This window comes from Bradyrhizobium sp. 155 (assembly GCF_023101105.1).
Lineage (GTDB): Bacteria > Pseudomonadota > Alphaproteobacteria > Rhizobiales > Xanthobacteraceae > Bradyrhizobium > Bradyrhizobium canariense_D.
Map to the genome: position 1 here is coordinate 450,034 of NZ_CP064704.1, position 111,280 is coordinate 561,313.

Sequence of the window (111,280 nt, forward strand, 5' to 3'; positions counted from 1 at the left end):
CAAAGCTCAACCTCGAGCGGGTAGACCCATTGGCCGGAGATCTTGATGAGATCGTCGGCGCGGCCGCGGAAGAAGTGAAAGCCATCGCCATCGCGGACGAAGCGGTCGCCGGTGTAGATCCAGCCGCCTTCGCGGATGGTCTCGGCGGATTTGTCCGGCCGGTTCCAGTACAGCGGCGTGTTGGAATCGCCGCGCACCCACAAGATGCCTTCCTCGTCGTCGGCGACATCGCGGCCGTCCTTGTCGCGCAGCGCGACCTCGTAGCCGGGCACGCGCAGGCCGGCGGCGCCGAGCTTCTTCCGCTCGGGGCGGTTGGAGAGATAGATGTGCAGCACCTCGGTCGAGCCGAGGCCTTCCACGATCTCGAGACCGGTGAGCGTCTTCCAGCCGTTGAAGACGTCGGCCGAGAGCACCTCGGCGGCCGAGAGCGCCATGCGCAGTGAGGAGAAGTCGGTCTTGTTCGCACCCTCGGCCTTGGTCAGCGATGTATAAAGCGTCGGCAGGCCGAAGAAGACCGTCGGCCTGTACTGCTCGATCGCCGAAAAGATTGCCACGGGCTTCGGCTGGCCGGGCAACAGCAGTGTCGTCGCGCCCGCCGAGAACGGGAAGGTGATCGCGTTGCCGAAGCCATAGGCGAAGAAGATTTTTGGCACCGAGAAGCAGATGTCATCCGGCGTCAGCTTCAAGACGTTCTGCGCAAAGGCGACTTCGCTATAGGCCATGTCGTGCTGGAGATGCACGATGCCCTTGGGGCGGCCGGTCGATCCGGACGAATACATCCAGAACGCCATCTCGTTGCGATGCGTGTCGGCTTCCGCGAGCTCAGTCGGAAACTGGGGGAGCCAGCCGGCGGCGGAAACGGCGTTCGGCGCGGCGTGATCGCTCGCCGGGCCATTGACGACGACCAGGGTATGCAGGGCCGTGTCCTTGCAGGCCTCGGCGTTGAAACGTGCACAGAACTCGGCGTCCGCCACCGCAACAGTCGCGCCGGAATCGGCGAGATAGAATTGCAGCAGATCCGGCGGTGTCAGCGTGTTGATCAGCAATGGCACGAAGCCGGCGCGCACCGCGCCGAAGAACGCGGCCGGGTAGGCCGGAGTGTCATCGAGGAACAACAGCACGCGATCGCCGCGCTTGAGGCCAAGCGAGGCAAAGCCGTTGCCCCAGCGCCCGGCTTCCGCGCAGAGCTCCGCGTAGGTGCGCGTGCTCGCGGGGCCGATGAGCGCGAGCTTGTCACCGTGGCCTTTGCCGACATTGTCGAACAGCACGCGGCTGGCATTGTAGACCTGCGGAACGGAAAAGCCGATCTCGCGCGCGCCCGCGCAGTCGGCGGGCACCTGGTCGTGAATCTGCCGGCTCATGCCTCGTCCCCACCGTTCTTGGCGGCTTCGTAGCGCGCCATGAAGCCCGGCGACATCGCGCGCAGGCGGGAGTCGTCGATGCGGCCGGAGCGGGTGATGTAGCTATAGGCAAAGTCCATCAGGCCCTGCTGCATGTGCTGAGCAAAGTGCTCGTACCAGAAAGCGCTGGTCCGCGCGGCATTGACGAGCTTCTGCACCACCGGCTTTCGCGCGGCCTGGTAGCGATGCAGGGCGGTCGAGAGATGGGCGTCCGATTCCAGCGCCTTGACCAGTGCAATGGCGTCCTCGATCGCGAGCCGCGTGCCGGAGCCGATCGAAAAATGCGCCGAGTGCAGGGCGTCACCGAGCAGCACCATGTTCTTGAACGACCAGTGCTCGTTCCAGACCCAGGGGAAGTTGCGCCAGACCGATTTGTTGGAAACCAGCGAGCGGCCGCCGAGCGTGTCGGCGAACACCTCCTCGCAGACACCTTTGGACTGCTCCACGTCCTTGTAGGCGAAACCGTAGGCCTGCCACGTCGCATGGTCGCATTCGACCAGGAAGGTGCTCATGGTCGGCGAGTAGCGGTAGTGATGGGCGTTGAAGGCACCGCGGTCGGTCTTGACGAAGGTCTGCGACAGCGTCTCGAAGCGCTTCGAGGTGCCGTACCAGACGAACTTGTTCGAGGAGTAGGACAGCGAGGTGCCGAAATCGCCCTCGAAGGCGCGGCGTACCAGCGAGTTCAGCCCGTCGGCAGCGACGATCAGATCGTGCCCGTTGAGCTGATCGATCGCATGAATCGGCGTGTCGAAGCGCGGGGTGACGCCGGCATTGATCGCGCGCTGCTGCAGGAATCGCAAGAGCTCGAGCCGGCCGATCGAGGAGAAGCCGACGCCGTCGATGGCCACGCTGTCGCCGCTCAGGTTCAGCGTGATGTTCTCCCAGCTCTCCATGTGCGGCGAGATCGCGTCGACCGTCTCGGGGTCGTCGGCGCGCAGGAATTCCAGGGCCTGATCAGAAAACACCACGCCAAAGCCCCAGGTCGCGTCGGCCGGGTTCTGTTCGAACAGGTCGACTTGATCCTCGGGGTGACGCTTCTTCCAGAGATAGGCGAAGTAGAGCCCACCGGGCCCCCCGCCAATCACGGCGATCCGCAACGTCTGCCTCCCTAATTGACAGTATACTTACTATCTAGGGGTAGACTAATGTGCTCCGGCCACCCGCGCCAGCGGAATTATCGGCAAGCCGCGCGGCACACCACAGCTCACGTCCGGACGCGCGTTTGGCGCGTGTCCGAAGCAGTGACCTTGCGAAGCATAGCCAAACCGTGGCGGCTTGGCCATCCGCCCCGTCAGACGCAGCGCTTCACCCGTACGCCGCCCACGAGCACGGTGGTGCAGCGGACCGCCGGATGGCACGCTTCTCTAGCGTGCCGCGAACGGCGCCAGCACGTCCTTGCAGGCAGGTGACAGCGACGCGGCGTTGCTGGCGATGCACTGCACGATGCGGCCGCCGCCAGGCGCTACGCCGGCGCACAGCGTGCGGATGTCGGCACCGCAGGCGGAGCGGACGATGAACAGCTCTTCGCGCGGCCGCAGCGGGCGCAACGCGATCACGGCGGGCGCGGCTGCCGGTGCTGCCGCCGCCGCGGGAGCCGCGCCCGGAGGTGCCGCCGTTGCTGCCGTGCCACCGCCGCCGGCCGCGGCGCTCACGGCCTTCTCGCAGGCCGGCGAAACCTTTGCCTTGTTCTTCTCGAGGCATTCGAGCGCAGGCGCGCCGCCTGGCGGCACGCTGGCGCACACCTTGGGATAATCGGCGCGGCACGCGCTCTTGACGGCAGCGACCTGCGCGCTGCTCGGCTGTTTGGCTGCCGCGTCCTTCGGCGCTGCTCCAGATGCCGGCTTTGCGGCGGGGGCGGTTTCAGCCTTCGGCGCGGCAGGCGCGGCCTCCGCCTTGGGTGGAGCCTCTTTGGGTGCAGCCTCGGTCTTCGGCGCCGCAGCAGGCTCGACGGCGCGGACCGCGGTTTGGCATCCCGAGGACAGGCTGGACATGTTCTTCTGCAGGCATTGATAGGCTTCCACGCCGCCGGGCGTGACGCTCGCGCAGTGCGCCATGAAATCCGAGCGGCATGCGGAGCGGATCGCGCTCTTTTGCGCCTCGGTCGGCGCTTGTGCGAATGCGCCTGCTGCAGTTGCGAAGAGAGCCGCCGCCAGCAACGCCCCGCGTGCCGACGCATGTTTCAACGTGTTGAACATCCGAGTATTCCTGCCCTGTCGGCAACGCCGACAATTTTTTCAAATGTGATGCAAACAATCGTCGCGGGTGATGCCGCGCGCGACATCATTGGCCGCCGCGACCTCTACCGCAAGTAGATATTGGCTTTGCAATTGCGACGTAACTACGTCGTCAGAGCTTGATCATCCGCTTGCCGCGGTTCTCGCCCGCCAGCAATCCGACCAGCGCCTTCGGCGTGTTCTCGAGGCCGTCGATGATGTCCTCCTGCACCTTCAGCTTGCCGGATGTGACCCAGGCCTGGAGGTCGGCGAGCGCTCGCTGACTCTCTTTCATGTAGTCCATCACGATGAAGCCTTGCATGACGAGCCGCTTCACCACGATCAGGCCGGGCACGCCGCGCGGGCCGTGTGCCGAGGGCGCGCCGTCATATTGCGAGATCGCACCGCAGCAGGCGATGCGGCCGTAATTGTTCATCTGCGGCAGGCAGGCTTCGAGAATGTCGCCGCCGACATTGTCGAAATAGACATCGATGCCCTTCGGAGCCGCCGCGCGCAACGCCTTGAACACCGCGCCGTCCTTGTAGTCGACGGCGGCATCGAAGCCGAGTTCGGAGGTCAGCCAGCTGCACTTGTCGGCGCCGCCGGCGATGCCGATGACCCGGCATCCCTTGATCTTCGCGATTTGCCCGACGATCGAGCCGACCGAGCCCGCGGCCGCGGAGACCACGACCGTCTCGCCCTCTCTGGGCTTGCCGATCTCCAGCAGGCCGAAATAGGCGGTGAGGCCGGCAATGCCGAACACGCTGAGCAGATGCGTCATCGGCTCGAGCTTCGGCATCTTGATGAGATGCTTGGCGGGCACTGTCGCCAACTCCTGCCAGCCGGTGTCGCCGAACACGATGTCGCCCGGCGCAAGCTCCGGCGCCTTCGAGCTGATGACCTCGGCGATGGCGCCGCCGGCCATCACGCTGTTGGCCTCCACCGCTGAACGATAGGTCGCGCCGTGCATCCAGGCGCGGTTGGCGGCGTCGAGCGAGATGTAACGCACGCGCAGCAAGGCCTCGCCGTCCTTCGGCTCGGGCACCGCACCTTCGACCAGCTTGAAGTGCTCGGGACCGAGCTTGCCGCTGGGCTTTTCCACCAAAAGAATCTGACGATTGATGCTGCCGCTCATGATGTTTCCCCTCGGTCGTTTGACGATTATTGATGCAGCGGCCGCAAGAAAAACGTGCAAGCCGCTTTCGTTGTGCGCTGCATGAAGGCTAGATCGCGGGCGCCAGTTTCGCAACGGGAACATCCGCCCGACGATCGCACGCCAAGCGTGTTGCGCAGTCGTCATATCTGCGACATCATGAAGCGGTCGGTGTAGCGGGGGTGTTCAATGTCGAACAGGTTTACGCAATTCATTCTGGTGGCGATGGTGCTCGGCATCATCATGGGCGCGGCGATCTACAATTTCCTGCCCGACACGCGGGGCGACTGGGCCTCGTCCATCAACCTGATCGCCGTGATTTTCCTGCGCCTGATCAAGATGATCATCGCGCCGCTGGTATTTGCGACCCTGGTCGGCGGCATTGCTCATATGGGCTCGGGCTCCAAGCTCGGCCGCATCTTCGCCAAGACCATGGGCTGGTTCGTCAGCGCCTCTTTCGTCTCGCTGATGCTCGGCCTCGTGATGGTCAATCTGCTCCAGCCCGGCGCGAATTTCCCGGGTACGCTGCCTGACAAGGCGCAGTCGACCGGCCTGCCGGTTTCCGCCTTCTCGATCGAAAAATTCCTGACCCATCTGATCCCGACCTCGATCGCGGATGCGATGGCGCAGAACGAGATCCTGCAGATCGTGATCTTCGCCGTGTTCTTCTCGGTGGCGATGGGCTCGATGCCCGAGCGCTCCAAGCCGATCCTGGCGCTGATCGACGACATCGGCCACATCATGCTCAAGGTGACGGGCTATGTGATGCTGTTCGCGCCGTTCGCGGTCTGGGCCGCCATCACCGCGACGGTTGCCAAGAACGGCCTGCTAGTGCTCTGGAAGCTCATCGTCTTCATGGGTGGCTTCTATCTCTCGCTCGCGCTCCTGTGGGGCATCCTGGTGGTCGTGGGCTTCATCGTGATCGGGCCGCGCTACGCCCATCTGCTGAAGCTGATCCGCGAACCGCTGATGATCGCGTTCTCCACCGCGAGCTCGGAAGCGGCGTATCCGAAAACTCTGGAGGGGTTGAACAAGTTCGGCGCCTCGTCGCGGATATCGAGCTTCGTGCTGCCGCTCGGCTATTCCTTCAATCTCGACGGCACGATGATGTACTGCACCTTCGCGAGCGTCTTCATCGCGCAGAGCTATCACATCGACATGCCGCTCGGCACCCAGCTCGCGATGCTGGCAACGCTGATGATCACCTCGAAGGGCGTGGCCGGCGTGCCGCGCGCCTCCCTCGTGGTGATCGCCTCGACGCTCTCGCAGTTCGGCATCCCCGAGGCGGGGCTGTTGATGATCATGGGCATCGACACCTTCCTCGACATGGGCCGCAGCGCCACCAACGTGATCGGCAACACGCTCGCGACCTCGGTCGTGGCCAAGTGGGAAGGCGAGCTCGGGCCCGAGCACGAGCTTGAACCTGGCGATGCCGTGCCGGGGGACATGATCCCCGGCGAAGTGCCTGCGATGGCCGGCCATTGATCGGAGTGCATCATGCGCCTTTCAATGGCGATATCGGGCGGCCTGTTGCTGGCAGCGTGCCTGCTGGCCACGGGTGCCTCCGCCCAGACCGGTGGCAGCGAAGGGCTTAGCCCGACGCTGTCGGCGATCAAGACCGCGCACACCGTGCGCCTCGGCTATCGCGAGAGCTCGCCGCCGTTCTCCTTCCTCGACCAGGCCAACCGGCCGATCGGCTACAGCCTCGAGCTTTGCGAGGCTATTGTCGAGGAGATCGGCGTCGAGGTCGACGATCCCAATCTGAAGATCGCCTACGTCAAGGTCACCTCCGATGACCGCATCGACGCCGTGCTCCAGAACAAGATCGACCTGGAATGCGGCTCGACCACGGCCAATGCCGAGCGCGGCAAGCGCGTCGCCTTCTCGCCGCTGATGTTCGTCGCCGGCACCAAGCTGATGGTGCCGAAGGCGTCCAGCGTCCAGTCACTGACTGATCTGAAGGGCAAGACCGTCGTGGTGACGAAGGGCACCACCAACGAGCAGGCGATCCAGGCGGCCGACAAGAAGTCATCGTTGGGACTGACCATCGTTGTCGGTGCCGATCACGAACAGTCATACCAGATGCTCGTCGACGGCAAGGCCGATGCGTTCGCGACCGACGACATCCTGCTGTCCAGCCTGATCGTGCGTCACAAGGCACAGGACAAGTTCCGCGTCACCGGCGATTACCTGTCCTACGACCCCTACGGCATCATGTTCCGCAAGGGCGAACCGCAACTGGCGGCGGTGGTCGATCGCACTTTCCGCAAGCTCGGCTCCAACCACGACCTCGTTCCGCTCTACAACAAATGGTTCACCGCACGGCTTCCGACCGGCGAACGGCTGAACGTGCCGATCTCGCTGCAGCTGGAGGAAGCCTTCAAGGCGATGGACGATTCCGCGAGCGCGAATAACTAGCGCCTGTGCGACGAACGAAAGTGTGCCCTCTCCCTTACCGGGGGAGAGGGCGCAGCAACGAGCAGCGCGCGCTCACGTGCCGGCGGGCACCTGGTCCAGAAATCCCGTGATGCTCCTGATACGGCCGTCCTTCAGCACGGCGAAATCCGTACCCTTGATCGGGCTGTCGATGCCGTCAGGACCAAGGCCCCAACTGAAGCGGACATGGTCGCCGTAGCCGTTGGGCTCGCCGATCAGCTTGAATTTGAAATCGGGGAAGCGCTGCTGCACGCCTGCGATCAGCGCATCGACGCCGTCATGGCCGTCGCCCTTCATCAGGGGATCGACATAGCTCGCATCCGCCGTCCAGTTCTGGCTCAGCAGTTCGCGCCGGCGGTCAGCTGCACGTTCGTTCCAGAGATCGATGTAGCGGCGAGCGATGGTGATGGGATCGGTCATTGTCGTCTCCTTCGATGGCGCCGTGTCGTTCGGCTGACATGATTATCGAAGGTTTGCGCGCGCTGATCGATTACCTCGGAGGTCATGCGCATGATGCGGGAAAGTGTGAAGCGGTTTCCCGATCGGATCATGCGCCGACAAGCGCGCGCAAATGTTTGTCGCGAACTTACTTGGCCGCCGTGACCATGATTTCGACGGTGTATTGTGCCGCCGCGAGCTTGGCTTCGACGGTGGCGCGTGCCGGCGTGTTGCCGGGCGAGACCCAGGCGTCCCACACCGCGTTCATCTCGCCAAACGTCTTCATGTCGGTGATGTAGATCGTGGCCGAAAGAAGTTTGGACTTGTCGGTGCCGGCCTTGGCGAGATGGCTGTCGATAGTCGCCAGAATGTCCTGGGTCTGCTTCGTCACGCTTTCGCCGGCGGCGTTGTTGGCGACGACACCGGCGAGATAGACTGTGTTACCGTGCACGACGACCTGGCTCATGCGCGGGCCGGTTTCAAGACGCTGAATGCTCATTGGGGGTCTCCTTTGAATGGCGGCCCTGTCTAGCGCAGCGGCTTGCCCTGTGCCACCCCAGGCACGCATGCGTTGCCGGGCACGCATGCGTTGCCAGGCACGCATGCGTCATCGGCGATGCCTGAGTTGCACTTCAGGGAAACTGGCCGAAGAACGTCCAGATCGTTTCGGCTGCGTCGATGTCGCCGTTCTGCGACCCGAGCAAGCTGGCGGCGACCTTCGGGAAGCGGGCATCCGGAGAAAATCCGGGCATGCGATGACCGCCTTGATTGATGCGATAAAGCACGACGTCGTGCCCTTCAGGACAGCGCGAGGAGATCCGCGTCACCGTGGACTGGTCTGCTGGCGCCCTGTCGGGCAAATCGGTCATGTCGGCATTATCGGTCTCGCAGCCGTTGAGCTTGCGCCAGAACGCAAGCGTCTCGTCGGTGGACCAAAAACTGTCTGCGGCATAATAGCTCGATCCGCGGCCGCCTTCGTAGGGGACCAGCGGATCGGCCGTGCCGTTCATCAGCAGCATCGGCAACGGCCGCGACGGATGGCACGTGACAGCGGTCTCATCAGTGAGGTTCATGCTCACGCTCGCGCCGGCAGCAAACAGATCGGCTCGGGCGCAGACCAGCGTCATTGCCATGGCGCCGCCATTGGAGATGCCGGTGACATAGACGCGGCGAGGATCGGCGGTGCCGTTCGCCACCAGCTTCTCGACGAGCTTTGCGATGAAGGCGACGTCGTCGGTACCCGCGGGCGGGCCACGGAGCGCCGGTCCCGCCTTGGTCCTCGCATCGGCCCATGCGTGGTTGAGGCCATCAGGAAAGACCACCGCAAACCCTTCGCGCTTTGCGACCTGCGGCCACGCTGTCCGCGTCATCATGTCGGCTCCGCGCTGCGTCTTGCCGTGCAGCACGACGACGAGCGGCACGAGCCGCTTCGACGGCAGTTGCACAGTGTAGGACCGCTTCACACCGTCAATATCGATCGTATCCGCGGACGCAGCCGAGGCAGCGGCTAATGCCGCAACAAACGCCCCGATGCGCAGCCGCGGCCGCATCATCTAGCCCACGGCCTTCGCCGCGGCCCGGCCCGCATTGCGGCCCGAGAACAGGCAGCCGCCGAGGAACGTGCCTTCCAGCGAACGATAGCCGTGCACGCCGCCGCCGCCGAAGCCGGCGGCTTCGCCGGCTGCATAGAGGCCGGGGATGACGCTGCCCTCCTCGCCGAACACGCGCGAAGAGAGGTCGGTCTCGAAACCGCCGAGCGTCTTGCGGGTGAGGATGTTGAGCTTGACCGCGATCAGCGGCCCTTGCGCGGGATCGAGGATGCGGTGAGGGGAGGCGGTGCGGATCAGTCTGTCGCCGATATAGCGCCGCGCATTGTGAATGTTCATCACCTGCGCATCCTTGACGTAAGGGTTGGCGATCTCTCGGTCGCGCGCCTCGATCTGCATCCTGATGTGCTCGAGCTTGAGGAGGTCGCTGCCGGCCAGCTTGTTCATGGCCGCAACGAGATCCTCGATCTTGTCGCGCACGATGAAGTCGACACCATGGCTTTTGAACGCTTCCACCGGCGCCGGCGCGCCCTTGTTGGTGGCGCGCTTGATGGTCATACGCCAGCTCTTGCCGGTGAGGTCGGGATTCTGCTCCGAGCCCGACAGCGCAAACTCCTTCTTGATGATGCTCTGGGTCAGGATGAACCAGGAATAATCGTAGCCGGTGGACATGATGTATTGGAGCTGGCCGAGCGTGTCGGAGCCGGGAAACAACGGCGCCGGCAGGCGCGTGCCGGTGGCGTCGAACCACATCGAGGAGGGGCCGGGCAGGATGCGGATGCCGTGGCGCGGCCAGATCGGTGACCAGTTCTGGATGCCTTCGACATAATGCCACATGCGGTCGCGGTTGATCAGCCGCGCGCCTGCTTTCTCGGTGATGCCGATCATGCGGCCGTCGACATGCTCGGGCACGCCGGAGATCATGAATTTCGGCGGCGCGCCGAGTCGCTTCGGCCAGTTCTGCCGCACCAGCTCGTGATTGCCGCCGATGCCGCCGGACGCCACGATCACGGCTTGGGCCTTCAACGCAAACTCGCCGACAACATTGCGCGACGAACTCTTGCCGCGCTCGACATTGTCGGGGGCGAGAATGGCGCCGCCGACGCCATCCACCGTACCGTTGGTGATCGAGAGCGCATCGACGCGATGGCGGAACCGAAAGCTCAGCCGGCCGCTTCTGACCGCCTCGCGCGCCCGGCGCTCGAACGGCTCGACGATGCCGGGCCCGGTGCCCCAGGTGACATGAAAGCGCGGCACCGAATTGCCGTGGCCCATCGCGTCATAACCACCGCGCTCGGCCCATCCGACCACGGGGAAAATGCGATGGCCCATCGCTCGCAGCCATGCACGCTTCTCGCCGGCCGCGAACGCCACATAGGCGTCGGCCCATTGCCGCGGCCAGAAATCCTCGTCGCGGTCGAAGCCGGCGGTGCCGAGCCAGTCCTGCATCGCGAGGTCGAAGGAGTCCTTGATGCCGAGCCGGCGCTGCTCCGGCGAATCGACCAGGAATAATCCGCCGAACGACCAGAACGCCTGGCCGCCGAGCGACTGCTCGCCCTCCTGGTCGACCACGATTACGCGCTTGCCGGCGTCCGCGATCTCGGTTGCGGCCACCAGGCCCGACAGTCCTGCGCCGACAACGATGACGTCAGTCTCTTCAGCCATCTGTTCGGCCATATGTTTCCCCCTCCATGTGTTTCGCCCTCCACAGGTTCCTCCCTGTAGTTGCCCGGATTGAAGCCGGCGGTTGCAACTGAGATCAAGAGGACGGCGCGTAAGACATCGTTAACTTGTTCCACTTCGGGAAAAAGACCGGCTGAGTGCAGCGCCGGCGCAACACTGGATTTGAATTTGTTTTGAGCGAGCCGGCATGCCTAGACAAAACCGCGGTTACGACGGACCCTAGCAGGGCATCACCACCTGACACACAGATTCGAATTCGACTGGGGCGGGGGCCAATGAAGTTTCTGACGGGGTTGCTTGCGGCGGTTCTCCTGATCGCGAGCATGGGCGCTTCTCACGCGGTGGTTCGGATCGCGGATGACCGCGGCGGCCGGATCGGAACCTACGTCGACAAATACCAGGACCTGCGACAGTCGGGCGATACCGTCATCATCGACGGTCTCTGCGCCTCTGCCTGCACCATCGTCCTCGGCGCCATCCCGCCTGACCGCATCTGCGTGACGTCGCACGCCACACTGGGCTTCCACGCCGCGTGGGATTTCGGCAGCAACGGCCGCGCCGTCACCAATACCGAAGCGACCCAGATGCTCTATGCGATGTATCCCTCGCAGGTGAAGCGCTGGATCAATCAGCGCGGCGGCCTCACCCCGCATATGCTCTTCCTGAAGGGCCGGCAGCTCCAGGCTATGTACAAGCCTTGCTACCTCGACGCGCAGGCCTCGGCCAACAAGCCATCGTCGCGGTAGGCCGCGGCAGTCATTCGCCTTTCACTAATCTGTCGTCATGGCCGGGCTTGTCCCGGCCATCCACGTTCTTGGGCCCGGCTGGAAAGTCCGTGGATGCCCGGGCCTTCGCCTCGCGGAAGCGGCTTCGGCCGCGCAAGCCCGGCATGACGGAGAACCTCCGTATCACAAGTTCTCCAGCCCGCCCGCCGCGCTTGCCCGGCCCGGTCCCAGCGCCTATTTGAAAGGCAGGGAACCCTTCACCCCGATCGTTGTCATGGCTCAACCACTGCACCCTACCCATCCTGTATCGGACAATTCGCCCACTGCCGGCCGGACGCCGGTCGTGCTGCTGTTGGCAGGTGCTGGCGTCGGCGGCCTGGTCGTGCTCGGCGCGCTCGCGCTCTGGTTCCACTACGGCAGCCAGGTGTTCTTCGAAATGATCAGGACCGGTCTTGCCGCCTGCTTCTGACACGCGACAGGAAGTTTTCCGCTCATGAGCCCTACCGCCCGTCCGCTGGTGATCGCGACCGCCTTCGCCGCAAGCCTCGTCCTCGGGCTGCTGATCGTATTCTGGGCCATGGGCGGGGTCGGCAAGGTGGCGCAGCCGGCCGCGATCGGCGGCCCGTTCCAGCTCACCGACCAGAACGGCAAGACCGTCACCGACAAGAACCTCAAGGGCAAGCCGACCCTGATCTTCTTCGGCTACACCCATTGTCCCGACGTCTGCCCAACCTCGCTGTTCGAGATCTCGGAAGTGCTGCGCGCGATGGGCAAGGACGCCGACAAGGTCAATGCCGTCTTCATCTCGGTCGATCCCGAGCGCGATACGCCGGCCGCGATGAAGGATTATCTGTCGAGCTTCGACCCGCACCTCGAAGGGCTGAGCGGCGATCCTGCCGAGACCGCCAAGGTGATCACCTCCTACCGGGTCTATGCCAAGAAGGTCCCGACCAAGGACGGCGACTACACCATGGACCACACGGCGCTGATCTATCTGATGGATCGCGACGGCCGCTTCGTCTCGCCGTTCAACCTGAAGCGCACGCCGGAAGAAGCCGCAGGGGAGTTGAAGCGGTATCTGTAGGCTTCCCTATTGACCGCAATCCGCGCTCGCGTTCCCGGCCGGATGGGCTATAAGGCCCTCCGATCCCAACGAAAATCGTTCATTTCAGCCGATGGCTCCATCGCAACAGGCGAAATCGTCCAAATCCGCCCGTGGCTTGCTGACCGGGCTGATCGTCGGCGTCTGCGCGCTCGCTGCTGCGCCGTCCGCGCAGGCGCAGGCCCCGGCCAAGCAGCCCCCAACGGCGCCGCAAGCCTCACCTCAGGTCGCGCCGCAAGCCGCCCCGCAGGCGGTGCCGGGTTTCTGGGACCCGCGGCGGCGGCCGGAGCGGCCGGACCTGTCGCGCCTGACCGTGATCCGTTTCCTGACCGAGACCGACTATCCGCCGTTCAACTACACCGGCGCCGACGGTAATCCGGCCGGCTTCAACGTCGACTTCGCGCGCGCGCTGTGCGAGGAGATCAAGGTCACTTGCACGGTGCAGATGCGGCGCTTCGAGACGCTGGTCGATGCGCTCGCCTCCAACCGGGGCGATGCCATCATCGCCTCGATGGCGGTGAGTCCGCAGCTCCGCGCCCGGGTCGACTTCACCGATCCCTATTACCGCGTGCCTGCGCGCTTTGCTTCGCGCAAGGACGCGGTGATGCCGGAGATCCGGCCCGAATATCTCGAAGGCAAGAAGGTCGGCGTCATCGCCGGCTCCGCGCATGAGGCCTATCTCAAGGCCCTGTTCACCGACGCCGAGCTGCACCCTTATCCCAACGACGACGCTATGCGCGGCGCCTTGCGCAAGGGCGAGGTCGATTTCATCTTCGGCGACGCCATCGCGCTCGCGTTCTGGATCAACGGCACGGATTCCGGCGATTGCTGCGCCTTCTCCGGCGGCCCCTTCGTCGAGAGCCGTTTCTTCGGCGAGGGCATTGGCATCGCCGTACGCAAGGGCAACGACGTGCTGCGCCAGGCCCTGAACTGGGCGATGTTCCGCGTCTGGGAGAAGGGCCGCTACACCGATCTGTGGCTGCGGTATTTCTCGGTGAGCCCGTTCTAGTCCCAGGCGCCGTTGCCAATTCCTCATCCTGACGAGCTTGCGTAGCAAGCGTCTCGAAGGATGACGGCCCCGCTGGTGGCCGGGCCCTTCGAGACCCGCGCTTCGCGGGCACCTCAGGATGAGGATATGTCGTATCCGCGACACCGGCGCATTAACCGTCCGCTCATCCTTTTCGTCAAAATAGCACCGCTCTGGCCGCAGCGTCGCTCGCGGAGCGGCCTTCCGCGTGGTGAAATCGAGCTTCGGCTTCGAGTGGTGTGATGCGTAACATAATGATCTTCGCGGCGATCATGATCGGCCTCGGCACCTTCATGGCGCAGATGGCGGACAGGATGAGCTCCGCCTCGGCGACGTCGGTGCCGCGTACGGTCGCAGTCGCGTCCACCGCGGCGGCCGGCGGCCGCAGCCTCAACATCCCCCGCGACGGCCGCGGCCACTTCCAAACCGAGGGCCGGATCGAAGGCCAGCGCATCGGCTTCATGGTCGACACCGGCGCCTCCGTGGTCGCGCTGAACGAGACCTCGGCCGCCCGCTTCGGCCTGCGTCCCTCGCGCAGCGATTACAACGCCACCGTCTCCACCGCCAACGGCACCATCAAGGCCGCGCGCACTCGCATCGCCATGCTCGATGTCGGCGGCCTAATCGTGCGCGACGTCGATGCCATGGTGCTGCCCGACGAAGCACTGTCCGAGAACCTGCTCGGTCTCTCCTTCCTCTCCCGCCTCAGGCGCTTCGAATACGCCAACGGTCAGATGGTGCTGGAGCAGTAAAGGTCCTCCCAAAGGCGACGGCGACACATATTTCAAGAAAATCTCTATTTCGATCGCTCTCGCGGACAGATTTCCCGTTACCAAACTGCCGCAATTATCATCCATAAGCTGCCATTCCCGCCTTCCGCTGCAGCCCGGCATTCGCTAAGGCTGCATCAAATCCTGGCTCTTTTTTCACGAGACCGTCTCAATGTTCCCCAAGCCGAAATCCGTGTTGCTGCCCAACACCTATGCCTTCGAATCCGAGCCGATGGTGAAGGCCACGGGCTTTCGCGAATACGACGCGCGCTGGCTGTTCCAGAAGGAAATCAACCTGATGGGAATCCAGGCGCTCGGCATGGGGCTGGGCGCGCTGATCGCAGAACTCGGCGTCAGCCAGGAGATCGTCACCGGTCATGATTTCCGCGGCTATTCGGCCTCGATCAAATATGCGCTGATCTCCGGCCTGATGGCAGCAGGCTGCAAGGTGCACGACATCGGGCTCGCGGTGACGCCGATGGCCTATTTCGCGCAGTTCGACCTCGACGTGCCCTGCTGCGCCATGGTCACGGCCTCGCACAACGACAATGGCTGGACCGGCGTGAAGATGGGCGCCAACCGCCCGCTGACCTTCGGTCCCGACGAGATGACGCGGCTGAAGGAGATCGTGCTGGGCGCCGAGTTCAAGAACAAGGCCGGCGGCTCCTATCAATTCCACGAGAATTATCCGGCGCGCTACATCGCCGATCTCACCAGCCGCCCGAAGCTCAAGCGCAAGCTCAAGGTTGTCGCGGCCTGCGGCAACGGTACCGCCGGCGCATTCGCGCCGCAGGTGCTGGAGGCGATCGGCTGCGAGGTGATCCCGCTCGACACCGAGCTCGACCACACCTTCCCGAAATACAATCCGAACCCCGAAGACATGGAGATGCTGCACGCGATCCGCGACGCGGTGCTGCAGCACAAGGCCGATGTGGGTCTCGGCTTCGACGGCGACGGCGATCGCTGCGGCGTCGTCGACAACACCGGCGAGGAGATCTTTGCCGACAAGGTCGGCGTGATGCTGGCGCGCGACATGTCCGCGATCCACAAGGACGCGCAGTTCATCGTCGACGTGAAGTCGACCGGCCTGTTCATCACCGATCCGGTGCTGCAGAAGCAGGGTGCAAAAACCACCTACTGGAAGACCGGCCATTCCTACATGAAGCGCCGCACCCATGAGACGGGTGCGCTCGCCGGCTTCGAGAAGTCCGGCCACTTCTTCTTCAACAAGCCGTATGGACGCGGCTATGACGACGGTCTCGTCTCGGCGCTGGCGATCTGCGATATGCTTGACCGCGCCCCCGGCAAGTCGATGGCCGATCTCAAGAACGCGCTGCCGAAGACCTGGTCGTCGCCGACGATGTCGCCGCATTGCGCCGACGAGACCAAATACGGCGTCATCGACAAGGTGGTGAAGCACTTCGAGGCCTTGCAGGCCAAGGGCGCCAAGATCGGCGGCCAGTCGATCCGCGATCTCGTCACCGTCAACGGCGTCCGCGTCACGGTCGAGGACGGCAGCTGGGGCCTGGTGCGTGCCTCCTCCAACAAGCCCGAGCTCGTTGTCGTGGTCGAGAGCCCGGTCTCCGAGCAGCGCATGCACGACATGTTCGAGATGGTGAACAGCGTGCTGCGCACCCATCCCGAAGTCGGCGAGTACAATCAGAAGATTTGAGGCGCGAGGCTAGTCTCACCTGCTGTCATGCCCCGGCTTGACCGGGGCATCCAGTACGCGGCTTATCCGAACCCCATCATCGTCTCTGGAATACTGGATCGCCCGGTCAAGCCGGGCGATGACAGTTTGCGTGTGGTGAGCCTTAAGCCGCAACCACAGCCGGGATCGGCAGCGCGGTGACCGACTTGATCTTCTCCATCGCGAAGCGCGAGGTGACGTTCTTCAGCGGCACGGCGCTGATCAGTTTCTTGTAGAACACGTCATAGGCCTGCATGTCCGCGACGACGACGCGCAGCATGTAATCGACGTCGCCGGCCATGCGATAGAACTCCATCACCTCAGGCATGGCGCTGACGGCGTCGGCGAACCTCTTGAGCCAGGCGTCGGAATGGTCGGAGCTCTCGACCGACACGAACACGGAGATGCCGAGCCCGATCTTGTTCTGGTCGACCAGCGCCACCCGCTTGGTAATCACGCCGTCGGCCTCCAAGCGCTGGATGCGCTTCCAGCAGGGGGTCGAGGACAGGCCGACGCGGTCGCCAATCTCGGCGACGGAGAGGGAGGCATCGTCCTGCAGCACCATCAGAATCTTGCGGTCGATGGCGTCGAGGCGGCGGCTGGTCTCGGGGAGTGGGACGGCGAGATCGGTCATTTGAAGAACTTTGTTCCATTTCAAGGGACGTTTTCCCTGATATAGAGAAAATCTTTCTATAGCAAGTCTATAATCTTGGCGCCCGCTCCAACGTCGCCGCCGGCGACGTGCTCAAAAGCTCTTCAACTTCAACGCGTTGCGGGGCGGCCAGGCCGCCACCAGGACGGGTGCATTTCAGCGCCGCGGCGGCCGCGGCGAATCGCAGCGCCTGCCGCACGCCGCCACCTTCGGCGAAGCGAAGCGTGAAGGCGCCATGGAAGACGTCGCCGGCGCCGAGCGTATCGACGGCCTGAACCGGGAAGGCCGGCGTCTGCTCCAATGCGCCGGTCTCGTTCAGCCAGATCGTGCCATACGGACCGCGGGTGGCGGCGAGGAAGGCGGGCGTGAGCGCGGCCAGGCGCTTCAATGCCGCGCCGTCATCGGGGATGCCGGCTGTCTCCTGCAACTGGTCACTGGCGAACAGCAGATGTGAGGCGGCCGTGAGCAGGCTGTCCTGCAACGACATCGCGCGGTCGACGCCGACGATGACGGCAATGCCGCGCCGGCGTGCCTCGGTGCAGAGCGAAGTTGCGAACGCGGCGCAGCGGCTTTCGACGAGAACCGCCCGGCAATCGGCGAGCAGCTTGTCGGCGTCGGGCAGCTCGACTGTCCACAGGGCCGGATCGCGATAGATCGTGAGCGTTCGCTCGCCCGTCGCGTCAATGATGATGGCAGAGACGGGCGTGCTCGCATCAGGTATGCGCACGATATGGCTTGTGTCGATATTTTCGGATGTCATGCGGTCGAGAATGAAGCCGCTCGACGTCTCCTGCGCATCGCCCATCGGACCTGCGAACGCGACGCGGCCACCAAGCCGAGCGATAGCGATCGCGGCATTGAGTGCGTTGCCGCCGCAAATCTCCGCGAGATGCCTGGCATTCGCCTTGCTGCCGCGCGCGGGCACGGTTTCGACACGAAAGGTCAGGTCGCGCACGGGAATGCCGATGCAGAGGATGCGCGGCGCGATCCCTGGTGCAGCCATCTCCGTCTCAGCTCTTGTCGTGCACCCAGCGGCCGAGCAGGTGATGCGCAATCGCAAACGGATGCGGGCCGGCGAGCCCGTCAGGATGCGTCCGCGTCAGCATCAAGGCCGCCTCCTCGCGCGTGAACCAGCGCGCATCCTCCAACTCGGAGTGATCGACGACGATGTCCTCGCTCACCGCCCGCGCGCTGCACCCGATCATCAGCGACGACGGATAGGGCCAGGGCTGGGTCATGTAATATTGCACCTCGGTGCAGCGAATGCCGGATTCTTCGAAAATCTCGCGGCGCACCGCGTCCTCGATGGTTTCGGCGGCCTCGACGAAGCCGGCGAGGCAGGAATACATGCCCGGCGGAAACTGCTTCTGGCGGCCGAGCAGGCATTTGTCGCCGGCGGCGACGTGCATGATCACGACAGGGTCGGTGCGCGGGAAATGCTCGGCCTTGCAACTCGGGCACTCCCGCTTCCAGCCGCCTTCCTTCATCGCGGTACGCGTGCCGCAATTGGCGCAATAGCCGTGGCGCTGATGCCAGCTCACCATCGACTTCGCCATCGCGATCGCCGACAGCTCCTGCGGCGGCACCGCGCCCTGCATCGCCATGCCGCGCAGCTCGCTGAGGGCGTAGTCCTCGCGCCCGATCAGCTTCTCGGACGCGGCCTGCGACAGGCCCATCCCGAACATCGCGGCGCCGCCGCGCAAGCCTAAGAAGATCGTGCCGGGATTGGCGCCGCATTTCAACGCCTCGTCGATTCCGAGCAGCGCGCGCACTTTGTCGCCCTCGCGCTTCACCAGCAGTGAGTCGCGATAGACCACATAGGCGCGCGACGACGGCTTCTGCTCCATCGCGAACAGCTTTTCGTCGTCGCGGCGCAGATGCGCGGCGCGGTCGAGAATGTTGGTGACGAAGGCGGGTTGTCCCAGTGGAAACGAGTCGAATGCTGACATTTCTTGTTCTTTCAACCCAACCAGATCTTGCGGCGAAGCGCGCTGATGAAACTCTGCACCTCGGTGGCGTCGTGCGCCAAGGGCTGCATCACGCCCCAGACCGGCCGCGGCCAGGCGGCGTCACTGGTGCGGCGCGCGATGATGTGGACGTGAAGCTGCGGCACGAGGTTACCGAGTGCCGCGATGTTGAGCTTGTCGCATTGGGTGATCTCCTTCAGCGCGCGCGAGACGCGGGAGATCTCCGTCATCAATTGCGCCTGCTGCACCTCGTCGAGGTCGATGATCTCCACCGCGTCGGCGCGTCGCGGCACCAGCAGCAGCCAGGGATAATGCGCGTCCTTGATGACCAAGACCTTGCACAGCGGCAAATCGCCGATGTCGATAGTGTCCTCTTTCAGGCGGGAGTGCAGCGACCAGGCGGGTTCGGACATAAAGGTTTCCGGATGGCCCGATGGGATCGGGCATGGCGGGGCGGAACCCCTGAATATTTGCTGCGACCATACGATACGGAATCTGATTGGGGAAGGATGGCGCTCCGCAGAGGCGGCATACGCGATCGTCGTCCTGGACAAGCGCAGCGCCGATCCAGGACCCATTACCATCGGATTGGGTTTGGCGAAGATTCGGGGTTACCGACCTCGTGCCGCAACTTCTCTTTGGGGCAATGGGTCCTGGCTTTCGCCAGGACGACGGTGGGGGCGTGCCTTTACCCCTCCGCCAACACCCGCGCATTGGCGCGGACCGAGGCTTCGCTGACGCGGATGCCGAGGCCGGCACCGTCCGGCACCACGACGTGGCCGCCGCGATTGGCGACGCGCTCTTCCAGCACGTCCTCGGTCAGCACATGATGCGGCATGTAGAATTCGCAGCCGAGCGAGATGCCCGGCGTCGCGGCGATCAGCTGCGTGCCGGCGGCAAGCCCGATGCCGCCCTCCCACAGCGTGCCGCCATAGCCGGGCAGGCCCGCGATGTCAGCGATCGCCATGATCGCCTGCGCCTCGAACAGGCCGCCGGCCTTCATCAGCTTGATCGAGACGGCATCTGCCGCCTCGCGGCGCACCACCTCCATCATGTCGCGGCGGTCGAAACAGCTTTCGTCGGCGAGCACCGGCGTTTCCAGCGCCGCGGTGAGCTGCGCCATCACGTCGAGAAATTTGCGCGGCACCGGCTGCTCGATGAAGGTCGGCGCAAACTGCTCGATATCGCGCAGGATTTTGATGGCGCCGAACGGCGCCAGCGCCTGGTTGTAATCGACGCGTAGATCGACCTTGTCGCCGAATTCTTTCCGGATCGCCGCGAGATGATCGAGATCCTCGCGATGCGGCTTCACGCCGGTCTTGACCTTGTAGATCAAATTGCCGTCCGGAACCATCTTCCGCATGCGTTCGAGATCGGCGGCGAAATCCGGATCGGCGATCGAGAACGACAGCGGGATCGTGTCGCGTACGCGCCCGCCGAGCAGGTCGGCGACCGAAAGTCCCGACGACTTGCCGACGATGTCGAGCAGCGCCATCTCGATCGCGACCTTGGCTTCGGCATGTCCGACCAGCGCACGATCGAGCTCGGCCATCAGCGCGCGGATGCGGCGCACCGACTTGCCGAGCACGATTGGCCGCAAATAGATGTCGAGCGCGGCGAACGCCGCTTCCGGCGTTCCCGTGAACACTTCCCATGGTGCCGCCTCGCCCCAGCCGATCACGCCGTCGCTCGACGTGAGCTCCAGCAGCACGCGCTTCACCGTACCCTTGACGTTGCCGACGCCCTGGAGGCGCGCCATCTTGATCGGGCTCTCGATCAGGAACAGCCTGAGACGTTCGATGGTGGCTTCGGTCATGTCAGGCCTCCATTGACGTGCCAGACCTGGCCGGTGACGTAGGATGCTTTTGGGGATGCCAGGAAGGCGATGATCTCGGCGACTTCCTCCGGTCGCCCGCGGCGGCCCATCGGGATCAGCGTCTCGGTCGCGGCGATCTGCTCGGGTGTAAGCCGGCTTTCGCTGGGCTTGTCCTTGACGATCAGGCCCGGCGCGACGGCGTTGACGGTGATGCCCTCCCTGGCGAGCTCGACTGCGGTGAGCCGCACCAGCGCTTCGAGCGCGGAGCGGCTCGCGGCCGTCGCTGCAAAGGGCGCGAACTCCGGCCGGATCGCGTGAGCGACGAACGACGACACCGCCACGATCCGCGAATCTCGCCCTGCACGCAGCAGCGGCAGCGCGGCGTCCACCAACCGTGTGAACGCCAGCGCCGACTCGTCCATTGCCTTGCGGAACTGATCCGCCGGCGTACCGATGGCGCTGCCGCGCCGGGCATGGCCGCCGATCAGGATCAATCCGTCGAGCCGGCCGAGGGCACGTTGCGTAGCGGCGACGGTGTCGGTGGCCGCGGTCTCCTCGGCGAGATCGCCGAGGCATTTTGCGACGATCGCGCCTTGCGCTTCGGCTTCCGCCGCCGTGGCGTCGAGGCCGGCTGCGTTGGAGCGCGTGTGCAGCAGCAGCGCAGTGCCGGGCCCCGCGAGCAGTTTTGCGGTGGCGCGGCCGATGCCGCTGGCGGCGCCGGTGACAAGATAGACGCGATCGATTTCGGACATCACGATGCCGTTGTAACCGGCGGCAGCGCGCCGGTGCGGTGGAAATGGCTGAGGAACGCGCGCGTCGCTCCTTCCTGCGGATTGTCGATCACCTGTCGCGCCGGGCCTTCCTCGACCACGACGCCGTCGCGCATGAAGATCAGACGGTCGGCGACTTCGCGGGCAAAGGCGATCTCGTGGGTGACGATCACCATGGTCATGCCCTCCGACGCCAGCTGCTGCATGACGTTCAAGACCTCGCCGACAAGCTCGGGATCGAGCGCGGAGGTGACCTCGTCGAACAGCATCACGTCCGGCTCCATGGCGAGCGCCCGCGCAATCGCGACGCGCTGCTTCTGTCCGCCGGAGAGCGTTGCCGGATATTGGTCGGCCTTCTCTGCAAGGCCCACCTTCGTGAGTTGGGCCCGCGCCAGCTTCTCGGCGTCCGCCTTGGCCATGCGCCGCACCGTGACCGGTCCCTCCATCACGTTCTGCAGCGTCGTCATGTGCGGGAACAGATTGAAATGCTGGAACACCATGCCGGTGGTGGTACGGAATTTGGCCAGCGTCTTCACATCGGGGAGCTTCGTACCCTCGCCGAACGAAAAGCGGGTGTCGCCGACGCGAACGCTGCCGCCGTCGGGCGTCACCAGGAGGTTGATGCAGCGGAGCAGCGTCGACTTGCCGGAGCCGGACGGGCCGATCAGCGCCACGACGCCGCCCTTCGCGACATCCAGGCTGATGCTCTTCAAAACCTCGTTGCTGCCAAAGCTTTTGCGCAGCGCCCGGATCTCGATCTTGGAAGAGGTGTCGCTCATTCGCCGACCGCCAGTCGCTTCTCGCCGCGCCGGACCATGATGGTCAGGGGGATCAGGATCGCCGCATAGGCGACCGCGACGGCGGTGTAGGTTTCCAGCGGACGGTAGCTGTCATGGGCGGCGACTTGGCTCTGATAGACCAGATCAGGCACCGCCAGCACCGAGACCAGCGAGGTGTTCTTGAACTGGATGATCGACTGGTTCATCAGCGCCGGGATCATGCGCTTGATCGCCTGCGGCAGCACGATGCGCCGCATGCTCTGTCCCGGGGTCATACCGAGCGCGGCACCGGCTTCGGACTGGCCGCGGTCGATCGAGATGATGCCGCCGCGGATGATCTCCGAATAGAACGAGCCGCCATAGAGCGACAGCGCCAGCGCCGACGCCGTGATTGGGGTCATCTCGACACCCGCCAGGATCGGCAGCGCGTAATAGAACCAGATCAGCTGCACCAGGATCGGCGTGCAGCGGAACGCCTCGATGAAGGTGAGCGCGAGCAGGCGCACCGCGCGAAAGCGCGACAGGGTGCCGAACGCGCCGAACAGGCCGAAGACGAGGCCAAGCACGACGATGACCACGGTGAAGCCTACGGTGACGCCGAGCCCGTTGAGAAAGAGCCAGCGATAGCTCCAGAGGATGCCGAAGTCCCACTGATACATGCGTGTGTTACTCGTCGAACGCCTTGACCGCCGGCATTGTCGTCCGGGGCGATGCGAAGCATCGAGCCCGGAATCTCGAGATTCCGGGTTCGCCCTTTGGGCGCCCCGGAATGACAGTGGAAGACTACAGCGAAACGCCCGGCGGAATGTCCGCCTCGGTCACGCCCACCAGCTCCATGTTGGTGATGATGGCGTTGCGAATGAAGCCGAGGCCTTTGTTGAAGTCGATCCAGGTGTTGACGTAGTCGCGCCAGGTCTTGTCGGTCTCGCGGCGGAAGCCGGCGTTCGACGTGGTAGCAAAGATCGGCGTCGGCAGCACGAACTGGCCCAGCGAGGGATTTTTCTTCAGCACCGTGAGCGACAGCATGGTGATCAGGCACTGCGCGTCGACGCGGCCGGTCTGGAGCGCGGCGGTGGCGTCGTCGGCGGTCTTCAGCCGCGAGATCTGCGCCTTCGGCGTCAGGCGGCTCACGACTTGGTCGTGCGAGGAGCCCTGGTCGACCGCGATCTTGATGTCGGGCGAGTTCAGCTCGGCCCAGCTCTTCGGCTTGAAGTCCTTCTTGCAGAGGATGCCGAAGGCGTTGTTGAAGACCGGCACCGAGAAGTCGACCACCAGCGCGCGCTTCGGGGTCGGGTTGAGGCCGAAGAAGATGTCGATCTTGTTGGACTGCAGGTCGAGCACCGAATTGCCCCAGGTGGTCTCGGTGATCTCGAGCTCGGCCTCCATGTCCTCGGCGAGCGCCTTGGCGATGTCGACGTAAAAGCCTTTCCACTGGCCGGTCGAAAGATCCTTCATGTAATAGGGCGCGCCGCCGCCGACCGCGCCGATCCGCATCTTCTTGGTGCGGCGGATGCGGGCGAAGGTCGATTCGTTGGTATCGGCGGTCTGCGCCACGGCAGGGGAGGCCAGCGTCGCCGCGCCGATCGCGCCAAGTCCGACAATCGATGCAACATCACGACGTGTAACCATTGGGATCAATCGCTTTTCTGTTGGAAGAAGTTCCGGCAGCGTTCTTACCAAGGCGCCTCCGGCAGTGAAAGCACAGCCTATCGGCTGGGCAGACCAGGAATTGCCCGGATGCTGGGCAAGCCACCATGAAGCCGCGCCTGTTCAAGCCGATACCCGCTTGCTTTCCGGTCCTTTTGGCCCCAAATAGGGGCCGGGAGATTGGCGGTGGACGAGCCACTCGCCAACCGGGTCAGGTCCGGAAGGAAGCAGCCCTAACGAGGTCCGGATCGGGTCGCTCGTCAGTCTCCTACCTGTTTTTCCGAGCGAATTGCGCCGGCGGCTCGGGCCGCCAGCGCGCTCCTTTCCGCAAAGCCGGCCGAAAGACACTTCATTGCGGATCGACCGATGACCGACGCTGGCGCCCCTCCCAACCCTGACAGCGCCGGCCGGGCCAGCACGCCCTACCGGGTGCTGGCGCGGAAATACCGTCCTTCCTCGTTCGACGATCTGATCGGCCAGGAAGCCGTGGTCCGCACCGTCTCAAATGCGTTCGAGACCGGTCGCATTCCGCAGGCCTGGATTCTCACCGGCGTCCGCGGGGTCGGCAAGACCACCACTGCGCGCATCCTTGCCCGCGCGCTCAACTACGAGATGCCGGATGGCTCGGTGAAGGGCCCGACGGTCCAGATGCCGACGCTCGGCGTGCATTGCCAGGCCATCATGGAAAGCCGGCACATGGACGTGCTGGAGATGGACGCGGCCTCGCACACCGGCGTGGACGACGTCCGTCAGATCAATGACAGCGTCCGCTACGCGCCGGCCAGCGCCCGCTACAAGGTCTACATCATCGACGAAGTCCACATGCTGTCGACGGCGGCGTTCAACGCCTTCCTGAAGACGCTGGAGGAACCGCCGGAGCACGCCAAGTTCGTGTTCGCAACGACCGAGATCCGCAAGGTTCCGGTCACGGTGCTGTCGCGCTGCCAGCGTTTTGACCTGCGCCGCGTCGAGGCCGACGTGCTGATGAAGCATCTGGCCAACATCGCGGCCAAGGAAAACGTCGAGATCGAGCCCGAAGCACTAGGTATCATCGCACGCGCCGCGGAAGGCTCGGTGCGCGATTCGCTCTCGCTGCTCGATCAGGCGATCGCGCATGCGGCAGGCACCGTGAAGGCCGATGCCGTCAGGCAGATGCTGGGGCTCGCCGACCGCACCCGTGTCATCGATCTTTTCGATTCTCTGGCGCGTGGCGACATCGCGTCCGCGTTTAGGGAGTTCCGCGACCAGTACGACGTCGGCGCCGATCCGATCGTCGTGCTCTCGGATCTCGCCGAATTCGTCAATTTCGTCACCCGCGTGAAGATCGTGCCGGCGACCGCCGACAACGTCGCCTATGGCGAGACCGAGCGCGTGCGCGCGCGGGATTTCGCCTCGAAGATCTCGATGCGCGTGCTGTCGCGGATGTGGCAGATGCTGCTCAAGGGCATCACCGAGGTGCAGGCCGCGACGCGGCCCGCCGCAGCCGCCGAGATGGTGCTGGTGCGCATCGCCTATGTCGCCGACCTGCCGACGCCTGACGAAGCGATCAAGATGCTGGAGCAGAACGGCGGTGGTTCGCCGGTCGTGAGCGGCGGCAGTGCCGCGCGCAACGCGCCGGCCGGGCCGGTGGCGTCCGCGGCTCCCGTTCGCATGCCGAATTCGTCACCGTCCTCGTTCGGCGGCGGTGGTGCTCGTCCGCAGATGGCAACACCCGCGCCGGATCCGCAAGCTGCCACGCCCGTGTTGCGCGTCACGAGCTTCACCCAGCTCGTTGCCCTGGCCGGGCAGAAGCGCGACCTCCTGACCAAGGGCGCGCTCGAAGGCGACATGCGCCTCGTTCGTTTCGAGGAGGGCCGGCTGGAAGTCGCGCTCGAGCCGAACGCCTCCAAGACCATGATTTCCGATCTCGCGCGAAAATTCGAGCTCTGGACCGGGCGCCGCTGGACCGTGATCGTCTCCAACGAGCCGGGCCAGCCGACGCTGCGCTCGGTAAGCCAGGCGGCCAAGCAGGAACATGCGCGCACCGCCGAGGCCGATCCGCGCGTGCGCGAGGTGCTGTCGCGGTTTCCGGGTGCGAAGGTCGTCGAGGTCCGCAGGCTTGCCCCCGAGGCGCCGGAATCCGATATTAACGCCGACTATGGCAGTGACGATCCGCCCGACGGTTCCGACGGCGACGATCTCTAGAGCATGATCCGGAAAAAGCGTGCAGCGCTTTTCCGACTGGATCACGCTCAAAACAATCAGCGAAGGCGCGACGATGAGTCATCGCGCCAACCAAGGACAGCACCGATGGTCGATATTTTCGGCATGATGAAGCAGGCGCAGCAGCTGCAATCCAAGATGCAGGAGATGCAGGACCAGCTCGCCAACGTCGAGGTCGAGGGCATCTCCGGCGGCGGTCTCGTCGCCGTGCGCATGACCGCGAAGATGGACGTCAAGGGCGTCAAGATCGAACCTTCGCTGATGAAGGCGGAAGAGCGCGAGGTGCTCGAGGATCTGCTCGTCACCGCCTTCGGCGAGGCCCGCCGCAAGGCGGAAGCCGCCATGCAGGAGAAGATGCAGTCGCTCACCGGCGGGCTCGGTCTGCCGCCGGGGCTGTCGGGGCTGTTCGGCCAGTAGGATGGGCGCTGTTGCGGGTCCTGAAATCGAGCGGCTGGTCCAGCTTCTCGCGCGGCTGCCGGGCCTCGGTCCGCGCTCGGCGCGGCGCGCCGCGTTGCATCTGATCAAGAAGCGCGAAGCGCTGATGATACCGCTGTCCTCGGCCATGCAGGTCGCGCTCGAGAAGGTCCAGGTCTGCAAGACCTGCGGCAACATCGACACGCAAAGTCCCTGCACGGTCTGCACCGATCCGAGGCGCGACCCCTCGATCATCGTCGTCGTCGCCGACGTTGCCGATCTCTGGGCGCTGGAACGGGCCAATGCCACTCAAGGGCGCTATCACGTGCTGGGTGCGACATTGTCGCCGCTCGACGGCGTCGGCCCGCAGGACCTCACCATCGAGGCGCTGGTCGCGCGCGCGCATGAGGCACAGGTGCATGAGGTCATCCTGGCGCTGAATGCCACCGTCGACGGCCAGACCACGGCACATTACATCACCGACCTGCTTCAGGACGCCAACGTAAAAGTAACCCGGCTCGCCCATGGTGTGCCGGTCGGCGGCGAGCTTGATTATCTCGATGAAGGTACGCTATCGGCCGCGATGCGGCAGCGCACCCTGTTCTAGCCATCCAGACTTACGGAACGGACGACATGACGAAACTTTTCGCCACACGATGGGCTTTGGTCGCGACGCTGACGATGCTGGCGACGCCGGCCATCTCCGCGCAACAGGACGACGGGGCTCCGCCGCCGTCGAAGCCCGGCAAGCCGATCAATGCCGGGGAGGTGCTGTCGGGCGAGCTGAACACGATGAAAGTGCGCGACGTCGAGAACGTCGGCAAGCGGGTTGCGACCTACCAGATCACCTCCGAGCCGCGCCGACTGCCGCCGCCGAGCGGGCTGTGCAATCTCGAGACCGGACCCGAAACCTTCCAGCTCGTTCCCAGCGGCGACGCGCAGGCAGCGCAGCTGAAGACGTTTGCCGGCAAGGAGATCTCGGTCAAGGTCGACGAAGTCGCCTGCGCCAGCGATCCCGGCCAGATGAGCGAGGCCGTGATCACGAAATGGAGCCTGATCAAGAAGCAGTAGGGGGCGCCCCGTTTGCTCGCCACACATATAAGCGCATCTGTTTTTCGTCATGCCCGGGCTCGTCCCGGGCATCCACGTTTTTGGCGCCGCGTAGCAAGGCGTGGATGGCCGGGACAAGCCCGGCCATGACGGCGTTGCGCTAAACCCGCACCGGCCCCAGCGCATCAAAATGCCCGCGCTTCTGCAACCAGGCCAGCAGCACCAGGCTCGGGATCGCCACCAGCATGCAGATCACGAAGAACAGCGGCCAGCCGGTGGTATCAGCCACGAAGCCGGCGCCTGACGAGAGATAGGTCCGCCCCACCGCGGCAAGCGCGGTGAGCAGCGCATATTGCGTCGCCGTGTGCAGCGGGTTCTGGCAGAGCGCCGAAAGATAGGCGACGAAGATCACCGTGCCGATGGCGCTGGTGAAGTTCTCACAGGTGATGGCGAAGGCGAGCGCCCATTGGCTGGTGCCGACGAAGGCCAGCCAGGAGAAGGAGAGGTTCGCGAGCGCCTGCACCACGCCGCCGATCCAGAGGCTGGTCGCAAGCGAATAGCGCCGCGCGACGAAGCCGCCGGCAAAGCCGCCGATCAGAGTCGCAGCAAGGCCCACGCCCTTCACGATCGCCGCATAGTCGTTGCGGGAGAAGCCGAGGTCGATCACGAACGGCGCGGTCATCGTGCCGGAAAAGGCATCGGTGAACTTGAACAGCACGACGAAGGCGAGTGCCGCAAGCGCGTCCTTGCGCGTCAGGAATTCCGAGAAGGCGCCGATTGCCGCGTGCAGCACGCGCGCGAGCGCGGTCTGCGTCTGCGTCGCGGCTTCCGCCCGCAATGACTGCTCGGGCTCGGTCGCGACCAGCGCCGTGATCGTCCCGATCAGGACCATCGCCGCCATCACCACATAGCCCCACATCCAGGCGGACGTGCGGGTGATGCCGGTGCTCTCGAAGCCGGAGACGATGAACAGCGCGCCGGCGGTCGAGACCAGCATGCCGATGCGATAGGCCGCGACATAGGACGCCATGCCGGCGGCCTGCTCGCTCTCCGGCAGGCTCTCGACGCGGAAGGCGTCGACCACGATGTCCTGCGTCGACGAGGCCGTCGCCACCAGCAATGCGCCGAGCGCGACGTAGAACGGCGAGCGCGCGGGATCGGTCAGCGCCAGCAGCAGGATCGCTGCGATCAGCAGCAATTGCGAGAACAGCAGCCAGCCGCGGCGCCGCCCGAAGGCGCGCGTGAACAGCGGCACATGCATCGCATCGACCAGCGGCGCCCAAAGGAATTTCAGCGTGTAGGGCGTGCCGACCAGCGCAAACAGCCCGATGGTCTTGAGATCGACGCCGGATTCCCGCATCCACACCAGCAGCGTCGAGCCCGACAGCGCCAGCGGCAGCCCGGACGAGAAACCGAGGAACAGCACGATCAGCACCCGCGGCTGCAGGTAAACGGCAAGGCTGTCACGCCAGGAGGTGGGGGCCGTGCCGGGGCCGGCAGGGGAGGTCGCGTCGGGTGCGGTCATGGGGTGGTGTTAGCAGATTCTGAGAGCCACAAGTGAGGTGTCGTCGCCCGGCTTGACCGGGCGACCCAGTATTCCAGAGGCCGGAGTTATGGAGGGCCCGCGATCTCCGCATAGAGATCGTTCCAATCGGGATTATCCTTCTCGATCAGCGCAATCTTCCAGGCGCGCGTCCATTTTTTCAGGCGCTTCTCGCGTTTTATCGCATTCTCGGGATCATCGAATTGCTCGAAATAGACTAGCTTCACAACGCCCTATTCCTTCGTGAAGCTCTCGACTAACTGCAATTTGTGTTCGGCCACACGGCGGATGAGATCGTTCGTTACGCCAATGTAGAGCGTGTCGCCCATCTTGCTGGCGAGAATGTACACGTAGTAGCAGCGCCCGCCCATCTGCCGTCTCTGGGATACTGGGTCGCCCGGTCAAGCCGGGCGACGACAGTGTGTTCTATATTCTACTCCCCCGCCTGGAGCTTCCTCGGGAACAACTCGGCAGCGCCGGTCGCCACGAGATGCGGGGCTTCGGGGGCATCGCTCTTGCTGAAATCGAGCTCTTCGATGCGCCCCGCGCGCTTCTCGATCTTGTCGGCGGAGATCAGGATCTGGCGGACGTCCTCGTTCGCGTCGGCAAAGTGCTTCTGCAATTTCAGCACGCGATCGCGCAGGCGGCCGAGGTCGTCGCCGAGCTTGATCACTTCGGTCTGGATCTGGTCGGCGGCATCGCGCATGCGCGCGTCCTTCATGATCTGCTGCATCACCTGGATTGCGAGCATCAAAAGCGACGGCGACACCAGCACGACGCGGGCGCGATACGCCTTCTGGATCACGTCGTCGAAACCGTCGTGGATCTCGGCGTAGACCGATTCCGACGGCACGAACATCAACGCCATTTCCTGGGTCTCGCCGGCGACGAGATATTTTTCGGCGATGTCGCTGACATGCTTCATCACGTCACCGCGCAGCCGCTGCGTGGCGATGCGCTTTTCCTCGTCGGTGCGCGCATCATGCAGCGCGGTCATCGCCTCCAGCGGAAATTTCGCGTCGATGCAGAGCGGACGCTGGTCGGGCAGGAACACGACGCAGTCCGGACGCTTGCCGGTCGAGAGCGTGAACTGGAACTCGTAGGCGCCCTTCGGCAGACCGTCCTGGACGATCGCTTCCATCCGCGCCTGACCGAAGGCGCCGCGCGACTGCTTGTTGGCGAGCACGTCGCGCAGGGTCGTCACCTGCGTGGTGAGGTCGGTGAGGTTCTTGTGCGCGCTGTCGATGATGCCGAGCCGCTCGTGCAGCGCGTGCAGGCTCTCCATGGTGTTGCGGGTCGAGTGCTCCATGGACTGGCCGACGCGGTGGGTCACCGAATCCAGCCGCTCGTTGACCGCGCGCGCCATGTCGGCCTGGCGGCCGGCCAGCGTCTGGGTCATGGCGTCGACTCGCCCCGAAGCCTCGCTCTGGGCGTGCAGCATCTGGCTGATGCGCTCCTCGAGCTCGTCGGCGCGGATGGCGTTGGCCATCGCGAGTTCCGCGCCGCGCCGCCCTGACCGCGCGATCACGACGGCAATCACGAGCAGCAGGATAAGGACCAGGGCGCCGAAGCCGATCAGCGCGTCCACGGTGCGCACCGGCCAGTCGCCAAGCATGAAAATGATCTCGTTCATGCCCCTGCTTCTAGCCGATTCGCTTCGAGACACGAACGAATAGCGAACATTTATGGTAAATGCTCTGTTAATTTTTATGGTTAACGAAACCTGAAGTTTTATGGTTAGCGGAGGGTTAACGGGGTTCCCGGCCGCATTGACCGCATCGAACGCGCGGCTTAAATCGCGGCCATGGCCCTCAGAGAAATCATCATCCTGCCCGACAAGCAGCTGCGTCTGGTCTCCAAGCCGATCGAGAAGGTCACGCCGGAGATCCGCAAGCTTGCCGACGACATGTTCGAGACCATGTACGACGCGCCCGGCATCGGGCTCGCGGCGATCCAGATCGCGCAGCCGTTGCGGCTGATCACCATGGACCTCGCCAAGCCCGACCAGGACGGCGAGACCAAGCCCGAGCCGCGCGTCTTCATCAATCCGGAAATCATCGCCTCTTCGGAGGACCTGTCGGTCTACGAGGAAGGCTGCCTGTCGATCCCCGAATATTACGAGGAGGTCGAGCGCCCTGCGAAGGTGCGGGTGCGCTACACCGATCTCGACGGCAAGGTGCACGAGGAGGACGCCGAAGGCCTCTACGCCACCTGCATCCAGCACGAGATCGACCATCTCAACGGCGTGCTGTTCGTCGACTATCTGTCAAAGCTCAAGCGCGACCGCGTGCTGAAGAAGTTCGAGAAAGCCGCCAAGCGCGCGGAGTGAGGTTCTCTGTCGATGCCCCTCCGCCTGATCTTCATGGGCACGCCCGATTTCTCCGTGCCGACGCTGCTCGAGCTCGTCGCGCATGGCCACGAGATCGCGGCCGTGTACACGCGCGCGCCGAAGCCCGGCGGACGGCGCGGGCTGCAATTGCAGCCGACCCCGGTGGAAGAGGCCGCGCGAAAGCTCGGTGTGCCCGTGCTGACGCCGAAGACTTTGAAAACGCCGGAGGCGCTGGAAGAGTTTCGCGCCTTTGACGCCGATGCGGCCGTCGTCGTCGCCTATGGCATGATCCTGCCGCAGGCGATCCTCGATGCGCCAAAGCTCGGCTGCTACAACCTGCACGCCTCGCTGCTGCCACGCTGGCGCGGTGCCGCTCCCATCAACCGCGCGATCATGGCCGGCGATGCCGAGAGCGGCGTGATGGTGATGAAGATGGATGTTGGCCTCGACACCGGCGACGTCGCTATGGCGGAACGGCTCGCGATCACGGACAACATGACCGCGCTCGATCTGCACGATCGTCTGTCGCGGCTCGGTGCCGATCTGATGGTGCGCGCCATGGCCGCGCTGGCGCGCGGCGGGCTTCAGCTGAAGCAGCAGAGCGAGGACGGCGTCACCTATGCCGCCAAGATCGACAAGGCCGAGGCGCGGATCGACTGGACCAGGCCCGCGCGCGAGGTGCTGCGCCATATCCACGGCCTGTCGCCGTTTCCCGGCGCCTGGGCCGAACTTGAGAATGCGCGGGTCAAGATCCTGCGCTGCGAGCTGGCGAAAGGCACGGGCGCACCCGGCGAGGTGCTCGACGATCACCTCACCATCGCCTGCGGCGAGGGTGCAATCCGTCTGATCGAGCTCCAGCGCGAAGGCAAGGCACGCATGCAGGCCGCGGACTTCCTGCGCGGCGTGCCGTTGAAGACCGGCGCCAAATTCACCTGACGCTGTCATACCCTGCGAAGGCGGGGTATCCAGTACGCCGAGGCTTCTCGGTCGAACGGATAGGCTGCGGAGTACTGGATTGCCCGGTCGAGCCGGGCGATGACAGCGAAACTGGACAAGATGCCCCGCTACAAGCTCACCATCGAATATGACGGCGCGCCGTTCTTCGGCTGGCAGGTGCAGGAGACGCTGCCCTCGGTGCAGGGCGCGTTGGAGGCCGCTGTGAAGGCGATGACCGGCGCGGATGCGCGCGTCCATGGTGCCGGCCGCACCGATGCCGGCGTGCATGCGCGCGGCCAGGTCGCGCATGTCGATGTCGGCAAGCAGTTTCCGCCGGGCCGTTTTCGCGACGGCTTGAATGCGCATCTGCGCCCGCATCCTGTCGCGGTGCTCGAAGCGGATATCGTGCCTGATAGTTTCGAGGCGCGCTTTTCAGCCATCAAGCGCCACTACCGCTACCGTATCGTCAACACTCGCGCCAATCTCGCACTCGATGCCGGCCACGCCTGGCGCGTGCCGCGCCGGCTCGACGCCGATGCGATGCATGCGGCGGCACAACGCCTGCTCGGCAAGCACGATTTCACCACCTTCCGCGACACCGAGTGCCAGGCCAGGTCGCCGGAGAAGACGCTCGATCAGCTCGACGTGCTGCGCGACGGGCGCGAGATCACCATAGTCACCTCGGCGCGCTCATTCCTGCACAGCCAGGTGCGTTCGATGGTGGGGTCGCTGATGTGGGTCGGCGAAGGCCGCTGGACCGCCGATGATCTCTCCGCAGCGCTCGCCGCACGCAACCGCGCCGCCTGCGGCATCGTCGCCCCGCCGGACGGGCTGTATCTGATGCAGGTGGATTACTGATGGGATGAGGGCGCGTACTCTCGCTACATCCCCCCACTGTCATGCCCCGGCTTGACCGGGGCATCCAGTAGCCGTGGCCTCTCGGCTCAGTCACTGTCGTCTCTGGAATACTGGATCGCCCGATCAAGTCGGGCGATGACAGCGGAGTGGGCAGGCGGAAGAGCCTACCCAAAATACCTCGCCAAAATCCCGCGATACACCTTGGTCAACCGCTCCAGGTCCCTGACCGGCACGCGTTCGTCGATTTGGTGCATGGTCTGGCCGACCAGGCCGAATTCGATCACCGGGCAATAGCTTGAGATGAAGCGCGCGTCCGAGGTGCCGCCTGAGGTCGACAGCTCCGGCTTGCGGCCCGTCACTTCTTCGATCGCGGACACCGCGAGATCGGTGAACGGGCCGGGCTTGGTCACGAACACGTTCGAGTTCGAGGGCTCCCAGACGATGCGGGCGCGAATGCGGTTGCCGCAGGCTTTTGTCAGCCGCATCTCGACCAGCTCGCGCAGGCTCGCCTGAGTGTGGTTGTCGTTGTAGCGGATGTTGAATTTTGCGCGCGCTTGTCCCGGGATGACGTTGTTGGCGGTGTTGCCGACGTCGACCGAGGTGAATTCGAGGTTGGAGGCCTGGAACTGCGCGCTACCATGGTCGAGCGGCTCGTCCGAGATGGCCACGATCAGCCGCGCGATATCAGGCACCGGATTGGCGGCGCGGTGCGGATAGGCGACATGGCCCTGCACGCCGTCGACATACAGCGTGCCGGATTGCGAGCCGCGGCGGCCGACCTTGATGGTGTCGCCGAGGGTCTCGACATTGGAGGGCTCGCCGAGCACGCAATGGTCGAATTTTTCGCCGCGCTCGGCCGCCCACTGCAGCAGCTTGATGGTGCCATTGATGGAGACGTCTTCCTCGTCGCCGGTGATCAGGAAGGAGATCGAACCTTTGCCGTCGCTGCGCGGCTTGCCGTCGTTCGCGGCCAGATGCTCCAGCACCGCGGCGACCGAACAGGCGATGCCGCCTTTCATGTCGACCGCGCCGCGGCCGTGCAGAAAGCCGTCCTTCACCTCGCCCGAGAACGCGCCGACGCTCCAGGCGCTCTCGTCGCCCGGCGGTACCACGTCGGTGTGGCCGGCAAAGGTGATGTGCGGCCCGTCAGTGCCGATCCGCGCAAAGAGATTGTCGACGTCGGCGGTGCCGGGCTCGCTGAAAGTCACGCGGTGGCATGTGAAGCCTGCCGCATTGAGGGCTTTTTCGAGCACGCCCAGTGCACCGGCATCGGCGGGGGTTACCGAGGGGCAGCGGATGAGATCGCGGGCAATCGAGAGAGCATCGGTCATGCGCCCCGCTTAACATGCATGCCGCCGGGTGGGCTAGCACTGGGCGGGACAAATTCGATCTCGCTCTGCTGGTCCCAGCTTTTCGTCGAAGGTGCGGGCGCGGAGCCATCTTCAAGGACGGCCAGTGGATCGGGGCCGAACCGGTTGTCGCCCGAGGTGCCGGGCACAATGAACATTTCCACGAGGCCCCAAAACCACGGAATGTGCACGGCCCAGGCGACGGCAAGAACCCAGTTTGAATTGGTGGGCAGCAGGTCCGAGAACTGGTCGAACAACGCAGGCACGACGAAGAACGGAACCAGCCACCAGCCGCTCCGGTCGCGATCGTGCAGCCGCTTGGTCGCGGTTGCGAGATAGATCCACAGGAATAGCAAAGTGCCGAACACTTTGAGGATGAGGGTCGCGCGATCGGCCGTAGCCAGCTGACGATAGGCCCTGGGATCGACCACGTTGAAGATGTCGTCGACACCGAAATCGAAGTCGACCTTGAAGTTGAAGGCGAAAGTTGCCGCCCCGTTCAGCACCTTGATGGCCTGGTCGATCATCCCGAGCATGCAGGCCAGCATCATGACGAGCAGCAGCGCCTGCCACAGCAGCGCGCGGTTGATGCGGCCGTCGAAGCGGAAGAGATACCAGATCCAGTCCATTCCAAAGGCTCCGGGCGGGAAAGGTCGCCCGGATGTTGGTCGCGATGGGGGGAGGGCGGGTTCGATGGACCCTCGGTGTCGTACGGCAGCTGGTGCCGCGAATCAATCCCGCAGCAGCTCGTTGATGCTGGTTTTGGAGCGCGTGCGCTCGTCGACGCGCTTGACGATGACGGCGCAGGCGGTGCTCGGGCCGATCTGGCCGTTCTTCATGGGCTTGCCGGGCAGCGCGCCGGGAACGACGACCGAATATTCCGGCACCTCGCCGATGAAGATCTCGCCGGTCTCGCGATCGACGATCTTGGTCGACGCCCCCAGGAACACGCCCATCGACAGCACCGCGCCCTTGCGCACGATCACGCCCTCGGCGACCTCGGAGCGCGCGCCGATAAAGCAATCGTCCTCGATGATCACGGGCTCGGCCTGCAGCGGCTCGAGCACGCCGCCGATGCCGACGCCGCCGGAGATGTGCACGCGCTTGCCGATCTGCGCGCAGGAGCCGACGGTCGACCAGGTGTCGATCATGGTGGATTCATCGACGTAGGCGCCGAGATTGACGAAGGACGGCATCAGCACGACGTTGCGGGCGATGAAGGCGGAGCGGCGCACGATGGAGCCGGGGACGGCACGGAAACCGGCATCCCGAAAGCGGTTCTCGCCCCAGCCGTCGAACTTCGAGGGCACCTTGTCCCACCAGGCCGCCTTGCCGGGGCCGCCGGAAATGGCGCCCATGTCGTTGAGGCGGAACGAGAGCAGCACCGCCTTCTTCAGCCATTGATTGACCTTCCACTTGCCGTCGGCCCCGCGCTCGGCAACGCGGGCCTCACCCTTGTCCAGAATCTCCAGCGCGTGATCCACGGCCTCGCGGACCTCGCCCCTGGTCGAGGTCGAGACGCCGTCGCGCGCCTCGAAGGCGCCGTTGATGGTGGATTCGAGGACGGACAGGGACATTTGGCGATCCTTGAGCAGCATTTGCGGGGAATTTGGATCGCTTTTTCGGGACTTGGAGCGAGAGAGTCAAGAACGCAGTCGGCCATGTCCCGGCGCGTTCGGACGCGCCCGGGACATGGCCGGCGGCTATTTTGATGTGCCCGCGAGATCGATGCCGTTCACGATACCCTCGCAGAGGCCGGCGAGCTCATTTCCGAGTTCGGTCAATGCCGGTGAACGGTAGCGCGCGAAGGCCATAGCCGGATCAAGCCATCGCAGTTCGGCTTGACCGTCTGGAAAGCCGATCACGGCGAACTTCAGGGGGGCCTCGAGCAGCGCCGCGCTATCGGCGGTCAGCAGCCGCGACATCAGGCGTGGGTGGAAAAACAGGACCTGACGCGCGGGGCCGATGGCGAAGCCGCCACGACTGAGCAGCATTTGCGGGTCGATCTCGTGCAGGATCCAGAGGTCTGCCGCAATGATTCCCTGCTTCAAGCGGGTGACCACCTCTTCGACGGTCAACGAAGAGGTGACCGACCGTTGAAACGAGCTTGCGGCCGAACCGCATCCGGAGAAGGCCACAGGTTGCGGTGTTTGCGTCATCGGATCAGCCTTCGCCCGGCTTCGGTGCCCGGCTCGCATCGAACGCTTCGAGCGTCCGTGCCGAGTAGACCAACGACGCCCCCGCACCGATCGCAATCGCCACGCCGAGGGCCTCGGCGAGCTCCTCACGGCTCGCGCCGAAACGTGCGGCGGCGGCGGCGTGAACCGCAATACACCCGTCGCAGCGGGCGGTCACGGCCGCCGCCAGCGCGATCAACTCGCGCGTCTTTCCGTCCAGCTTTCCTGTCTGGGGGCCAGCCGCGCCAAGTTCGCGATAGCCCTTCAGCGTCGCCGGGCTTAGGGCACCAATGTCGCCGATCCGCGCCAGCAAGTCGCTCCGATAGGCGCTCCAATCCATCATCATTGTCTCTCTCCTCGAACGGCGGGTTGTTGCCGAGCTCGAGAGATAGACGTGCGGTCTCGCGGGAGCCATCAGCTATGGGCGTATGGCCGCTATACAGCTTGCCGAAGCGTCAGGCGAATTGACGGAATTCTCCCGCGATGAAGTCCACCACGGCGCGAACCCGCCGGACCTTGCCGGTGTCGCGATGAAATCCCAGCCACAGCTCGCGGCTCGGGACGGGCGCCGGCGTCTTGATCGAACGAAGCGTGGGATAGGCCGAGGCCAGCCGAGTCGGCAAGCAAACCAGCCCCGCGCCGGCGGCGGCCGCAGCGGCCTGACCATCGCGGCTATTGCTGCAGAATCCAACATGTGCCTGCGGCAAATAGCGACGCAGCCACTTCGTCTCCGCAACGCTTTCGGCGAGCGCCGCGTTCATTGTAATGAGCGCAGCGTCGGCGCCACCGTCCGAAAAATCGGGCGGTCCCTTTGCCTTGAGATAGGCAGCAGCAGCATAAAGCTGGAACGGAATGCTGCCGATCTTCCGCTGCATCAGTCCGTCCTGCTGGAAGCGCCCGAAGCGTAGGGCGACATCTATCTCCCGCCACGTGAGGCTCAGGGCCTCGGCGTCAGTAACCAGCTCGACGGTGACGGTCGGATGCGCCGCGCAGAACTTCGCCAGCAAAGGCGAGAGGATCCGTGCCCCGAGCCATTCGGGCGAGGTCACGCGCACCGTTCCGGTCAGTCCAGCGCTGCTGCCGACTGCGATCCGCTGCGCCGCCAGTGCTGCGTCCTCCATCCTCTCGGCATAATCGAGAATCTGCCGTCCGGTGTCGGAGAGCCGAAGGCCGGACGGAAGGCGGTCGAACAGGATCGCACCGAGCTTGCTTTCGAACAGTTCGAGGCGCCGGCTCATTGTCGGTTGCGTGGTGCCCAGCTTTCGTGCGGCACCCGAGAGGCTTTTTTCGCGAGCCAGGTGCAGGAAGTAGCGCAGGTCTTCCCATTCGATCGCAGCCAAGTCTGTCGGCTTCTGAGGCACGGTCGCTCCTGCGTTGCTGCGGGGGTCAGCCGATCGCGAGCGACTGCAGAAACCCAGTCAGATCGTCGGTGACGTGGTCGACATGGGCCGCATCACGGCCCGCCAGTTCCCAATCTTCACGCACCACTTGCTTGGTGCCGTCCGACACCACGAGTATCGTGGTCATGCCGAGCTCGTGCGGAACGGTGAGGTTGCGGGCGAGGTCCTCGAACATCGCTGCGCGGGTCGGATCGACCGAATGGTCGGCGAGAAACTTCCGGTAGGTCTGTGGCGCCGGCTTCGGCTCGAATTCGGCGGCGATGATGTCGAACACGCCGTCGAAATGCGTGGCAAAGCCGAGTCGCGCCAGCACCGCATCGACATGATCGACCGAGCCGTTGGTCAGGATCAGCTTTCGTCCCGGCAGTTTTGCAATGGCCTCGCCCAGGGCCGGGTTCGGCTCCAGCGGGGAATGGTCGATCTTGTGGACATAGGCGAGATAGTCGTCGGCGCGTACACCATGCAGGGTCATCATGCCACGCATGGTGGTGCCGAAGCGCTGGTAATAATCCTTCTGGATCTTGCGCGCTTCCACCGGTGTCAGATTGAGCCAGTTGCAAACGAACTCGGTGATCCGCGCATCGACCTGCTGCCACAGATTGACGTGGTGCGGATAGAGCGTGTTGTCGAGGTCGAACACCCAGGTGTCGATATGGGCAAAGGCGCGGGAGGAGGTCATTTTCACTCTCTATCCGTTGACCGCGGCGGCGCCCCACCCTCAATCGTCGTCCTGGCGAAAGCCAGGACCCATACGCCGTGACCGATCATTGGGACACTGCGGTCGTCGTTCTTCGCCAAATCCAATCCTGGGGTAATGGGTCCTGGCTTTCGCCAGGACGACAGCGGCGTGCGTGGCACCGGTACCATCACAACAGCACCCGTCACGGCATTGCAAACCGCAGCGTCTTGCCGCCGCTCGACATGTCCACCGCGCTAAAGCCCGTGGCCGCGAAACCGCGCGCGCCGCAGTCGGTCTGCTCGTTGCTCTCGAACTTGGTCTCGCGCGTGCAAAGCTGCTTGTCGCCGCCCCAGTTCAGCGGCTTGTCCTTCAGCTTGACGATTCGGTTATCGGCGTCGATGGCTTCCGCGAAGCTGAATATCTGCTTCGGCTGGCCGCTCACATCAGGGTGCAGGCAGGTCTTGGGGTCGATGCGATACCAGCCACGGCTCGTCACCGATTTGCCGTCGTCGGTGGCGACCGCCGCCATCACCTTGTGCGCGGTGTCGTTGCACCAGGTGAGGCCTGTCGCAGACGGCGTCTGCACGGCATCGACCATGGTCTTGAAGAAGTTCGGCGACGACAGGATGTCGGACGACAATCCGCGGCTCTTCAGGAAAGCGGCCAGCGCGCCTTGCGTCTTCGGCCCGTCGACGCCGTCGATCGGCGCGGCGTCGTAACCTGCGATCACCAAAAGCCGCTGGATGCCGGCGAGGCGGGCCTGCTCGTCGTCATACTCGGAGTCCTCGGCGAGATAGGCGACGAAATTGCCGTCCGCGCCTTGGGTCGGGGTGATCTGGGTGAAGGCGGCTTGGGTCTGGCCGCTGCGGCACTGCCGCGCTGCCGCGATGACGAAATTGTCCTGCGCGACGCACAGCGTGTCGCTGCCGTTCTGCGGGATCGGGGATGCGCCGTAGACGCCGAGCGCGCGGGCGTTGAGCAGGATGCGGTCGGCGGAGAGCGTGCCCTGCACCACCACGCGGCAGGTGGCGGGGTCGATCCTGAACCAGCCGCGCGTCGCGGTCGCCGCCTTGTCGTCGATGCCGATCGCGGCCTCGACGACATAGGACATGCGGTTGCAGATTTTCAGGTCGGCGAAGGCCGGTGCGGAGGAGAACACGAACGAGATGGCTGCGGCAGGGAGCGTCATCAGGAAGCGCGTCAGGACGGAGCGGCGAGGCCGCCGCTCTCCCAGCACTGTTCCTGTCCGCTCTTCTCTCACTTGTGGATCAGCGTGCCCGTGCCGGTATTGGTGAAGAGCTCGAGCAGCACCGCGTGCTGCATCTTGCCGTCGATGATGACGACGCCCTCCACGCCCTGTTCGAGCGCGTAGATGCAGGTCTCGACCTTCGGGATCATGCCGCCCGATATGGTGCCGTCCGCGATCAGCTTTCGCGCGTCCTTGACCGAGAGCTGCGGGATCAGCTTCTTGGACTTGTCGAGCACGCCCGGCACGTCGGTGAGCAGCAGCAGCCGCTTTGCCTTCAGCGCGCCGGCCACGGCACCTGCGAAAGTGTCGGCGTTGACGTTCAGCGTCTGCCCCTCTTTCGAGGTCGCGAGCGGCGCGAGCACGGGGATCAGCTCGTAGCCGATCAGCTGGTTGAGCAGCGTGAGATCGACTTTCTCGGGATCGCCGACGAAGCCGAGATCGACCGCCTTCTCGATGTGCGAGTCCGGATCCATGATGGTGCGCGTCGTCTTGGACGCCTTCACCATATTGGCGTCCTTGCCAGAGAGCCCCACGGCCTTGCCGCCGGCCTCGTTGATGTAGCCGACGATCTGCTTGTTGACGGAGCCGGCGAGCACCATCTCGACGATCTCGATGGTGGCGGCATCGGTGATGCGCAGGCCGGCTGCGAATTCCGAGACGATGCCGAGGCGCTTGAGCATGGTCGCGATCTGCGGGCCGCCGCCATGCACCACCACCGGATTGATCGCGGTCTGCTCGAGCAGCACGATGTCGCGGGCAAAATTCTTCGCGGTCTCCTCGTCCCCCATGGCATGGCCGCCATACTTGATGACGATGGTTTCCTCGTCATACTGCTGCATGTGCGGCAGCGCTTCGGACAGGATGCGGGCCTGGTCGAGCGGGGAGATTTCGGTCATGAGGCGGATCTCGCTGGCGGGATACTCGGGCCGCGTTCTATCCGATTGGCGGGCGGGGCGCAAAGTGATGTTCTTCCCCTCTCCCCTTGCGGGAGAGGGTGGATCGCCGCGATAGCGGCGAGACGGGTGAGGGGTTCTCTCCGCGCGCGCAATAGTGAGTTCGTGGAGAGAACCCCTCATCCGGCGCTTCGCGCCATCTTCTCCCGCAAGGGGAGAAGGAACAAAGAGCCACTATTTCTTTCCCACCACCGCCGCGAGCGTCACTGCCAGCCAGCTCAAGATCATCACCGATCCACCCGTCGGCGCCGCATATGGAAACAGCGAATGGCCGGCATATTGCCGCAAGGTGAGGTCGCCCGCGAACAGCGCGGCGCCGGCTGCGAAGCCGGACGCGGCGATGATGCCAATTCCGCCGTGCAGAAGGCCGCGCCCGAGCAGGGCGACGGTCGCGAGTATGGCGGTTGCATGAAACAGCAGCATGGCGCTTGCGGCGGCGAGCCGGCTCGCATCGCCGCCATGCGCGGAAGCGGCGGCCAGCGCGACGCCGGCGGCGCCCATCATACCGGCAAGCCCGATCAACAGGCGGAACGCCGCCATTACGAGGTGCGCTCTTCCAGCAGCTTGGCGATCGCGGCGCGCAGCTCGGCCATGCCGGTTGCGCTCCGCGACGAGGTCGCGAGCACGTTCGGGAACGCGGCCGGACGCTTGGCGAGCGCGGCCTCGGTCTCGACGATGCGCGATTGAAGCTCGGCGGCCTTGATCTGGTCGGCCTTGGTCAGAACCAGCTGGTAGCTGACCGCGGAGCGATCGAGTGTCTTCAGGACTTCGAGATCGACGTCCTTGAGGCCGTGCCGCGCGTCGACCAGCACGTAGACGCGCGCGAGGCTCGCGCGTCCGAGCAGGAATTTGTGGATCAGCTCGGTCCAGGACGCGACCTGGCTCTTCGGTGCCTTGGCATAGCCATAGCCGGGCATGTCGACCAGGCGCAGGTCACTTTTCCCGGGGACCTCGAAGAAGATCAGCTCCTGGGTGCGGCCCGGCGTATGCGAGGTGCGCGCGAGCGCGTTGCGGCCGGTCAGCGCGTTGATCAGGCTGGACTTGCCGACATTGGAGCGGCCGGCAAAAGCGATCTCCAGCCCCGCCATCGGCGGCAGCGTTTCAGTCGAGGGCGAGGCCCAGATGAACTGCCAGTCGCGCGTGAACAGCTTTCGCCCGACCTCGATCAGCTTCGCATCTTTGTCGTCGGTCATGCGAAGGCTTTCTGTTTGTCCGCGTCATTGCGAGCGAAGCGAAGTAATCCAAAAATGCATCCGCGAAGGGACTCTGGATTGCTTCGTCGCTTTGCCTCGCAATGACGACCGCTACGTCGCCTTCTTCGCGAACGTCGCCTTGAGATTGTCGAACAGCTCCACCTTCACGCCGTTGCGGCGCATGATGAAGCTCTGCTGAAGCACCGAGAGCGTGTTGTTCCAGGCCCAGTAGATCACGAGGCCCGCCGGGAAGCCCGCCAGCATGAAGGTGAAGATCAGCGGCATCCAGTTGAAGATCATCTGCTGCGTCGGATCCGGCGGCGTCGGATTCAGCTTCATCTGGAACCACATCGTGATGCCCATGATGATCGGCCAGATGCCGAGCGCGAGGTAGTGGCCGAACACGGGAATGGTGGTCGGATCGAACGGGATCAGCCCGAACAGAGTGAACAGGTTGGTCGGGTCCGGCGCGGAAAGATCCTTGATCCAGCCGAAGAACGGCGCGTGCCGCATCTCGATGGTGACGAACAGCACCTTGTACAGCGAGAAGAACACCGGGATCTGGATCACCACGGGAAGACAGCCGGCGACCGGATTGATCTTCTCCTTGCGGTAGATCTCCATCATCTCCTGCTGCTGCTTCACCTTGTCGTCAGGGTAGCGCTCCTTCAGCGCCTGAAGCTGCGGTTGGACCGACTTCATCTTCGCCATCGAGGCGTAGGACTTGTTCGCCAGCGGGAAGAACAGGAGCTTCACGATCACGGTCACGAGCAGGATCGAGATGCCGAAATTGCCGAAGAAGCGGTAGAAGAAGTCGAGGCCGAGGAACATCGGCTTGGTGATGAAGTAGAACCAGCCCCAGTCGATCAACAGATCGAAATGGTTGAGGCCGAGTTCCTTGTTGTAGCCGCCATGGCCGGCGAGCGGGAAGTTGATGCCGACAACGCTGGCTTCCTTGGCGCCGGCGAACAGCCGCGCGTTCGCGGTCGCGGAGCCGCCGATCGCGACGGTGACCGGATCGAGCAGATAATCGGTCTGGTAGGTGTGGACGTTGCCACTCGGATTCGACGAGAAGCGCGCCTGAATCTGCGCACTGGTGTCCGGCAGCAGCGCCGAGGCCCAGTATTTGTCGGTCATGCCGAGCCAGCCATTGGTGGCCTTGAAGTTCACCGTCCTGGCTTCGTCGATTTTCTTGTAGGCGTATTCCTGCAAGCCATCGAGATAGCCGATCAGGCCTTCATGCAGGATGTAGTAGCCGGAGACCTGCGGCGTGCCGTGGCGCGAGATCAGTGCGAACGGATAGAGCGTGACCGGCGCGTTGCCGACATTGCTCACCTCGTCCTTGACGGTAAAGAGGTAGTGGTCGTCGACCGAGATGGTGCGACGGAAGTTGAGGCCCTCGCCATTGTCCCATTTCAGCAGCACCGGGGTCGTCGGCGTCAGGCTGCCGCTGCCGTCCTGCTGCCAGACGGTCTGCGCGTCCGGCAGTTTCGCCGTCACGCCCGTCGCCGGTACCCAGCCGAACTCGGCGTAATACGGCTCCGCGGTCCCCGAGGGCGAATACAGAATAATCGGCGGTGACTTCGGATCGACCGTTTCGCGGAATTGCACCAGCGCGACATCGTCGATGCGTCCGCCCTTCAGCGAGATGCTGCCGGCGATCCGCGGCGTCTCGATCTTCACGCGCGGGCTGGCAGCAATGGCGGTGTCACGGCTTTGAACCGGCTGGGCTTGCTGGTTCGCGCTCGGCGTCGACGGCTGGGCCGTGCTGCCGGCCTGCGGCGTGGCGCCCGGCGTAGCGGAAGCCGTCGGCTGCGGCGTGGTCTTCTGCAGCTCGGCCTGCGCCTGTTGCTGGGCGCGCTGCTTCTCCATCGCCGGCATGTTGTAGAAATATTGCCAGGCGATCAGCACGAAGCCCGACAGAATGACGGCGAGGATGGTATTGCGGTTGTCGGTCATCATTCTCTCGTCATCAATCCGGTTTGCGGCTGGTCGCAGGAGCGGGGCCGGGCTTTAAGCCGTCGGTTGTTGGGCTGCTTTTTGAGCCGCGTCCCTTGTGCGTATGCCGCGCGGGCTTCGCGAACGCTATGCGCAGATCGTCGAGCATGGTGGCGAAGCCGCGCGAGAGCGCGTCCCTTCGGCCGACCAGCACATAATCATGATGGGGCTGCATCGACACCGGATCGAGCCGCTTCACCAGTTCGCGAAGCCGGCGCCGGATGCGATTGCGCTCGGGGGCGTTGCCGTTCTTTTTGGTGACGGTGAAGCCGATCCGGATTGGGCCGCTATCGTCGCGACCGCGGCTTTGCAGGACGAACGCGGGGCTATTCACCCGCGCGCCATTGGCAACGGCGAGGAAATCCGCTCGCTGCCTCAGCCGATCCATGATGAAATCCCAAAAAGGGGGTCCGGCTCAGGCGCTCAGACGCTTGCGGCCGCGAGCGCGGCGGGCGGCGAGCACCTTTCGGCCGCCGGCCGTGGCGAGACGGGCACGGAAGCCGTGACGGCGCTTGCGCACCAGTTTGCTGGGTTGATAAGTCCGCTTCACGGGTTTTTCTCCGCTGACCGGGCAATTTGCCTGTAGAATTGATGATAAAGTCCGGAAGATGCTGCCCAAAACGGGCCTTTTTCGGCCCCAAGAGAGCCGCTCCCGGCGGTCACACCGGGTCATCGCGGACAATTGCGCGGCTTATAAGCGAGCGCCTTCTTTTCGTCAACGCCGCACAAGAGCTCAATTCCGGCGAATATCGCTGTTTGTGCGGGGTTTTTAACCCTTGAGGTAGCGACTCGCCAAATCTGCGCTTACATCCGACCTTGGCAGATTGACGATCTGTAATTTGACCGCGCTGGGGGCGGGCCGCATCTTCGTACGCGCCAAACCCTTCACCAGCCAAATCTTCAACCCGGTAAAGGCAGCGAGGGCGAATTTCGTGGCAGCGACAGACCTCCAGCCGATCCAGGATGGGGATCAGCGGGACCCGCCGGCGGCGCTGCCGCGTGGGACGCGCGGACTTGGGCTGTCCGGCAAGCTGCTGCTGCTCACCGTCCCCCTGGTGATGATCGCGGCCATCCTGCTCTACGTGCCGGCCATCGCCAACTTCTGGGTCAACCGGCTCAACGACCGCGTCGCCGCGGCCAACACGGCGGCGCTGGTGCTCGATGCGGCGCCGCTCGGCATGGTCCCCGATTCGCTCTCGCGCGAGATCCTGAAAAGCATCAATGCGCGCGCCGTCGCCATCAAGATGGGCCAGCAGCGCCGTCTGCTCGCCAGCGACAATCTGCCCGCCGCGATCGAGCACGACATCGACCTGCGCGACATGACGGCGTGGGAGGCGATCACCGGCTCGTTCCGGATGATGCTGGAGACCGGCAACCAGGCCATCCGGATCGTCGGGCCCGGCGTCGGCAACGCCCAGTTCATGGAGATCGTCACCGACGAGCTGCCGCTGCGGCAGTCGATGTACCGCTTCTCCCGCAACGTCGTGGTGGTCGCGCTGATCATCGCTGTGTTGACCGCGGGCCTCGTCTATCTCGCCATGCATTATCTCTTCGTGCGCCCGATGCGGCGGCTGACCGCGAGCCTGGTCGGCTTCCACGAAAATCCCGAGAGTTCGGCGGGGATCATCGTGCCGAGCCAGCGCAGCGACGAGATCGGCGTTGCCGAGCGTGAATTGTCGGACATGCAGCGCGACCTGATGTCGATGCTGCATCAGAAGAGCCGGCTCGCCGCCCTCGGCCTCGCCGTCTCCAAGATCAATCACGACCTGCGCAATCTGCTGGCCTCGGCACAACTCCTGTCGGACCAGCTCGCCAGCGTGCCGGATCCGCGGGTGCAGCGCTTTGCGCCAAAACTCGTCCGCTCGCTCGAGCGCGCCATCGCCTTCTGTCAGTCGACCTTGTCTTACGGCCGCGCCCAGGAAGCCGCGCCCGACCGGCGCATGATCATGATCGAGCCGGTGGTGCTTGAGGTGCGCGAGACCGCTGGCCTTGCCTCCGACGCCTCGATCTCCTGGGTCGCCGCAATCGAGCGCGGGCTCGCGGTCGATGCCGATCCCGACCAGCTCTTCCGCGTGCTGCTCAACCTCGTCCGCAACGCCGCCCAAGCGCTGGAAAGCCATGCGTCCGCCGAGGGCGGCGCGCAGCAGATCCGGATCACGGGAAAACGCGAGGGCGCGGTCGCCATCCTCGAGGTCTCCGATACCGGCCCTGGCGTGCCGCAGAAGACTCGCGAACACCTGTTCGAGGCGTTCCAGACCTCCGGCCGCCCCGGCGGCAGCGGCCTCGGCCTTGCCATCGCCGCCGAGCTGGTCCGCGCCCATGGCGGCGACATCCATCTGGTCGAAGGCACCATCGGTGCCACCTTCCGGATCGTCATCCCCGACCGCCCCGTGGAACTGCTCTCCGTCCGCAACGAGCGGGCGCGGGCGTAGGTCGGCCGGCGGCTGAGTGCGGAAACCGTCATTTCCCAGCAAAATCACCTCAATCCGGACCTTGCCAATTGGGGCAAGAGCGGTTAGTCAGGGCGCTCTTTCGCACCCCTCCGGCGTCGCCGGGGGCTGCCTGCGGGCCACGCCCGCAATGTCAGCGAAAAACGCGCCCGTAGCTCAGCTGGATAGAGCATCAGACTACGAATCTGAGGGTCGGACGTTCGAATCGTTCCGGGCGCGCCATTTTCGAATACGCGATCGACGCCGATTTCCCGCATCCATTCGTTTCGTCCGCAGGCGGCGCACCCGTTTCGGCGCGATGACAATCAATTGCACTGTTCGGGATTCTGCGTACCGCCGACAAAGCCCGCTTTAGCGCCGCCCTACATCTTGCGCCGCCGGATCCGAACCAAGCCCCTTGCTCGTCAGCAAACGGTTGAACTGATCGGCGGAAAAAAGCTGCCCGTCCGGAGCCGTGATCGACACCACAAAACCATTCACCGCATGCTTGCGGGCCAGGATCACCGCAACGATCGCGCTGTCACGGAAATCCACGGTGCGGCAGTCGTCTTTTACAGCTTCGATGATGAATGTCATTTGGCCCACGACCACCGTTGGCACGCGCCAATTGCGCGCCCGGCCACTCAATCCCGTATCGGTGAAAATGATATTGCCGACAAGCCGGCTATTGACCCGATTGAACCGCAACCATACCCATATTGGGGGAACAGCAGACCGGTCCTGCCTCACGCGTGGTGCGCCACGGATACATAGAACCGGCTTGTGGGCGTCGGACCGGACATCTGTAGAAGCGGGGACTGGTGATGGTTGGTACGACTGAAGGCGAGGACATCGCGTCGGATTTGATCCGAACCGTCTCCCGCCACTCGTTGGCCTACATGCTGTGCGCAGCCAGCGAAATGTTCCGCCACTACGATTTCGATCCGCTGGACTTGATGATCATTCATGCGGTCCTGAACGCCAACGTTCTCAAGATCATGAAGACCCCCGAACTCGACCGGCAATTTGGCAGTATCCAGGCGGTGGAGCCGGACAAGATCAAGCAGGGCGTTTCCCGTGCCGCCCTGTCCCGCTTTTTCGGTCTGCCGATCGAAACCGTTCGGCGGCGCGCCGATCGCTTGAAGAAGCAAGGCATTTTCCGCGAGACCGACCAGGGTCTGATCGTAACCGAAGCCAACCAGTTCAAGTTCGGCAATAATCACGAGTTGCAGAGAACTAACATGCTCCTGGTGCGGAAATTCCTCCGTGACCTGACGGAAGCGGGCGTTGAGCTTCCCGGCGGGATTTGATGGACCATTGGCGCTTCCGAATCGGGACCGCACCAGACGGTGCGCCATTCATCATCCGGCTTTCACGCGCTCTTCGGCCGAAAAGCGACGATGGATCCGCTTGGCTCGTCTTCGCGCATTGCCGCCTCGATTGCCTTCGCCAACGCAGCCTGGTCGAATGGCTTTGATAAACGCGGCAGGCTGGATCGTTCGTTGCTGGGAATCTCTGCGTATCCCGTGCTCAGGAGGATGACCGTCCCGGGGCGCTCCGCGGCGACAGCGCCGGCCAGCTGCAGTCCAGTCATCCCAGGCATGGCAAATTGTCCTCCCCTGACGACGCCGAATCATCCTCGGCACCAAGATCGTTTCCGCCTGACAGGGACCGCGCCGATGAGCGGCCGCGACATCCGTACCTCGTCAGACGAGAATCAGTTGAGAATAATACCGGCCGCGAGCCTGCACCGCAAAGTGGCAGCAAGTCGGCTGTTTCCCGCATAAGATGTAGGTCGCGCGACCGCCCGTGATACGCGAGGGGCACGTCACGCGCTGCTGCGCCGGCAAGAGCGTGGTGCTCTATGAATGGTAAGATCCAGGCACGCTCGGCCGGCGGTGTAAGGTGCAGCACGCAACATCACTTGTAATCTGCTTCACACGCAAATGCGCCCAATGACGCTAGACAAAACAGGTCGCGCCTTCGCGCGGCCTGTTCGGAGCTGGCGATGATGGCTGCACTGGCAAAGGCGATATCCCGCGCGACGAGAACCAACGTTGATGTCGAAACTCTGAAAGTCCTCGTGATCTTTTCGGGCGCGGGAATGCTGCTCTCTCTCGTGGCCGCAATGATCTACGGGCAGGCTGGCAACGCCGCTTTGTTTTGAGATCCGGCGCGCCGGGTCGTCGAAGCGCAAGAAAGTCTTCCGCAAGCGTCCGCGCCAACCAATAGCGGACTTTATGCATTCGGTGTCGCCCGGTATCCGGACGCACGGAACCCCTCTCCGCGCAGGGCCGTGCGTCGTCTCCTTAACGAATCGTTTACCGAGCTTCGCGGCAGCCGTAACCGCGGGTTAACCATGGATATTTACGGTGCAGCAAGTCTCTAGGCTGTGCCTGTTAGTTGATTTCGAGTCCAACCCCATGGCGTTCGGTAGAAGCGCATCTCCGCGAAGCATCGCCCCGACGGAGCCCGCGGCTTCGTGGGAAGCGCCGCGGGCTGCGGCGGCGACCCCCGACAACACCGCCCCCGCGCTGATCAAGGGATCGCTGACCCTCACCGGCGCGTTCTCTTTTCTGCGTGAGAACGGCCGGCGCATCCTGATGCTGGCGCTGGCACTCTTCGCGCTCGGCGTCGCCGTGCTGATGGTGCTGCCGGTCCGCTATGCCGCGACGGCGCTCGTCGTGGTCGATCCCCGCGAGCTGCGCGTGACCACGGACCAGGACGTGCTGCCTGGCATCGGCCAGGACGCCGCTGCGCTTCAGAGCCAGATCGAGATCGCCAAATCGGACGGCTTTCTCCGGCCCCTGATCGAGAAGCTCAAGATCGCCGACGACGAGGATATCGCAGGCGGTCATACCGACATGACGCGCCTGCTCGAAAAACTCCGCAGCCGCCTCGATATCTCGCGTCGCGGCCTGACTTACGTCATCGCCATCTCGTTCACCTCGAACAGTGCGGAGCGGGCAGCGTATTATGCCAATGCCATCGCAGAGGCGTTCGTCGCGACCCAGAGCCGCGTGCGCAGCGATGCGACGGACGAGGCGGCCGACTGGCTCAAGGACCGGCTGAAGACGCTCAGCGAGCGCCTGCGCGTCTCGGAAGACGCCGTCGCAGCCTTCCGGCTCGAGCACAAGATCCTCAATGCCGGCAAGGATTCCACCACCCAGCAATTGCGGGTGACCGACCTGAACCAGCAGGTCTCCGCGGCTCGTGCGCGCACCGAGGAAGCCAAGGCGCGTTACGAGCAGGTGCAGCGCGATCTCAAGGCCAATGTCGAAGGTCCGGTGAAGCAGGATCTCCTGAGCATGCTGCGCGCGCAGCGCTCGACCCTGAACGACCAGATCGCACAGAAGAAGGCGGTCTACGGCGACCGCCATCCTGATCTTGCGATCTCCTACAGCCAGTTGGCTGACATCAACAGGCAGATCGAGGTCGAGCGGAAGAAGAACATCGACACCGCGAAGTCCGAATACGAGGCCCAGCTCGAGCAGCAGGCCGCGCTGGAAAAGCAGCTCAAGGCGGTCGAGACGCAGATGCTGGTGGACGGCCAGGCGCTCGTGAAGCTGCAGGAGCTGCAGCGCGATGCCGATGCCAACAAGAACATCTACGAGCAGTTTTTGTCGCGGTTCAAGACGACCAACGAGCAGCGTCAGCTTCAGAGCTCGCAGACCAAGATCGCTTCGCCCGCGATCCCGCCGCTGCGCTCGACGCGTCCGCCGCTCGCCCTGCTGCTCGCCGCGCTCGCGATCGGCTCGCTGCTGACGTCAACCGCTACGGTTGCGGCGATGACGAGCATGTCCGACAAGTCCGATCCTGCCGAGGCTCCGGCTCGAACGCCCACGCGTGCGGAGGCGAGGGAGACGCCGAAGCGGCAAGCCAAGCGTCCGGCTCCGGCCGTGCAGCAACCCGAGGCGATGCCGAACCTTCCGGTCTGGTCCCGCATTCCCGAACTGATGTCGGGAGCTGCGCCCAACACTGTCTGGCAACGACCGATTGCCGCCCCAGCCGAGCTCGATCTCGGCGCTTACTTGCGTCCGCTGCTCGAGCGTATCGATCGTGCCCCGGTGCGTGGCTGCAAGGTCGCCCTCGTGCTGTCGGTCGGCAAGAGCGCCGGCGGCAATACCGTTGCGCGCTCGCTCAACCGCGCGGCCGTCAATCGCGGCATGATGAGCGTGCTGATCCGGCTGCAGCCGGAATTCGCGGGCGCCCAGCCGCCGGTGACCGAATGGCAGGACGGCTCGACCACGGCAGGACTCCAGTCGATCGACGAGCTGCTGAGCGCCGGCAGGAAGGCCGATGCGCGGCCGGAGGACGACATTCGCTCGGAGTTCGACCTGATCATCGTCCATGCGAACAATCTTGCCTTGCAGCCAGATGCGATCGCGCTCGCCGCGCACGCGGACCTGATCATCCCGGTGGTGCGCGCCGGCGAGCTCGGTTCGGCGGCGATGCGACGGGTGACCGCCGCGCTGTCGAAGTACGACACCGTGCCGACCGGTCTCGTCGTCAATCATGCGCCCGCCGGCTCTGCCGCGCCTCACCCTGACGGCGGTGCGCTTAGCAGGGCGGTTTGACGATGGCGACGCCGTGCCGTCGTCTGCTCCTTGCCACGATCTTGCTATCCACGATCTTGATGCCAACGTCGCTCGCCTCCGCGACATCGGCCGAAACTTGCGTACCTGCCTCGCAGACCGTCGCGCCGCACAGGCTCGCCGCACTGTCGCGCGGGTTCAATGCCGACGGCTGGATCAATGGCGAAAAATCCGCGCCTCCAACTCGCGAATTGCTGCAGCAGCTTCGCAAGGCGGGGATGAGTCATGTCCGCTTGCCGGTGCCGGCCGAGCGCGTGATGCTGCGCTTCGCTTCGAAAGCGGAACGCGATGAGACGCTGCGTGCGCTCGACAAGGCATTGAAGCAGCTCATCTCGCTCGGCTATTCAATCTCCGTCGATCTTCATCCCGGCGATCGTTTCAATCGCCTGCACAAGGACGACGCCGACGCCTCGCTGCGCGAGCTGGAGGATGCGTGGGGCACGCTCGCCCGGGTCATTCAATCGTTCCCGGCCGACCGCGTGTTCGCCGAGCTGCTCAATGAGCCCGACATCGAAGCCGGCAGATGGCAAAAGCAGGTCGAAACGCTCGCCGCCTTCGTTCGCCAATTGCTTCCCGCGACCACGCTGATCGTCGGCCCGGTCGACTGGCAACGCGCGGACTCGCTGCCGCGGTTTCGCCCGTTGCCGGATCCAAACGTCGTCTACGCCATCCATTTCTACGATCCCATGGTGTTCACACACCAGGGCCACTGGGACGTGCAGGATCCGCTGCACGACATCACGGATCTGCGTTATCCGATCAGCGCCGGCGATCCCGGGGTTCAGGCGCTCCGCCGGGATTTGCAGGACAGAGGCGCGACGAAGGCGCTCCTCATGCTCGACACGGCGATTGCCGCCGCCAGGGACAAGCCGGATGTCAGCCGCTGGCTCGCGCCCGCGGTCGCGTGGCAGCAGCAATTTTCGCGGCCGATCATCATCAACGAATTTGGCGTGTTGAAAGCCGCGGCGCCCCGGGACAGCCGCGTACGCTGGCTCGCGGCCGTGACCGCATATGCGCGGGCGCATTGCTGGGGCTGGGCGCATTGGGAGCTGGCGCAGGGATTCGGCCTGCTCGAAAACGGGACCGGCAAGCCCGATCCCGACGTCATGCGCGCGCTGTTCGGCGCCGCGAAGCCGGGCCGCCGCTGAAGCCGGTCCGTCATCGTTAACGAATCCTTACGCATCCTGCCGCTATCGTGGCCGCCGCGCTGCGCCAAAGGACGAGTCATGAGTGGCGGGACCTCACCGCATCTTCAAGCCGTGCAGGCGGGCTGTCCCGAGCCTTCGCGTTCGCCTTCACGTTCGCCTTGGCGCGAGCTGATCCCGACGCTCTGCATCGCCATCGCAACCATCGGCTTTGTGCCGGTCCTGCACGGGGCGAGCCCGGTCCTGTCCCTGACCGTCGAAGTTCTCGTCGCCATCGCCATCGTGGTTGCGGCTCCAACCTACGCGCCGGCGATCGCGATCTTCGTCCTGTTCTTCCAGAACCTGTTCGTCTCGATCCTGTCGCCGCTGATTTCGGCGCCGTCCGACCTGGACTTCATCAAAGGCTATAATTTTCTCGTCTGCTCCGTGATGTGGCTGACGACATTTGGGCTCTACGTCGCCGGCCAAAGGAACCGGTCGACTGAGGTCAATCAGATCATGCGCTGGGGCGTCGTGACCCTCGCCGTGGTGTCGTTGTATTTCGCGATCGGCTTCGTCCAGGACGGCCAGGCGGCAACGGTCTATCTGCGCAACATCGTGCTGCCGCTGTTCCTGTTTCAGCTCTCGCTGCTGACGGCCGCGACCTATGAGGTTCGCGCCACGCCGTTCCTGGTGACGCTTGGAGTCATTCTGATCCTGTGCGGATACGTCGAGTTTGCGTTTCGGGATTTCTGGCTGGCCGTCACCAACGGCTACACGTTCTGGGGTTTCGACGAGCTCAAGGCGGCCCGCTCCGGCGCTTGGGAAGCCGAGATGCGCGCCACCGGCAACGTGCCGGTCGATCTGAAGGATCGCTTCAGCTTCGACTTTCTCAATACGCCCCTGCTCGAAGGGTTCGGCGTGTCGAAGATCCTCCGCATCCACGGGCCGAATATGCACCCGATCAGCTTCGCGTACGGGATCGCGTTTTTCGGGCTTTTCCTGTTTTCGGTAGGGCGTCCGGTTCTGGCCCTCGTGGCGTTGCCGCTGCTGATCGTTTGCAGCGTGAAGGGAGCGCTCATCGTGGTGGTGTTCGTCGCCACGGCCTGGATATCGACCCGTCTGCTCGGCGCCGTGGTGACGCTATGGCTCGGCTTCGTGGCCTTGATCGTGTTTGCAATTGTCGCGATCCGCGTCGGCTTGCAGATCGGCGACTATCACGTCCTCGGCCTCATGGGCGGCTTGAACGGATTTCTCGAAAAGCCGTTTGGCCGCGGCCTGGGCGTCGGCGGAAATCTGTCGGACGATTATTTCTCGATCGACTGGAGCGCCGCGCAGGCCGCCGGAACGACCAACGGCGCCGTCGAGAGTGCGATCGGGGTCCTGCTGTACCAGATGGGCATCGCCGCCCTCGTTCCGCTGGCGTTTCATTTCGCGGTGGCGCTGAAGGCCTGGCGTCTTTATGCGTTCTCCGGATATCTGACGCAGGGGCTCGCGGGCTTCGGCGTCATGGTCGTGCTGCTGAATGGATTGTTTCAGGAAGAGGCCTTGTTCGCGCCGCTGGCGCTGGGGCTCATGCTCTCGCTCACCGGACTGGTCATCGGCAGCCAGATCAGGGCGCAGACGGTCTCCGTTCCGGATGCCGATCCGGAGCGGCTGGCACACTACCAGCCCGCGACGTAGCCTTTAAAAGCCGTAACCTTTAAAAATTGTGCGGCAGTCCAGGCGTCACCGCCACCCCAGCGCAGGCGCCACATGCGTGAGGATCGCCTCGATGGCGTGCGCGCAATAGTCGACGCCGAGCTGGTTCGGAATCGTCAACAGCAACGTGTCCGCCTCGGCGATCGCCTCGTCCGTTCGGAGCTGCTCGATCAGCACATCAGGCTCCGCCGCATAGGAGCGGCCGAAGATCGCGCGGGTGCGCGGGTCGATGAAGCCGACCTGGTCCTCGCTGCCGCGCTCGCCGCCGAAATAGGCGCGGTCGCGATCGTCGATCAGCGCGAAGATGCTGCGGCTGACGGAGACGCGCGGCTCGCGGGGGTGGCCGGCCTCTTTCCAGGCTGCGCGATAGGTACGGATTTGCGCGGCCTGCTGCACGTGGAAGGCTTCGCCGGTCTCGTCGTTCTTGAGCGTCGAGCTCTGCAGATTCATGCCGTGCCTGGCGGCCCAGACCGCCGTGGCGTTCGAGCCGGCACCCCACCAGATCCTCTCGCGCAGACCTTCCGCATGCGGTTCGAGCCGCAACAGCCCCGGTGGATTTGGGAACATCGGCTGCGGGTTGGGTTTTGCAAAACCTTCGCCGCGCAAGATGTCGAGAAAGACCTCGGCATGACGCCGGCCCATGTCGGCGTCGCTCTCGCCGTCGGCCGGCCCGTAGCCGAAATAGCGCCAGCCATCGATCACCTGCTCGGGCGAGCCGCGGCTGATGCCGAGCTGGAGGCGCCCGCCGGCGATGAGATCGGCAGAGCCTGCGTCCTCCGCCATATACAGCGGGTTCTCGTAGCGCATGTCGATCACGGCCGTGCCGATCTCGACCTTGCTGGTCCTGGCGCCGACCGCGGCCAGCAGCGGAAAGGGCGAGGCGAGCTGGCGCGCGAAATGGTGCACGCGGAAATAGGCGCCATCGGCGCCGAGCTCTTCCGCCGCAACCGCAAGCTCGATGGATTGCAGCAGCGTGTCCGCAGCCGAGCGGGTCTGCGATTGCGGCGAGGGCGTCCAGTGCCCGAAGGAGAGGAATCCGATCTTTTTCATGGAGGCAACATATGGAGGACGGGAGGAGTTTGCGACACTTCGGCCGGAGGAAAGATGACGACCTGGGAAGCGCGTATGGGTAAGTGCCGCTCCTCGAGGGGGAAGCGGACCGAAGCAGACATCGCTGCCAGCTGGCCTTTTGGCCTAACTGAGACATGTGCGCCGCAGGATTGTTGCGTTGCAGAGCGCGTGGATATAAAAGGACGGCGGCGGCAAGATCCTCTGCAACGCCGGCTGCGCTACGCCCCTCCCCGGCATGCGGTACCTGATCCCATGACAAAAGCGCGCGCCGTGCCGATGCCCAGCAACAGCGTGCTTGCGCCGCTTTACGCGGGCGCGGACCTTTTGGACGCCTTTGCAATTCAACTGCCGGCGGGCGCCAGCGATGATGTAGAGGTGCTGGCACGCGCCGCGCTCGAGCGACAGGCGTGGTGGATTCGTGCGCTCACGCGTGTCCGCGATGTGGTGATGGCGGCAGTCGCGGTCAAATCGTCGCGCGCCGTCGGTCTTGCCGCGGCGGCGCGTGGGCCGGTTATCGGCTTCTTCCCGGTGCTGTCAAAGAGTGCGACGGAGTTGGTCGTGGGTGCGGATGACCGGCATCTCGACTTCCGCGTCACCATTCAACTTCGCGCCGATGCAGCAAATGGGCGCGAGCTGGTCGCGGGTACCGTGGTGCATTGCCATAACCGACTGGGGCGCATCTATCTTGCTACGATAGCACCGTTTCATCGCGTGATCGTTCCGGCCAGTTTGGAACAGGCGGCAAGAGCAATGAAGAATTGAGCAGGCTTGGTGGTCGTGACCGGCTGCGGTCGACCAACGAGTCGGCTTCTGGCCCCTCAGCTGACTTGCCGCGCAATCTGTCGAGGACCGCTTGTGACCCGAAGCGGACCTAAGCCGCGAGGAAAACCCCTGGCTGTTTCCGGATGTCTTTCAATCATTGGAGGTTCCCGCGTATGATGGGAGGTCACAAGAGGCCGGCCCATCACAGTACTTGGCGCCGGCCGTCGGGATGAGAATCGCGCCTGAGACGCGATCAAGAACCGGGGGATCGACATGGGTGTGGTGGGTACGACAGCGCGCTGGACGTGGATTTGGCCGGCTCTCGCCTGGGCCATCTTGTTGCTCAGGCTGGTTCTCGGCGGCGGCGGAATTGTATACGCAGCCGCCGGCGCGGCCCTGTTCGGCACGGTCTTCGCCGCCGTATACCACGCCGAGGTGGTCGCTCACCGCGTCGGCGAGCCGTTCGGCACCCTGATCCTCGCGTTAGCGGTGACCGTGATCGAGACGGCGCTCATCGTCTCGGTGATGATCGCAGCGCCTGCCGAGAAAGCCGGACTGGCCCGGGACACGGTCTTCGCGGCGGTCATGATCGTCTGCAACGGCATCGTGGGGGCCTGCCTGCTGTGGGGCGGCGTCCGGCACCGTGAACAGGGTTTCCAGGCGCAAGGCGCCGGCGCCGCTCTCGCCGTGCTCGTCGCTCTCACCAGCCTCACGATGGTGCTTCCGAACCTTGCGGCGCAAGAACTCGGCCCGCTGTACAACACCTCGCAGCTGGTGTTCGCCGCGCTTGCGTCCTTGGTTCTGTACCTGGCGTTCGTTTTCGTTCAGACGATCAGGCACCGTGACTATTTCCTGGCCGCGAAGGGTGCCACGGCGGACGAGCATTCGCCTCCTCCGGACAACAGAACGACCGGTCTGAGTGCCGCTCTCCTCGTCGTCTCCCTTGTGGCCGTCGTGGGCCTTGCAAAGGTCCTGACCCCCAGCGTGGAGAGCGCCATCGATTATCTTCAGGTGCCCAAGGCAGTCGTCGGCACGATCATCGCCGCGCTCGTTCTTCTTCCCGAGGCGGTGGCGGCCGTGAAGGCGGCCCAAAGCGACCGGCTGCAGACCAGTCTCAACCTGGCCCTGGGCTCGGCGCTTGCGACCATCGGGCTGACGATCCCCGCGGTCGCCGCGGTCTCGATCGCGATGGGTTATCGGCTCGAACTCGGGTTGGACATAAAGGATTTGGGCCTGCTGATGCTCACGCTGCTGTTGAGCGTAATCACGCTCGGGACCGGGCGCACCACGGTGCTGCAGGGCGTCGTCCACCTGGTCATCTTCGCCGCGTTTCTGTTTTTCGCGGTGGTGCCGTGATTTGCCGGAACTACGCGGCCGCTCCGAACGGTCGAATTCGGCAGGACTCGAGGAATGCCCGATGATCCGACATCTCGCGCGATTCACCGCTTTGGGCCTCCTTGTCGTCGGCCTGCAGGGCTGTGGAGAGAAGAAGAAGGAAGCGAACGAACAGCCTGTCCGCGGTCTGCGCGCCTACAAGGTCGCTGCGACAGCCGAAAGCCGTGTTCGGCGCTTTCCGAGCGTGCTGCAGCCGGCCGACGTCAGCAGCCTCTCGTTCGAGATCGGCGGGCAGTTGAAGACCGTTGGCCTCACCGTCGGCCAGAAGGTGCAACTCGGGGACGTCCTCGCCGAAATCGACCCGAGATCGCTGCAGAGCCAGGTGGACCAGGCCAGCGCCGGTGTGCAGCAGGCGCAGGCGCAGCTCGACAACGCTCAGTCGGACTTCCAGCGCAAGGAAGAGCTCCTGAAGCGGGGCGTCTCCACCCAAGCGGCTTTCGAACAGTCGAACGCCACCCTGCTCAGCTCCAGGGCCCAAGTTGACCAGGCACGGCGCCAACTCGAATTGGCCAACCAAAACCTGGACCGGAGCAAGCTGCTGGCCCCCTTCGCCGGGACCATCTCCCGGGTCGAAGTCAAATCGTTTGCGCAAGTCGCTGCGGGGCAGCCGGTGGCCACGCTCTACAGCGACGACAGCTTCGAGATGTCCTTTCTGGTCCCGGCCGCGACTTTCCAGAATCTAAAGGTTGGAGCCAAGATTGCGGTCAAGGTCGCCGACAAGCCTGACCTGCCGCTCAAGGGCGAGATCAAGGAGCTCGGGTCGAAGGCGGAGCAAGTGTCGGCCTTCCCGGTTGTCGTCCGGCTCGAGAACACCGCCCCGGGTCTGAACGCCGGCATGTCGGTCGAGGTCACGATCGAAGAGCCCTTGGTCGTGGGTCGCAGCGGCTTCCTCGTCCCGCTCAGCGTGCTTGTGCCCGACGGCGGAAGGGTGCTGCAGAATACCGGGACCGTGTTTGGTTACGACGAGGCAAGTTCGACTGTGAAGAAACGCACCATCACCGTCGGCGGGATCCGGGACAATCGCCTGGTCGTCGTGGAGGGCGTCAAGCCAGGCGATATCCTGGCCTCGGCCGGGGTGTCGTACCTCGCCGACGGACAGAAGGTGAAGCTGCTTCCCTTGGAGGACGCCGCGCCGTGAATCTCCTCACCCGATTCGGACTTGCACGGTCTCGATTCACGATCATGGCCATGATCGGGCTTCTGATCGCCGGGATCGGGCTCTATCCGAACTTCCCGAAGCGCGAAGACCCCGTGATCGTCATCCGGACTGCGGTCGTGTCGGCCCTCTTCCCGGGCATGGCCCCCGAGCGGATGGAAAATCTAGTCGCGATTCCCATCGAACGAAAAGTACGCGAGCTCGCCGAGGTCAAGGACATCAGGACGCTTGCGGGCGAAGGATCCCTGACGATCTATGTCGACTTGAAGGACGAGGTCGCGAACGTCACTGCCACCTGGCAGCGGCTTCGCGACAAGATGGCCGATGCTAAGGTCGAACTGCCCGACGGCGTCGTTGGACCCTTTGTCAACAGCGACTTCGGCGACGTTGCGATCGCCACCATCGCCATCACGGGCGAAGGCTTTTCGCCGCGCGAGCTGAAGGATGCGGCCGAGGATTTCCGGAAGAAGCTGTACCAGATCGCCGGCATCTCCAAGGTCGAGCTTCACGGCGTACAGGACGAACGGGTCTGGCTCGAACTCGATACCCGGAAGTTGGCCGCGATCGGCGTTCAGGTGAACGCTTTGATCAAGGACCTACAGGGGCAGAACGTGGTGCTGCCGTCCGGCAACATCAACGCGGACGGCACGCGCCTCCTGCTGGAGACCTCCGGAGATTTCCCGAACGTGCGGGCGATCGAGACCATGCTGACCCGTGTGGGCAGCACCGACAGCCTGGTCCGGCTCGCTGACATCGTCACTGTCCGCCGGGATTACGTCTCTCCAAAGGTTAAGCCGATCTATTTCAACGGCCGTCCTGCTGTAGTCCTCAGCGTGATCATGCAGCCGGACCAGGATGTCACCCAGATCGGTGTCAAGCTCCGTACGGCGGCACGCGAATTTGAGCAGCGGCTCCCGATCGGCTTCGCCCTCTCCTTCCCCACCTACCAGGCCGATCAGGTCAGCGCCTCCGTCAATTCGGCCCTCTCCAGCGTGGCCCAGACCTTCGTCGTGGTGGCCGTGCTGGTGGTGGTCTTCTTGGGCCTGCGGGCGGGCACCATCGCCGCGATGATCGTGCCGTTCGCCGTGATGTTCTCGTTGATCGGGATGCGGGCTCTTGGGATCGCGCTTGAGCAGGTCTCGATCGCGGCGATCATCATCGCGCTCGGTCTGCTGGTCGACAATGGCGTCGTGATCGTCGAGGACATCGTGAGCCGGATCGGCCGCGGAGTGCCTCCCGAGGAGGCCGGATTGGCGTCCGGAGCACAGTATGCGCTGCCGCTCCTGATCTCTTCGATCACTACGATAGCGGCGTTCTTGCCGCTCATGCTGCTGTCCGGAGCGTCCGGCGAGTATGCGTTCTCGCTCGCGGCCGTGGTGGCGCTCACGCTTGGGGGATCCTGGATCACGGCGCTGTACATCCTTCCCGCTTTGACCGTGTGGCTCATCGGCCGGCGAGCCGGCTCCGGAACGGAGGATGCCGCGCCCTCACGGCTGCAGCGGCTCTATGCCACCGCGCTCGGCCGGGCCTTGCGCTTCTCGCCCATCGTCCTCGCCGGTTGCGTCGCGCTGGTCGTGATCGCGCTTACACAATTCCCACGCATTCCAAAGGAGATGTTTCCGCTCAGCGAACGGAGCCAGTTTCTGGTCTACATGAACATGCCTGACGGGACCGACATCTCGCAGACCGAAGCTCGCGCGCGCGAGATCGAGCGATGGCTGGGCGACAAAACGGCCAACCCTGAAATCTCCAGCCAGATCCTGTACGTCGGAGATGGCGGCCCGAGGTTCTACCTCACCTTGACCCCCGTCCCTCCGGACCCGGCGTCCGCTTTCTTCCTGGTCAATACCACGGACTATCAAGGCGCGGTGCGTGCGGCCGATCGCGCCTGGAAGTATCTCTACGCCAACCATCCGGAGGCAAGCTTCAAAATCAAGCGGCTGGCCATGGGCGCGGTGGAATCCGGCGTCGTGGAGCTCGAGATCTCGGGGTCCGATGGGGACCGGCTGCTTGGCTTCAGCGAACGGGTCCGATCCCTGCTGCAGGCGGCTCCGGACGTGCGCGAGAACGACGACGATTGGGGCAACAAGATCGTCAAGGTGGTCGTCGAGATCGACCAGGACCGTGCCCGCCAGCTCGGGGTGACCTCGGAGGAAGTGACCCGACTGCTGAACACCTACTTCAGCGGCACCGCGGTCTCGATATACCGCGAAGGCGACAACGCCATCCCCATCGTACTGCGCGCCGGCGCCTACACCTCGCAGAGCCTGGAAGGCCTCACCAGCGCCACCTTCGCGAAGAACGGCGGGCTTATCTCGCTGGCGCAGGTCGCCAGGCTGAAGCCCGGGTTCGACTTCGCGCGGATCCGCCGCAAGAACCAGGAACGGACGATCACGGTCACGGCCCGCAGCACCTCCCTGACGGCCGGGCAGCTACTGGAATCGATCCAGCCCCGGCTCGACGAGATGGACATGACCGGCGGCTATCACGTGACCGTGGGGGGCGAGATCCAGAAAAGCGCCGAGACGAACCAGAAGCTGGCCGCCGGCTTTCCCGTCGCGCTCGCCGTGATGGTGCTGGCGATCATCCTGCAATTCAACTCCTTCCGTCGTACGCTCCTGACCTTCGTCAGCATACCGCTGATCCTGATTGGCATTCCGTTCGGGCTGTTGGCGACGGGACAACCGCCCTCGTTCTTCGGCACGCTGGGCATCATCAGCCTGTCGGGGATCATCATCAACAACGCCATCGTGCTGATCGATCAGATCGACATCGAGCGCGAGACGCCGCGCTGCGGAAAGCCCTCGTCGCTGCGTCGGAAAAACGGCTTCGTCCGATCCTCCTGACGTCCGCCACCACGGTGCTCGGGCTCGCACCGATGGCACTGGCCGGCGGCGCGTTGTGGCAGCCCATGGCGGTGCTCATGATGTCGGGACTAGCCGTCGCATCCGTCCTGACACTCTTCTTCGTGCCGGCAGGATACTTTCTGCTGTTCCGCTCGGCTAAAGGAGCCTGACGTGGCGCGCGCCCCTCAGCCATGGCGAAACCGGGAAGATCTGCCGGTCAACCCTCGGCCTCATCGTCTTGGCGCTGTGCTGCTGCGCCTGCAGCCGCGTGCCTCTGGACACGCTGCTACCCGTCGGACAGGTCGAAGCGGAAGGCGTGTCGGTCGTCCCGCTGCTGGTGGCAACGACGCGCAACCGAACGGCTGCCGGAAATGCAGCGATGTTCGACAGCGAACGGGCGGACCAGGTGAACTACGCCTCCATCGCCGTTTCCATCCCGCCGGACGCATCGCGCACTGTCGGTCAGGTTCAGTGGCCGACTTCCTCGCCCGGGGATCCACGACTAAACTTCGTGACGGTCTCGGCCGAAGCGGCCGAAAAACCGGCATTTGGCGCTGCGCTGGCGGCGGCCGCAAAGAAGCCGCGAGCACGTGGAAGAGTCCTTGTATTCGTCCATGGCTTCAACAACAGGTTCGATGAAGCCGTGTACCGGTTCGCCCAGATCGTTCATGATTCCGGAGCGCCGGGGGCTCCCGTCCTGTTCTCCTGGCCGTCGCGGGGGTCCGTCAGCCTGGAAGCCTACAAGGAGGATGCGGAGAGCGCGGCGCAGTCTCGAGATGCATTTTCGCAAGTGCTCGATGCGATCGCCGCTACTCCGAACGTCAAGGAAGTGACCGTCCTGTGTCACTCGATGGGGTGCTATCTCACGTTCGAAACCTTGCGCGCGCGAGCGATAGCTGGCCGCATTGGGGCCAAGATCAAGAACGTGCTGTTCGTTGCGCCCGACGTAGACGCCGACAGTTTCCGTACGCAATTGCACGACATGGGAGCGGTACGGCCACGCTTCGCATTGTTCGTGTCGCGGGACGATGCCCCATTGAAGCTATCGAAGTCTCTCCATGGAGGCGCAATCCGCCTCGGCGGCATCGATCCGGACCAAGAGCCGTATGCCGCTGAATTTCGGCGGGAGGGCGTCGAGCTATTCGATTTGACCCGCCTGCATGGACGCGCTCATTCGCGAGCGTTCGACGACGTGACGACCGTCATGAGTATGATCCAGGCACGCCTTGTCGGCGAGCAGCAGGGTACGGGCGGCGTCTCGAGGCGCCAGGGAGCCGCGCTGCGATGATACGGTGGAGTGGACTCGCATTGCTCATTCGGAAGGCATCGGCCGAAATCGAAACCCAATCAGTTGGAAGGCGCCCTTGATCAAGCGCGGAGAAACACCATCCGATTCCATAGCTGAGGAAATCCCTGAGCCCCTGGCAGAGCCGATTTCCCATTCTTCCGCGGGGCGCGGTGTGCTCACCTACCTGCTCTTGATGGCGGTCCAATTGTTCGGATCGGATTTCATCGTATGGAAGGGCCTGCCGGCCTTCCGGGAGCTAGTGCTCGCGCCTGGTCAGCAGCCGGCCAATACGCCCTATGACGACAATCTGACCCTTGCTGTTCTCATGCTTATGCAGGCGGCTTACTGGTACCGCCTCTTGAAGGTGGCGATCCCGTTCAAAGGCGGACGGCTGTCCCTGAGCCACCTCTTCCTGTTCCTAGGCCGGCTGAACTTCATCTTCGGCAGCGCTGTGTTCTCGATCGTGCTGTTTCGCCACCTTCCCGAACTCGGCCCCGATACCGACGTGGTCTTGATGGCCCGACGTGGGGTGTTGATGGTGATTACGCTGTTCGCGCTGTTCTGCTTCACGTTAGAACTCGAGCGTCTGGGGGATGCACTTGGCGAGAACAAACGAGAGTAGCGCATGCGGCTCGACCGCGCTCTCCACCGAGGTCTGCCGGAGACTATCACCGCTACTACCAGGCCGCCGCGATTACTGTCCAATTTCCTCCTGTGCTTCGGAGGGACCAGGGATCCCGAGCGGAGCGACGCGAAGTCACCGTACTCTGCGATCGCCCCCCTTTAAGAGAGCACTGTCATGACCGCTGTTGGCCCCTAGCTGACTCACAAGGCGGGACTGGCTATGTCCGGTTTCGCGGACAGAGCGGACACCGGCTACCCCGCGAGCTATCGGGTTTACGACTACGCTCCCCAGCGCATCCGGGCGCGCATCGACGCCTGCTGTGTTGAATGGATTCAAGTCGGAGGACGGTTGCTTCGAGCCTCCGCGCGGGACGCGGTGTGAAGCTCGAGGATATCGATACGGAGTAGCGGTTGGGGCTCGCCCTGCCACGCGTGCCGCGACAATGGCATCTTGCGCCTGTTTTGCCCGACGAGTCAATATTTCGTCAAAACATAATTTCGGTTTTTCCGTTATCTCACCCCGCGGATTCAACGGATTCGGCAATCGCCTAAGTCATTGATCCCGCTCATGCCGGCTACTGTGCATGGGGTTGTTTTCGAGGTTTTTGTTTTGAGGGCGACAATGCGAAGCTGAACCGGACCTGATCCGGCTCGCCCGCTACTTCATCACCCGCAAATTCTTGGTCGTGAACCGCTGCGTCTTGCCGTCTGGACGAACCGGCCGCCGCGTGCCGGCGGCCTTGCCGGTGCCGGGCGGCTGGTGCGCGGGGACCAGCTGGTCGGGGCGCGAACCGATCAGATCGGCGCGGCCCATCTCTTTCAGGGCTTCACGCAGCACCGGCCAATTGTCGGGGTCATGGTAGCGCAGGAACGCCTTGTGCAAGCGACGCTGGCGCAGGCCCTTGATCGCCTCGACCTTGTCGCTGCCACCGCGCCGCACGCCGCGCAGTGGGTTGACGCCGGTGTGGTACATCGCCGTCGCGGTCGCCATCGGCGAGGGCAGGAAGGTCTGCACCTGATCCGCGCGGTAGCGGTTCTTCTTCAGCCATAGCGCCAGGTTCATCATGTCCTCGTCGGTCGTGCCCGGATGTGCCGCGATGAAATACGGGATCAAATAGTATTTCTTGCCGGCCTGTTCGGCCGCGGCATCGAACATCCGCTTGAACTGGTTGTAGGCGCCGATGCCGGGCTTCATCATCTTGTCGAGCGGCCCGCGCTCGGTATGTTCGGGCGCGATCTTGAGATAACCGCCGACGTGATGGGTGACGAGCTCCTTGATGTATTCGGGGCTCTCGACCGCGAGGTCGTAGCGCACGCCGGAGGCGACCATCACCTTCTTGATGCCCTTGGTCTCGCGCACCTTGCGATAGAGCCGGATCAGATCGTCATGCGAGGTGTTGAGATTCGGGCAGATCTCGGGGAAGACGCAGGACGGCCGCCGGCACGCGGCCTCGACCTTCGGGTCCTTGCACGCCATCCGGTACATGTTGGCGGTGGGACCGCCGATGTCCGAGATCACGCCGGTGAAGCCCGGCGTCTTGTCGCGGATCTTCTCGATCTCGCGCAGGATCGAGCCCTCGGACCGGTTCTGGATGATGCGGCCCTCGTGCTCGGTGATCGAGCAGAAGGTGCAGCCGCCAAAACAGCCGCGCATGATCGTCACCGAGAACTTGATCATGTCCCACGCCGGGATCTTCGCGTCAACGTAGGACGGATGCGGGGCGCGCGCGTAAGGAAGATCGTAGACGGCGTCCATCTCCTCGCTGGTCAGCGGAATCGGCGGCGGGTTGAGCCAGAGATCGCGATCGCCGTGGCGCTGCACCAGCGGCCGCGCATTGCCGGGATTGCTCTCCCGGTGCAGCACGCGTGACGCGCGCGCATAGGCTTCCTTGTCCTGCTCGACCTGCTCCAAAGCGGGCAGCCGGATCACGGTCAAGCCTTTCGTGCGCGAAGCGCCCTCATCGGCGGAGTCGATATCGTCGGCGTGCAGCTCGGTGTAATCGTCGGGCACGCGGCGGAACAGCGCGACGCCCCTGATGTCGTCGAGCTCGCGCGGCGCCTCGCCGGCGGCGAGACGATTGGCCACTTCGACGACGGCGCGCTCGGCATTGCCGTAGAGCAGCAGGTCCGCCTTGGCGTCGGCCAGCACCGAGCGGCGCACCTTGTCGGACCAGTAATCGTAATGCGCGATCCGGCGCAGCGAGGCCTCGATGCCGCCGAGTACGACCGGGACGCCCTTGAACGCCTCGCGGCAACGCTGCGCGTAGACGACGGTGCAGCGGTCCGGCCGCTTGCCACCTTCGCCGCCCGCGGTATAGGCATCGTCATGGCGCAGGCGACGATCCGCGGTGTAGCGGTTCACCATCGAATCCATGTTGCCGCCGGTGACGCCGAAGAAGACTTTTGGCTTGCCCAATGCCTTGAACGGCTCGGCCGAATGCCAGTCCGGCTGCGAGATGATGCCGACCCGAAAGCCCTGCGCCTCCAGCAGCCGGCCGATGATGGCCATGCCGAAGCTGGGATGGTCGACATAGGCATCGCCCGTCACCAGCACGATGTCGCAAGCGTCCCAGCCGAGCGCATCCATCTCGGCGCGACTCATCGGCAGGAACGGCGCCGGCTTGTGCGGGCGTGCCTGCGCCATCAGGGGTTTTTCGGCGGCGATGATCTGGATGTCCATGGCGCATACGCATAGGACTCCGGGCCTCCGAATACAACCGACGGGCAGGTGAAAGATCCGGTTCCGCGACCGGCAGCCCGGGCGTGCGACCGCGTTAACCGTTCGCGAGCGCCGCCATCAGCTGTCTGCACCTTCTCGGGTCACGCGCAGGAACCAACTGCCCTCGCGAACATTCTGATGCAGGGTTGCGCTGGGCCCGGCTGGCGCGCGCTCGCCTCCGGGGTGTAATATTGCCTCGATGTTCGCCCCTGGCGGATGGGGGAGCCGTGAGTACAGTCATAGAGAACTTGCTGCTCCGAAAGCAGAAGCTGGTTGAGCAGCTCGAGAAGGCGCCCACGGCCGAGGACCGCGACAAAATCGAACACCAGCTCGAACAGATCAACACCGCGCTGGATTTTCTGGACAGGCCCGGCACGAAAAATGCGCGGTAGCAGCGCTCAATCGACCTGCAGCGCTTTGGCGTAGACCACGCCAGAATTGGTGACGTGCGTGGTCATCAGCGTCGCGAAGGCGGCAAACTCGCCGCGGGCGAACAGATCGAGCAGCTTGCGATGCTCGTCGAAAGACGTGCGCGTGCGCACGTCGATCGGCGAAGTCAAATTGGTGCGGAGTGCCGCGACGCGGCTAGATGCGAGCTGATAGGATTCGGCGAGATAGCGGTTGCCGCAATGGGCGAACAGCGCCTCATGGAAAGCGGCATCGGCGCGGCCATAGGCGATGTTGTCCCTGGCTGCAATCGCCGGCTCCATCGCCGCGATCGCCTCGCTCATCGTCGCGATCGCACCGGCGCGATCATGGCGGAAGGCGAGCTCAGCGGCCTTGGGCTCCAGCGCGATCCTGAACGTGCAGAGCGCGGTGATGTCTTCCGCGCTTGGCGTAAAGACAAAACTGCCGACCTGCGGCCGGATCACGACGAGGCCCTGCGCCTGCAGCTGACCCATCGCCTCGCGCACCGGGGTGCGGCTGACGCCGAAGGAGTTTGCCACCATCTCCTCGGAGATGGCGGCGCCGAGCGCGAACTCGCCGTCGATGATGGCCTGGCGCAGCCGCTGCATCACCCGCTGCGACAGCGATTTCGGCGCATCGAGCTTCAGCGATCGCATTGGCTCTCTCAGATCACCTTGCCGGGGTTGAGCAGATGATCGGGATCGAGCGCGGCCTTCAGCGTTCGCATCAGCGCGATCTCGGCCTCGCTGCGGGCATGACCCAGCCACTTCTTCTTCAACGTGCCGATGCCGTGCTCGGCCGAGACGCTGCCGCCCATCTCGCGCACGAGACCGTAAATGATCGCGTCCATCTCTTCCTTCGGCTGCTGCTCGACGGCAAGGCCGGTGACCCAGGAGACGAGATGCAGATTGCCGTCGCCGATATGGCCGTAATAGACGCTTTCGCATCCCTCGACGCCATCAGCCAGCGCCGCCTTGCAGCGCGTGACGAACTCGTCCATCCGCGCCACGGCGAGGCCGATGTCGTAGGAGATGTGCGGACCCAACACCTGGCCGAACTCGGCGCAGATGTCGCGCACGCGCCAGAAGCTTCGCGTCTGCGCCAGCGATTGCGCCACGGCGGCGTCGGCGAGCAGCCCGCGCTCCATCAGCTCTTCGAGCCAGCTTTGGAAGCGCGGTGCGTCGAGGCTCTCGTCGGTGCCCTGCGCTTCCACCAGCACGTAGAGGCCATGGCCTGCGGCGACCGGCGGCTTGACGCCTGCGCGCGACGTGATCACGTCCCAGTAATCCGGCCACATCACCTCGAACGCCGACAGCAGCGGGCCGAGCCCGCTTCGCGCGGCGCCGAGCAGCGCGATCACCGCGGCATAGTCCTCGAGCGCGCAGAGCGCGGCCATGGTCGAACGCGGTTTTGGAAACAGCCGCAGCACCACGCGGGTGATGATGCCGAGCGTGCCTTCCGAGCCGATGAACAGATGCTTCAGATCGTAGCCGGCATTGTTCTTCATCAGCTTGTTGAGGCTAGTGATGATGGTGCCGTCGGGCAGCACGACTTCGAGCCCGAGCACCAGTTCGCGCGTCATGCCATAGCGGATCACGCGATTGCCGCCGGCATTGGTCGAGAGGTTGCCGCCGATGGCGCAGGAGCCGCGCGAGCCGAGATCGAGCGGAAAGAAGAAGCCGGCTTCGTCGGCTGCCATCTGGATCGTCTGAAGCGGCGTGCCTGCTTTCACCGTCATCGTCATCGAGGCGTGATCGATCTCCTCGATCCCGCTCATGCGCTCGAGCGAGATCGCGACCCAGCCTGCTTCAGGCGATGCGCCGCGGCACAGCCCAGTCAATCCGCCCTGCGGCACGAACGGCAGATGCGCCTGCCGGCAGGTCAGAATCGCGTCGGCCACGCCTTGCGCATCGACCGGGCGGATCACCGCGAGCGGCGTTTGCGGCAGGCTCGCGCTCCAGTCGTTGCAATTGCGCGCGGGCACGTCCGGGCCAACGAGCACGGCGGCCGCGCCGAGGCTGTCGCGCAAGGCGCCGAGCAACTGGGTGGGCCGCTCGACCGGGGTCACCATGTCCATGCGAGACCTCCTCGGAATCTGGCTGCGTGTTATGCGCGCCATGACGGCGGAAAGGATTTGCGCCTTTGTTGTATGTAAGGTACAAGCCCGAAAGTAAAGCAAAAACAAGGCTTGCCAAGCTCTGGTTTGATCGTCCGAGACCAGACGCCTGGTCCGAAGCCACAGCAACGGATGGTGTGTGATGACGGAGGCAATTCGCGGGTTCTGGGTGGCTTCGGCGACGCCGCTGGCGACGGACGGCAGCGTGGACTCCGCCAAGCTCGCCGCCCACGGCAAGCAACTCTTCGGTAAGGGCATCGACGGTGTCGTGCTGTTCGGCACCACCGGCGAGGGCACCTCGTTCAATGTCGCCGAACGCGTCGCGACCATCGAAGCCGTGCTCAAGGCCGGCGTTGCGCCGGACCGAATTGGAATCGGCGGCGGCTTCCCCGCGATCGGCGACAGCATCGCATTGACGCGTGCCGTGCTCGGTCTCGGCCTGCGTCACGTGCTGTATCTGCCGCCTTACTTCGACCGAAGCGTCAGCCCTGAAGGCATCGAGGATGCCTTTGCGGCGATCCTCGACGGCGTCGCCGACGATCGCCTGCGTGCCTACCTCTATCATATCCCGCAGATCTCGGGTGTCGCGATCCCGACCGGCGTCGCCGCGAATTTGCGCAAGCGCTACGGCAAGGTCGTTGCGGGCCTGAAAGACTCTAGCGGCGACTTCAAGCAGTTCCAGGCGTTCCGTGCCGCCGCTCCCGAGCTCGCCATCACCGTCGGCAACGAGGTTGACATCACCCGCGCGATCGCCGCCGGCGGTGCCGGCACCATCTGCGGCATGGCCAACATCGCGCCGGAGCTGGTCAAGGCAATGATCGACGGCAAGGATGTCGAAGCACGCATGCAGGCTGCCGTGGACATCGTGGTGAAATCACCATCCTTCCTCACGACGCTGAAAGCCATCCTCGCGGCACAGACGGGCGACGCGAGCTGGCTACGCGTGCGGCCGCCGCTCCGGGCCTTGTCCGACGGCACCGCGCTCAAGCGCAAGCTCGACGAGCTGATGGCTCCCGCGATCGCGTGAGATCGCGGGAAGCCGCGACACGTTGCCGCGAATTCGCGCGCTGCGTGTCGCGGTCGCTGCGCAATCCATCGAGGATTGTCGAATAGCGATCAAAGCCTAGAACCATTCAACACTAGAGCGATTCAAGGCCGCTTGCGGTTCTCTTCACGAACAACGGCTGTTAGACGCGCCAGCTTCTGCGTCTGACTTGGAAGTGAATCGAAAGTGCGTGCTCATCTGGATGGCCAGCGCGTCAGCGGCCGTCGAACTCCTGCCGGCACGAGCTGCGCAGTCCTCCTCATTGGAGCAGCCGTTCTGCTCGGCGCACCTTCCTTCAGCGCGACGGCCGCCCAAGCGCAATCGGCTCTGCCGCCGGTGACGGTCGAGGCGCCGGCACCGCGGCCGAAAGCGGCGCGTGCATCGGACCAGTCCCCACGCCGCGCTCAGACCGCCGCGCGCCAGCGCAATCGCAATCCCGCACCCGCAGCGCCGACGCTCTCGGAGCGCGCGGCCGCGGAAGCCGCCGCGCAACAGGCCGCCAAGCTCGGCTACCGCGCGATGCCGAGCGCGACCACGCTGCGCAGCGGCGCTTCGCCGCTCGATACGTCGCAGGCCGTCAACGTGGTGCCCGAGCAGGTGCTGAAGGACCAGCTCCCGCGAAACATCGACGACGCGCTGATCAACGTCAGCGGCATCACCCAGACCAACACGCTCGCCGGCAGCCAGGACGCGGTCATCCGCCGCGGCTTCGGCGACAACCGCGACGGCTCGATCATGCGCAACGGCATGCCGCTGGTGCAGGGGCGCAGCTTCAATCCCGCAGTCGAAAGCGTCGAGGTGCTGAAGGGGCCGGCCTCGCTGCTCTACGGCATCATGGATCCCGGCGGCATCGTCAACACGATCAGCAAGCGGCCGGAGCTGTACCAGCACGGCTCGGTTACGCTGCTTGGTTCGGCCTTCAGTGCTTCCAAGACCGGCGCCGACGGCTTGCTCGACATCACCGGTCCGATCGGTGATCAAGGCCTCGCCTATCGCTTCATCGGCTACAGCGTCAGCGAGGATTACTGGCGGAATTTCGGCCGCCACCGCGAGATGCTGGTTGCGCCGTCACTGGCCTGGTATGGCCAGGACACCACGGTGCAGCTCAACTACGAGCATCGCGAGTTCATCTATCCGTTCGATCGCGGCACGGCGTTCAATCCGGTGACGAAGGCGCCGCTGGCAGTTCCCACGACGCGCCGGCTCGACGAGCCCTTCAATAACACGTGGGGCACGTCGGACCTGATCCAGGCGTCGGTCGAGCACCGTTTCAATCATGATTGGAAGCTCTACGCCGGCTACAGCTACAACACCGAGACCTTCAGCGCCAACCAGCTTCGTATCACCGGCATCAACTTCACGACAGGCGCCGAGACCCGCAGCAACGACGGCACGCAGGGTTCGCTCAGCAACGCCAGCTATGGAACGTCCTATATTTCAGGCGGCTTCTGGCTCGGCGACATGCGCAATGATGTGGTGTTCGGTGGCGACGGCCAGTATCGCACCATCTACCGGGACAATCTGATCCGGCAGATAACGCCCGCCTTCAATGTCTACAATCCCGTTTACGGCCTGATCGGGCCGGGAACGACGGTGTCCAATCCAGACAGTGCGCAGACCGACAAGCTCGGCCAGTGGTCGATGTTCGTCCAGGACACGTTGCATCTGACAGAGCGGTTCGCCTTGGTCGGCGGCGTGCGCTACATGGACTACGACCAGATCGCCGGGCGCGGGAAGCCGTTTGTCACCAACACCAATGTGTCCCAGGACAAGGTGCTTCCGCTCGGCGGCGCCATTTTCAAGCTCACCGACCAGATATCGCTCTATGCGAGCTATACTGAATCGTTGAAGCCGAATTCGACCATTGCGCCGATCGGCGTCACGATCGGCTCCAACGTCGCGCCGGAAGAAGGCGTGTCATACGAGACGGGCGTCAAGTTCGATTTGAACAAGCGCATCTCCGGCACGCTGGCGCTCTACGATCTCGACAAGAAGAACGTGCAGACGACGAAGACGAACAGCGCAGGCGTGGTAGAACTCCACACCGTGGGCCGTGCCCATTCGCGCGGTGTCGAGTTGGACGTCACCGGCAGGATCACCGATAGCTGGGCCTTGATCGGCAGTTATGGCTACACCGACGCCCGCGTGACGGCATCCGAGGACATCACGCTGCTCGGCAGGAAGTTGCAGAACGTCGCGCTGAACACGGCCTCGCTCTATCTGGTCTATGACTTCGGCACAGCCCTGCCGGGTCAGCTCCGCCTCGGCGGCGGCGCGCGTTATGTCGGTGATCGTCCCGGCGATTCGATCAACTCCTTCTTCCTGCCCTCTTATGTGGTCGCCGATATTTTCGCGACCTATGAGATGAAATACCAGAACACGCCGGTGATCTACCAGCTCAACGTCAAGAACCTGTTCGACACTGTCTACTATCCCTCCGCCGTCAATAATCTGAACGTCGCCCTCGGCGACGCGCGGCGGGTCTCGCTGTCGGCGACGGTGAAGTTTTAGCGATGGGCATGTCGCGCAGGGACGCCCTTCGGATGATCGCGCCGAGCAGGAGGGCTCGCGCCGATGCGTGAGTCCTGGCGCGCGATCAAGGCCGCTCTGCTTCATGTCCATTCCATCGCGGGCCTCGTGCTGGCGCTGCTGCTCGCCGTGATCGCACTGACCGGTGCGATCATGAGTTTTGAGGACGAGATCGTCGATCATCTCAACGCCGGCATCATGCAGGTCGCGCCGCGCCAGGCACCGGCGCTGATGCCGGACGAACTGGTTGCGCGCCTGACTGCGGCGCAGGACGTCGGCAAAATCTCCGCCGTGACGCTGGCGAGTGATCCGTCCGCCGCGGTGCATGTGCGCTTCGCCCGCGACGAACGAGGCGCGCGGCCGTCCTCGCTCTATGTCGATCCCTATGACGCGCGCGTGTTGGGCACACCGGACGGCGAAGAGTTTTTCGCGACCGTGCGCAAGCTTCATCGCTGGCTGTTGATTCCCGGCGATGCCAAGGGCTGGGGGCGCCAGATCACGGGCGTGGCCGCGCTCGGCCTGATCGTGATGCTGATCTCGGGCCTCGTGCTGCGCTGGCCGCGTCGTGCAGGCAGCGTGAAGATGTGGCTGAAGCCGAATCTCGGGCTCAGTGGCCGCGGTCTGCATCGGTCGCTGCATGCGGTGATCGGCACCTGGGTCCTGCCGGTCTATCTGGTGATGACGTTCACCGGGCTCTGGTACTCGTTCGACTGGTACAAGGATGGCGTCGTCTGGTTGCTGTCGCGCCCGCAGATCGCCGCGGCGAAGATGCAGCCCAAGATGCCCACAAAGGCGTCGCGTGCTGCCGGTGTCAGCGAGACGGCACAGCCGATCGGCTTTGATCGCGCGTGGGCCGCCTTCCTGCACGAAGAGGGCGGCCGTTTCTCCAAGGCGTTGCTGACGCTGCCCGCCGGTCCGGGCACGGTGATACGGATCCGCTCCTGGGGGAAAGACTCGACCCTCGACACCACCCGTGACGAATTCCGCGTCGATGCCATCACAGGCCAATTCGTGTCTGCGGAGCGTTATTCCGATAAGACCCTCGGCGAGAAGACCATCGCGAACGTGCTCGATATCCACCGCGGCGCATTTCTGGGCTGGCCCGGCAAGCTCGCGTTCATGCTCGCGGCTGTGCTGATGCCGCTGTTCGCGGTCACCGGCGTTTTGCTTTATTTGTCGCGTCGAAAGCTGAGGCGGCTGGCGCAGCCACGGCTCGGGCGGCTCGTTCCCGGCGAATGAACGGGCTGCCGCAAAGGCTAGCCAACACTTCTGCAATCGTTCAAAAGCCCATGGCCAATCCTCGTCAGGGTTTACGCCATGAAGATCACCACCGTCACTCCCGCCGACATCCGCCGTGCACTGCTGCTCCGCGAGGAGATCGCGTTGCTTGATCTCAGGCACGAGGCTGGTTTCGCGACGGGACATCCGCTGTTCGCCGCCAACATGGCTGCCGATCGGATTGCGATCGAAGCGGACGTCAGGCTGCCGCGCAAGAATGTGCCGATCGTGCTCTATGATGACGGCGAAGGGCTCGTCACCGCGGGTGCCGAGCGGCTGGCCGCGCTCGGCTATACCAACGTCCGCGCGCTCGATGGCGGACTGAAGGCCTGGCGCGACGCGGGCTATCAAATGTTCGAGGACGTCAACTCCTACTCCAAAGCCTTTGGCGAGCTGGTCGAGTCGCGTAGGCACACGCCCTCGTTCAGTGCCGACGAGGTGGCAAAACTCATCGCGGACAAGGCCAACATTGCCATCCTCGACGTCCGCCGCTTCGACGAATATGCTACCATGAACATTCCGGGCTCGGTCAGCGTGCCCGGCGCGGAGCTGGTGCTGCGGGCAGGACAGGCGGCACCCGATGCCGACACCACCATCATCGTCAATTGCGCCGGCCGCACCCGCTCGATCATCGGCACCCAATCGCTGATCAATGCCGGCGTGCCGAACAAGGTCCGGGCGCTGCGCAACGGCACCATCGGCTGGACGTTGGCGCGGCACACGCTCGACCATGGTGCTAACAGGCGTGGCGCGATCGGGTCGTTCGAGGGCGGCCCGGCCAATGCGCGCGACGTCGCCTATCGCGCCGGTGTCCGCCATATCGGCGCGAGCGAGATGGCTGCGCTTGTCGCGCAGACCGATCGCACGCTCTATCGCTTCGACGTGCGTGACGCCGAGGGATATGCCGCAGGCCATCTCCCGGGCTTTCGCCACTATCCCGGCGGACAGCTCGTCCAGGAAACCGACATGGCCGCACCGGTGCGCGGCGCGCGTATCGTGTTGACCGACGATAAGGGCGTCCGCGCCGACATGACGGCGTCCTGGCTCGCGCAGATGGGCTGGGAGGTCTATGTGTGGGAGGGCGGCTATGACGGCGCGCTCGAAATCGGTCCGCCGCACGTCCTGCCCAAGCCCGACCCCGCCCACCGCTACCGCCGCCCCTATGAAGGCACCGGCGTCGACGAACGCGCGATGCAGGCCTATCTCGACTGGGAATATGGCCTGGTCGAACAATTGCGTCTGGACGGGACGCACGGGTTTTACGTGATCTGACGACCGCTCCGCCATCTTCTCCCCGTATCCGAACCCTATTGTGCTGCGCATCCCCCGCGGTCTATGAGCTGCGGCGAAGCTGTGACCCACGGAGATTTCATGTCAGTCCCAGGCCGAAGCCCTGAGCGGAGCGCGAAGGCGCTGCTGCTCGAAGGCGTCAATGACAGCGCCGTGGACCTGTTCAGAACGGCGGGTTTCACCAATGTCGAGCGCCTGACCAAGGCGCTGGACGGCGAGGATTTGCGGCGGGCGCTCAAGGGCGTGTCGCTGCTCGGCATCCGCTCGCGCACCCAGATCACCGATCAGGTCCTGGAAGCGGCCGACCAGCTTCTCGCCGTCGGCTGCTTCAGCGTCGGCACCAACCAGGTCGATCTGCTGGCGGCGCGCAAGCGCGGCATTCCGGTGTTCAACGCGCCGTTCTCCAACACGCGCAGCGTCGCCGAGCTCGTGATCGGCGAGATCGTGATGCTGCTGCGGCGCATTTTCCCGCGCTCGGTGTCGGCCCATGAGGGCGGCTGGGACAAGTCGGCGACCGGCAGCCGCGAGGTGCGCGGCCGCACCCTCGGCATCATCGGCTACGGCAATATCGGCTCGCAGCTCTCGACCCTGGCCGAGGCGATCGGCATGCGCGTGATCTATTTCGACCGCACCGACAAGCTCCGCCACGGCAACACCGAGCCAGTCGAGAAGCTGGAGGAGCTGCTCGCGCAGAGCGATGTCGTCAGCCTGCACGTGCCGGAGACGCCGGAGACATCAGGGATGATCGGCGAGAAGGAGCTGCGGGCGATGAAGCCCGGCTCCCTTCTGATCAACAACAGCCGCGGCACCGTCGTCGATCTCGATGCACTGGCGGGGGCTCTGCGCGACGGCCATCTCGCGGGTGCCGCCATCGACGTGTTTCCGGTCGAGCCGTCCTCGAATTCGGACCGCTTCAACAGCCCGGTGCAGGGCCTCGGCAATGTCATCCTCACGCCGCATATCGGCGGCTCGACCGAGGAGGCGCAGGAGCGCATCGGCGGCGAGGTGGCGCGCAAGCTGGTCGACTTTTTCATCACCGGATCGACCACGGGCGCGGTGAATTTTCCGGAAGTGCAGCTGCATCTGCGTCCCTCCGGCGCGCGCTTCAGCCACGTCCATCGCAACGTGCCCGGCATGCTGCGCCGGCTCAACGAGGTCTTCCTCCAGCGCGACATCAACATCGCTGCGCAGTATCTGGAGACCTCCGGCGACCTCGGTTACGTCGTGCTCGATGCCGACCTCGGCGGCCAGGATTCAGGCGCGCTGCTCCAGCAGATCCGCGCCCTCGACGGCACCGTCGGCGCGCGGCTGGTGTTTGAGCACTAGCACTGCATTGACGAGCGGCCGCAGGGCGCCTTGAATGCGGCCTGCTGACATAACGAACAGAAACTCAGGGGGAAACGATGGCGCAAATCCATGTGAAGCTGTGCGCATTGCTGGTGGGCGCAGCGGGCGCGCTGGGCGCGAATTCCGCTTCAGCGGTGACGCTGACTGAGGATGCGGACACTGTCTGCAAGGGCCTCGTCGGCGGCGCTGACGCCGTGAAGGTGGATTCGGCGACGTTGCTGGCGCCGTCGCAACTGGCCGTCGCCGAACGCGGCCCGACGCCGTCGGGGCGCGTCACGCCCGCCAATCCCGGCTTCTGCAAGGTGCTCGGCCACATCGATCCCACCGATCCCAAGGCGCCGCCGATCAAGTTTCAGGTCAATTTGCCCGTCGAATGGAACGGCCGTTCGCTGCAATATGGCGGCGGCGGATTCAATGGCGTGCTGATCACGGGCCTGGCGCTGCCGCCGGCCTATCCCTTCGACAAGCCGTCGCCGCTCGCGCGCGGCTTCGTCACCTACGGCACCGATTCCGGTCACGAGTCCAAGCCGGGCGAGCCGCCGCAGCTGTTCGCGCTCAACGACGAAGCCTTCGAGAATTTCGCCCATCGCGCCTACAAGAAGGTGCGCGATGCCGCCGTCGCGCTGATGCAGCGCGCTTACGGCAAGGCGCCGGAGAAAATGTACTTCATGGGGTCGTCCGAAGGCGGCCGCGAAGGCCTCACCATGGCGCAGCGCTACCCTGATGATTTCGACGGCATCTTTGCTCGCGTGCCCGTCATCAACTGGGTCGGCCTGCAGCATGCCGGCACGCGTTCGGGGCTCGTGACCATGGGTGATGGCTGGATCAATCCGGCGCAGGTGAAGCTAGTCGGCGATGCCGTGCGGGCCGCTTGCGACAAGGCCGACGGCTCCGATGACGCGCTGGTGCAAGATCCCGTTTCCTGCAAGGCGGCCTTCAAGGTGGAGACGCTGCGTTGCGCGAGCGGCAAGACGGGCGATCAGTGCCTCACCGACGCACAGATCAAGGCGATCGAGACCTTGCATGCGACCTACAAATTCCCGTTCGCGCTCGCCAATGGCCTCGACGATTATCCGGGCTGGGGCGTGTCGGGCGAGGACACGCCGGCGGTCGGCCCGACCGGCGGCTGGGTCGCGTGGTGGCTTGGCACGGCGCCTCCCGCGCAGCCGCCCGCGCCCAATAATGGCATCGCCTGGATCTACGGCGCCGGCGGCATCCAATACGTGTTCGCGCGCGATCCCAAGCTCGACGTGACGACGTATAAGCCCGAAGCGCACAAGGCGCGGCTGCTCGAGGTCTCCAGCCTGATGGATTCCACCGACCCCGACCTCAGCCGCTTCCGCGCTCGCGGCGGCCGGCTGATCATGCTCGAACATATGGCGGACTACGCGCAAAGCCCCTATGCCGGCATCCGCTATTTCGAGAACGTCGAACGCAAGGTCGGCAAAGCCGAGACGGCCGAGTTCGCGCGGCTCTACACCGCGCCAGGGGTCGACCATGTCGGCTCCGGCGCGCCGGCCAATGTCGACATGCTGAGCGTGCTGGTCGACTGGGTCGAAAAGGGCAGGGCGCCCGGCGATCTGGAAGTTACCGAGCAGAAGGTCGAGGCGCCGTCGTTTGCGACGCTTCGCGCGCTGCCGCTGTGCCGCTGGCCGGCCTGGCCGCACTACAAGAGCGGCCCAGTGACGGAGGCGTCGAGCTTCATGTGCGCGCCGTAGCAGGCGCGCCACTTCGGAGCGTCACCCGGTGGCCATTGCCTGCGCGCCGCCGAGCAGCTGCGCGTTAAGCCGGCCGCCGGAGAACAGCATGTCGTCAAGCGCCTCGTCGATATCGGCCGAGATCACGGTGTTGCCGCCGTCCCGCGCGATGCTTCCTTGCGCCAGCCGCCGCATCAGCTCCTTGATGAAGGCGCAACTCGTGCCCTCGCTGCGTCGGGCAGCCTCCGCGATCACGGCCCCCTCGAGCGGCAATCCCCTGCCGTAGAGCCGGACCAGCTTGCCGCGGCCGGTCTCGTCTGGCAGCGGCACTTCGATGGCTTGATCGATGCGGCCGGGGCGACCCGCGAGAGCTCCCTCGAGGTCCTCCGGCCGGTTGGTGGTCAGGACGAACAGGATGTCGGCGTCTTCCTTCAGCCCGTCCATCTCGTTGAGCAGCTTGTTCAGCATGGATTCCTCACACGGCCCCATGTCATCGCGGTCGCGGGCGATGAGATCGACATCCTCGATCACCACCATCGACGGCTGGAGCAACCGTGCCAGGCTCATATAGGCGCCGAGCAGACCGATCTGCTCGGCCGTGATGATCAGCGTCGTATGCCCGGGCAAATGCGTTGCGAGATAACGGATCGTGTGGGTCTTGCCAGTGCCCGGCGGCCCGTACAGCAAGATGCCTTTGCGTGTCGATTGACCCAGCCGGCGCAATTGGTCTCGGGTGTTGACGAAGGTCAGAACGTTGCGATCGAGCAGCCGCAGGGTCTGCTCCGGCAGGATCACCTCGTCGCGCGCGACCTGCGGCAAGCGATGCACCGTGATGCCGCGCGAGCGACCGCGATAGTCGGAATCGGCATCGAGCGACAGGATCTTGCCGCGATAGGTCCGCGCAGCCTGTACGGCTTCTTCCAATTCACTGAAGCATTGCTGGACGAGAGCCGCGCCTGCGGAACCTGAGGGTACCAGGATTTCGATCCGAATTCCGGGCTCGCGACTGTATTCGCGGTGTGCGCAGAGCAAAACCGCATAGCGGAGATGATCCTGCTCACACAGCCACAGCCCGTTATCCAGACACTTGACCGGGCTCTTCTCGCCTACGTCGACGTCGGAATATTGCAGCGGGGCAATCGCGATCGCATAGCGGCCCTCCTTGAGCAGTCGTGGAATCGACAGCGTTTCGTAGCGCTGCTCCTCGTTCAGTCCCACCAGCCGGATGGCCTTGCCGAAGAGCCGGTCGACGGCGGCCTGGAGATCGACCCGCATGTGGCCGGGAAATTGGCGGATCGTGGTCACGAGTTTGCTGCGCGCAGTGCTGGCAAGGTGCCAATCGAGAATGTCGCATGCAAAGTCGAAATTCTCCTCTCGCTCGTTCGAGGGCTCATCCGCCGCACGCATGCATTCGCTGCACAGCCAGACCGTGCGGCTGCCGATACGAACGTCGGTCTGTCCCTCAGGCTTGCCACAGAGTTCGCAAGGACTCTTGACCGCCTCTAGCGTGACCTGCAGTTGGTGGCCGGCCAATTCGATGGATTGTTGCGCAGATTTGAAAAGGGCTTCGGCAACCGATTGCGGGTAAGGTCCGCAAACCGCTTTTTCCTTCTGCTCGATCTGGGTGATCAGCGCGGTCGCTTCACGGTCTGATTTGCCGAAAACCTGCCGAAGCAGATCCATCACGAATTGGTCCGGCGTATCATCGTCATTATGAATTATGAGCTGGGTCGGCTGGTTCTCGCCACGCATACTGTTCATCACGAAAGGCCTCCGGGACAATCTATGATTGAATAGAACGAATAGAGAACATAAAGGGAAGCGGCCGTCAAGCGTGACGGCGGCGGCTAATTGCGATTGGTGGGTGAGGTCCTGGTGCGCCGGGGCCGCCCTGTTCCTCGACGACTGCCGCGGCACATGTCCAGCTGCCGTCCTTTGACAATCTGATCCGCCTCGATTATCTATTTCGCATGCGAAATAAAGACGAGGGCGCGAGACACCATCGGTTGATCTACCTGTTGAGCGTGGCGCAGCGGCGCGTGCAGCGCTGGATGGCGGCGCAGCCTTCGAGCGAGGTCACGCCGGCGCAAGCGGGGCTGCTGTTCATCCTCGGCAAGCAGAACGGCGTCCTGATGGGTGAGGTGGGCGCGGCGCTCGACATGGGGCCGGCCGGCATCTCGGGGCTGGTCGACCGTACGGCGGCGGCTAAACTGGTCGAGCGGCGCGCGGATCACGAGGATGGTCGCGCCTGGCGCGTCTGGCTGACGCCGAAGGGGCGGACGGCACTGGCGCAGGCGAAGGCCAGCGCGGCACGGGTCAACGCGGCGTTGACGGACGGATTCACCAGTGCGGAGATCGATATCGTCGCGCGCTGGCTGACCAGCATTCAGGACAAGTTTCCAAGACAGCTTTCAACAGAGCTTTCTAGAGATCCATAGGAATAGAGGAGAGACCCATGACCGAGCACGTCCGGATCCGGAACGACGGCGGAATTCTCACGCTCACGCTGGCACGCCCCGACAAGAAGAATGCGCTGACGGATGCGATGTACGGCAAGCTCGCCGATGCCATCGAATCAGCCGAGCACGATCCGTCGGTCCGCGTGATCCTGATCCGCGGCGAAGGCGACATGTTTACCGCCGGCAACGATGTCGGCGAGTTCGCGGCGGTCGCGGCGGGCAAGTCGGAAGGAAGCCGCAACGTCGTGCGCTTCATCCAGTCGCTGGCGCGCTGCTCCCGGCCCTTGGTGGCCGCGGTGCAGGGCCGCGCCGTCGGCGTCGGCACCACGATGCTGCTGCATTGCGACCTCGTCGTGCTTGCCGCCAACGCGCAATTGTCGACGCCCTTCGTCAGCCTCGCACTGGTGCCGGAAGCAGCTTCCAGCCTGCTGATGCCGGCGCGCATCGGCTATGCGCGGGCCTACGAGATGTTCGCGCTGGGCGAGACGGTGCCGGCCAAATCCGCGCTGGAATGGGGGCTCGCCAACCGCGTCGTGCCGCTCGACAAGCTCGATGCCGAGGCGCTCGCGCTGGCGCAGCGTCTTGCCCGTCAGCCGGCCGGCGCACTCACCGCCACCAAGAAGCTGATGCGCAACGGCGAGACGCTGGTCGCGCAGATGAATGCCGAAGGCGAGCAGTTCGGGCTGCGCCTGCGCACCGCTGAGGCGCGCGAGGCCTTCACGGCGTTCGCGGAACGCCGCCCGCCGGATTTCACCAAGGTTGCGTGATATCCGGGACTGCGCTGAGGCTCGTCGGGCCGGAAACTCACGCCCATTCGATTAAAACCTTAACGGAACATTGGCATGTCGCGGGCAAGGTGGCGCTCGAAAGAATAGGCCCCCGACCCAGGCCCCCGACACCATGGCAATGTTTAAGAAATCGGTAAGTTCGCTCCTTCTGACCTTGATGGCCCTGCTGGCTGCGGGTGCGCTGGCCTCCACGGCGATCCAGATGGTTGGGGCGTTCGGCCGCTATAGCGACAGCCTCGAGACCGCGCGGCTTGCCGCGGCCGACAAGGCGATCTTCCATGGCGTGCTGGCGCTGCGCAACAATCGCGGCGATGCCCAGAGCGCGATCCTCGGCGAGGATGATCCGCGAGCAAAACTCGAGGCGGCGGAGAAGGCCGAGCAGGGCGGCTATGACGCCATCGGCGCCGCGCTCGCCACCGTCGATTTCGCCCGCCGCGACGAACTCGCTGGCACATTGAAGCAGGGCTGGAGCGCCGCCGCGCCGCAGTTCCAGCTGTTCTACGACGAGGCCAAGCGCCCGCGCGCGGAGCGCAAGATCGAGCGCACCAACTCCTGGTATGATGGCGTCACCAAGGTGATCGAAACGGCCAACCTCGCTTCCACCGCGGTGTCGAACCGCGCCTGGATGGACGACCCCTTCATCGCCCGCATGATCCAGGTCCGGCGCTTCGCCTGGCAGGTGCGCGATCGTTATGGTATCCATTGTTCGTCCCTTCGCTCCAACGTCAACGCCAGCAAGCCGCTCGACGACGCTCAGAAGCGGTCAGTGGCGCAATGGGATGGCACGATCGCCTCCGGTTGGGCGGGCATGGCCGAGTTGCTGGCCGCGCCCGGCGTGGCGGCGGAGCTGGTGACGGCAGCGGCGGACGCGAAGGCCAAGACCGACGGTGCCCTCAAGCAGATCGGCGACCTCACCAAGAATTTCGACGGCAGCGGTAAGCCCGCGATGCCCGCCGCGGAATGGAATACGCTGTGTCAGTCACCCTTTGCGTCCATCGTCGCGGTGGCGAACAAGGCGCTCGACCAGTCGATCGTCCGGGCGGAAACGGTGCAGGCCAAGGCGCTCACCAATCTCGTCGTGCAGTCGCTCGCGTTCCTGCTCGCGCTGGCCGTGACCCTGACCGGCGTGTACGTGGTGCGCAATCGCCTGATGCGCCCGGTGCGCGCCATCCTGGACGCGATCGCCAAGATCAGCGCCCGCGACTACGCGACGCCCGTCCCGCAATCCAGGTATCCCGACGAGTTTGGCACCATGGCGGCCGCACTCGAAAGCCTGCGCGAGAGCGCGGCGACCGCGGAACGCCTGGGCCAGGAGCGCGAATCGCAGCAGGCGCTCCAGCTCGCCCGCTCCGGCACCGTCGATGCGGCCTGCCGCAGTTTCGACGACACCGTGCAAGCCGTCATTCACAGCGTTGCGGCGTCGACCAAGGAGCTCGATGCCACCGCGACTGACGTCCGCTCACTGGTTTCGGAATCGAGCAGCCAGACCGCGGCGGTCTCCTCCTCCGCCGAGCAGGCCACCAACAATCTCGAGACCATCGCAGCGGCGACCGAAGAACTCTCGGCGTCCGTCGGCGAGATCTCCGCGCAGGTGCAGGCCAGCGCCCGCGAGGCCCGCGAAGCCGTGTCGCAGGCAGCGCAGACCAATGCGACGGTCGAAATCCTCGATCAGACCGCTGGCCGCATCGGCGAGGTCGTGAAGATGATCAACGCCATCGCAGGGCAGACCAATCTCCTGGCGTTGAACGCCACCATCGAAGCCGCGCGCGCGGGCGAGGCCGGCCGCGGCTTCGCCGTGGTCGCCGGCGAGGTCAAGAGCCTCGCTTCGCAGACGGCGACGGCGACGGAAGAAATCTCCCGCCAGGTCGCGGAGATCCAGGGCGCGACGGGCCAGGCGGTCGCGGCCATCCGCGCGATCGGCGGCGCGATCAGCGGCATCGACGAAAAGATGACGGCGATCGCGGCAGCGGTCGAACAGCAGCGTGCGGCCACCACCGAGATCTCCCGCAACTTCCAGCAGGCCGCGCAGGGAACCCGCGAGGTCACCGACACCATCGGCAGCGTCGCCAGGCTGAACCAGGAGACCGGCAATGCCGGTTCGGTCCTGTCGGTGTCCGTGACGAAAATGTCCGCCGACGCCGATCGTCTCCGCGTCGCGGTCGAGGGCTTTTTGGGCGCGGTGAGGACCGCATAGCTTCGACAATCTTCCGTCCTTACGTCGCGCGATCGGCATTGCCGCCGATGCGCGCGGCGGGTACATCTGTGGCGCTGTGCGAGCGTCGCGGCAGATGTAAGAGATATCAGGGATGGAGAGTTCGATGCCGGTCACGCCCCACCACAAGGCCCAGCGCCCCTATCGCGGCGTGTTCCCGGTCGCACCCACCATCTTCGACGAGCGCGGCGAACTCGACCTTGAGGGACAGCGTCGCTGCATCGATTTCATGATCGACGCAGGCTCGAACGGTCTGTGCATTCTCGCCAATTTCTCCGAGCAGTTCGTGCTCACGGATGCCGAGCGTGAGACCGTGATGCATGCGGTGCTGGAGCATGTCGCGGGCCGCGTTCCCGTGATCGTCACCACCACGCATTTCAGCTCGGCCGTCTGCGCCGCGCGCAGCCGGCAGGCCGAGGCGGCCGGTGCCGCCATGGTCATGGTGATGCCGCCCTATCACGGCGCCACCTTCCGCGTGCCCGAAAAAGGCGTCGTCGAATTCTTCAAGGTGCTGTCGGGCGCGATCAAGATTCCGATCATGATCCAGGATGCGCCTGTCGCCGGCACCCCCCTGTCGGTTGAGCTACTCGCGCGGCTGGCGCGCGATTTCGCCAACATCCGTTATTTCAAGATCGAGGTGCCGGGCGCGGCTGCAAAGCTGCGCAGCCTGATCGACGCCGGCGGCAGCGATATCGAGGGTCCCTGGGACGGCGAGGAAGCGATCACGCTGCTCGCCGATCTCGATGCCGGCGCCACCGGCGCGATGACCGGCGGCGGCTATCCCGACGGCATCCGCCAGATCGTCGATCCCTATTTCGCCGGCAAGCGTGAAGAGGCCAAAGCCGCCTACGAACGCTGGCTGCCGCTGATCAACTACGAAAACCGCCAATGCGGCCTGATCGCCTGCAAGGCGATGATGCAGGCCGGCGGCGTGATCAAGTCGGACACGGTGCGGCATCCGCTCCAGCCGTTGCACCCGGCGACGCGGGCCGGGCTGCTGGAGTTGGCCAAGGAGCGCGATGCGCTGGCGTTGAGGTGGGGGAAGTAGCGCAACGCTGTCGTCCCGGCGAAGGCCGGGACGACGCTGAGTGTGAGGTGCGCACCCCTGGCCTGATCCCGCCAGCTTCCATCTGGCTGAAGGCGTCGAATTAACGCGGTTCGGGCGGTTTCCCGCAGCCCGGCGATGACATATTGTACGCTCGCCAACCTGGCCCGCGGAGCAACTCAAGACATCGCGCAACAGCTCTTCATTATGCCGCTATTCCGAACCAGGTTGGTGCGAACCAACGAAACAGGGAGGCAGTGCCATGACGATGAGGCCGGATCCCACCTTTCACGCATCGCCCAAGCTTGCGATGGAAGCTCCTGCGGAGAACTTTGCCTACACGTTGCTGCTCAGTCCGGATTTCTCGAAACCGGATGCTCTCGCGGTGATCGACGCCAAGCCGGGATCGCCGACCTACAGCCAGATCGTCCACACCGTGACGATGCCCAACAAGGGCGATGAGTTTCATCACTTCGGCTGGAATGCCTGCTCCTCCGCCTTGTCGCCGCTCACTGGGCATGCCTTCATCGAGCGGCGCTATCTCATCATCCCCGGGCTGCGCTCGTCGCGGATTTACATCATCGATACCAAGCCCGATCCGACCAAAGCCAAAATCCACAAGATCATCGAGCCCGAGGAAGTCTTCAAAAAGACCGGCTATTCGCGGCCGCACACCATCCATTGCGGGCCGGACGGCGTCTATGTGAGCACGCTCGGCGGCGGCGGCAAGGACGGCACCAACGGGCCTCCAGGCGTCTTCATCATGGATTGCGAGACGTTCGAGGTCCTTGGACGATGGGAGATCGACCGCGGTCCGCAGACGCTGCACTATGATTTCTGGTGGAACCTGCCGCGCGACTACATGGTGACGAGCGAATGGGCATTGCCGCCGCAGTTCGAGAACGGGATCGTCCCGGAAGATCTGCTGGCGAACAAATATGGCCATCGTCTCCACTTCTGGGATCTCCGCGCCCGTCGCAACGTGCAGACCATCGACCTCGGCGCCAATCATCAGATGGCGCTGGAGGTACGGCCGGCGCACGATCCGGTTCGCGAATACGGCTTTGTAGGCGTTGTGGTCGACACCACGAATCTCGAAGCCTCGATCTGGACCTGGTGGCGCGAAGGCGGAAAATTCCATGCGGAGAAGACGGCGACGATCCCGCCCGAGCCTGCGCCAAAGGAGAAGCTCCCGCCGCTGCTTCAGGGCTTTGGCGCCGTGCCGCCGCTGGTGACCGACATCGACCTGTCGATGGATGATCGTTTTCTCTATGTCTCGTGCTGGGGCACGGGTGAAATGCGCCAGTACGACGTGAGTGATCCGCGAAAGCCGAAGCTTGCGGGCTCGGTTCACATCGGCGGCATCGCGCGCCGCACCCCCCATCCGAACGGCAAGGCATTTGCGGCCGGTCCGCAGATGGTCGAGATCAGCCGGGACGGCAGGCGGGTGTACTGGACCAATTCGCTCTATTCCACCTGGGATGACCAGTTCTATCCCGATGGCGTTCCGGGTTTGGAAGTCATGGCCAATGTCGGTCGCAATGGTGGCTTCGAGCTCGACAAGAACTACTTCGTGAGCTTCCCCGACGGATATCGTGCGCACCAGATCAGGCTGGAGGGCGGCGATTGTTCGACGGACTCCTTTTGCTACCCGTCGGCCTAGATTGGGCACACGCGAGCCTCGGCTGGCTGTGGCTCGCTCTTGTTGCGAGCGGTCTCTATCACGGGGTCAATCCGGGAATGGGCTGGCCGCTCGCCGTTTCGGCCGGGCTCATGGACAAGAGCCCGCGCGCGCTCTTTCGTGCGTTGTGGGCTCTGGCCGCCGGACATCTCCTGGCAACGCTTCTCGTGCTGCTGCCATTCGCGTTCCTGCTCGTGCTGGCCGAGTGGCAGCGTTCGATCCAGCTCGGCGCGAGCCTTTTCGTCATCGGCTTCGGCGTCTATCGGCTGGTCGAGCGGCGCCATCCGCGCGCGCTGGCACGAATTCCGCCGACGCAATTGGCGCTCTGGTCATTTGCCGTTGCCATTGCTCACGGCGCCGCCTTGATGCTCGTGCCGATCTATCTCGGGCTCTGCCAGGCCTTCGAACTCGATGCCGGCCATGAGGCCGCCGGCGCGCTGATGAAGGCGAGTCTCGGGATGGCGGTTCTGGTGTCTTTGGTGCACGTCGCTGCCATGGTCAGCGCCGGCGGATGTCTGGCGTGGCTGGTCTACCGCCATCTGGGATTGAGGTTCGTCTCGCGAAGCTGGTTCAATCTGGATGTAATCTGGGCCACCAGCCTCATTCTGGTTGGCGTTGTGGCCTTCGGCTTCAATCTCGCGAGCTGGCACTGACACTTACTGGGTCAAAGCCCACTCGCCGATGATGCGGAAGCGAGCCTTGGCGTGGTCCTGTTTGAACAGCGCGACGCGATCGATCGCAAGCGTCTTGAGGCCGAGCGCAGCAAACCTTCCCTGCAGCATTTCCAGAATCGGCCCGCGCCGCTCCACGTCGAGCCGGCCCGTCAACGTCATGTGGAAACGGAATTCCTCCATCACGTAAGGATAGCCCCAGCGGTCGAGATAGTGGCGCTGCCGTTCGCTCAGCTTCTCCGGCTTGCGCCGCGCACGGTCTTCCGCGCTCAGCGGCGCGCGGAAGGAGTCGAAGTCGCGCGCGCAATCGGCGGCGAGCTGCTGGAGTTCGCCGACCGGCTCCCCGGGAATGACGGCGATGAAGCCGCTGATGGAATCGACGACCGGGCGGATCACCGGAATTGCGCGTGCCCTGCCGGCGAATGTCGCGCAGGCCGCAACAAGCTCGACCTCGCGCCTGTCGGACGCCAGCGCCATCGGCGCCTTCAGCGTGGCGTGAAAGCCGTATTTGCGGGGATCGGCGGTGACATCACGCCAGTCCGGCGCGAGACGCGATGCGTCGGCGGGAAACGGCAGCTCGTTGCCGGTATAGGCATCGTAGCCGAGCAACTCCGCGCCGAAGCGGGTGAGCGCGCTGTCGCTGCCTGCGGCAAAATAGATCGCGTAGCGGGGGAAACTCGTCATCGTCCGAGCATAGCGGGTTTATGCCGCGGCGACAGCTTGGCGCGGGGTAGCTGGCATGCCAAGCAACCGCGTCGCCTCGGTGAGATGCACGAGCTTGCCGCCTGATATCACGGCGATCAGCCGCGGCCGCAGCGGCATGCTGTCGTCGACCAGCAGAATGTCCGCGCGCCGGCCTTCCGCGAGCACGCCGCGATCTGCAAGACCGGTCGCGCGCGCGGGCGCGGCGGAGACCAGATTCCAGGCCTCGGTCAGCGGCAGCACGCCATCGGCGGCGAGCCGGAACGCAGCGAGCAGCTGCGCGGGATAGTAGTAGTCCGAGGCCAGAACCGAGCAGAGCCCTTTGGCGATCATGTCGGATGCCCTGGTCCAGCCCGTGTGGCTGCCTCCGCGCACGACGTTCGGCGCGCCGTAGACGATGGCGTCACCGTGGCTTGCTGCCGCCCGCGCTGTCTCCTCGTTGATCGGAAACTCCGCAATCGCCACGCCCATGGCGCGAAAGCCTTCGCGCATCGCCGGCGTCGCATCATCGTGCGAGAGCATCCGCACGTCGGCGGCGCGGGCCGTCGCGGCCAGCCGTGACACGGAAGCCGGCACATCCGCGGCGCGGGACATTATGTGTCCGACCAGCCGGTCGAATTCCTCGCTCGACAGGCCGGTGCGCTCCACCATGCGATTGCGCTTGCGCGGCTTGGCCATGTCCCCAACCGTGCCGTCCATGTGGTCGTTGAAGGCGAACAGGTCGACGCGGCCCTCAGTGAGCCATTGGCTGATCTCGGTTTCGGCGTCGAGATTGTAGGTCTCGTGGCGCAGGTGAAAGCGGGTGTCGGCGGCGAATTGCGGGCGCTGCCGTTCGATCGCCTCCATCAGGCTGCGCGCATTGCCGGCGCTGCGCAGGCCCGGCTCCCACGAACAGGTCGTGGCGTGAAAAACCGTGGTGATGCCGTTGCTGATCGCCTGGCGGTCGCTGTCGGCGAGCGCGACGTCGATCGGGAAATCGACCCCGGCGCGCGGCATCATCTGTCGCTCGAAGGCATCGCCATGCAGATCGACGATGCCCGGCAGGACCAGCAGATCGCGCGCCTTGATCGCCAGCCGCGCCCGGCTGCGCGAGGCATTGATCTCTGCGATGTCCGTTCCGGACACGAGAAGCGACGTTTCGGCGAACTCGGAGCCGATCAGGGCCCGCCCGCCCTCGAGGAATATGTCTGTCACGCGACCGCGCTTCGTTTGCTGGCAGAAGAGGGTGCCCCTGCTTCGTATGCCGTGAGGAAATCCTCAATCCCGAGCTTGCGGAAATTGGGCAGGGCTTCACGCAACTTGTCGTGATCCCAGTCCCACCAAGCGAGCCTCGCAAGCCGCCCCGCAACCTCTTCCGAGAACCGCCGGCGCACGATGCGCGCCGGATTGCCGGCGACGATGGTGTAGGCCGGAACGTCCTTGGTGACGATGGCGCCGGCCGCGATCACCGCGCCGGTGCCGATGTTGCGGCCCGGCAGAACGATCGCGCCATGGCCGATCCAGACGTCATGGCCGATATGGACGTGATGCTGGCGCCGCCAGTCGAAGAATTCCGTGTCGTCGCTCTCGCCTTCGAAATAGGCGCTCGAACGATAGGTGAAGTGCGCCTGCGTGGCGCGTTGCATCGGGTGATTGCCCGGATTGATCCGTGTCATCGCCGCGATCGAGCAGAATTTTCCGATGGTGGTGTAGGTGATCTGGGCGTCGTTCACGACATAGGAGTAATCCCCCATCGTCACCTCGTGCAGCATCGTGCGCGCGCCGACCTCGGTGTAGGCCCCAAGCCTGGCGTCGTGCAGCTTCGCGGAGGGATCGACAGTCGGCTGGACCGAAAGAGCTTTGGCGGCCATGTTGAATCCGAACGAGAGGGCGGGCGTTTCTCTTCGAGCGGCTTGATGACAATGTCATGACGACGCCATGACAGGGGATGAACAGGAGATGAGGTGTGTAGGATCGCCGCACCGCAACGTCCGTGTCACACAAGTGTCAAGCGCCGGCGTTAGCGGTGGGTCCCAGCTACTCTGGAGCCCTGCATGCTGGTGGTTGAAGGTCTGACGTGTCGCTTCGGCGTGAAAGCCGCGGTGGACGACGCCTCGTTTCAAGTCTCTCCCGGCGGCTTCGTCGGCGTGATCGGACGCTCCGGCGCCGGCAAGTCGACCCTGCTGCGCACCATCAACCGTCTCGCGACCCCTGCACAGGGCCGCATCCTGTTCGACGGCCTCGACGTCACGGCGCTGCGCGGCAAGGAGCTGCGGCAGTGGCGGGCGCGCTCGGCGATGATCTTTCAGCAGTTCAATCTGGTGGGCCGGCTCGATGTGCTCACCAACGTCCTGATGGGACGGCTTGCGACGATGCCGGCCTGGCGCTCGCTGTCGCAGACCTGGCCCGAGCAGGACAGGGCGCTGGCGATGTCCGCGCTCGAACAGTTCGACATTGCCCCGCTCGCGGCCCAGCGCGCCGATCAGCTCTCCGGCGGCCAGCAGCAGCGCGTCGCGATTGCCCGCGCGCTGGTGCAGCAGCCCGACATCATCCTCGCCGACGAGCCGATCGCCTCGCTCGATCCGCGCAACACCAAGATCGTCATGGATGCGCTGCTGCGCATCAACAAGCACTTCGGCATCACGGTGCTCTGCAATCTGCATTCGCTCGACCTGGCGCGCAGCTATTGCGACCGCCTGATTGGCATGGCGCAGGGCCGCGTGGTGTTCGACGGCGCGCCGGCCGAGTTGACCGACCACGTGGCGCGCGAGCTCTACGATCTCGAAGCCGCCGAAGTCATGGGCGGCACGCCTGCACCGGTGCGACAGGGCATTCCGGCGCTTGGAACGGCGGCCGCCGCCTGAGCTGCGCCGCATCAGGACTTACCAATTTTGCGTCAACCGACCTCAACCAATGAAGAGGCTATCATGATTACTCGCAGATTGATTCTCGCCGGCGCCGCCGCGCTCGCGTTGACGACTTCGGCCTCCGCCGAAGACTGGAAAGCCAAATATCCCGAGCTGACCTTCGCGGTCATTCCGGCGGAAAACGCCTCGGGCGTGACCGAGCGCTGGGCGCCGTTCATGAGCTATCTCTCCAGGGAATTGGGCGTGAAAGTCACGCTGCGCATCGCCAACGACTACGCTGCCGTAATCGAAGGCCAGCGTGCCGGCAACATTCACATCGCGAGCTACGGCTCGGCCTCGTTCGCCCGCGCCCGCCTGACCGGCGTCAAGACCGACGCCTTCGCCAACGACATCAACTCCGACGGCTCCACCGGTTATTACTCGGTGTTCTTCGTCAAGGCGAGCAGCGCCTACAAGAGCATCGACCAGCTCAAGGGCAAGAACCTCGGCCTGGTCGACCCGAACTCGACCTCCGGCAACAACGTGCCGCGCTTCGAGCTCGACAAGATGGGCATCGCGGACGCCGACACCTATTTCAGCAAGGTCGTCTTCACCGGAAGCCACGAGAACGCGATCCTGGCGCTGGCGCAGGGCACGGTCGACGTCGCGGCCAACCAGTGGACCAGCGACAACGACTCGACATTAGCGCAGATGCTGACCAAGGGCATGCTGAAGAATGCCGATGGCTCGGCGATGAAGAAGGATGATTTCCGCATCATCCACAAGTCGGCGCCGATCATCAACGGCCCCTATGCCTACAATTCTGACCTGCCGGAAGAGGCCAAGGCCGCCATCGCCAAGGCGTTCTTCGACGCGCCGGCCAAGGACAAGGCTGCGTTCCATCGCCTCCAGGACGGCCAGAAGAAGGGTTTTCATCCCGCGACCACCAAGGATTGGGATGGCACGATCGAGCTGATCAAGTTCGTCGATGCGCTGCGTAAGAAGAAGGCGTCCTGAGTTTCGGGACGATGCCACTGGAGCCGGGTCGATGGACCCGGCTCTTTCTCTTTGATTGACCATTTTCCTGGCCAAGATGACCGTCGCGGTTTCGATCCTCCCCGAGCAACAGCTCGCCGTGCTCAACGCCGCCTATCGCCAGGCGGTGGCGCGCAAGCGGCTCCGAATCCTGTCTGGAGCCGTGATCTTCGCCGCAGCACTGTGTCTGGCCGCGATCGGCGCTGAAGTGAATCTGCGCACGCTGTTCGCCCACTTTGGCAACTTCATCAGCTATTTCGACCGCATCCTCACACTCGACACCGGCCAGCGGGTCTGGACCGATGTCGGCGAGTGGCTGTGGGGCTGGCGCAAATGGCTGAGGATGCTGGGCGAGACTTTGCTGATCTCCTATGTCGGCACGCTGATCGGCGCGACTTTTGCGTTTTGCCTGAACTTCTTTGCGGCTGAAAACACCTCGCCCGCGCCGTGGTTGCGCTTCGTCGTGCGGCGCCTGCTCGAATTCGCCCGCACGGTCCCCGGCATCGTGTTTGCCCTGATCTTCGTGATCGCCTTCGGGCTGGGGCCGATGGCGGGCGTGCTGGCGATCGCGATTCACTCCACCGGCGCGCTTGGAAAGCTGTTCTCGGAGATCGTCGAGAACGCCGACATGAAACCGGTCGAAGGCGTCCGCTCGACCGGCGCGAGCTGGCTGTCCTGCATGCGCTTCGCCATCCTGCCGCAGGTCACGGCGGGCTATGCCAGCTACGCGCTGCTGCGTTTCGAGATCAACGTCCGCGAGGCCTCCGTGATGGGCTTCGTCGGTGCCGGCGGCATCGGCCAGGAGCTCGTCGTCGCCATCCGCAAGTTCTACTACTCGGACGTCAGCGCCATCCTGCTCACCATCATCGTCACGGTTTTCATTATCGACATCAGCACCGGCTGGCTGCGCGGCCGCCTGTTCGGCAAGGAGGCGCGGACGTGACGGGGCCGCAGGACATTGACACATCAGCGCTTCGCGCGCGCTACCCTGATGTGTTCGACCGGCCGGCTTCGGCGCGGCTCCCGATGCCGGCGATGATCGTCGCGGCGCTCGCGGTTCTGATTTATGGCCTCATCGATCTCGACTTCTCGCCGTCGCGGTTGTTCGCGGGGCTCAGCCAGCTCGGTTGGATCAGCCTGATGATGATCCCGCCGGATCCCGGCTCGTCGCTGCCGGTCTATCTGAAGGCGCTGGGCGAGACGCTGTCGATTGCGCTGCTCGGCACGACGCTGGCCGCGGTCTTCGCGCTGCCGGTCAGTCTTCTTGCCGCGCGCAATGTGGTGCCGTCGAGGATTTTGCGGTTTCCGGTGCGGCGCTTCCTGGATTCAATCCGCGGAGTCGACACGCTGATCTGGGCGCTGGTGTGGATCAACGTGGTCGGGCTCGGCCCGTTTGCCGGCGTGCTCGCTATTGCCGTGTCGGATTTCGGCGCGTTTGGAAAACTGTTCTCGGAGGCGATCGAGGGCGCCGACCAGAAGCAGGTCGAGGGCATCCGCGCCTCCGGCGGTAGCGCGCTGCACGAGATTCGCTTCGGCCTGCTGCCGCAGGTCCTGCCCGTGATTGCCGGGCAGGTGCTCTATTTCATCGAGTCGAATACGCGCTCGGCCACCATCATCGGCATCGTCGGCGCCGGCGGCATCGGCCTCCAGCTCGCCGAGCAGATCCGCGTGCTGGAATGGCAGAAGGTGTCGTTCCTGATCCTGATGATCCTGGTCGCAGTCGCCGCGATCGATTTCGTTTCGGGCAAATTGCGTTTTGCGATTATCGGGCGGCGGGCGGTGGCGTAACCTTCTTCCTTCTCCCCTTGTGGGAGAAGGTGGCGCGAAGCGCCGGATGAGGGGTCTGCATCCTCAATTCAGATCAGTGCGCGGAGGCAACCCCTCACCCGTCTCGCCGCTAGCGCGGCGAGCCACCCTCTCCCGCAAGGGGAGAGGGGCAGAGGGCAGCCAGTTCACCCGTTCTCCACCAGAAATTCCACCCGCTCCGCCGCAAAGCGCGAATGCTTGGTGACCAGCGGCTTGCCGTCGAGATCGTGATCGGTGGCGTCGACCACCAGGATCGGCCGTCCCAGCGCCAGATCGAGCCGTGCGGCGTCGGTTGCGTCGACGATACCGGCGGTGATCCGGGTCGCGCCGCGGCGATAGTCCCGGACGCCGTAATGCTCGAGCAATTTCGTCATCGAGCGGGTCGCGGCAAAGACGTCGCCCGCAGCGGGGAATAGCTGTGCCGATAGCCACGTCGTGGAGACACAGATCGGCGTGCGGTCGGCGAGGCGCATCGCCTCGATCCGGACCAGCGGTGCGCCGGTCTTGAGGCCAAGCTCCCGCGCGAGTTCGCGGGTCGCAACGTCAGCGGACGCCTCGATCAGCCGGCCATGCGGTTCGCGGCCGTCCGCGCCGACGATCTCGGAGAAACGGGTCCGCGAGCGCAGTGGATAAGCGAGCTTCTGCGCCTCGACATAGGTTCCGCTGCCGCGTTCTGCCCGCACGATGCCGCGCTCGGCAAGCGCGGCCAGCGCGCGTCGCACGGTGTGGCGGTTGACGCGATAGGTTTCGGCGATCTCCACCTCGCCCGGCAGCTTGTCGCCCGCCGCAAAGCGGCCGTCGGCGATGCCGCGCTCGATGCCGTCGGCAACGAGGCGCCACAACGCGACGCCGGAGGAGGCTGTGTCCTGCATGCTCATGTGGCCGGGAAGCTACTCCAGAAATCACGCCTTTGTCACGAAACAGTCATGGCGCTCCCGTATCAAGTTGTCTAGTATCATAGACAACTTGGATTCGGCAAGTTCTGCAGAGAAGTCGGTGGATGCGGTGACCCAGCACAATAATCAGCAAGCCCAGCGCAAGGCCGCAATGTCCGTGCTGGCGCACGCGGAGGCGGGCGAGATCGCCGCTCGCCTCCACGCTCTCGCTTTGCCGGCGCATCAGGATCTGCGCGCGCCGGAAAACGGCCTCGTCATGCTGCGCGGCCGGGTCGGCGGCGATGGTGCGCCGTTCAACCTCGGTGAAGCCACGGTGTCGCGCGCCGCGGTGCGGCTTGCGAGCGGCGAGGTCGGTTTCGGCTACACGCTCGGCCGCGACGGCGAGAAGGCGCGGCTGATCGCGCTGTGCGATGCCCTGGTGCAGTCCAGCGATTTCGGCGCCGCGGTGGAGCGGGACATTATCGCGCCGTTGCGTGAGCAGCTGATGGTCAGGCGCAAGCAGGTGGCGGCCCAGACCGCCGCGACGAAGGTTGATTTCTACACCATGGTGCGCGGTGAGGGGTGAGATCATGACCACGATTGCGGAACTGCCGCCGGGGTTCGCCGATAAGGTCTTGTCGGCGCAATCGACCTTTCGCTCGGTCATGGACGCGATGGCGCGGCCGGGATCGGTGCAGCGCATCGTGCCGACATCAGGAGCGCCTCGTGTGATGATGCGCGGGACGGCCGCGATCGCGCTGACGCTGTTCGATCACGACACGCCGCTCTGGCTCGATGCGCGCATGCATGAGACTTCCGACGTCGTGAAATGGCTGAAATTCCATACTGGTGCGCCGGTGGTGCAGGATTCTTCCATCGCCAGCTTCGCGCTGATCAGCGACGGCGGGGCGCTGCCTTCGCTGGAGCGCTTCGCGCTCGGCACCAGCGAATATCCGGATCGGTCGACCACGTTGATCCTGCAGGTCGAGAGTCTCGATTCGGGACGCAGCTTCGAGCTGCGCGGGCCCGGCATCGACGGCGTCGCCACGCTCCAGGCGTCGATCAAGCCGTTCGACGTGTTCGAGCGACTTCGTATTAACGAGGCGCTGTTTCCGCGCGGTATCGATGTGGTGCTGGTCGCCGATGACGCCATGGTTGCGATCCCGCGCACCACGCGTATCGTGAGCAGGGGAAGCTAAGCATGTATGTCGCAGTCAAAGGCGGCGAACGCGCCATCGAGAACGCCCATCGCCTGCTCGCCAGTGCGCGGCGTGGCGACCAAAGCGTTCCGGAAATCTCGCTCGACCAGATCTCCGAGCAGCTTGGTCTCGCCGTGGACCGCGTCATGAGCGAAGGCTCGCTCTATGACCGCGAGCTCGCGGCGCTCGCCATCAAGCAGGCGCGCGGCGATCTGATCGAGGCGATCTTCCTGGTCCGCGCCTTCCGCGCGACGCTGCCCCGCTTCGGCGCCAGCGAGCCGGTCGAGACCGGCGCGATGCGGATACGGCGGCGGGTGTCCTCGACCTTCAAGGACATTCCCGGCGGCCAGATCCTCGGCCCGACCTTCGACTATACCCACCGCCTGCTCGATCCCTCGCTCGCCGAGGGCTTTGTGCCGGAGACACCGGCGACGGCCGAAGCATCGTCTGCGCCAACCCCGCGGGTGACCGACATCCTCGGCCGCGACGGGCTGATCGAATCCTCGCCTCAGGCTAAGGACGGCGCCAGCGTCGGCGATCTCACTCGCGAGCCGCTCAATTTTCCCGCCGATCGTGACCTGCGCCTGCAAAATCTCGCGCGTGGCGACGAAGGTTTTCTGCTGGCGATGGGCTATTCCACCCAGCGCGGCTACGGCCGCAACCATCCCTTCGCCGGCGAGATTCGCTTCGGTGAGGTCGAGGTTGAATTCTCCGCGGAAGACGTCGGCTTCGCCGTGCCGCTCGGCTCGATCGAGCTCACCGAGTGTCAGATGGTCAATCAGTTCAAGGGCTCCGCGACGGAGGCGCCGTGCTTCACCCGCGGCTATGGCCTCGCCTTCGGCCAGAGCGAGCGCAAGACGATGTCGATGGCGCTGGTCGACCGCGCGTTGCGTGCGCGCGAGCTCGGCGAAGAGGCACTCGCCCCCGCGCAAGACGAAGAATTCGTGATGTCGCATTCGGACAACGTCCAGGCTACCGGCTTCGTCGAGCATCTGAAGCTACCGCATTATGTCGACTTCCAGTCTGAGCTCGGCCTGTTGCGCAAGCTGCGGAAGGAATTCACTGAGGCCAATGCGCCCGATGCCATGAAGGAGGCCGCGGAATGAACGCGCCCGCCTACAATTTCGCTTATCTCGACGAACAGACCAAGCGGATGATCCGCCGCGCGATCCTCAAGGCGATCGCGATCCCCGGCTATCAGGTGCCGTTCGCCAGCCGTGAAATGCCGATGCCCTATGGCTGGGGCACCGGCGGCGTGCAGGTGACGGCCGCGATCCTCGGGCCCGAGGACGTGCTGAAGGTGATCGACCAGGGCTCCGACGACACCACCAATGCGATCTCGATCAGGAAGTTCTTTGCCAAGACCGCCGGCGTCGCCACGACGACGGCGACGATCGATGCGACCGTGATCCAGACCCGCCACCGCATTCCGGAGACGTCGCTACACGCAAATCAGGTGCTGGTCTACCAGGTGCCGATCCCGGAGCCGCTGCGCTTCCTCGAGGCGCGCGAGACGGAGACGCGGCGCATGCACGCGCTCGCCGAATACGGCCTGATGCATGTGAAGCTCTACGAGGACATCGCCCGCTTCGGCCACATCGCGACGGCTTACGCCTATCCGGTGAAGATCAATGCGCGCTACGTGATGGACCCGTCGCCGACGCCCAAATTCGACAATCCCAAGATGGACAATTGCCCGGCGCTGCAACTGTTCGGCGCCGGCCGCGAGAAGCGCATCTATGCGATCCCGCCCTATACGCAAGTTGTGTCGCTCGACTTCGAGGACCATCCCTTCGAGCCGTACCGCTTCAACGCGCCGTGCGCGTTGTGCGCCGCTGAAAATTCCTACCTCGACGAGATCGTGACCGACGACAAGGGCGGGCGCATGTTCGTCTGCTCCGACACCGATTATTGCGAGGGACGTCAGGCCGCCGGCCATCACGGCAGCCTCAGCGCCGCGCCGTACAAGGACAAGGCGCAGGAGGCATCGAATGGCTGATCAAGACATGCTCGAGAACGACGAGCCGCTGCTGGTCGCAAAATCCCTCAGTAAGTCCTATGGCCGGATCGCGGCGTGCCGCGACGTGTCCTTTGCGCTCTACCCCGGCGAGGTGCTGGCGATCGTCGGCGAATCCGGCTCGGGCAAATCGACGCTGCTGCAGCTGCTGTCGGGTCAGCTCGCGGCCAGCGGCGGTGAGGTGTCCTACCGGATGCGCGATGGCGTCACCCGCGATCTCACCACGCTGGGCGAGGCCGAGCGGCGCTTCCTGTTTCGTACCGATTGGGGCTTCGTTCATCAGGATCCCGCGCAGGGGCTGCGCATGACCGTCTCGGCCGGCGCCAATGTCGGCGAGCGGCTGATGGCGGTGGGGTGGAATCACTACGGCCGCATCCGCGATACCGCGTCGGACTGGCTGACTCGCGTCGAGATCGACATCGCGCGCATCGACGATGCGCCGCGGACCTATTCCGGCGGCATGCGCCAGCGGCTCCAGATCGCCCGCAACCTCGTCACCGAGCCGCGGCTGGTGTTCATGGACGAGCCGACCGGCGGCCTCGATGTTTCCGTGCAAGCCCGTCTGCTCGACCTCGTGCGCAGCCTGGTCGCGGAGCTGCATCTCGCGGTCATCATCGTCACCCATGATCTCGCGGTCGCGCGCCTGCTGTCGCATCGGGTCATGGTCATGAAGGGCGGCCGAGTCATCGAGACCGGCCTCACCGATCAGGTGCTCGACGACCCCCGCGAGCCCTATACCCAGCTGCTCGTCTCCTCGATCCTGCCGCCATGAGCCTTCCAACGTAATGAGCCTTGCAAGAAGAGTTCTCCAATGACCGCCATGATCGACATCGCCGACGCCAACAAGACCTTCACGATGCACCTGCAAGGTGGCATCGAGCTGCCCGTGGTGCGCGGCGTGACCTTTCACGTCAATCCCGGCGAATGCGTCGTGCTGTCGGGGCCATCAGGCGCCGGAAAATCGTCGATCCTGAAGATGATCTTCGGCAATTATCGTTGCGATTCCGGCCGGATCGGCATCCACCATCGCGGCGCGCTGGTCGATCTCGCCACCGCCGAGCCGCGGCAGGTTCTCAACATCCGCCGCGCGACCATTGGCTATGTCAGCCAGTTCTTGCGCGCGGTGCCGCGCGTCGCGACCCTCGACGTGGTCGCCGAGCCGCTGATCGTCAACGGCCTGGCGCGCGCGGAGGCGCAAGCCCGTGCTGGCGAACTGTTGCATCGCCTCAACATCCCCGAGCGGCTCTGGCAGCTTCCGCCCGCGACCTTTTCCGGCGGCGAGCAGCAGCGCGTCAACATCGCGCGCGGCTTCATCTCGGATCTGCCGATCCTGCTGCTCGACGAGCCGACCGCGTCGCTCGACGCCGCCAACCGCGCCGTCGTGGTCGGGCTGGTAGCCGAAAAGAAGCGCCAGGGCGTCGCCATGGTCGCCATTGTCCATGACGACGAAATCCGTCATCAGATTGCCGACCGCACCGTCGACGTCACCAGCTTCGCCGCCGCGGCCTGAAGGAAATGGACATGAACGCCAAGAAGGACATCGTGATCGCCAACGCCAGGATCGTGCTGGCGGAACGGGTGATCGAGCAGGGCTGGCTTGCCCTCGCCGATGGACGCATTGCCGAGATCGGCGAGGGCAGGGCGCCCGCGGGGGCAGAGGATGCCGGCGGCGATCTGATCATGCCCGGCTTGATCGAGCTCCACACCGATCACCTCGAGGCGCATTACGTGCCGCGACCAAAAGTGTTCTGGAATCCAGTCGCCGCCGTCGTCTCCTATGACGGCCAGCTCGCGACATCAGGCATCACGACGGTGTTCGACTCGCTCCGGGTCTGGCGCGAGGATGGCGCCGAGGAAGTCGACGGCCGCGCCGGCACGCTTGCCGCCGCAATCACGACCGCTCGCGATGCTGACCTGCTCCGCGCCGATCACTTCCTGCATCTGCGCTGCGAAATCCCGATGCCGAGCGTGGTCGAGGAGGCCAGGGAGCTGATCGACCGTCCCGACGTGCGGCTGATGTCGGTGATGGACCACACCCCCGGCCAGCGCCAGTTCCGGGACGAAGGCAAGCTGCGCGACTATTATCGCGGTAAGGGCGGCGGCAAGACCGACGCCGAGCTCGACGAGCTGTTCGCGAAGCGCTTCGAATATCAGAAGGCCTATGCCGCGACCAACATGCGCGAGATCGTGGCGCTGGCCCACAAGTACAAGATCCCGCTGGCGAGCCATGACGACACCACTGAGGAGAACGTCGTGGACGCCGTGCGCGATGGCGTTTCGGTGGCGGAATTTCCGACCACGCTGGAGGCCGCGCGCGGCCTGCACGAGGCCGGCATCGACATCCTGATGGGCGCGCCGAACGTCGTGCGCGGCGGCTCGCATTCCGGCAATATCGCCGCGGTCGATCTCGCCCGCGAGGGCCTGCTCGACATCCTGTCGTCGGACTACATCCCCTCGAGCCTTCTGATGGCCGCGCTGCACTTGCCCGAGCACGTGCCCGCCATCACTCTTCCGGCGGCGATCCGCACCGTGACGAAGGCGCCCGCGGAGGCAGTCGGCCTGTCCGACCGCGGCGAGATCGCGATCGGCAAGCGTGCCGATCTGATCCGCGTGCATGTCGCGGGCCGCGTCCCCGCGGTCCGCAGCGTCTGGCGCGAAGGAAGCCGTGTCGCATGAGCGAGGCCGTCACCGTGGCGGGAAAGACAACGGGTGCGATCGGGCCCGGGCGGCTCGTGCTCGTGGTCGGTCCCAGCGGTGCCGGCAAGGACACGCTGCTGCGGCTGGCGCGGGCAGCCTGCATCGAGGATCACGACATCGTCTTCCCGCGCCGTGTCGTGACGCGGGAATCCTCGGCCGACGAAGACAATATTGCGGTGAGCCCTGACGAATTCCGTCGCGCGCGCGAGCATGGCGAATTCGCCGTGCATTGGGAGGCGCATGGGCATTGTTACGCGCTGCCGCTCGACCTCAACGACGATATTCGTGCCGGACGCGCCGTCGTGGCCAATGTTTCGCGCACGGTGATCGGCGTGCTGCGCCAGACCTATGCAAACGTCGTGGTGGTCGCGATCACGGCGCCTCCGGATGTGCTGGCGCAGCGGCTTGCCGCTCGCGCCCGGCACAGCGACGGCAATATCGCGGAACGGCTGACGCGCAGCGTCGACGACGCATCGACTCAGGCCGACGTCACCATCCTCAACGCCGGCAGCGCTGAGTATCACGGCCGCCAGCTTCTGCGCGTGATCAGGAACCAGGGCTGGCACGAATAGCCCGCACAACAAGGAGACTGGAATGTCGGTGATCGAAACGGTCGAGCAGCTGGAGGCCATCTACGGCGTCACCAACGACGCATCGATCGTGAAAGTCGCCGACCACGTCACCCCGCTCTATCGCGTCTTCATCGAAAAGGCGCCGTTCGCCGCGCTCGCTACCATCGGACCCGAGGGGATCGACTGCTCGCCGCGCGGCGATCTCTCCGGCTTCGTCCGCATTCATGACCCGAAGACGCTGATGCTGCCGGATCGCCGCGGCAACAACCGGGTCGATTCCTTGCGCAACATCGTGCGCGATCCCAGGGTATCGCTGATGTTCCTGATCCCCGGCTCCGGAAATGCGGTTCGGGCCAATGGCCGGGCGCATCTGTCCATCGATTCCGAATTGCTGGCCTCGTTCAAGGTCGACGGCAAGGCGCCGCGCAGCGTCATGGTGATGACGGTCGACGAAATTTACTTCCAGTGCGCCCGCGCCATCGTCCGCTCCGATCTCTGGAATCCCGACAAGCGCATCGACCCCAAGACGCTGCCGACGCCCGGCCAGATCCTCGCCGAGATGAGCGAGAACAAGGTCGGCGGCGCGGAGTATGATCGCGCCTGGCCGGAGCGTGCGGCCGCGACGATGTGGTGAGTTCGTTCTTCCCCTCTCCCCTTGCGGGAGAGGGTGGCTCGCCGCGTAGCGGCGAGACGGGTGAGGTCTCTCTCCGCGTGCGACTCTCTTGAGGATTCGCGGAGGCAAACCCCTCATCCGGCGCTTCGCGCCACCTTCTCCCGCAAGGGGAGAAGGAAGAACTCATCGCGAGATGAATTCGTTTGTCGGCGCTCGCACCCGGAGACGCGCCCCTGCGCGCTCATCGCAATTATGGATAGACATTTCATTGACCGTTCGCGCTAAACGCTCGATATTCGACGCATCGACACTGCTCCTTCGAGCCGAAGCCGCGATATGAGAACCGATCACCCGCGCAGTAACAATGACATGCATGCGTGCATGACGCGCCGCTGTTTCTCGGCGGCCACCGGCGCATGTTGTTGTTGCTGACCGCCGCCTCCTAGCAGCACCTCACCCAGCAAATCCCAAGAATCCAAAGACAGGAACGCCGAGACCCGGCGGACGAGCAGTCATGTCCCGAACTCAATCGAATGCCTACGTCATCGAGATCCACGACCGCGCCGCCGGCATCGTCACGAGGGATACGCGCGGCTTCCGCTTCTTCTCCTCCGAGCGTCTGTTCGACAGCCTCGAAGGCCGCCAGTTCCGCTCGGCGCGCGAGGCGGAGCGCGCCGCCCGTGCGGTATTCTCCGAGCGGGGCCGGCGCGCGAACTGATCAGCTCCGGCGGCGCGCCCTGGTGCGTGCCGCCTTCTTTGCGGCGCTGGAGCGGGCCTTGGCGCCCTTGGTGCGGCTCGCCTTGCGCGCGGCGGCTGAACGCGACGCGGCCGTTCGCCGGCTCGCGGCACGTTTGCCCTGCTTCGACAGTGCACTGCGCGAGGCGGTCGAGCGCGGCTCCTTCTTCAAAACCTTTTCGACTGCTTGCGACACGCGCGGCCGGCGCTTCGGGGTGCGCTTGCCCTGACCGACCTCGTAGGCATATTTGGCGCTGCGTCGCGTCGATTTCTTGACGCTTTCCTTGCGCGGTGGCGGCAGATCGATGCCGGCGCGGCGCGCTTCGGAGAGACCGATGGCAATGGCCTGCTTCGTCGAGCGGGCGCCATGCTTGCCCTTGCGGATCTTGTCGATCTGGTCCTTGACGAATTCGCCGGCCTGCGTGCTTGCCGATTTACCGGCACGCTTGTCTTGCCTGGCTTTGCGAATGACTTCCTGTCTTGGCATGGGTCCTGTTCCCTCGATCTTCACAGGGATATCTGACCGCAACGCGCAAGATGGATGATTGATCCTGTCAGTTCCGGAGCGCAGCCAACAACTCATCCGGGCGTTCGGCCATGATCATGTGGCCCGCGCCGGGCACCACGACGGTCTTCGCATGCGGGATCGCGGCGGCAAGTGCCTTGCCGGCCTTCACCGGCGTCATCATGTCCCGTTCGCCGAGGATGAGCGTCGTGGGCACCTTCACGCTTGCGGCTGCTTGCAGCGCATTCGCGTAAGCATTGCAGGCCGACAAATCCCGGAACAGCACGCCCGGCTCGCAGTGTTTCAATACGGCCTGCGCCCCGCCATGCATCCACAGGCCCGGTGCGAGGCTGCCACCGAGCTCGGCGTTGAAGCCGAGGCCCCAGATCGAGACCATGTCGTTTGCATCCTGCGAATTGGCTTCGGCCGCCTTCAGCAGATCCGGGCCGACCGTCATGGTCGCGGCCGTGCCGATCAGGCTGAGCGCGGAAACCTTGTCGGGGTGACGTGCGGCCGTCTCCAGCGAGATCAGCGAGCCCATGGAATGGCCGATCAGATGCGCTTTCGTCACTCCGGCCGCATTGAGCAGGGCCGCCGTCCAGTCGGCCATCTCGGCGATGCTGCCGAGCGAAGGTCCGGGCGAGCGGCCGTGGCCGGGCAGATCCGGCGCCAGCACGCCAAAGCCATGATGGGCGAACCAGCGCGTGTGCAGCGCCCAGGTCGAATGATCGAAGCCGGCGCCGTGGAGGAAGGCGACCGCGGGCAGGGATCTGTCGAAGTCGCGGCCGCCGGTTGCGACCAGCACCTCGGCGCCGTTGACGGAGAGCTTCATGGTGTCAGACCTTTTGCGAGATGCGCAGCGCTTGGGTGAGATCGTCGACGATGTCGCTTGCGGTCTCGATGCCGACCGAGAGTCGCACCAGCTCCTCGCCGATGCCGGAGGCCTTGAGCTGCTCGGCGTCCATCTGCTGGTGTGTGGTCGAGGCGGGGTGGATCACCAGCGTCTTGGCGTCGCCGACATTGGCGAGATGGCTGATCATGCGCAGCGATTCGATGAACTTGCGGCCGGCGGGCCGCCCGCCCTTGATGCCGAAGGAGACGATCGAGCCGGCGCCGCGCGGCAGCAATTGTTTTGCGAGCTGGTAGTCCGCATGATCTTCCAGCGAGGGATGCAGCACCCAATCCACGGCCTTGTTGGACTTCAGTGCTTCCAGCACGAGCTGGGTGTTTTGCATATGGCGGTCCATGCGCACCCCGAGCGTCTCGACGCCCTGCAACAGCTGGAACGCGTTGGTCGGGGATAGACAAGCGCCGAAATCGCGCAGGCCTTCGGTACGCGCGCGCATGATGAAGGCGGCGGTGCCGAACTGCTCGTCGAAGACGATGCCGTGATAGCCGCCATAGGGCTCGGTCAGCACGCCGAATTTTCCGGATGAGCGCCAGTCAAAACGACCGCCGTCGACGATGGCGCCGCCGATCGCGATGCCGTGGCCGCCGATCCATTTGGTCGCCGAATGCATGACGATGTCGGCGCCGAGCTCGATCGGACGGCTGAGATAGGGCGTGGCAAAGGTGTTGTCGATCAGCAGCGGAATCTTCGCGTCATGCGCGATCGAAGCGACTTTCGGAATGTCCAGCACCTCGAGCCCGGGATTGCCGATGGTCTCGCCGATCATCAGCTTCGTGTTCGGCTTGATCGCCGCGCGGAACGCGTCGAGATCGCGCGGCTTGACGAACGTTGTGGTGATGCCGAAGCGCGGCAGCGTGTGCGCCAGCAAATTGATGGTGCCGCCATAGAGCGAGCTCGATGCCACGATATGGTCGCCGGCGTTCAGAAGCGTGGCGATGGCCAGATGCAGCGCCGCCATGCCGCTCGCGGTGCAGATCGCGCCGACGCCGCCTTCCAGCGCCGCAAGCCGTTCTTCCAGCACGCCGGTGGTCGGATTGGAGATGCGCGTATAGATGTGGCCGGCGCGTTCGAGATTGAACAGCGCGGCGGCGTGATCGGAATCCTGGAACACGTAGGACGTGGTCTGGTAGATCGGCACCGCGCGGGCGCCGGTCGCGGGATCCGGATGCTGGCCCGCATGCAGGCTCAGGGTCTCGAAGGCAGGCGGTTTTGGCGCGGGCATGCGGGGCCTCGTTGCTCGGTCGGCGGAGGCGGCTCTTGTGCCATAAAATGGCGCGCTGCGTCAGCCCATTGACAGCGTTGTCTAACCCCGGATCGCCTGCTCGATGATCCGCGCCTCCCGCAGCAGGATCTCCGCGACCTCCTGTTCGCGTCGTGGGCCGAGCCTGGTGCGAACGGCGGAGACGGTCATCGCGGCAGCGGGACGGCCGTCCGGGGTCTCGATCCAGGTCGAGATCGACTTCGTACCCTGCACGAGACCAATTTCCCTCATGCCGTATCCCAGCCGTCTTGCGGCGGTGACCTGGCCCAGCACCGTCGCAACATCGGTCCGGTAGGCCTCCAGTCTCTTCTCGTTGGCTGCGACGATTTTTCGCGCGTCCTGCGCCGGCATCGCGGCGAGGATGGCGACGCCTGCGCTGGAGACGCCGAGCGGTCGGCGCGCGCCGACCTCGATCGACAGCACCTGGATCGGATAGACGCCAATCCGGCGATCAACGCACAGCGTGTCGTTGCCGGTCCGCACCGTCAGGAACAGCGTGTCGCCGATCTCGGCCGAGGCGCGTTGCAGCGACGGATTTGCCGCGATCAGCAGCCGCGACGGCCGAGGCCGTGCGAGCGCGAGCTCCGGCACCTGGTTGCCGATCGCGTAGCGGCCGGTCCGGTCATGCCGTTCGACGATGCCTTCCTCGATCAGCACGTGGACGATGCGGTGCACGGTCGGGCGGGTGAGGCCGGTCGCCCGCACCACCTCGGCCAGCAGCACGCCGTCTTCGCGGCCTGCGGCAAGGATGCGCAGCACCGCGAGCGCGCGCCGGATCGCCTGCGCGCCCTGTCGCGGTCCCGTGATGCGGCGGGTGGATTTCGCGGAAGTCGTCTTGTCCATAATATGGACGAGAACGCCACAATTCACTCGACAGGTAAAGCGCCCATCTGGAGATTGCGCTCCGAATCGACATGCCGTGTACGACGTCAGGCAAATCGACGTAAAATTGGAAGCGCCGCCGGGAGGTTAACATGCGATTAATCTGGATTGCCCTAGCTGCCGCAGCGGCGATGTTGACGGGACCGGCGTCGGGCCAGCAATGGCCGGCGCGCAACGTCAAGCTGATCGTGCCCTATCCGGCCGGCGGCAATGTCGATAGCGCCGCGCGCATCATCGCGGACAAGCTCCAGGAAAAGCTCGGCCAGCCCTTCATCATCGAGAACAAGGCGGGCGCCGGCGGCATGATCGCGGGCGAGGCGTTCGCGAAATCCGCGCCCGACGGCTACACGCTGTTCGTCGGCGCCAACGGCCCGGTGCTGTTCGCGACCGAAATCAACAAGCGCGACGCCTACAATTGGAAGAAGGACTTCCTGCCGATCACGACGATCTCGATGACGTCGTTGGTGCTCGAGGTGCATCCGTCGGTGCAGGCGACCACCTTCAAGGAATTCATCGACCTCGCCAAGCGCGAGCCGGGCAAGCTGACGATGGCCTCGCCCGGCCCCGGCACCACCAATCATCTGCTCAGCGAGCTGATGCAGTCCAGCCTCGACCTGCAATGGGTCACCGCGCATTATCGCGGCAATGCGCCTGCCGTCAACGATCTCTTGGGCGGGCAGGTGCAGTTCGCGTTCGACCAGCTCACGGTCAGCCTGCAGCACATCAAGGCCGGTCTGTTCCGGGCGCTGGCCGTCACCAGCCCGCACCGCCTGAAGTCGCTGCCCGACGTGCCGACCTTCGCCGAGCTTGGTTACAAGGATTTTGACGGCCAGACCTTCACCGGCCTGTTCGCACCGGCAGGCACGCCGGCGCCCGTGATCGACAAGCTGCACGAGGCACTGACCGCGATCCTGAAGGACCCCGCCGTGGTCGACAAGTTCGAGAAGCTCGGCGGTGAAGCCGTCGCGATGACGCCCGACGAATTCAAGGCCTATCTCGCGCGCGAGGACGCCAAATGGATTCCGATCGTGCGCAAGGCCAACATCAAGGCGGATTGATCGATGCGGATCGACCCCAGCGAGCTCGGCGCCGAGCGCATCTACCGGCTGATGACCGGCATCGTGGTGCCGCGTCCGATCGCCTGGGTGACGAGCCTGTCGCGCGCAGGCGTGCTCAAACTCGCGCCGTTCAGCGCCTTCACCTTCGTCTCGCAGAAGCCGCCGATGCTCGCGATCAGCGTCGGCCGCAAGGGCGCGGACTACAAGGACACCGCGCATAACATCCTCGATACCGAGGAATACGTGATCCACATCGCCGATACCCCGCTGATGCAGGCGGTGCACGACTCATCGGTCGAGCATCCGCCCGAGATCAGCGAGGTCGCGGAGCTCGGCCTTGAGACGCTCCCGAGCGAGCGCATCAAGGTGCCGCGGCTCAGCGTTGCACCCGTTGCGATGGAGTGCCGCTTTCGGCAGTGCCTCGAATTCGGCGACGCCCGCAGCCGTCTCATCGTGGGCGAAGTCGTGATGTTCCACCTCCGCGACGGCCTCGTGAACGACGGCAAGGTCGAAACCGTCGCGCTCGATCCGATCGCGCGCATCGGCGGGCCGCGCTACGCCCGGCTCGGCGAGATCGTGACGCTGCACGGCGTGTTCCAGACTCCCAAATCGAAAGACTGAGCGCGCCGCCCCCGCGCGCGCCCCAAGACCATTGGAGAACGACCATGCGACTCCTAAGCTATCTCGTGGACGGAGAGCCGCGCTACGGTGCCGTCATGGAAGGCGGCGTCGTTGATCTGACCCGGCGGATCGGCCGCGACTTCTCCGATGTCAGGGCGCTGATCGCAGCCAACGCGCTGGCCGACGCGCAGGAAGCCGTCGCCGGACAAAAGCCGGACTACGCGCTGGAAGAGCTCGTGCTGCTTCCGCCGGTGCTGGCGCCGGAAAAGCTCTGGTGCATCGGAGTCAATTACGCCGAGCGCAATGCGGAGTATAAGGACAGCTCTGACCTGCCCAAATATCCCAGTCTGTTCGTGCGCAGCATGTCCTCGATGACGGGCTCAGGCCAGCCGCTGGAGAAGCCTCACGTCTCCGAGCAGCTCGACTATGAAGGCGAGCTCGTCATCGTGATTGGCCAGGGCGGCCGCCACATTCCGCGCGAAAAGGCCTGGGCGCACATCTTCGGCATGACGCTGTGCAACGAGGGCACGATCCGCGACTGGCTCCGCCACGGCAAGTTCAACGTCACGCAAGGCAAGAATTTCGACCGCTCCGGCAGCATCGGTCCGTGGATCGTCACCGCGGACGAGCTCGATCCGCGCGGGCCTCATGACATCGTCACGCGCGTCAACGGCGAGGTGCGGCAGCAGGACACCACCGAGCGGCTGATGTTCCCGTTCGATTTCCTGATCTCCTATCTCTCGACCTTCGCAACCCTCAAGCCCGGCGACATGATCGTGACGGGCACGCCGACCGGCGCCGGCGCCCGCTTCGACCCGCCGCGCTGGCTCAAAGTCGGTGACGTCGTCGAGGTCGAATCCAGCCGCATCGGCGTGCTGCGCAACACCGTCGCGGCGGAGCAATAGGTCATGCTGGATACTGCCACGATCGAACGTCTTGCCACGCGGCTCGACGAAGCCGAACGCACCAAGACGCTGATCACGATGTTTTCGAAAGACCATCCCGATTTCAGCATCGAGGATGCCTATGCCGTTCAGCGCGCCTGGACCAGACTCCAGCTCGGACGCGGCCGGGTCATCAAGGGCCACAAGATCGGCCTGACCTCGAAAGCGATGCAGAACGCGGTCGGCATTTCCGAACCCGATTACGGCGTGCTGTTCGCCGACATGTTCTATGCCGACGCCACGCCGATTCCGTTCGACCGCTTCCAGGCGCCGCGAATCGAGGTCGAGCTCGCCTTCGTGCTGAAGGCGCCGCTGCGCGGGCCCGATTGCACCATCTTCGACGTGCTCAACGCCACCGACTACGTCACCCCGGCGCTGGAGATCCTGGAGACGCGCATGCACCGCGTCGATCCCGAAACGGGCAAGGCGCGAAAGGTCATGGACACGATCTCGGACAACGCGGCGAACGCCGCGCTGGTGCTTGGCGGCCGGCCTTTCCGTCCGATGGACGCGGACATGCGCTGGATAGGCGCGCTGTTGTTCCGCAACGGCGAGGTCGAGGAAACCGGGCTTGCCGCCGGCGTGCTCAACCATCCCGCCAACGGCATTGCCTGGCTCGCCAACCGCCTCGCGCCGCATGACGAGCATCTGGCCGCCGGCGAGGTGGTGCTGGCGGGATCGTTCACGCGTCCGGTCGACATTCGCCGCGGCGACACGTTTCATGCCGATTATGGCGCGTTCGGCTCGGTGTCGTGCCAGTTCGTCTGAATCAACACATGAAAGGGAGCGCATCATGACCGGTCACACGCGGCGCAAGAGCATCCATATCGGCGGCTTCAAGCATGCCAACCCGATTCCGAACGCCTGCCGCATCGGCAATCTCGTGATGTCGGGCGTCATTCTCGGCCGCGATGCGACTGGTGCGATGCCCGAGAGCCTGGAGGCGCAATGTGCCAACATGTTCGCGCATATGAAGGCGACGGTCGAGGCTGCCGGCGGCACCACCGACGACATCATCAAGATGACGGTGTGGCTGAAGGACCGTACGCAGCGCGGCCCGGTCAATGTCGAGTGGCTGAAGATGTTTCCGGACGAGCATTCGCGCCCGGCGCGCCACGCGCTGCCGATGGACAACATGGACGGCGGCGCGCTGGTGCAGTGCGACTTCACCGCCGTAATCGACTGAGGGAGTTTTGCGCATGCCGACCTATCTTCCGTTCGACCCGAACCCGCGCCGCCCGGTCAAGGGGCCGCCGCCCAAATCCCTCGACAGCCAGTTTCACGTGCTCGGCCCCCTCGACAAATATCCGGAGCGTCCCGGTGCTGCCTATCGGATGCCGACCGCGACCTGGGAGGCGGCGCTGCGCGTGCACAAGACGCTCGGCATCGAGCGCGGCATCATCGTGCAGACCACGACGTATGGCGCCGACCATGCCGTCGTGCTCGACGGTCTCGCCGCGATGGGCCCGAACTATCGCGGCTGCGCCAACGCGCTGGTGTTCGCCGAGGCGAACGATTCGTATCTTGCCAAGCTGCATGATGCTGGGGTCCGCGGCGCGCGCTTCAGCTTCCGCCAGGAGCTCGGCGCTGTGCTGTCGGATGCCGATTTTGCCCGCGCGATTGCGCGCATCCGCGAGCTCGGCTGGTACGTCAAGATCCAGCCCGAGAAGGACGGCATCGTCTCCAGCGTCGCCAAATACGAGAATCTCGACGTGCCCGTGCTGATCGACCACATGGCACGGCCCGATCCTGAAGCCGGCAGGAACGATCCGAACCTGCGCAAGATGCTGGAGCTGCTCGGCAAGGGCAATTTCTGGGTGATGCTGTCGCTCGGCGAGAAGTCCTCGAAGCTCGGGCCGCCCTACGACGACGTCATCCCGATCGCGCGTGCCTATATCGAGGCAGCAGTCGACCGCTGCGTCTGGGCCAGCGACTGGCCGCACCCGGTCTCGGTCAAGCAGCCGCCCAACGACGCCGATCTGCTGGAGTTGATGTACCGCTACGCGCCCGACCAGTCGACGCTGGAGAAGATCCTGGTGCACAATCCGGCCAAGCTGTTCGGCTTTCCGGATTAGGGCGCTCACGGCCTGCCACGAGCGCAGCTTCACCGTCGCAACAATCGCACCCGCTCACCCCGCCAACCGGTCCCTTACCCCGGCTGCGATCTCGAACGAGCGCAGCCGTGCGGCGTGGTCGTAGATCTGCCCCGTCGTCATCAGCTCGTCCGCGCCGGTGTCGGCGATCAGCGCCTTCAGCTTCGCTTCGACCATGTCAGGCGTGCCGACCGCCGAGCACGACAGCGACTGGCCGACCATCGCCTTCTCGGCTGGCGACCACAGCGCGTCCATGTCGTCGACCGGCGGCGGCAGCGGGCCGGGCGTGCCGCGGCGCAGATTGATGAACTGCTGCTGCAGCGAGGAGAACATGCGCTGCGCGTCCGCGTCGCTGTCGGCGGCGAACACGTTGACGCCGACCATCGCATAGGGCTTGTCGAGCTGCGTCGAGGGTTCGAACCGCGCCCGATACTCCCGCAGCGCCGGCATCATCATTTGCGGTGCGAAGTGTGAAGCGAACGCGAACGGCAGGCCGAGCATCCCTGCGAGCTGCGCGCCAAAGGTGCTGGATCCCAGGATCCACAGCGGCACCTTCGTCCCCATGCCCGGCACGGCCCGGATGGCCTGGTTCGGCTGCACGTCGCCGAGCAGCGCCTGCAACTCCAGCACGTCCTGCGGAAAGTTTTCCGAACTCGTCGCGAGGTCGCGCCGCAGGGCGCGTGCGGTAAATTGGTCGGTGCCCGGTGCCCGCCCGAGCCCGAGATCGATCCGCCCGGGATAGAGCGAAGCCAGCGTGCCGAACTGCTCGGCGATGACGAGCGGCGAATGGTTCGGCAGCATGATCCCGCCGGACCCGACCCGGATCGTCTTCGTCCCGCCCGCGATATGCCCGATCACCACCGACGTCGCCGCGCTCGCGATCCCCGTCATGTTGTGATGCTCGGCCAGCCAGAACCGCTTGTATCCCCAGCCCTCCGCATGCTGCGCGAGATCGAGCGAATTGCGGAACGCTTGTGACGCATCGCCGCCTTGGCGGATGGGCGCGAGGTCGAGCACGGAGAAGGGGATCATGGAAGGGTCCGGATGGAGCGTGCGGTGGTAACGTGGACTCGACATGTAGGAGCCGGTCGCAGGAATACCAGCCGAAACGATCATGGTGCTGCGCCGGCGGCTCCATCGCGCGGAGACGGGGCCATCGCTGCGCTGCATGCGGCAAATTCGCCTGTATGGAAACCGCGGGCCGCATTGCCGCGTTGCCGGCCGGTTTGATCAACGGCGACGATTTTCATTTCGGGGGCTTTCTTTGGACAGATTCAACATTGGTGTTCATGTCGTTGCGCTGGCTGCGGCCTTCGCACTCGCCGTTCCCATTGGCTGGGACCGCGAGAAGCGGGCGCGAAGCGCGGGCTTGCGCACCTTTCCACTGGTCGCAATGGCAAGCTGCGGCTTCGTGCAGGCCAGCGAAAGCCTGCTCGTGCATTCGCCTGACGGAATGGCGAAGGTGATCGAGGGCCTCATCACCGGCATCGGCTTCATCGGCGGTGGCGC

At 64.7% G+C, this 111,280-nt stretch carries 110 protein-coding genes, 1 tRNA gene, 1 other RNA gene and 1 pseudogene (2 of these 113 running past the window's edge); 64 read left to right on the top strand and 49 right to left on the bottom strand.

Annotated elements, in window-relative coordinates; genetic code table 11:
- The 4 genes from IVA93_RS02140 to IVA93_RS02155 all read right to left on the bottom strand — a co-directional run.
- Nucleotides 1–1,361: the 5' portion of a benzoate-CoA ligase family protein gene (locus IVA93_RS02140; RefSeq protein ID WP_018452991.1), read on the bottom strand. The gene continues 253 nt to the left of window position 1, outside the view; 1,361 of the gene's 1,614 nt are visible here — the first part of the coding sequence; its start codon is at nt 1,359–1,361; its stop codon lies beyond the left edge, outside the window.
- A complete protein-coding gene (locus IVA93_RS02145) occupies nt 1,358–2,497 on the bottom strand; it encodes an FAD-dependent monooxygenase (protein WP_018452992.1) in 1,140 nt (379 codons plus the stop codon). Before IVA93_RS02145 ends, IVA93_RS02140 begins: the two co-directional genes overlap by 4 nt.
- A 267-nt stretch (nt 2,498–2,764) precedes the next feature.
- Entirely contained in the window at nt 2,765–3,595 is an 831-nt protein-coding gene (locus IVA93_RS02150) for a cysteine rich repeat-containing protein (protein ID WP_247299211.1), read from the bottom strand.
- Between the two features lie 151 nt (nt 3,596–3,746).
- A complete protein-coding gene (locus IVA93_RS02155; RefSeq protein ID WP_247789647.1) occupies nt 3,747–4,748 on the bottom strand; it encodes an NADP-dependent oxidoreductase in 1,002 nt (333 codons plus the stop codon).
- A 207-nt stretch (nt 4,749–4,955) separates the two neighbouring features.
- On the opposite strand from IVA93_RS02155, the gene IVA93_RS02160 reads away from it, so the two are divergent.
- Complete coding sequence (locus IVA93_RS02160) at nt 4,956–6,251, top strand: dicarboxylate/amino acid:cation symporter (RefSeq protein WP_027569994.1); 1,296 nt, start codon at nt 4,956–4,958, stop codon at nt 6,249–6,251.
- 12 nt (nt 6,252–6,263) lie between these two features.
- Entirely contained in the window at nt 6,264–7,184 is a 921-nt protein-coding gene (locus IVA93_RS02165) for an amino acid ABC transporter substrate-binding protein (protein ID WP_026232434.1), read from the top strand.
- Between the two features lie 72 nt (nt 7,185–7,256).
- Here IVA93_RS02165 and IVA93_RS02170 read toward each other — a convergent pair whose 3' ends face one another.
- The 4 genes from IVA93_RS02170 to IVA93_RS02185 form a co-directional block, all read right to left on the bottom strand.
- Complete coding sequence (locus IVA93_RS02170; RefSeq protein ID WP_018452997.1) at nt 7,257–7,622, bottom strand: nuclear transport factor 2 family protein; 366 nt, start codon at nt 7,620–7,622, stop codon at nt 7,257–7,259.
- 166 nt (nt 7,623–7,788) lie between these two features.
- Entirely contained in the window at nt 7,789–8,139 is a 351-nt protein-coding gene (locus IVA93_RS02175) for a RidA family protein (protein WP_007599359.1), read from the bottom strand.
- Between the two features lie 133 nt (nt 8,140–8,272).
- Nucleotides 8,273–9,193 carry an extracellular catalytic domain type 1 short-chain-length polyhydroxyalkanoate depolymerase gene (locus IVA93_RS02180; protein ID WP_204512766.1) on the bottom strand — a complete coding sequence of 307 codons (921 nt, stop codon included), beginning with the start codon at nt 9,191–9,193 and terminating at the stop codon, nt 8,273–8,275.
- Entirely contained in the window at nt 9,194–10,852 is a 1,659-nt protein-coding gene (locus IVA93_RS02185; protein ID WP_026232436.1) for an FAD-binding dehydrogenase, read from the bottom strand.
- A gap of 293 nt (nt 10,853–11,145) precedes the next feature.
- On the opposite strand from IVA93_RS02185, the gene IVA93_RS02190 reads away from it, so the two are divergent.
- The 6 genes from IVA93_RS02190 (at nt 11,146) to IVA93_RS02215 (ending at nt 16,166) form a co-directional block, all read left to right on the top strand.
- On the top strand, nt 11,146–11,616 hold the full coding sequence (locus IVA93_RS02190) for a Clp protease/crotonase-like domain-containing protein (protein ID WP_018453000.1): 471 nt from the start codon (nt 11,146–11,148) through the stop codon (nt 11,614–11,616).
- Between the two features lie 253 nt (nt 11,617–11,869).
- Nucleotides 11,870–12,064 carry a hypothetical protein gene (locus IVA93_RS02195; RefSeq protein WP_026232437.1) on the top strand — a complete coding sequence of 65 codons (195 nt, stop codon included), beginning with the start codon at nt 11,870–11,872 and terminating at the stop codon, nt 12,062–12,064.
- 24 nt (nt 12,065–12,088) lie between these two features.
- Nucleotides 12,089–12,679 carry an SCO family protein gene (locus IVA93_RS02200; protein ID WP_018453003.1) on the top strand — a complete coding sequence of 197 codons (591 nt, stop codon included), beginning with the start codon at nt 12,089–12,091 and terminating at the stop codon, nt 12,677–12,679.
- A gap of 91 nt (nt 12,680–12,770) precedes the next feature.
- Nucleotides 12,771–13,706: an ABC transporter substrate-binding protein gene (locus tag IVA93_RS02205; protein ID WP_018453004.1), complete on the top strand. Its 936-nt coding sequence runs from the start codon at nt 12,771–12,773 to the stop codon at nt 13,704–13,706.
- Between the two features lie 260 nt (nt 13,707–13,966).
- Complete coding sequence (locus IVA93_RS02210) at nt 13,967–14,476, top strand: TIGR02281 family clan AA aspartic protease (RefSeq protein WP_026232438.1); 510 nt, start codon at nt 13,967–13,969, stop codon at nt 14,474–14,476.
- 190 nt (nt 14,477–14,666) lie between these two features.
- Nucleotides 14,667–16,166 carry a phosphomannomutase/phosphoglucomutase gene (locus IVA93_RS02215; protein ID WP_018453006.1) on the top strand — a complete coding sequence of 500 codons (1,500 nt, stop codon included), beginning with the start codon at nt 14,667–14,669 and terminating at the stop codon, nt 16,164–16,166.
- 142 nt (nt 16,167–16,308) lie between these two features.
- Here the strand turns inward: IVA93_RS02215 and IVA93_RS02220 are convergent, their stop codons facing one another.
- The 9 genes from IVA93_RS02220 to IVA93_RS02260 form a co-directional block, all read right to left on the bottom strand.
- Nucleotides 16,309–16,818: an Lrp/AsnC family transcriptional regulator gene (locus tag IVA93_RS02220; RefSeq protein WP_018453007.1), complete on the bottom strand. Its 510-nt coding sequence runs from the start codon at nt 16,816–16,818 to the stop codon at nt 16,309–16,311.
- Between the two features lie 67 nt (nt 16,819–16,885).
- Nucleotides 16,886–17,839 carry a sugar kinase gene (locus IVA93_RS02225; RefSeq protein WP_018453008.1) on the bottom strand — a complete coding sequence of 318 codons (954 nt, stop codon included), beginning with the start codon at nt 17,837–17,839 and terminating at the stop codon, nt 16,886–16,888.
- A gap of 7 nt (nt 17,840–17,846) precedes the next feature.
- Nucleotides 17,847–18,785 carry an NAD(+) diphosphatase gene (gene nudC, locus IVA93_RS02230; protein ID WP_018453009.1) on the bottom strand — a complete coding sequence of 313 codons (939 nt, stop codon included), beginning with the start codon at nt 18,783–18,785 and terminating at the stop codon, nt 17,847–17,849.
- Between the two features lie 11 nt (nt 18,786–18,796).
- Nucleotides 18,797–19,216 carry an HIT domain-containing protein gene (locus IVA93_RS02235; RefSeq protein WP_018453010.1) on the bottom strand — a complete coding sequence of 140 codons (420 nt, stop codon included), beginning with the start codon at nt 19,214–19,216 and terminating at the stop codon, nt 18,797–18,799.
- A gap of 275 nt (nt 19,217–19,491) precedes the next feature.
- Nucleotides 19,492–20,619, bottom strand: coding sequence for a muconate cycloisomerase family protein (locus IVA93_RS02240; RefSeq protein ID WP_018453011.1), 1,128 nt, complete (start codon nt 20,617–20,619; stop codon nt 19,492–19,494).
- Nucleotides 20,616–21,371 (bottom strand): SDR family NAD(P)-dependent oxidoreductase, encoded by a 756-nt coding sequence (locus IVA93_RS02245; protein WP_247541843.1) that lies wholly within the window; start codon nt 21,369–21,371, stop codon nt 20,616–20,618. The genes IVA93_RS02240 and IVA93_RS02245 overlap by 4 nt, the downstream gene beginning before the upstream one ends.
- Complete coding sequence (locus tag IVA93_RS02250) at nt 21,371–22,168, bottom strand: amino acid ABC transporter ATP-binding protein (RefSeq protein ID WP_018453013.1); 798 nt, start codon at nt 22,166–22,168, stop codon at nt 21,371–21,373. The genes IVA93_RS02245 and IVA93_RS02250 overlap by 1 nt, the downstream gene beginning before the upstream one ends.
- Nucleotides 22,165–22,827 (bottom strand): amino acid ABC transporter permease, encoded by a 663-nt coding sequence (locus tag IVA93_RS02255; RefSeq protein WP_018453014.1) that lies wholly within the window; start codon nt 22,825–22,827, stop codon nt 22,165–22,167. The genes IVA93_RS02250 and IVA93_RS02255 overlap by 4 nt, the downstream gene beginning before the upstream one ends.
- Before the next feature lie 124 nt (nt 22,828–22,951).
- Nucleotides 22,952–23,797, bottom strand: a complete 846-nt coding sequence (locus tag IVA93_RS02260) for a transporter substrate-binding domain-containing protein (protein ID WP_018453015.1) — start codon at nt 23,795–23,797, stop codon at nt 22,952–22,954.
- Between the two features lie 193 nt (nt 23,798–23,990).
- Between IVA93_RS02260 and ffs the strand changes: the two genes are divergently transcribed.
- The 5 genes from ffs (at nt 23,991) to IVA93_RS02285 (ending at nt 27,502) form a co-directional block, all read left to right on the top strand.
- Nucleotides 23,991–24,087: signal recognition particle sRNA small type (gene ffs, locus IVA93_RS02265), an RNA gene on the top strand.
- 94 nt (nt 24,088–24,181) lie between these two features.
- A complete protein-coding gene (locus tag IVA93_RS02270) occupies nt 24,182–25,999 on the top strand; it encodes a DNA polymerase III subunit gamma/tau (RefSeq protein ID WP_018453016.1) in 1,818 nt (605 codons plus the stop codon).
- Between the two features lie 105 nt (nt 26,000–26,104).
- Entirely contained in the window at nt 26,105–26,434 is a 330-nt protein-coding gene (locus IVA93_RS02275) for a YbaB/EbfC family nucleoid-associated protein (RefSeq protein WP_247541845.1), read from the top strand.
- A gap of 1 nt (nt 26,435) precedes the next feature.
- Nucleotides 26,436–27,038: a recombination mediator RecR gene (gene recR / locus IVA93_RS02280; protein ID WP_018453017.1), complete on the top strand. Its 603-nt coding sequence runs from the start codon at nt 26,436–26,438 to the stop codon at nt 27,036–27,038.
- Nucleotides 27,039–27,064: 26 nt separating this feature from the next.
- On the top strand, nt 27,065–27,502 hold the full coding sequence (locus tag IVA93_RS02285; protein ID WP_247541847.1) for a hypothetical protein: 438 nt from the start codon (nt 27,065–27,067) through the stop codon (nt 27,500–27,502).
- 139 nt (nt 27,503–27,641) lie between these two features.
- Here the strand turns inward: IVA93_RS02285 and IVA93_RS02290 are convergent, their stop codons facing one another.
- From IVA93_RS02290 to IVA93_RS02300, 3 genes and pseudogenes are all read right to left on the bottom strand, one after another.
- Nucleotides 27,642–29,006 carry an AmpG family muropeptide MFS transporter gene (locus IVA93_RS02290; RefSeq protein WP_018453019.1) on the bottom strand — a complete coding sequence of 455 codons (1,365 nt, stop codon included), beginning with the start codon at nt 29,004–29,006 and terminating at the stop codon, nt 27,642–27,644.
- 86 nt (nt 29,007–29,092) lie between these two features.
- A pseudogene (locus IVA93_RS02295) lies at nt 29,093–29,395 on the bottom strand (GIY-YIG nuclease family protein).
- A gap of 62 nt (nt 29,396–29,457) precedes the next feature.
- Nucleotides 29,458–30,657: a DNA recombination protein RmuC gene (locus IVA93_RS02300; RefSeq protein WP_018453022.1), complete on the bottom strand. Its 1,200-nt coding sequence runs from the start codon at nt 30,655–30,657 to the stop codon at nt 29,458–29,460.
- Nucleotides 30,658–30,828: 171 nt separating this feature from the next.
- Here IVA93_RS02300 and def point away from each other — a divergent pair, with 171 nt between their 5' ends.
- The 3 genes from def (at nt 30,829) to truA (ending at nt 33,147) form a co-directional block, all read left to right on the top strand.
- On the top strand, nt 30,829–31,353 hold the full coding sequence (gene def, locus IVA93_RS02305) for a peptide deformylase (RefSeq protein WP_007597693.1): 525 nt from the start codon (nt 30,829–30,831) through the stop codon (nt 31,351–31,353).
- A 12-nt stretch (nt 31,354–31,365) separates the two neighbouring features.
- Nucleotides 31,366–32,289: a methionyl-tRNA formyltransferase gene (gene fmt, locus IVA93_RS02310; RefSeq protein WP_018453023.1), complete on the top strand. Its 924-nt coding sequence runs from the start codon at nt 31,366–31,368 to the stop codon at nt 32,287–32,289.
- 120 nt (nt 32,290–32,409) lie between these two features.
- Nucleotides 32,410–33,147: a tRNA pseudouridine(38-40) synthase TruA gene (gene truA / locus IVA93_RS02315; RefSeq protein WP_026232440.1), complete on the top strand. Its 738-nt coding sequence runs from the start codon at nt 32,410–32,412 to the stop codon at nt 33,145–33,147.
- 164 nt (nt 33,148–33,311) lie between these two features.
- On the opposite strand, the gene dapE is transcribed toward truA, so the two are convergent.
- The 14 genes from dapE to rpmH all read right to left on the bottom strand — a co-directional run bounded on the left by dapE (nt 33,312) and on the right by rpmH (nt 44,695).
- On the bottom strand, nt 33,312–34,478 hold the full coding sequence (gene dapE, locus IVA93_RS02320; RefSeq protein ID WP_018453025.1) for a succinyl-diaminopimelate desuccinylase: 1,167 nt from the start codon (nt 34,476–34,478) through the stop codon (nt 33,312–33,314).
- Nucleotides 34,475–35,125, bottom strand: coding sequence for a DUF805 domain-containing protein (locus tag IVA93_RS02325; RefSeq protein ID WP_018453026.1), 651 nt, complete (start codon nt 35,123–35,125; stop codon nt 34,475–34,477). The genes dapE and IVA93_RS02325 overlap by 4 nt, the downstream gene beginning before the upstream one ends.
- Before the next feature lie 102 nt (nt 35,126–35,227).
- A complete protein-coding gene (gene dapD / locus IVA93_RS02330) occupies nt 35,228–36,073 on the bottom strand; it encodes a 2,3,4,5-tetrahydropyridine-2,6-dicarboxylate N-succinyltransferase (RefSeq protein ID WP_026232441.1) in 846 nt (281 codons plus the stop codon).
- A 126-nt stretch (nt 36,074–36,199) separates the two neighbouring features.
- Nucleotides 36,200–36,655, bottom strand: coding sequence for a DUF302 domain-containing protein (locus IVA93_RS02335; protein WP_231189775.1), 456 nt, complete (start codon nt 36,653–36,655; stop codon nt 36,200–36,202).
- Between the two features lie 4 nt (nt 36,656–36,659).
- A complete protein-coding gene (locus tag IVA93_RS02340; RefSeq protein ID WP_018453029.1) occupies nt 36,660–37,019 on the bottom strand; it encodes a carboxymuconolactone decarboxylase family protein in 360 nt (119 codons plus the stop codon).
- 109 nt (nt 37,020–37,128) lie between these two features.
- The gene (locus tag IVA93_RS02345; protein WP_247476623.1) at nt 37,129–38,034 is read right to left on the bottom strand and encodes a LysR family transcriptional regulator; all 906 of its coding nucleotides are present in this window, start codon (nt 38,032–38,034) and stop codon (nt 37,129–37,131) included.
- A gap of 25 nt (nt 38,035–38,059) precedes the next feature.
- Nucleotides 38,060–38,752 carry a pyrimidine 5'-nucleotidase gene (locus IVA93_RS02350; protein ID WP_018453031.1) on the bottom strand — a complete coding sequence of 231 codons (693 nt, stop codon included), beginning with the start codon at nt 38,750–38,752 and terminating at the stop codon, nt 38,060–38,062.
- A gap of 202 nt (nt 38,753–38,954) precedes the next feature.
- Complete coding sequence (locus IVA93_RS02355; protein ID WP_247453437.1) at nt 38,955–39,941, bottom strand: DUF1036 domain-containing protein; 987 nt, start codon at nt 39,939–39,941, stop codon at nt 38,955–38,957.
- A 68-nt stretch (nt 39,942–40,009) separates the two neighbouring features.
- Nucleotides 40,010–40,897, bottom strand: a complete 888-nt coding sequence (argB, locus tag IVA93_RS02360) for an acetylglutamate kinase (protein ID WP_007597683.1) — start codon at nt 40,895–40,897, stop codon at nt 40,010–40,012.
- Nucleotides 40,898–41,128: 231 nt separating this feature from the next.
- The gene (locus IVA93_RS02365) at nt 41,129–41,494 is read right to left on the bottom strand and encodes a DUF423 domain-containing protein (protein ID WP_018453033.1); all 366 of its coding nucleotides are present in this window, start codon (nt 41,492–41,494) and stop codon (nt 41,129–41,131) included.
- Nucleotides 41,494–42,147 carry a ribosome biogenesis GTP-binding protein YihA/YsxC gene (gene yihA, locus IVA93_RS02370; RefSeq protein ID WP_018453034.1) on the bottom strand — a complete coding sequence of 218 codons (654 nt, stop codon included), beginning with the start codon at nt 42,145–42,147 and terminating at the stop codon, nt 41,494–41,496. Before yihA ends, IVA93_RS02365 begins: the two co-directional genes overlap by 1 nt.
- 111 nt (nt 42,148–42,258) lie before the next feature.
- Complete coding sequence (yidC, locus tag IVA93_RS02375) at nt 42,259–44,106, bottom strand: membrane protein insertase YidC (protein ID WP_026232445.1); 1,848 nt, start codon at nt 44,104–44,106, stop codon at nt 42,259–42,261.
- Between the two features lie 13 nt (nt 44,107–44,119).
- Complete coding sequence (gene rnpA / locus IVA93_RS02380) at nt 44,120–44,533, bottom strand: ribonuclease P protein component (protein ID WP_018453036.1); 414 nt, start codon at nt 44,531–44,533, stop codon at nt 44,120–44,122.
- Nucleotides 44,534–44,560: 27 nt separating this feature from the next.
- A complete protein-coding gene (rpmH, locus tag IVA93_RS02385) occupies nt 44,561–44,695 on the bottom strand; it encodes a 50S ribosomal protein L34 (RefSeq protein WP_008542748.1) in 135 nt (44 codons plus the stop codon).
- A gap of 382 nt (nt 44,696–45,077) precedes the next feature.
- Here rpmH and IVA93_RS02390 point away from each other — a divergent pair, with 382 nt between their 5' ends.
- Together IVA93_RS02390 and IVA93_RS02395 are read left to right on the top strand one after the other, a co-directional pair.
- Nucleotides 45,078–46,577, top strand: coding sequence for an ATP-binding protein (locus tag IVA93_RS02390; protein ID WP_026232446.1), 1,500 nt, complete (start codon nt 45,078–45,080; stop codon nt 46,575–46,577).
- A 163-nt stretch (nt 46,578–46,740) separates the two neighbouring features.
- Nucleotides 46,741–46,817 (top strand) — tRNA-Arg (locus IVA93_RS02395).
- 129 nt (nt 46,818–46,946) lie between these two features.
- On the opposite strand, the gene IVA93_RS02400 is transcribed toward IVA93_RS02395, so the two are convergent.
- Nucleotides 46,947–47,171: a hypothetical protein gene (locus IVA93_RS02400; protein WP_018453038.1), complete on the bottom strand. Its 225-nt coding sequence runs from the start codon at nt 47,169–47,171 to the stop codon at nt 46,947–46,949.
- Nucleotides 47,172–47,437: 266 nt separating this feature from the next.
- Here IVA93_RS02400 and IVA93_RS02405 point away from each other — a divergent pair, with 266 nt between their 5' ends.
- From IVA93_RS02405 to IVA93_RS02425, 5 genes are all read left to right on the top strand, one after another.
- The gene (locus IVA93_RS02405) at nt 47,438–47,884 is read left to right on the top strand and encodes a hypothetical protein (protein WP_247299217.1); all 447 of its coding nucleotides are present in this window, start codon (nt 47,438–47,440) and stop codon (nt 47,882–47,884) included.
- A 698-nt stretch (nt 47,885–48,582) separates the two neighbouring features.
- On the top strand, nt 48,583–48,741 hold the full coding sequence (locus tag IVA93_RS02410) for a hypothetical protein (RefSeq protein ID WP_247541851.1): 159 nt from the start codon (nt 48,583–48,585) through the stop codon (nt 48,739–48,741).
- 256 nt (nt 48,742–48,997) lie between these two features.
- A complete protein-coding gene (locus tag IVA93_RS02415; protein ID WP_018453042.1) occupies nt 48,998–51,151 on the top strand; it encodes a GumC family protein in 2,154 nt (717 codons plus the stop codon).
- A gap of 2 nt (nt 51,152–51,153) precedes the next feature.
- Nucleotides 51,154–52,317: a glycoside hydrolase family 5 protein gene (locus tag IVA93_RS02420; protein WP_018453043.1), complete on the top strand. Its 1,164-nt coding sequence runs from the start codon at nt 51,154–51,156 to the stop codon at nt 52,315–52,317.
- Nucleotides 52,318–52,395: 78 nt separating this feature from the next.
- Nucleotides 52,396–53,976: a hypothetical protein gene (locus tag IVA93_RS02425; protein WP_018453044.1), complete on the top strand. Its 1,581-nt coding sequence runs from the start codon at nt 52,396–52,398 to the stop codon at nt 53,974–53,976.
- Between the two features lie 45 nt (nt 53,977–54,021).
- On the opposite strand, the gene IVA93_RS02430 is transcribed toward IVA93_RS02425, so the two are convergent.
- Nucleotides 54,022–55,044, bottom strand: a complete 1,023-nt coding sequence (locus tag IVA93_RS02430; protein ID WP_018453045.1) for an LLM class flavin-dependent oxidoreductase — start codon at nt 55,042–55,044, stop codon at nt 54,022–54,024.
- Nucleotides 55,045–55,317: 273 nt separating this feature from the next.
- On the opposite strand from IVA93_RS02430, the gene IVA93_RS02435 reads away from it, so the two are divergent.
- From IVA93_RS02435 to IVA93_RS02460, 7 genes are all read left to right on the top strand, one after another.
- A complete protein-coding gene (locus IVA93_RS02435) occupies nt 55,318–55,827 on the top strand; it encodes a DUF2867 domain-containing protein (RefSeq protein WP_018453046.1) in 510 nt (169 codons plus the stop codon).
- Nucleotides 55,828–56,100: 273 nt separating this feature from the next.
- Nucleotides 56,101–57,183 carry a calcium:cation antiporter gene (locus tag IVA93_RS02440; RefSeq protein ID WP_247789649.1) on the top strand — a complete coding sequence of 361 codons (1,083 nt, stop codon included), beginning with the start codon at nt 56,101–56,103 and terminating at the stop codon, nt 57,181–57,183.
- Nucleotides 57,184–57,244: 61 nt separating this feature from the next.
- The gene (locus tag IVA93_RS02445) at nt 57,245–58,360 is read left to right on the top strand and encodes an efflux RND transporter periplasmic adaptor subunit (RefSeq protein ID WP_247376290.1); all 1,116 of its coding nucleotides are present in this window, start codon (nt 57,245–57,247) and stop codon (nt 58,358–58,360) included.
- A 50-nt stretch (nt 58,361–58,410) separates the two neighbouring features.
- Nucleotides 58,411–61,224, top strand: a complete 2,814-nt coding sequence (locus tag IVA93_RS02450; protein ID WP_253075718.1) for an efflux RND transporter permease subunit — start codon at nt 58,411–58,413, stop codon at nt 61,222–61,224.
- Complete coding sequence (locus IVA93_RS40655) at nt 61,215–61,394, top strand: efflux RND transporter permease subunit (protein ID WP_253075719.1); 180 nt, start codon at nt 61,215–61,217, stop codon at nt 61,392–61,394. Before IVA93_RS02450 ends, IVA93_RS40655 begins: the two co-directional genes overlap by 10 nt.
- Before the next feature lie 98 nt (nt 61,395–61,492).
- Nucleotides 61,493–62,512, top strand: a complete 1,020-nt coding sequence (locus tag IVA93_RS02455) for an alpha/beta hydrolase (RefSeq protein ID WP_247476630.1) — start codon at nt 61,493–61,495, stop codon at nt 62,510–62,512.
- A gap of 76 nt (nt 62,513–62,588) precedes the next feature.
- Entirely contained in the window at nt 62,589–63,134 is a 546-nt protein-coding gene (locus IVA93_RS02460; protein ID WP_018453052.1) for a hypothetical protein, read from the top strand.
- Nucleotides 63,135–63,794: 660 nt separating this feature from the next.
- Here IVA93_RS02460 and IVA93_RS02465 read toward each other — a convergent pair.
- Nucleotides 63,795–65,816, bottom strand: a complete 2,022-nt coding sequence (locus IVA93_RS02465; RefSeq protein WP_018453053.1) for a YgiQ family radical SAM protein — start codon at nt 65,814–65,816, stop codon at nt 63,795–63,797.
- Nucleotides 65,817–66,082: 266 nt separating this feature from the next.
- Here IVA93_RS02465 and IVA93_RS02470 point away from each other — a divergent pair, with 266 nt between their 5' ends.
- A complete protein-coding gene (locus IVA93_RS02470) occupies nt 66,083–66,247 on the top strand; it encodes a hypothetical protein (RefSeq protein ID WP_162847272.1) in 165 nt (54 codons plus the stop codon).
- A 6-nt stretch (nt 66,248–66,253) separates the two neighbouring features.
- On the opposite strand, the gene IVA93_RS02475 is transcribed toward IVA93_RS02470, so the two are convergent.
- Together IVA93_RS02475 and IVA93_RS02480 are read right to left on the bottom strand one after the other, a co-directional pair.
- A complete protein-coding gene (locus IVA93_RS02475) occupies nt 66,254–66,919 on the bottom strand; it encodes a GntR family transcriptional regulator (protein WP_018453055.1) in 666 nt (221 codons plus the stop codon).
- A gap of 8 nt (nt 66,920–66,927) precedes the next feature.
- Complete coding sequence (locus IVA93_RS02480) at nt 66,928–68,340, bottom strand: FAD-binding oxidoreductase (RefSeq protein WP_018453056.1); 1,413 nt, start codon at nt 68,338–68,340, stop codon at nt 66,928–66,930.
- Nucleotides 68,341–68,521: 181 nt separating this feature from the next.
- Between IVA93_RS02480 and IVA93_RS02485 the strand changes: the two genes are divergently transcribed.
- From IVA93_RS02485 to IVA93_RS02510, 6 genes are all read left to right on the top strand, one after another.
- Nucleotides 68,522–69,406, top strand: coding sequence for a dihydrodipicolinate synthase family protein (locus IVA93_RS02485; RefSeq protein ID WP_018453057.1), 885 nt, complete (start codon nt 68,522–68,524; stop codon nt 69,404–69,406).
- A gap of 204 nt (nt 69,407–69,610) precedes the next feature.
- Entirely contained in the window at nt 69,611–71,935 is a 2,325-nt protein-coding gene (locus IVA93_RS02490) for a TonB-dependent siderophore receptor (protein ID WP_026232450.1), read from the top strand.
- A 63-nt stretch (nt 71,936–71,998) separates the two neighbouring features.
- The gene (locus IVA93_RS02495) at nt 71,999–73,192 is read left to right on the top strand and encodes a PepSY-associated TM helix domain-containing protein (protein WP_018453059.1); all 1,194 of its coding nucleotides are present in this window, start codon (nt 71,999–72,001) and stop codon (nt 73,190–73,192) included.
- Nucleotides 73,193–73,270: 78 nt separating this feature from the next.
- The gene (locus tag IVA93_RS02500) at nt 73,271–74,503 is read left to right on the top strand and encodes a rhodanese-like domain-containing protein (RefSeq protein ID WP_018453060.1); all 1,233 of its coding nucleotides are present in this window, start codon (nt 73,271–73,273) and stop codon (nt 74,501–74,503) included.
- Between the two features lie 99 nt (nt 74,504–74,602).
- Complete coding sequence (gene serA, locus IVA93_RS02505) at nt 74,603–75,847, top strand: phosphoglycerate dehydrogenase (RefSeq protein WP_018453061.1); 1,245 nt, start codon at nt 74,603–74,605, stop codon at nt 75,845–75,847.
- Nucleotides 75,848–75,924: 77 nt separating this feature from the next.
- On the top strand, nt 75,925–77,586 hold the full coding sequence (locus IVA93_RS02510) for a tannase/feruloyl esterase family alpha/beta hydrolase (protein ID WP_018453062.1): 1,662 nt from the start codon (nt 75,925–75,927) through the stop codon (nt 77,584–77,586).
- 21 nt (nt 77,587–77,607) lie between these two features.
- Here the strand turns inward: IVA93_RS02510 and IVA93_RS02515 are convergent, their stop codons facing one another.
- Nucleotides 77,608–79,326: an ATP-dependent Clp protease adaptor ClpS gene (locus IVA93_RS02515; protein WP_247337563.1), complete on the bottom strand. Its 1,719-nt coding sequence runs from the start codon at nt 79,324–79,326 to the stop codon at nt 77,608–77,610.
- A gap of 209 nt (nt 79,327–79,535) precedes the next feature.
- Between IVA93_RS02515 and IVA93_RS02520 the strand changes: the two genes are divergently transcribed.
- From IVA93_RS02520 to IVA93_RS02545, 6 genes are all read left to right on the top strand, one after another.
- Nucleotides 79,536–80,003: a MarR family winged helix-turn-helix transcriptional regulator gene (locus IVA93_RS02520; protein WP_026232451.1), complete on the top strand. Its 468-nt coding sequence runs from the start codon at nt 79,536–79,538 to the stop codon at nt 80,001–80,003.
- A gap of 17 nt (nt 80,004–80,020) precedes the next feature.
- Nucleotides 80,021–80,791 (top strand): enoyl-CoA hydratase, encoded by a 771-nt coding sequence (locus IVA93_RS02525; RefSeq protein WP_018453065.1) that lies wholly within the window; start codon nt 80,021–80,023, stop codon nt 80,789–80,791.
- 133 nt (nt 80,792–80,924) lie between these two features.
- Complete coding sequence (locus IVA93_RS02530; protein ID WP_026232452.1) at nt 80,925–83,006, top strand: methyl-accepting chemotaxis protein; 2,082 nt, start codon at nt 80,925–80,927, stop codon at nt 83,004–83,006.
- A gap of 124 nt (nt 83,007–83,130) precedes the next feature.
- The gene (locus IVA93_RS02535; RefSeq protein ID WP_026232453.1) at nt 83,131–84,072 is read left to right on the top strand and encodes a dihydrodipicolinate synthase family protein; all 942 of its coding nucleotides are present in this window, start codon (nt 83,131–83,133) and stop codon (nt 84,070–84,072) included.
- Nucleotides 84,073–84,331: 259 nt separating this feature from the next.
- Entirely contained in the window at nt 84,332–85,732 is a 1,401-nt protein-coding gene (locus tag IVA93_RS02540; RefSeq protein WP_018453068.1) for a selenium-binding protein SBP56-related protein, read from the top strand.
- A gap of 77 nt (nt 85,733–85,809) precedes the next feature.
- Nucleotides 85,810–86,403 carry a hypothetical protein gene (locus IVA93_RS02545; RefSeq protein ID WP_018453069.1) on the top strand — a complete coding sequence of 198 codons (594 nt, stop codon included), beginning with the start codon at nt 85,810–85,812 and terminating at the stop codon, nt 86,401–86,403.
- A gap of 3 nt (nt 86,404–86,406) precedes the next feature.
- Here the strand turns inward: IVA93_RS02545 and IVA93_RS02550 are convergent, their stop codons facing one another.
- From IVA93_RS02550 to IVA93_RS02560, 3 genes are read right to left on the bottom strand one after another with little or no spacing between them, the layout of a single operon-like run.
- A complete protein-coding gene (locus tag IVA93_RS02550; protein ID WP_018453070.1) occupies nt 86,407–87,105 on the bottom strand; it encodes a DUF1045 domain-containing protein in 699 nt (232 codons plus the stop codon).
- Between the two features lie 18 nt (nt 87,106–87,123).
- Nucleotides 87,124–88,317 carry an alpha-D-ribose 1-methylphosphonate 5-triphosphate diphosphatase gene (locus IVA93_RS02555; protein ID WP_018453071.1) on the bottom strand — a complete coding sequence of 398 codons (1,194 nt, stop codon included), beginning with the start codon at nt 88,315–88,317 and terminating at the stop codon, nt 87,124–87,126.
- On the bottom strand, nt 88,314–88,973 hold the full coding sequence (locus IVA93_RS02560; RefSeq protein WP_018453072.1) for an LbetaH domain-containing protein: 660 nt from the start codon (nt 88,971–88,973) through the stop codon (nt 88,314–88,316). Before IVA93_RS02560 ends, IVA93_RS02555 begins: the two co-directional genes overlap by 4 nt.
- Before the next feature lie 183 nt (nt 88,974–89,156).
- Here IVA93_RS02560 and phnC point away from each other — a divergent pair, with 183 nt between their 5' ends.
- From phnC to phnE (IVA93_RS02580), 4 genes are all read left to right on the top strand, one after another.
- Nucleotides 89,157–89,966, top strand: coding sequence for a phosphonate ABC transporter ATP-binding protein (gene phnC, locus IVA93_RS02565; protein WP_018453073.1), 810 nt, complete (start codon nt 89,157–89,159; stop codon nt 89,964–89,966).
- A gap of 63 nt (nt 89,967–90,029) precedes the next feature.
- Nucleotides 90,030–90,965: a phosphonate ABC transporter substrate-binding protein gene (gene phnD / locus IVA93_RS02570; RefSeq protein ID WP_026232455.1), complete on the top strand. Its 936-nt coding sequence runs from the start codon at nt 90,030–90,032 to the stop codon at nt 90,963–90,965.
- A gap of 76 nt (nt 90,966–91,041) precedes the next feature.
- The gene (gene phnE / locus IVA93_RS02575) at nt 91,042–91,926 is read left to right on the top strand and encodes a phosphonate ABC transporter, permease protein PhnE (RefSeq protein ID WP_026232456.1); all 885 of its coding nucleotides are present in this window, start codon (nt 91,042–91,044) and stop codon (nt 91,924–91,926) included.
- A complete protein-coding gene (gene phnE, locus IVA93_RS02580; protein WP_026232457.1) occupies nt 91,923–92,771 on the top strand; it encodes a phosphonate ABC transporter, permease protein PhnE in 849 nt (282 codons plus the stop codon). Before phnE (IVA93_RS02575) ends, phnE (IVA93_RS02580) begins: the two co-directional genes overlap by 4 nt.
- Before the next feature lie 164 nt (nt 92,772–92,935).
- On the opposite strand, the gene phnF is transcribed toward phnE (IVA93_RS02580), so the two are convergent.
- Nucleotides 92,936–93,667 carry a phosphonate metabolism transcriptional regulator PhnF gene (gene phnF / locus IVA93_RS02585; protein WP_018453077.1) on the bottom strand — a complete coding sequence of 244 codons (732 nt, stop codon included), beginning with the start codon at nt 93,665–93,667 and terminating at the stop codon, nt 92,936–92,938.
- A 118-nt stretch (nt 93,668–93,785) separates the two neighbouring features.
- On the opposite strand from phnF, the gene phnG reads away from it, so the two are divergent.
- The 10 genes from phnG to IVA93_RS02635 all read left to right on the top strand — a co-directional run bounded on the left by phnG (nt 93,786) and on the right by IVA93_RS02635 (nt 101,480).
- Complete coding sequence (gene phnG / locus IVA93_RS02590) at nt 93,786–94,250, top strand: phosphonate C-P lyase system protein PhnG (protein ID WP_018453078.1); 465 nt, start codon at nt 93,786–93,788, stop codon at nt 94,248–94,250.
- A gap of 4 nt (nt 94,251–94,254) precedes the next feature.
- On the top strand, nt 94,255–94,863 hold the full coding sequence (gene phnH, locus IVA93_RS02595) for a phosphonate C-P lyase system protein PhnH (RefSeq protein WP_018453079.1): 609 nt from the start codon (nt 94,255–94,257) through the stop codon (nt 94,861–94,863).
- Nucleotides 94,864–94,865: 2 nt separating this feature from the next.
- Nucleotides 94,866–95,969, top strand: a complete 1,104-nt coding sequence (locus IVA93_RS02600) for a carbon-phosphorus lyase complex subunit (protein WP_247789651.1) — start codon at nt 94,866–94,868, stop codon at nt 95,967–95,969.
- Nucleotides 95,966–96,862: an alpha-D-ribose 1-methylphosphonate 5-phosphate C-P-lyase PhnJ gene (locus IVA93_RS02605; protein ID WP_018453081.1), complete on the top strand. Its 897-nt coding sequence runs from the start codon at nt 95,966–95,968 to the stop codon at nt 96,860–96,862. The genes IVA93_RS02600 and IVA93_RS02605 overlap by 4 nt, the downstream gene beginning before the upstream one ends.
- Entirely contained in the window at nt 96,855–97,652 is a 798-nt protein-coding gene (phnK, locus tag IVA93_RS02610; RefSeq protein ID WP_018453082.1) for a phosphonate C-P lyase system protein PhnK, read from the top strand. The genes IVA93_RS02605 and phnK overlap by 8 nt, the downstream gene beginning before the upstream one ends.
- Before the next feature lie 39 nt (nt 97,653–97,691).
- Nucleotides 97,692–98,390 carry a phosphonate C-P lyase system protein PhnL gene (gene phnL / locus IVA93_RS02615; protein WP_018453083.1) on the top strand — a complete coding sequence of 233 codons (699 nt, stop codon included), beginning with the start codon at nt 97,692–97,694 and terminating at the stop codon, nt 98,388–98,390.
- 11 nt (nt 98,391–98,401) lie between these two features.
- Nucleotides 98,402–99,556, top strand: a complete 1,155-nt coding sequence (locus tag IVA93_RS02620) for an alpha-D-ribose 1-methylphosphonate 5-triphosphate diphosphatase (protein WP_247539622.1) — start codon at nt 98,402–98,404, stop codon at nt 99,554–99,556.
- Nucleotides 99,553–100,149, top strand: coding sequence for a phosphonate metabolism protein/1,5-bisphosphokinase (PRPP-forming) PhnN (gene phnN / locus IVA93_RS02625; protein WP_018453085.1), 597 nt, complete (start codon nt 99,553–99,555; stop codon nt 100,147–100,149). Before IVA93_RS02620 ends, phnN begins: the two co-directional genes overlap by 4 nt.
- Before the next feature lie 22 nt (nt 100,150–100,171).
- On the top strand, nt 100,172–100,783 hold the full coding sequence (locus tag IVA93_RS02630) for a pyridoxamine 5'-phosphate oxidase family protein (protein WP_247299239.1): 612 nt from the start codon (nt 100,172–100,174) through the stop codon (nt 100,781–100,783).
- 493 nt (nt 100,784–101,276) lie between these two features.
- Nucleotides 101,277–101,480 carry a hypothetical protein gene (locus IVA93_RS02635; RefSeq protein WP_018453086.1) on the top strand — a complete coding sequence of 68 codons (204 nt, stop codon included), beginning with the start codon at nt 101,277–101,279 and terminating at the stop codon, nt 101,478–101,480.
- Here the strand turns inward: IVA93_RS02635 and IVA93_RS02640 are convergent, their stop codons facing one another.
- The 4 genes from IVA93_RS02640 to IVA93_RS02655 all read right to left on the bottom strand — a co-directional run bounded on the left by IVA93_RS02640 (nt 101,481) and on the right by IVA93_RS02655 (nt 105,016).
- Nucleotides 101,481–101,984: a DUF6496 domain-containing protein gene (locus tag IVA93_RS02640; RefSeq protein ID WP_018453087.1), complete on the bottom strand. Its 504-nt coding sequence runs from the start codon at nt 101,982–101,984 to the stop codon at nt 101,481–101,483.
- Between the two features lie 67 nt (nt 101,985–102,051).
- Nucleotides 102,052–102,834, bottom strand: a complete 783-nt coding sequence (locus IVA93_RS02645) for an alpha/beta fold hydrolase (RefSeq protein WP_018453088.1) — start codon at nt 102,832–102,834, stop codon at nt 102,052–102,054.
- Nucleotides 102,835–102,838: 4 nt separating this feature from the next.
- Nucleotides 102,839–104,134 carry an O-acetylhomoserine aminocarboxypropyltransferase gene (locus tag IVA93_RS02650; RefSeq protein ID WP_018453089.1) on the bottom strand — a complete coding sequence of 432 codons (1,296 nt, stop codon included), beginning with the start codon at nt 104,132–104,134 and terminating at the stop codon, nt 102,839–102,841.
- Between the two features lie 81 nt (nt 104,135–104,215).
- Nucleotides 104,216–105,016 (bottom strand): IclR family transcriptional regulator, encoded by an 801-nt coding sequence (locus IVA93_RS02655; RefSeq protein WP_247337567.1) that lies wholly within the window; start codon nt 105,014–105,016, stop codon nt 104,216–104,218.
- Nucleotides 105,017–105,147: 131 nt separating this feature from the next.
- Here IVA93_RS02655 and IVA93_RS02660 point away from each other — a divergent pair, with 131 nt between their 5' ends.
- Genes IVA93_RS02660 through IVA93_RS02685 form a run of 6 tightly spaced genes read left to right on the top strand, consistent with a single transcriptional unit; the run spans nt 105,148 to nt 109,753 of the window.
- Nucleotides 105,148–106,113 carry a Bug family tripartite tricarboxylate transporter substrate binding protein gene (locus tag IVA93_RS02660; RefSeq protein ID WP_026232459.1) on the top strand — a complete coding sequence of 322 codons (966 nt, stop codon included), beginning with the start codon at nt 105,148–105,150 and terminating at the stop codon, nt 106,111–106,113.
- A gap of 3 nt (nt 106,114–106,116) precedes the next feature.
- Complete coding sequence (locus IVA93_RS02665; protein ID WP_247789653.1) at nt 106,117–106,734, top strand: flavin reductase family protein; 618 nt, start codon at nt 106,117–106,119, stop codon at nt 106,732–106,734.
- A 44-nt stretch (nt 106,735–106,778) separates the two neighbouring features.
- Nucleotides 106,779–107,639: a fumarylacetoacetate hydrolase family protein gene (locus tag IVA93_RS02670; protein ID WP_018453092.1), complete on the top strand. Its 861-nt coding sequence runs from the start codon at nt 106,779–106,781 to the stop codon at nt 107,637–107,639.
- Between the two features lie 3 nt (nt 107,640–107,642).
- Entirely contained in the window at nt 107,643–108,446 is an 804-nt protein-coding gene (gene hpaH / locus IVA93_RS02675) for a 2-oxo-hept-4-ene-1,7-dioate hydratase (RefSeq protein WP_018453093.1), read from the top strand.
- Between the two features lie 25 nt (nt 108,447–108,471).
- Entirely contained in the window at nt 108,472–108,864 is a 393-nt protein-coding gene (locus tag IVA93_RS02680) for a RidA family protein (RefSeq protein WP_018453094.1), read from the top strand.
- 13 nt (nt 108,865–108,877) lie between these two features.
- Nucleotides 108,878–109,753, top strand: coding sequence for an amidohydrolase family protein (locus tag IVA93_RS02685; RefSeq protein ID WP_018453095.1), 876 nt, complete (start codon nt 108,878–108,880; stop codon nt 109,751–109,753).
- Between the two features lie 54 nt (nt 109,754–109,807).
- Here IVA93_RS02685 and IVA93_RS02690 read toward each other — a convergent pair whose 3' ends face one another.
- Complete coding sequence (locus IVA93_RS02690; protein ID WP_026232460.1) at nt 109,808–110,803, bottom strand: LLM class flavin-dependent oxidoreductase; 996 nt, start codon at nt 110,801–110,803, stop codon at nt 109,808–109,810.
- Nucleotides 110,804–111,035: 232 nt separating this feature from the next.
- On the opposite strand from IVA93_RS02690, the gene IVA93_RS02695 reads away from it, so the two are divergent.
- A protein-coding gene (locus IVA93_RS02695; protein ID WP_018453097.1) for an MgtC/SapB family protein crosses the window boundary here: on the top strand, nt 111,036–111,280 show its 5' portion. 178 nt of this gene lie beyond the right edge of the window; 245 of the gene's 423 nt are visible here — the first part of the coding sequence; it begins with the start codon at nt 111,036–111,038; its stop codon lies off the right edge, out of view.

What these genes read in the sequence shown, in the direction of transcription:
- IVA93_RS02150 (WP_247299211.1), bottom strand. Translation starts at nt 3,595, where the DNA reads ATGTTCAACACGTTGAAACATGCGTCGGCACGCGGGGCGTTGCTGGCG.
- IVA93_RS02155 (WP_247789647.1), bottom strand. Translation starts at nt 4,748, where the DNA reads ATGAGCGGCAGCATCAATCGTCAGATTCTTTTGGTGGAAAAGCCCAGC.
- IVA93_RS02160 (WP_027569994.1), top strand. Translation starts at nt 4,956, where the DNA reads ATGTCGAACAGGTTTACGCAATTCATTCTGGTGGCGATGGTGCTCGGC.
- IVA93_RS02165 (WP_026232434.1), top strand. Translation starts at nt 6,264, where the DNA reads ATGCGCCTTTCAATGGCGATATCGGGCGGCCTGTTGCTGGCAGCGTGC.
- IVA93_RS02170 (WP_018452997.1), bottom strand. Translation starts at nt 7,622, where the DNA reads ATGACCGATCCCATCACCATCGCTCGCCGCTACATCGATCTCTGGAAC.
- IVA93_RS02175 (WP_007599359.1), bottom strand. Translation starts at nt 8,139, where the DNA reads ATGAGCATTCAGCGTCTTGAAACCGGCCCGCGCATGAGCCAGGTCGTC.
- IVA93_RS02180 (WP_204512766.1), bottom strand. Translation starts at nt 9,193, where the DNA reads ATGATGCGGCCGCGGCTGCGCATCGGGGCGTTTGTTGCGGCATTAGCC.
- IVA93_RS02185 (WP_026232436.1), bottom strand. Translation starts at nt 10,852, where the DNA reads ATGGCTGAAGAGACTGACGTCATCGTTGTCGGCGCAGGACTGTCGGGC.
- IVA93_RS02190 (WP_018453000.1), top strand. Translation starts at nt 11,146, where the DNA reads ATGAAGTTTCTGACGGGGTTGCTTGCGGCGGTTCTCCTGATCGCGAGC.
- IVA93_RS02195 (WP_026232437.1), top strand. Translation starts at nt 11,870, where the DNA reads ATGGCTCAACCACTGCACCCTACCCATCCTGTATCGGACAATTCGCCC.
- IVA93_RS02200 (WP_018453003.1), top strand. Translation starts at nt 12,089, where the DNA reads ATGAGCCCTACCGCCCGTCCGCTGGTGATCGCGACCGCCTTCGCCGCA.
- IVA93_RS02205 (WP_018453004.1), top strand. Translation starts at nt 12,771, where the DNA reads ATGGCTCCATCGCAACAGGCGAAATCGTCCAAATCCGCCCGTGGCTTG.
- IVA93_RS02210 (WP_026232438.1), top strand. Translation starts at nt 13,967, where the DNA reads ATGCGTAACATAATGATCTTCGCGGCGATCATGATCGGCCTCGGCACC.
- IVA93_RS02215 (WP_018453006.1), top strand. Translation starts at nt 14,667, where the DNA reads ATGTTCCCCAAGCCGAAATCCGTGTTGCTGCCCAACACCTATGCCTTC.
- IVA93_RS02220 (WP_018453007.1), bottom strand. Translation starts at nt 16,818, where the DNA reads ATGACCGATCTCGCCGTCCCACTCCCCGAGACCAGCCGCCGCCTCGAC.
- IVA93_RS02225 (WP_018453008.1), bottom strand. Translation starts at nt 17,839, where the DNA reads ATGGCTGCACCAGGGATCGCGCCGCGCATCCTCTGCATCGGCATTCCC.
- nudC (WP_018453009.1), bottom strand. Translation starts at nt 18,785, where the DNA reads ATGTCAGCATTCGACTCGTTTCCACTGGGACAACCCGCCTTCGTCACC.
- IVA93_RS02235 (WP_018453010.1), bottom strand. Translation starts at nt 19,216, where the DNA reads ATGTCCGAACCCGCCTGGTCGCTGCACTCCCGCCTGAAAGAGGACACT.
- IVA93_RS02240 (WP_018453011.1), bottom strand. Translation starts at nt 20,619, where the DNA reads ATGACCGAAGCCACCATCGAACGTCTCAGGCTGTTCCTGATCGAGAGC.
- IVA93_RS02245 (WP_247541843.1), bottom strand. Translation starts at nt 21,371, where the DNA reads ATGTCCGAAATCGATCGCGTCTATCTTGTCACCGGCGCCGCCAGCGGC.
- IVA93_RS02250 (WP_018453013.1), bottom strand. Translation starts at nt 22,168, where the DNA reads ATGAGCGACACCTCTTCCAAGATCGAGATCCGGGCGCTGCGCAAAAGC.
- IVA93_RS02255 (WP_018453014.1), bottom strand. Translation starts at nt 22,827, where the DNA reads ATGTATCAGTGGGACTTCGGCATCCTCTGGAGCTATCGCTGGCTCTTT.
- IVA93_RS02260 (WP_018453015.1), bottom strand. Translation starts at nt 23,797, where the DNA reads ATGGTTACACGTCGTGATGTTGCATCGATTGTCGGACTTGGCGCGATC.
- IVA93_RS02270 (WP_018453016.1), top strand. Translation starts at nt 24,182, where the DNA reads ATGACCGACGCTGGCGCCCCTCCCAACCCTGACAGCGCCGGCCGGGCC.
- IVA93_RS02275 (WP_247541845.1), top strand. Translation starts at nt 26,105, where the DNA reads ATGGTCGATATTTTCGGCATGATGAAGCAGGCGCAGCAGCTGCAATCC.
- recR (WP_018453017.1), top strand. Translation starts at nt 26,436, where the DNA reads ATGGGCGCTGTTGCGGGTCCTGAAATCGAGCGGCTGGTCCAGCTTCTC.
- IVA93_RS02285 (WP_247541847.1), top strand. Translation starts at nt 27,065, where the DNA reads ATGACGAAACTTTTCGCCACACGATGGGCTTTGGTCGCGACGCTGACG.
- IVA93_RS02290 (WP_018453019.1), bottom strand. Translation starts at nt 29,006, where the DNA reads ATGACCGCACCCGACGCGACCTCCCCTGCCGGCCCCGGCACGGCCCCC.
- IVA93_RS02300 (WP_018453022.1), bottom strand. Translation starts at nt 30,657, where the DNA reads ATGAACGAGATCATTTTCATGCTTGGCGACTGGCCGGTGCGCACCGTG.
- def (WP_007597693.1), top strand. Translation starts at nt 30,829, where the DNA reads ATGGCCCTCAGAGAAATCATCATCCTGCCCGACAAGCAGCTGCGTCTG.
- fmt (WP_018453023.1), top strand. Translation starts at nt 31,366, where the DNA reads ATGCCCCTCCGCCTGATCTTCATGGGCACGCCCGATTTCTCCGTGCCG.
- truA (WP_026232440.1), top strand. Translation starts at nt 32,410, where the DNA reads ATGCCCCGCTACAAGCTCACCATCGAATATGACGGCGCGCCGTTCTTC.
- dapE (WP_018453025.1), bottom strand. Translation starts at nt 34,478, where the DNA reads ATGACCGATGCTCTCTCGATTGCCCGCGATCTCATCCGCTGCCCCTCG.
- IVA93_RS02325 (WP_018453026.1), bottom strand. Translation starts at nt 35,125, where the DNA reads ATGGACTGGATCTGGTATCTCTTCCGCTTCGACGGCCGCATCAACCGC.
- dapD (WP_026232441.1), bottom strand. Translation starts at nt 36,073, where the DNA reads ATGTCCCTGTCCGTCCTCGAATCCACCATCAACGGCGCCTTCGAGGCG.
- IVA93_RS02335 (WP_231189775.1), bottom strand. Translation starts at nt 36,655, where the DNA reads ATGACGCAAACACCGCAACCTGTGGCCTTCTCCGGATGCGGTTCGGCC.
- IVA93_RS02340 (WP_018453029.1), bottom strand. Translation starts at nt 37,019, where the DNA reads ATGATGATGGATTGGAGCGCCTATCGGAGCGACTTGCTGGCGCGGATC.
- IVA93_RS02350 (WP_018453031.1), bottom strand. Translation starts at nt 38,752, where the DNA reads ATGACCTCCTCCCGCGCCTTTGCCCATATCGACACCTGGGTGTTCGAC.
- IVA93_RS02355 (WP_247453437.1), bottom strand. Translation starts at nt 39,941, where the DNA reads ATGACGCTCCCTGCCGCAGCCATCTCGTTCGTGTTCTCCTCCGCACCG.
- argB (WP_007597683.1), bottom strand. Translation starts at nt 40,897, where the DNA reads ATGACCGAAATCTCCCCGCTCGACCAGGCCCGCATCCTGTCCGAAGCG.
- IVA93_RS02365 (WP_018453033.1), bottom strand. Translation starts at nt 41,494, where the DNA reads ATGGCGGCGTTCCGCCTGTTGATCGGGCTTGCCGGTATGATGGGCGCC.
- yihA (WP_018453034.1), bottom strand. Translation starts at nt 42,147, where the DNA reads ATGACCGACGACAAAGATGCGAAGCTGATCGAGGTCGGGCGAAAGCTG.
- yidC (WP_026232445.1), bottom strand. Translation starts at nt 44,106, where the DNA reads ATGACCGACAACCGCAATACCATCCTCGCCGTCATTCTGTCGGGCTTC.
- rnpA (WP_018453036.1), bottom strand. Translation starts at nt 44,533, where the DNA reads ATGGATCGGCTGAGGCAGCGAGCGGATTTCCTCGCCGTTGCCAATGGC.
- IVA93_RS02400 (WP_018453038.1), bottom strand. Translation starts at nt 47,171, where the DNA reads ATGACATTCATCATCGAAGCTGTAAAAGACGACTGCCGCACCGTGGAT.
- IVA93_RS02410 (WP_247541851.1), top strand. Translation starts at nt 48,583, where the DNA reads ATGATGGCTGCACTGGCAAAGGCGATATCCCGCGCGACGAGAACCAAC.
- IVA93_RS02415 (WP_018453042.1), top strand. Translation starts at nt 48,998, where the DNA reads ATGGCGTTCGGTAGAAGCGCATCTCCGCGAAGCATCGCCCCGACGGAG.
- IVA93_RS02420 (WP_018453043.1), top strand. Translation starts at nt 51,154, where the DNA reads ATGGCGACGCCGTGCCGTCGTCTGCTCCTTGCCACGATCTTGCTATCC.
- IVA93_RS02425 (WP_018453044.1), top strand. Translation starts at nt 52,396, where the DNA reads ATGAGTGGCGGGACCTCACCGCATCTTCAAGCCGTGCAGGCGGGCTGT.
- IVA93_RS02430 (WP_018453045.1), bottom strand. Translation starts at nt 55,044, where the DNA reads ATGAAAAAGATCGGATTCCTCTCCTTCGGGCACTGGACGCCCTCGCCG.
- IVA93_RS02435 (WP_018453046.1), top strand. Translation starts at nt 55,318, where the DNA reads ATGACAAAAGCGCGCGCCGTGCCGATGCCCAGCAACAGCGTGCTTGCG.
- IVA93_RS02440 (WP_247789649.1), top strand. Translation starts at nt 56,101, where the DNA reads ATGGGTGTGGTGGGTACGACAGCGCGCTGGACGTGGATTTGGCCGGCT.
- IVA93_RS02445 (WP_247376290.1), top strand. Translation starts at nt 57,245, where the DNA reads ATGATCCGACATCTCGCGCGATTCACCGCTTTGGGCCTCCTTGTCGTC.
- IVA93_RS02450 (WP_253075718.1), top strand. Translation starts at nt 58,411, where the DNA reads ATGATCGGGCTTCTGATCGCCGGGATCGGGCTCTATCCGAACTTCCCG.
- IVA93_RS02465 (WP_018453053.1), bottom strand. Translation starts at nt 65,816, where the DNA reads ATGGACATCCAGATCATCGCCGCCGAAAAACCCCTGATGGCGCAGGCA.
- IVA93_RS02475 (WP_018453055.1), bottom strand. Translation starts at nt 66,919, where the DNA reads ATGCGATCGCTGAAGCTCGATGCGCCGAAATCGCTGTCGCAGCGGGTG.
- IVA93_RS02480 (WP_018453056.1), bottom strand. Translation starts at nt 68,340, where the DNA reads ATGGACATGGTGACCCCGGTCGAGCGGCCCACCCAGTTGCTCGGCGCC.
- IVA93_RS02485 (WP_018453057.1), top strand. Translation starts at nt 68,522, where the DNA reads ATGACGGAGGCAATTCGCGGGTTCTGGGTGGCTTCGGCGACGCCGCTG.
- IVA93_RS02495 (WP_018453059.1), top strand. Translation starts at nt 71,999, where the DNA reads ATGCGTGAGTCCTGGCGCGCGATCAAGGCCGCTCTGCTTCATGTCCAT.
- IVA93_RS02500 (WP_018453060.1), top strand. Translation starts at nt 73,271, where the DNA reads ATGAAGATCACCACCGTCACTCCCGCCGACATCCGCCGTGCACTGCTG.
- serA (WP_018453061.1), top strand. Translation starts at nt 74,603, where the DNA reads ATGTCAGTCCCAGGCCGAAGCCCTGAGCGGAGCGCGAAGGCGCTGCTG.
- IVA93_RS02510 (WP_018453062.1), top strand. Translation starts at nt 75,925, where the DNA reads ATGGCGCAAATCCATGTGAAGCTGTGCGCATTGCTGGTGGGCGCAGCG.
- IVA93_RS02515 (WP_247337563.1), bottom strand. Translation starts at nt 79,326, where the DNA reads ATGAACAGTATGCGTGGCGAGAACCAGCCGACCCAGCTCATAATTCAT.
- IVA93_RS02520 (WP_026232451.1), top strand. Translation starts at nt 79,536, where the DNA reads ATGCGAAATAAAGACGAGGGCGCGAGACACCATCGGTTGATCTACCTG.
- IVA93_RS02525 (WP_018453065.1), top strand. Translation starts at nt 80,021, where the DNA reads ATGACCGAGCACGTCCGGATCCGGAACGACGGCGGAATTCTCACGCTC.
- IVA93_RS02530 (WP_026232452.1), top strand. Translation starts at nt 80,925, where the DNA reads ATGGCAATGTTTAAGAAATCGGTAAGTTCGCTCCTTCTGACCTTGATG.
- IVA93_RS02535 (WP_026232453.1), top strand. Translation starts at nt 83,131, where the DNA reads ATGCCGGTCACGCCCCACCACAAGGCCCAGCGCCCCTATCGCGGCGTG.
- IVA93_RS02540 (WP_018453068.1), top strand. Translation starts at nt 84,332, where the DNA reads ATGACGATGAGGCCGGATCCCACCTTTCACGCATCGCCCAAGCTTGCG.
- IVA93_RS02545 (WP_018453069.1), top strand. Translation starts at nt 85,810, where the DNA reads ATGGGCTGGCCGCTCGCCGTTTCGGCCGGGCTCATGGACAAGAGCCCG.
- IVA93_RS02550 (WP_018453070.1), bottom strand. Translation starts at nt 87,105, where the DNA reads ATGACGAGTTTCCCCCGCTACGCGATCTATTTTGCCGCAGGCAGCGAC.
- IVA93_RS02560 (WP_018453072.1), bottom strand. Translation starts at nt 88,973, where the DNA reads ATGGCCGCCAAAGCTCTTTCGGTCCAGCCGACTGTCGATCCCTCCGCG.
- phnC (WP_018453073.1), top strand. Translation starts at nt 89,157, where the DNA reads ATGCTGGTGGTTGAAGGTCTGACGTGTCGCTTCGGCGTGAAAGCCGCG.
- phnD (WP_026232455.1), top strand. Translation starts at nt 90,030, where the DNA reads ATGATTACTCGCAGATTGATTCTCGCCGGCGCCGCCGCGCTCGCGTTG.
- phnE (WP_026232456.1), top strand. Translation starts at nt 91,042, where the DNA reads ATGACCGTCGCGGTTTCGATCCTCCCCGAGCAACAGCTCGCCGTGCTC.
- phnF (WP_018453077.1), bottom strand. Translation starts at nt 93,667, where the DNA reads ATGAGCATGCAGGACACAGCCTCCTCCGGCGTCGCGTTGTGGCGCCTC.
- phnH (WP_018453079.1), top strand. Translation starts at nt 94,255, where the DNA reads ATGACCACGATTGCGGAACTGCCGCCGGGGTTCGCCGATAAGGTCTTG.
- IVA93_RS02600 (WP_247789651.1), top strand. Translation starts at nt 94,866, where the DNA reads ATGTATGTCGCAGTCAAAGGCGGCGAACGCGCCATCGAGAACGCCCAT.
- IVA93_RS02605 (WP_018453081.1), top strand. Translation starts at nt 95,966, where the DNA reads ATGAACGCGCCCGCCTACAATTTCGCTTATCTCGACGAACAGACCAAG.
- phnK (WP_018453082.1), top strand. Translation starts at nt 96,855, where the DNA reads ATGGCTGATCAAGACATGCTCGAGAACGACGAGCCGCTGCTGGTCGCA.
- phnL (WP_018453083.1), top strand. Translation starts at nt 97,692, where the DNA reads ATGACCGCCATGATCGACATCGCCGACGCCAACAAGACCTTCACGATG.
- IVA93_RS02620 (WP_247539622.1), top strand. Translation starts at nt 98,402, where the DNA reads ATGAACGCCAAGAAGGACATCGTGATCGCCAACGCCAGGATCGTGCTG.
- phnN (WP_018453085.1), top strand. Translation starts at nt 99,553, where the DNA reads ATGAGCGAGGCCGTCACCGTGGCGGGAAAGACAACGGGTGCGATCGGG.
- IVA93_RS02630 (WP_247299239.1), top strand. Translation starts at nt 100,172, where the DNA reads ATGTCGGTGATCGAAACGGTCGAGCAGCTGGAGGCCATCTACGGCGTC.
- IVA93_RS02635 (WP_018453086.1), top strand. Translation starts at nt 101,277, where the DNA reads ATGTCCCGAACTCAATCGAATGCCTACGTCATCGAGATCCACGACCGC.
- IVA93_RS02640 (WP_018453087.1), bottom strand. Translation starts at nt 101,984, where the DNA reads ATGCCAAGACAGGAAGTCATTCGCAAAGCCAGGCAAGACAAGCGTGCC.
- IVA93_RS02645 (WP_018453088.1), bottom strand. Translation starts at nt 102,834, where the DNA reads ATGAAGCTCTCCGTCAACGGCGCCGAGGTGCTGGTCGCAACCGGCGGC.
- IVA93_RS02650 (WP_018453089.1), bottom strand. Translation starts at nt 104,134, where the DNA reads ATGCCCGCGCCAAAACCGCCTGCCTTCGAGACCCTGAGCCTGCATGCG.
- IVA93_RS02655 (WP_247337567.1), bottom strand. Translation starts at nt 105,016, where the DNA reads ATGGACAAGACGACTTCCGCGAAATCCACCCGCCGCATCACGGGACCG.
- IVA93_RS02660 (WP_026232459.1), top strand. Translation starts at nt 105,148, where the DNA reads ATGCGATTAATCTGGATTGCCCTAGCTGCCGCAGCGGCGATGTTGACG.
- IVA93_RS02665 (WP_247789653.1), top strand. Translation starts at nt 106,117, where the DNA reads ATGCGGATCGACCCCAGCGAGCTCGGCGCCGAGCGCATCTACCGGCTG.
- IVA93_RS02670 (WP_018453092.1), top strand. Translation starts at nt 106,779, where the DNA reads ATGCGACTCCTAAGCTATCTCGTGGACGGAGAGCCGCGCTACGGTGCC.
- hpaH (WP_018453093.1), top strand. Translation starts at nt 107,643, where the DNA reads ATGCTGGATACTGCCACGATCGAACGTCTTGCCACGCGGCTCGACGAA.
- IVA93_RS02680 (WP_018453094.1), top strand. Translation starts at nt 108,472, where the DNA reads ATGACCGGTCACACGCGGCGCAAGAGCATCCATATCGGCGGCTTCAAG.
- IVA93_RS02685 (WP_018453095.1), top strand. Translation starts at nt 108,878, where the DNA reads ATGCCGACCTATCTTCCGTTCGACCCGAACCCGCGCCGCCCGGTCAAG.
- IVA93_RS02690 (WP_026232460.1), bottom strand. Translation starts at nt 110,803, where the DNA reads ATGATCCCCTTCTCCGTGCTCGACCTCGCGCCCATCCGCCAAGGCGGC.